This window comes from Paenibacillus sp. P32E (assembly GCF_001909085.1).
Classification (GTDB): domain Bacteria; phylum Bacillota; class Bacilli; order Paenibacillales; family Paenibacillaceae; genus Paenibacillus_AQ; species Paenibacillus_AQ helianthi.
Genome location: NZ_LVYY01000009.1, coordinates 54,739 through 169,129 on the forward strand (window position 1 = coordinate 54,739; position 114,391 = coordinate 169,129).

Annotated in this window: 125 protein-coding genes and 1 tRNA gene (2 of these 126 running past the window's edge); 109 read left to right on the forward strand and 17 right to left on the reverse strand. The window is 48.7% G+C overall.

The features are described from left to right. The 3 genes in view from A3848_RS09995 to A3848_RS10005 are tightly spaced (at most 17 nt apart) and all read left to right on the forward strand, a layout consistent with a single transcriptional unit that may run on beyond the window. Nucleotides 1-886: the 3' portion of a TadE/TadG family type IV pilus assembly protein gene (locus tag A3848_RS09995; RefSeq protein ID WP_074084815.1), read on the forward strand. Its footprint begins 131 nt before the window's first position; the window shows 886 of its 1,017 coding nt (coding positions 132-1,017); its start codon lies beyond the left edge, outside the window; its stop codon occupies nt 884-886. 2 nt (nt 887-888) lie between these two features. Beyond that, complete coding sequence (locus A3848_RS10000) at nt 889-1,398, forward strand: A24 family peptidase (protein ID WP_074084816.1); 510 nt, start codon at nt 889-891, stop codon at nt 1,396-1,398. Between the two features lie 17 nt (nt 1,399-1,415). Next, nucleotides 1,416-3,083 carry a DUF6382 and FHA domain-containing protein gene (locus A3848_RS10005; protein ID WP_074084817.1) on the forward strand — a complete coding sequence of 556 codons (1,668 nt, stop codon included), beginning with the start codon at nt 1,416-1,418 and terminating at the stop codon, nt 3,081-3,083. A 16-nt stretch (nt 3,084-3,099) separates the two neighbouring features. Here A3848_RS10005 and A3848_RS10010 read toward each other — a convergent pair whose 3' ends face one another. Beyond that, nucleotides 3,100-4,005, reverse strand: coding sequence for a TIGR01777 family oxidoreductase (locus A3848_RS10010; protein ID WP_074084818.1), 906 nt, complete (start codon nt 4,003-4,005; stop codon nt 3,100-3,102). 16 nt (nt 4,006-4,021) lie between these two features. Next, a complete protein-coding gene (locus tag A3848_RS10015; RefSeq protein ID WP_074084942.1) occupies nt 4,022-4,486 on the reverse strand; it encodes a DUF2621 domain-containing protein in 465 nt (154 codons plus the stop codon). A gap of 171 nt (nt 4,487-4,657) precedes the next feature. Between A3848_RS10015 and A3848_RS10020 the strand changes: the two genes are divergently transcribed. Next, nucleotides 4,658-5,785, forward strand: a complete 1,128-nt coding sequence (locus tag A3848_RS10020; RefSeq protein WP_074084819.1) for a deoxyribonuclease IV — start codon at nt 4,658-4,660, stop codon at nt 5,783-5,785. 47 nt (nt 5,786-5,832) lie between these two features. After that, nucleotides 5,833-6,729: a formyltetrahydrofolate deformylase gene (gene purU, locus A3848_RS10025; RefSeq protein ID WP_074084820.1), complete on the forward strand. Its 897-nt coding sequence runs from the start codon at nt 5,833-5,835 to the stop codon at nt 6,727-6,729. 260 nt (nt 6,730-6,989) lie between these two features. On the opposite strand, the gene A3848_RS10030 is transcribed toward purU, so the two are convergent. Next, on the reverse strand, nt 6,990-8,210 hold the full coding sequence (locus A3848_RS10030; protein WP_074084821.1) for a site-specific integrase: 1,221 nt from the start codon (nt 8,208-8,210) through the stop codon (nt 6,990-6,992). Between the two features lie 104 nt (nt 8,211-8,314). Then, entirely contained in the window at nt 8,315-8,848 is a 534-nt protein-coding gene (locus A3848_RS10035) for a helix-turn-helix domain-containing protein (protein ID WP_074084822.1), read from the reverse strand. Nucleotides 8,849-8,920: 72 nt separating this feature from the next. Between A3848_RS10035 and A3848_RS10040 the strand changes: the two genes are divergently transcribed. The 3 genes from A3848_RS10040 (at nt 8,921) to A3848_RS10050 (ending at nt 10,297) form a co-directional block, all read left to right on the forward strand. Continuing rightward, a complete protein-coding gene (locus tag A3848_RS10040; RefSeq protein WP_074084823.1) occupies nt 8,921-9,127 on the forward strand; it encodes a helix-turn-helix transcriptional regulator in 207 nt (68 codons plus the stop codon). Between the two features lie 64 nt (nt 9,128-9,191). Further along, nucleotides 9,192-9,983: a phage antirepressor gene (locus A3848_RS10045; RefSeq protein WP_074084824.1), complete on the forward strand. Its 792-nt coding sequence runs from the start codon at nt 9,192-9,194 to the stop codon at nt 9,981-9,983. A gap of 17 nt (nt 9,984-10,000) precedes the next feature. Beyond that, nucleotides 10,001-10,297, forward strand: coding sequence for a hypothetical protein (locus A3848_RS10050; protein WP_074084825.1), 297 nt, complete (start codon nt 10,001-10,003; stop codon nt 10,295-10,297). 330 nt (nt 10,298-10,627) lie between these two features. Here A3848_RS10050 and A3848_RS10055 read toward each other — a convergent pair whose 3' ends face one another. Continuing rightward, nucleotides 10,628-10,852, reverse strand: a complete 225-nt coding sequence (locus tag A3848_RS10055; protein WP_074084826.1) for a helix-turn-helix domain-containing protein — start codon at nt 10,850-10,852, stop codon at nt 10,628-10,630. A gap of 168 nt (nt 10,853-11,020) precedes the next feature. Next, the gene (locus A3848_RS31675; RefSeq protein ID WP_074084827.1) at nt 11,021-11,443 is read right to left on the reverse strand and encodes a helix-turn-helix domain-containing protein; all 423 of its coding nucleotides are present in this window, start codon (nt 11,441-11,443) and stop codon (nt 11,021-11,023) included. Nucleotides 11,444-11,566: 123 nt separating this feature from the next. On the opposite strand from A3848_RS31675, the gene A3848_RS10065 reads away from it, so the two are divergent. From A3848_RS10065 to A3848_RS10085, 6 genes are all read left to right on the forward strand, one after another. Beyond that, nucleotides 11,567-11,794 carry a helix-turn-helix transcriptional regulator gene (locus A3848_RS10065; protein ID WP_074084828.1) on the forward strand — a complete coding sequence of 76 codons (228 nt, stop codon included), beginning with the start codon at nt 11,567-11,569 and terminating at the stop codon, nt 11,792-11,794. A gap of 70 nt (nt 11,795-11,864) precedes the next feature. Then, nucleotides 11,865-12,122, forward strand: a complete 258-nt coding sequence (locus A3848_RS10070) for a helix-turn-helix domain-containing protein (RefSeq protein WP_074084829.1) — start codon at nt 11,865-11,867, stop codon at nt 12,120-12,122. A 12-nt stretch (nt 12,123-12,134) separates the two neighbouring features. Continuing rightward, a complete protein-coding gene (locus tag A3848_RS10075) occupies nt 12,135-12,377 on the forward strand; it encodes a hypothetical protein (protein ID WP_074084830.1) in 243 nt (80 codons plus the stop codon). Beyond that, nucleotides 12,367-12,537: a hypothetical protein gene (locus tag A3848_RS32240; RefSeq protein WP_178381957.1), complete on the forward strand. Its 171-nt coding sequence runs from the start codon at nt 12,367-12,369 to the stop codon at nt 12,535-12,537. The genes A3848_RS10075 and A3848_RS32240 overlap by 11 nt, the downstream gene beginning before the upstream one ends. Beyond that, nucleotides 12,534-12,734 carry a hypothetical protein gene (locus A3848_RS10080; RefSeq protein WP_074084831.1) on the forward strand — a complete coding sequence of 67 codons (201 nt, stop codon included), beginning with the start codon at nt 12,534-12,536 and terminating at the stop codon, nt 12,732-12,734. The genes A3848_RS32240 and A3848_RS10080 overlap by 4 nt, the downstream gene beginning before the upstream one ends. Nucleotides 12,735-12,793: 59 nt before the next feature. After that, complete coding sequence (locus tag A3848_RS10085) at nt 12,794-13,039, forward strand: hypothetical protein (RefSeq protein WP_143192374.1); 246 nt, start codon at nt 12,794-12,796, stop codon at nt 13,037-13,039. A 295-nt stretch (nt 13,040-13,334) separates the two neighbouring features. On the opposite strand, the gene A3848_RS32245 is transcribed toward A3848_RS10085, so the two are convergent. After that, a complete protein-coding gene (locus tag A3848_RS32245) occupies nt 13,335-13,496 on the reverse strand; it encodes a hypothetical protein (protein ID WP_178381958.1) in 162 nt (53 codons plus the stop codon). A gap of 71 nt (nt 13,497-13,567) precedes the next feature. Here A3848_RS32245 and A3848_RS31285 point away from each other — a divergent pair, with 71 nt between their 5' ends. Genes A3848_RS31285 through A3848_RS10105 form a run of 3 tightly spaced genes read left to right on the forward strand, consistent with a single transcriptional unit; the run spans nt 13,568 to nt 14,934 of the window. After that, the gene (locus A3848_RS31285; protein ID WP_083612043.1) at nt 13,568-14,269 is read left to right on the forward strand and encodes a Sak single strand annealing protein; all 702 of its coding nucleotides are present in this window, start codon (nt 13,568-13,570) and stop codon (nt 14,267-14,269) included. A 3-nt stretch (nt 14,270-14,272) separates the two neighbouring features. After that, entirely contained in the window at nt 14,273-14,689 is a 417-nt protein-coding gene (locus tag A3848_RS10100) for a hypothetical protein (RefSeq protein ID WP_074084834.1), read from the forward strand. Beyond that, the gene (locus A3848_RS10105; protein WP_074084835.1) at nt 14,689-14,934 is read left to right on the forward strand and encodes a hypothetical protein; all 246 of its coding nucleotides are present in this window, start codon (nt 14,689-14,691) and stop codon (nt 14,932-14,934) included. Before A3848_RS10100 ends, A3848_RS10105 begins: the two co-directional genes overlap by 1 nt. Here the strand turns inward: A3848_RS10105 and A3848_RS10110 are convergent. Then, entirely contained in the window at nt 14,931-15,077 is a 147-nt protein-coding gene (locus tag A3848_RS10110; RefSeq protein ID WP_083612045.1) for a ribbon-helix-helix domain-containing protein, read from the reverse strand. The two genes, A3848_RS10105 and A3848_RS10110, sit on opposite strands and share 4 nt — an antisense overlap. A gap of 128 nt (nt 15,078-15,205) precedes the next feature. Between A3848_RS10110 and A3848_RS32250 the strand changes: the two genes are divergently transcribed. From A3848_RS32250 to A3848_RS10375, 54 genes are all read left to right on the forward strand, one after another. After that, a complete protein-coding gene (locus A3848_RS32250) occupies nt 15,206-15,361 on the forward strand; it encodes a hypothetical protein (RefSeq protein ID WP_178381959.1) in 156 nt (51 codons plus the stop codon). Between the two features lie 3 nt (nt 15,362-15,364). Further along, nucleotides 15,365-15,991, forward strand: a complete 627-nt coding sequence (locus A3848_RS10115; protein WP_074084836.1) for an HNH endonuclease family protein — start codon at nt 15,365-15,367, stop codon at nt 15,989-15,991. A gap of 11 nt (nt 15,992-16,002) precedes the next feature. After that, entirely contained in the window at nt 16,003-16,899 is an 897-nt protein-coding gene (locus A3848_RS32255) for a hypothetical protein (RefSeq protein ID WP_074084837.1), read from the forward strand. 40 nt (nt 16,900-16,939) lie between these two features. Continuing rightward, nucleotides 16,940-17,686: a DnaA ATPase domain-containing protein gene (locus A3848_RS10125; protein WP_074084838.1), complete on the forward strand. Its 747-nt coding sequence runs from the start codon at nt 16,940-16,942 to the stop codon at nt 17,684-17,686. Between the two features lie 528 nt (nt 17,687-18,214). Further along, nucleotides 18,215-18,403 carry a hypothetical protein gene (locus tag A3848_RS10135; protein WP_074084840.1) on the forward strand — a complete coding sequence of 63 codons (189 nt, stop codon included), beginning with the start codon at nt 18,215-18,217 and terminating at the stop codon, nt 18,401-18,403. Beyond that, nucleotides 18,400-18,804: a hypothetical protein gene (locus A3848_RS10140; protein ID WP_074084841.1), complete on the forward strand. Its 405-nt coding sequence runs from the start codon at nt 18,400-18,402 to the stop codon at nt 18,802-18,804. Before A3848_RS10135 ends, A3848_RS10140 begins: the two co-directional genes overlap by 4 nt. 31 nt (nt 18,805-18,835) lie before the next feature. Further along, nucleotides 18,836-19,186, forward strand: coding sequence for a DUF7167 family protein (locus tag A3848_RS10145; RefSeq protein ID WP_074084842.1), 351 nt, complete (start codon nt 18,836-18,838; stop codon nt 19,184-19,186). 67 nt (nt 19,187-19,253) lie between these two features. Beyond that, nucleotides 19,254-19,493 carry a hypothetical protein gene (locus A3848_RS10150; RefSeq protein ID WP_074084843.1) on the forward strand — a complete coding sequence of 80 codons (240 nt, stop codon included), beginning with the start codon at nt 19,254-19,256 and terminating at the stop codon, nt 19,491-19,493. 96 nt (nt 19,494-19,589) lie between these two features. After that, the gene (locus A3848_RS10155) at nt 19,590-19,808 is read left to right on the forward strand and encodes a hypothetical protein (RefSeq protein WP_074084844.1); all 219 of its coding nucleotides are present in this window, start codon (nt 19,590-19,592) and stop codon (nt 19,806-19,808) included. 34 nt (nt 19,809-19,842) lie between these two features. Then, nucleotides 19,843-20,280, forward strand: coding sequence for a hypothetical protein (locus tag A3848_RS10160; protein ID WP_074084845.1), 438 nt, complete (start codon nt 19,843-19,845; stop codon nt 20,278-20,280). Further along, nucleotides 20,229-20,522 carry a hypothetical protein gene (locus A3848_RS10165; RefSeq protein WP_178381960.1) on the forward strand — a complete coding sequence of 98 codons (294 nt, stop codon included), beginning with the start codon at nt 20,229-20,231 and terminating at the stop codon, nt 20,520-20,522. Before A3848_RS10160 ends, A3848_RS10165 begins: the two co-directional genes overlap by 52 nt. 248 nt (nt 20,523-20,770) lie before the next feature. Beyond that, on the forward strand, nt 20,771-20,959 hold the full coding sequence (locus A3848_RS10170; protein ID WP_074084847.1) for a hypothetical protein: 189 nt from the start codon (nt 20,771-20,773) through the stop codon (nt 20,957-20,959). A 34-nt stretch (nt 20,960-20,993) separates the two neighbouring features. Next, nucleotides 20,994-21,362 carry a YopX family protein gene (locus A3848_RS10175; RefSeq protein WP_074084848.1) on the forward strand — a complete coding sequence of 123 codons (369 nt, stop codon included), beginning with the start codon at nt 20,994-20,996 and terminating at the stop codon, nt 21,360-21,362. Nucleotides 21,363-21,375: 13 nt separating this feature from the next. Beyond that, nucleotides 21,376-21,594, forward strand: coding sequence for a hypothetical protein (locus A3848_RS10180; protein ID WP_074084849.1), 219 nt, complete (start codon nt 21,376-21,378; stop codon nt 21,592-21,594). A gap of 16 nt (nt 21,595-21,610) precedes the next feature. Continuing rightward, nucleotides 21,611-21,949, forward strand: coding sequence for a hypothetical protein (locus A3848_RS10185; protein ID WP_074084850.1), 339 nt, complete (start codon nt 21,611-21,613; stop codon nt 21,947-21,949). 59 nt (nt 21,950-22,008) lie between these two features. Further along, nucleotides 22,009-22,221, forward strand: a complete 213-nt coding sequence (locus A3848_RS10190; RefSeq protein WP_074084851.1) for a hypothetical protein — start codon at nt 22,009-22,011, stop codon at nt 22,219-22,221. Next, complete coding sequence (locus tag A3848_RS31680) at nt 22,214-22,513, forward strand: hypothetical protein (RefSeq protein ID WP_143192376.1); 300 nt, start codon at nt 22,214-22,216, stop codon at nt 22,511-22,513. The genes A3848_RS10190 and A3848_RS31680 overlap by 8 nt, the downstream gene beginning before the upstream one ends. Next, a complete protein-coding gene (locus A3848_RS10195) occupies nt 22,443-22,817 on the forward strand; it encodes a RusA family crossover junction endodeoxyribonuclease (protein ID WP_178381961.1) in 375 nt (124 codons plus the stop codon). Before A3848_RS31680 ends, A3848_RS10195 begins: the two co-directional genes overlap by 71 nt. Continuing rightward, nucleotides 22,814-23,011 carry a hypothetical protein gene (locus A3848_RS10200; RefSeq protein WP_074084853.1) on the forward strand — a complete coding sequence of 66 codons (198 nt, stop codon included), beginning with the start codon at nt 22,814-22,816 and terminating at the stop codon, nt 23,009-23,011. The genes A3848_RS10195 and A3848_RS10200 overlap by 4 nt, the downstream gene beginning before the upstream one ends. Before the next feature lie 98 nt (nt 23,012-23,109). Continuing rightward, a complete protein-coding gene (locus A3848_RS10205; protein WP_074084854.1) occupies nt 23,110-24,258 on the forward strand; it encodes a hypothetical protein in 1,149 nt (382 codons plus the stop codon). A gap of 14 nt (nt 24,259-24,272) precedes the next feature. Next, a complete protein-coding gene (locus A3848_RS10210; protein WP_074084855.1) occupies nt 24,273-24,476 on the forward strand; it encodes a hypothetical protein in 204 nt (67 codons plus the stop codon). After that, entirely contained in the window at nt 24,454-24,897 is a 444-nt protein-coding gene (locus A3848_RS10215) for a sigma factor-like helix-turn-helix DNA-binding protein (RefSeq protein ID WP_074084856.1), read from the forward strand. The genes A3848_RS10210 and A3848_RS10215 overlap by 23 nt, the downstream gene beginning before the upstream one ends. Before the next feature lie 185 nt (nt 24,898-25,082). Further along, nucleotides 25,083-25,175 (forward strand) — tRNA-OTHER (locus tag A3848_RS32260). Between the two features lie 456 nt (nt 25,176-25,631). Beyond that, on the forward strand, nt 25,632-25,868 hold the full coding sequence (locus A3848_RS10220) for a hypothetical protein (protein WP_074084857.1): 237 nt from the start codon (nt 25,632-25,634) through the stop codon (nt 25,866-25,868). A 92-nt stretch (nt 25,869-25,960) separates the two neighbouring features. Continuing rightward, nucleotides 25,961-26,392, forward strand: coding sequence for a transposase (locus A3848_RS10225; RefSeq protein ID WP_074084858.1), 432 nt, complete (start codon nt 25,961-25,963; stop codon nt 26,390-26,392). Then, the gene (locus tag A3848_RS10230; RefSeq protein WP_074084859.1) at nt 26,370-27,716 is read left to right on the forward strand and encodes a PBSX family phage terminase large subunit; all 1,347 of its coding nucleotides are present in this window, start codon (nt 26,370-26,372) and stop codon (nt 27,714-27,716) included. The genes A3848_RS10225 and A3848_RS10230 overlap by 23 nt, the downstream gene beginning before the upstream one ends. Further along, nucleotides 27,713-27,946: a hypothetical protein gene (locus A3848_RS10235; protein WP_074084860.1), complete on the forward strand. Its 234-nt coding sequence runs from the start codon at nt 27,713-27,715 to the stop codon at nt 27,944-27,946. The genes A3848_RS10230 and A3848_RS10235 overlap by 4 nt, the downstream gene beginning before the upstream one ends. Beyond that, entirely contained in the window at nt 27,946-28,167 is a 222-nt protein-coding gene (locus A3848_RS10240) for a hypothetical protein (RefSeq protein ID WP_074084861.1), read from the forward strand. The genes A3848_RS10235 and A3848_RS10240 overlap by 1 nt, the downstream gene beginning before the upstream one ends. Nucleotides 28,168-28,194: 27 nt before the next feature. Further along, nucleotides 28,195-30,345, forward strand: a complete 2,151-nt coding sequence (locus tag A3848_RS10245; protein ID WP_256702272.1) for a portal protein — start codon at nt 28,195-28,197, stop codon at nt 30,343-30,345. Then, nucleotides 30,342-31,775, forward strand: a complete 1,434-nt coding sequence (locus A3848_RS10250) for a hypothetical protein (protein ID WP_074084862.1) — start codon at nt 30,342-30,344, stop codon at nt 31,773-31,775. The genes A3848_RS10245 and A3848_RS10250 overlap by 4 nt, the downstream gene beginning before the upstream one ends. 107 nt (nt 31,776-31,882) lie before the next feature. Continuing rightward, nucleotides 31,883-32,689, forward strand: a complete 807-nt coding sequence (locus A3848_RS10255) for a hypothetical protein (RefSeq protein ID WP_074084863.1) — start codon at nt 31,883-31,885, stop codon at nt 32,687-32,689. 14 nt (nt 32,690-32,703) lie between these two features. After that, a complete protein-coding gene (locus tag A3848_RS10260; RefSeq protein ID WP_074084864.1) occupies nt 32,704-33,888 on the forward strand; it encodes a phage major capsid protein in 1,185 nt (394 codons plus the stop codon). 43 nt (nt 33,889-33,931) lie between these two features. Beyond that, nucleotides 33,932-34,339 (forward strand): hypothetical protein, encoded by a 408-nt coding sequence (locus A3848_RS10265; protein WP_074084865.1) that lies wholly within the window; start codon nt 33,932-33,934, stop codon nt 34,337-34,339. A gap of 2 nt (nt 34,340-34,341) precedes the next feature. Then, nucleotides 34,342-34,929 (forward strand): phage adaptor protein, encoded by a 588-nt coding sequence (locus A3848_RS10270; RefSeq protein ID WP_074084866.1) that lies wholly within the window; start codon nt 34,342-34,344, stop codon nt 34,927-34,929. Between the two features lie 35 nt (nt 34,930-34,964). Continuing rightward, nucleotides 34,965-35,588, forward strand: a complete 624-nt coding sequence (locus A3848_RS10275) for a hypothetical protein (protein ID WP_178381962.1) — start codon at nt 34,965-34,967, stop codon at nt 35,586-35,588. A 2-nt stretch (nt 35,589-35,590) separates the two neighbouring features. Next, nucleotides 35,591-37,195, forward strand: a complete 1,605-nt coding sequence (locus tag A3848_RS31685) for a hypothetical protein (protein ID WP_074084868.1) — start codon at nt 35,591-35,593, stop codon at nt 37,193-37,195. A 2-nt stretch (nt 37,196-37,197) separates the two neighbouring features. Beyond that, nucleotides 37,198-39,150, forward strand: coding sequence for a glycosyl hydrolase family 28-related protein (locus tag A3848_RS10285; RefSeq protein WP_074084869.1), 1,953 nt, complete (start codon nt 37,198-37,200; stop codon nt 39,148-39,150). An 89-nt stretch (nt 39,151-39,239) separates the two neighbouring features. After that, entirely contained in the window at nt 39,240-40,562 is a 1,323-nt protein-coding gene (locus A3848_RS10290) for a hypothetical protein (protein ID WP_074084870.1), read from the forward strand. Nucleotides 40,563-40,633: 71 nt separating this feature from the next. Further along, on the forward strand, nt 40,634-42,313 hold the full coding sequence (locus A3848_RS10295; protein WP_074084871.1) for a hypothetical protein: 1,680 nt from the start codon (nt 40,634-40,636) through the stop codon (nt 42,311-42,313). 41 nt (nt 42,314-42,354) lie between these two features. Then, nucleotides 42,355-42,936, forward strand: a complete 582-nt coding sequence (locus A3848_RS10300) for a VgrG-related protein (protein WP_074084872.1) — start codon at nt 42,355-42,357, stop codon at nt 42,934-42,936. A gap of 4 nt (nt 42,937-42,940) precedes the next feature. After that, nucleotides 42,941-47,128: a hypothetical protein gene (locus A3848_RS10305; protein ID WP_074084873.1), complete on the forward strand. Its 4,188-nt coding sequence runs from the start codon at nt 42,941-42,943 to the stop codon at nt 47,126-47,128. A gap of 120 nt (nt 47,129-47,248) precedes the next feature. After that, nucleotides 47,249-48,439 (forward strand): N-acetylmuramoyl-L-alanine amidase family protein, encoded by a 1,191-nt coding sequence (locus tag A3848_RS10310; protein WP_074084874.1) that lies wholly within the window; start codon nt 47,249-47,251, stop codon nt 48,437-48,439. A gap of 12 nt (nt 48,440-48,451) precedes the next feature. Beyond that, nucleotides 48,452-48,727 (forward strand): holin, encoded by a 276-nt coding sequence (locus A3848_RS10315; protein ID WP_074084875.1) that lies wholly within the window; start codon nt 48,452-48,454, stop codon nt 48,725-48,727. A gap of 682 nt (nt 48,728-49,409) precedes the next feature. Beyond that, complete coding sequence (locus A3848_RS10325) at nt 49,410-50,192, forward strand: SAF domain-containing protein (RefSeq protein WP_074084877.1); 783 nt, start codon at nt 49,410-49,412, stop codon at nt 50,190-50,192. A 21-nt stretch (nt 50,193-50,213) separates the two neighbouring features. Next, the gene (locus tag A3848_RS10330; protein ID WP_074084878.1) at nt 50,214-51,278 is read left to right on the forward strand and encodes a CpaE/TadZ family protein; all 1,065 of its coding nucleotides are present in this window, start codon (nt 50,214-50,216) and stop codon (nt 51,276-51,278) included. Then, on the forward strand, nt 51,275-52,822 hold the full coding sequence (locus A3848_RS10335; protein ID WP_074084879.1) for a P-loop NTPase family protein: 1,548 nt from the start codon (nt 51,275-51,277) through the stop codon (nt 52,820-52,822). The genes A3848_RS10330 and A3848_RS10335 overlap by 4 nt, the downstream gene beginning before the upstream one ends. Before the next feature lie 17 nt (nt 52,823-52,839). Beyond that, nucleotides 52,840-53,889, forward strand: a complete 1,050-nt coding sequence (locus tag A3848_RS10340; protein ID WP_074084880.1) for a hypothetical protein — start codon at nt 52,840-52,842, stop codon at nt 53,887-53,889. A gap of 15 nt (nt 53,890-53,904) precedes the next feature. Next, a complete protein-coding gene (locus tag A3848_RS10345; RefSeq protein ID WP_074084881.1) occupies nt 53,905-54,774 on the forward strand; it encodes a hypothetical protein in 870 nt (289 codons plus the stop codon). Between the two features lie 79 nt (nt 54,775-54,853). After that, entirely contained in the window at nt 54,854-55,066 is a 213-nt protein-coding gene (locus A3848_RS10350; protein WP_074084882.1) for a hypothetical protein, read from the forward strand. A gap of 164 nt (nt 55,067-55,230) precedes the next feature. Continuing rightward, the gene (locus A3848_RS10355; protein WP_074084883.1) at nt 55,231-55,611 is read left to right on the forward strand and encodes a hypothetical protein; all 381 of its coding nucleotides are present in this window, start codon (nt 55,231-55,233) and stop codon (nt 55,609-55,611) included. 20 nt (nt 55,612-55,631) lie between these two features. Next, complete coding sequence (locus A3848_RS10360; RefSeq protein WP_074084884.1) at nt 55,632-56,129, forward strand: hypothetical protein; 498 nt, start codon at nt 55,632-55,634, stop codon at nt 56,127-56,129. Between the two features lie 219 nt (nt 56,130-56,348). Continuing rightward, the gene (locus A3848_RS10365; protein WP_074084885.1) at nt 56,349-56,945 is read left to right on the forward strand and encodes a hypothetical protein; all 597 of its coding nucleotides are present in this window, start codon (nt 56,349-56,351) and stop codon (nt 56,943-56,945) included. A 3-nt stretch (nt 56,946-56,948) separates the two neighbouring features. Further along, nucleotides 56,949-59,204 (forward strand): hypothetical protein, encoded by a 2,256-nt coding sequence (locus tag A3848_RS10370; RefSeq protein ID WP_074084886.1) that lies wholly within the window; start codon nt 56,949-56,951, stop codon nt 59,202-59,204. Nucleotides 59,205-59,765: 561 nt separating this feature from the next. Then, entirely contained in the window at nt 59,766-63,056 is a 3,291-nt protein-coding gene (locus A3848_RS10375) for a hypothetical protein (RefSeq protein WP_178381963.1), read from the forward strand. Nucleotides 63,057-63,165: 109 nt separating this feature from the next. On the opposite strand, the gene A3848_RS10380 is transcribed toward A3848_RS10375, so the two are convergent. After that, nucleotides 63,166-63,813, reverse strand: coding sequence for a hypothetical protein (locus A3848_RS10380; RefSeq protein ID WP_178381964.1), 648 nt, complete (start codon nt 63,811-63,813; stop codon nt 63,166-63,168). Nucleotides 63,814-64,275: 462 nt separating this feature from the next. Between A3848_RS10380 and tkt the strand changes: the two genes are divergently transcribed. Further along, on the forward strand, nt 64,276-66,324 hold the full coding sequence (gene tkt / locus A3848_RS10385) for a transketolase (protein WP_074084888.1): 2,049 nt from the start codon (nt 64,276-64,278) through the stop codon (nt 66,322-66,324). 34 nt (nt 66,325-66,358) lie between these two features. Continuing rightward, complete coding sequence (ppnP, locus tag A3848_RS10390) at nt 66,359-66,676, forward strand: pyrimidine/purine nucleoside phosphorylase (protein WP_074084889.1); 318 nt, start codon at nt 66,359-66,361, stop codon at nt 66,674-66,676. Between the two features lie 439 nt (nt 66,677-67,115). Here the strand turns inward: ppnP and A3848_RS10395 are convergent, their stop codons facing one another. Together A3848_RS10395 and A3848_RS10400 are read right to left on the reverse strand one after the other, a co-directional pair. Next, the gene (locus tag A3848_RS10395) at nt 67,116-67,589 is read right to left on the reverse strand and encodes a GNAT family N-acetyltransferase (RefSeq protein ID WP_074084890.1); all 474 of its coding nucleotides are present in this window, start codon (nt 67,587-67,589) and stop codon (nt 67,116-67,118) included. Between the two features lie 94 nt (nt 67,590-67,683). After that, nucleotides 67,684-68,586, reverse strand: a complete 903-nt coding sequence (locus tag A3848_RS10400) for an NAD(P)-dependent oxidoreductase (RefSeq protein WP_074084891.1) — start codon at nt 68,584-68,586, stop codon at nt 67,684-67,686. A 248-nt stretch (nt 68,587-68,834) separates the two neighbouring features. Here A3848_RS10400 and A3848_RS10405 point away from each other — a divergent pair, with 248 nt between their 5' ends. The 3 genes from A3848_RS10405 (at nt 68,835) to A3848_RS10415 (ending at nt 71,537) form a co-directional block, all read left to right on the forward strand. Next, entirely contained in the window at nt 68,835-70,190 is a 1,356-nt protein-coding gene (locus A3848_RS10405; protein WP_074084892.1) for a glucose-6-phosphate isomerase, read from the forward strand. A 129-nt stretch (nt 70,191-70,319) separates the two neighbouring features. Continuing rightward, complete coding sequence (locus A3848_RS10410; RefSeq protein ID WP_074084944.1) at nt 70,320-70,952, forward strand: YigZ family protein; 633 nt, start codon at nt 70,320-70,322, stop codon at nt 70,950-70,952. A 3-nt stretch (nt 70,953-70,955) separates the two neighbouring features. Beyond that, complete coding sequence (locus tag A3848_RS10415; protein ID WP_074084893.1) at nt 70,956-71,537, forward strand: TetR/AcrR family transcriptional regulator; 582 nt, start codon at nt 70,956-70,958, stop codon at nt 71,535-71,537. Between the two features lie 186 nt (nt 71,538-71,723). Here the strand turns inward: A3848_RS10415 and A3848_RS10420 are convergent, their stop codons facing one another. Next, on the reverse strand, nt 71,724-72,125 hold the full coding sequence (locus A3848_RS10420) for a secondary thiamine-phosphate synthase enzyme YjbQ (protein ID WP_074084894.1): 402 nt from the start codon (nt 72,123-72,125) through the stop codon (nt 71,724-71,726). 186 nt (nt 72,126-72,311) lie between these two features. Between A3848_RS10420 and cysT the strand changes: the two genes are divergently transcribed. The 16 genes from cysT (at nt 72,312) to A3848_RS10500 (ending at nt 94,173) form a co-directional block, all read left to right on the forward strand. Further along, entirely contained in the window at nt 72,312-73,127 is an 816-nt protein-coding gene (gene cysT / locus A3848_RS10425) for a sulfate ABC transporter permease subunit CysT (protein WP_074084895.1), read from the forward strand. Beyond that, nucleotides 73,124-73,921, forward strand: a complete 798-nt coding sequence (locus A3848_RS10430; RefSeq protein ID WP_074084896.1) for a sulfate ABC transporter permease subunit — start codon at nt 73,124-73,126, stop codon at nt 73,919-73,921. The genes cysT and A3848_RS10430 overlap by 4 nt, the downstream gene beginning before the upstream one ends. 1 nt (nt 73,922) lies before the next feature. Further along, nucleotides 73,923-74,987, forward strand: a complete 1,065-nt coding sequence (locus A3848_RS10435; RefSeq protein ID WP_074084897.1) for a sulfate/molybdate ABC transporter ATP-binding protein — start codon at nt 73,923-73,925, stop codon at nt 74,985-74,987. A gap of 106 nt (nt 74,988-75,093) precedes the next feature. After that, complete coding sequence (locus tag A3848_RS10440; protein WP_074084898.1) at nt 75,094-76,161, forward strand: sulfate ABC transporter substrate-binding protein; 1,068 nt, start codon at nt 75,094-75,096, stop codon at nt 76,159-76,161. 210 nt (nt 76,162-76,371) lie between these two features. Further along, complete coding sequence (locus A3848_RS10445; protein WP_074084899.1) at nt 76,372-77,160, forward strand: MBL fold metallo-hydrolase; 789 nt, start codon at nt 76,372-76,374, stop codon at nt 77,158-77,160. 696 nt (nt 77,161-77,856) lie between these two features. After that, nucleotides 77,857-78,939, forward strand: coding sequence for a [FeFe] hydrogenase H-cluster radical SAM maturase HydE (hydE, locus tag A3848_RS10450; RefSeq protein WP_371916088.1), 1,083 nt, complete (start codon nt 77,857-77,859; stop codon nt 78,937-78,939). Between the two features lie 145 nt (nt 78,940-79,084). Then, nucleotides 79,085-80,077, forward strand: a complete 993-nt coding sequence (locus tag A3848_RS10455; RefSeq protein WP_074084901.1) for a 2-oxoacid:acceptor oxidoreductase family protein — start codon at nt 79,085-79,087, stop codon at nt 80,075-80,077. A gap of 20 nt (nt 80,078-80,097) precedes the next feature. After that, on the forward strand, nt 80,098-82,389 hold the full coding sequence (locus tag A3848_RS10460) for a thiamine pyrophosphate-dependent enzyme (protein WP_074084902.1): 2,292 nt from the start codon (nt 80,098-80,100) through the stop codon (nt 82,387-82,389). A gap of 171 nt (nt 82,390-82,560) precedes the next feature. After that, on the forward strand, nt 82,561-83,061 hold the full coding sequence (locus tag A3848_RS10465; protein ID WP_074084903.1) for an NADH-quinone oxidoreductase subunit NuoE family protein: 501 nt from the start codon (nt 82,561-82,563) through the stop codon (nt 83,059-83,061). 42 nt (nt 83,062-83,103) lie between these two features. Further along, a complete protein-coding gene (nuoF, locus tag A3848_RS10470) occupies nt 83,104-84,981 on the forward strand; it encodes an NADH-quinone oxidoreductase subunit NuoF (RefSeq protein ID WP_083612053.1) in 1,878 nt (625 codons plus the stop codon). Between the two features lie 17 nt (nt 84,982-84,998). After that, nucleotides 84,999-86,735, forward strand: coding sequence for an NADH-dependent [FeFe] hydrogenase, group A6 (locus A3848_RS10475; protein ID WP_074084904.1), 1,737 nt, complete (start codon nt 84,999-85,001; stop codon nt 86,733-86,735). Between the two features lie 41 nt (nt 86,736-86,776). Continuing rightward, on the forward strand, nt 86,777-88,207 hold the full coding sequence (gene hydG, locus A3848_RS10480; RefSeq protein ID WP_074084905.1) for a [FeFe] hydrogenase H-cluster radical SAM maturase HydG: 1,431 nt from the start codon (nt 86,777-86,779) through the stop codon (nt 88,205-88,207). Between the two features lie 26 nt (nt 88,208-88,233). Further along, a complete protein-coding gene (gene hydF / locus A3848_RS10485) occupies nt 88,234-89,424 on the forward strand; it encodes a [FeFe] hydrogenase H-cluster maturation GTPase HydF (protein WP_074084906.1) in 1,191 nt (396 codons plus the stop codon). A 14-nt stretch (nt 89,425-89,438) separates the two neighbouring features. Beyond that, a complete protein-coding gene (locus A3848_RS10490) occupies nt 89,439-90,851 on the forward strand; it encodes an aspartate ammonia-lyase (RefSeq protein ID WP_074084946.1) in 1,413 nt (470 codons plus the stop codon). Nucleotides 90,852-90,893: 42 nt separating this feature from the next. Beyond that, entirely contained in the window at nt 90,894-92,162 is a 1,269-nt protein-coding gene (gene hydF / locus A3848_RS10495; protein ID WP_074084907.1) for a [FeFe] hydrogenase H-cluster maturation GTPase HydF, read from the forward strand. A 229-nt stretch (nt 92,163-92,391) separates the two neighbouring features. After that, a complete protein-coding gene (locus A3848_RS10500) occupies nt 92,392-94,173 on the forward strand; it encodes an ABC transporter ATP-binding protein (protein ID WP_178381965.1) in 1,782 nt (593 codons plus the stop codon). 144 nt (nt 94,174-94,317) lie between these two features. Here the strand turns inward: A3848_RS10500 and A3848_RS10505 are convergent, their stop codons facing one another. Then, entirely contained in the window at nt 94,318-94,794 is a 477-nt protein-coding gene (locus A3848_RS10505; protein ID WP_074084909.1) for a GNAT family N-acetyltransferase, read from the reverse strand. A 111-nt stretch (nt 94,795-94,905) separates the two neighbouring features. Here A3848_RS10505 and A3848_RS10510 point away from each other — a divergent pair, with 111 nt between their 5' ends. Then, complete coding sequence (locus A3848_RS10510; RefSeq protein ID WP_074084910.1) at nt 94,906-95,250, forward strand: YojF family protein; 345 nt, start codon at nt 94,906-94,908, stop codon at nt 95,248-95,250. Nucleotides 95,251-95,273: 23 nt separating this feature from the next. After that, on the forward strand, nt 95,274-95,957 hold the full coding sequence (gene bshB2 / locus A3848_RS10515) for a bacillithiol biosynthesis deacetylase BshB2 (protein WP_074084911.1): 684 nt from the start codon (nt 95,274-95,276) through the stop codon (nt 95,955-95,957). Nucleotides 95,958-96,077: 120 nt separating this feature from the next. Here bshB2 and A3848_RS10520 read toward each other — a convergent pair whose 3' ends face one another. Together A3848_RS10520 and A3848_RS10525 are read right to left on the reverse strand one after the other, a co-directional pair. After that, a complete protein-coding gene (locus tag A3848_RS10520; RefSeq protein ID WP_074084912.1) occupies nt 96,078-96,881 on the reverse strand; it encodes a Cof-type HAD-IIB family hydrolase in 804 nt (267 codons plus the stop codon). Between the two features lie 268 nt (nt 96,882-97,149). Beyond that, the gene (locus A3848_RS10525) at nt 97,150-98,094 is read right to left on the reverse strand and encodes a DMT family transporter (RefSeq protein WP_083612055.1); all 945 of its coding nucleotides are present in this window, start codon (nt 98,092-98,094) and stop codon (nt 97,150-97,152) included. Nucleotides 98,095-98,331: 237 nt separating this feature from the next. Between A3848_RS10525 and A3848_RS10530 the strand changes: the two genes are divergently transcribed. After that, on the forward strand, nt 98,332-99,051 hold the full coding sequence (locus A3848_RS10530; RefSeq protein ID WP_074084914.1) for a metal-dependent hydrolase: 720 nt from the start codon (nt 98,332-98,334) through the stop codon (nt 99,049-99,051). Nucleotides 99,052-99,191: 140 nt separating this feature from the next. On the opposite strand, the gene lplA is transcribed toward A3848_RS10530, so the two are convergent. Then, complete coding sequence (lplA, locus tag A3848_RS10535) at nt 99,192-100,193, reverse strand: lipoate--protein ligase (RefSeq protein ID WP_074084915.1); 1,002 nt, start codon at nt 100,191-100,193, stop codon at nt 99,192-99,194. A gap of 214 nt (nt 100,194-100,407) precedes the next feature. Between lplA and cobD the strand changes: the two genes are divergently transcribed. The 14 genes from cobD (at nt 100,408) to A3848_RS10600 (ending at nt 114,023) form a co-directional block, all read left to right on the forward strand. Then, nucleotides 100,408-101,526, forward strand: a complete 1,119-nt coding sequence (cobD, locus tag A3848_RS10540; protein WP_074084916.1) for a threonine-phosphate decarboxylase CobD — start codon at nt 100,408-100,410, stop codon at nt 101,524-101,526. A gap of 474 nt (nt 101,527-102,000) precedes the next feature. Further along, nucleotides 102,001-102,507, forward strand: coding sequence for a GNAT family N-acetyltransferase (locus A3848_RS10545; protein WP_074084917.1), 507 nt, complete (start codon nt 102,001-102,003; stop codon nt 102,505-102,507). A gap of 171 nt (nt 102,508-102,678) precedes the next feature. Next, a complete protein-coding gene (locus A3848_RS10550) occupies nt 102,679-103,431 on the forward strand; it encodes an adenosylcobinamide amidohydrolase (RefSeq protein ID WP_074084918.1) in 753 nt (250 codons plus the stop codon). Nucleotides 103,432-103,468: 37 nt separating this feature from the next. Continuing rightward, complete coding sequence (gene cbiB, locus A3848_RS10555) at nt 103,469-104,434, forward strand: adenosylcobinamide-phosphate synthase CbiB (RefSeq protein ID WP_074084919.1); 966 nt, start codon at nt 103,469-103,471, stop codon at nt 104,432-104,434. Between the two features lie 9 nt (nt 104,435-104,443). Continuing rightward, on the forward strand, nt 104,444-105,283 hold the full coding sequence (locus tag A3848_RS10560; RefSeq protein ID WP_083612057.1) for a histidine phosphatase family protein: 840 nt from the start codon (nt 104,444-104,446) through the stop codon (nt 105,281-105,283). Between the two features lie 117 nt (nt 105,284-105,400). Next, nucleotides 105,401-105,700, forward strand: coding sequence for a hypothetical protein (locus A3848_RS31690; protein ID WP_143192378.1), 300 nt, complete (start codon nt 105,401-105,403; stop codon nt 105,698-105,700). After that, the gene (gene pdxR / locus A3848_RS10565) at nt 105,649-107,109 is read left to right on the forward strand and encodes a MocR-like pyridoxine biosynthesis transcription factor PdxR (protein ID WP_074084920.1); all 1,461 of its coding nucleotides are present in this window, start codon (nt 105,649-105,651) and stop codon (nt 107,107-107,109) included. Before A3848_RS31690 ends, pdxR begins: the two co-directional genes overlap by 52 nt. 15 nt (nt 107,110-107,124) lie before the next feature. Beyond that, nucleotides 107,125-108,189, forward strand: a complete 1,065-nt coding sequence (locus A3848_RS10570) for a D-alanine--D-alanine ligase (protein ID WP_083612059.1) — start codon at nt 107,125-107,127, stop codon at nt 108,187-108,189. Further along, complete coding sequence (locus A3848_RS10575; protein WP_074084921.1) at nt 108,182-109,387, forward strand: aminotransferase class I/II-fold pyridoxal phosphate-dependent enzyme; 1,206 nt, start codon at nt 108,182-108,184, stop codon at nt 109,385-109,387. The genes A3848_RS10570 and A3848_RS10575 overlap by 8 nt, the downstream gene beginning before the upstream one ends. Before the next feature lie 152 nt (nt 109,388-109,539). Beyond that, the gene (gene cobT / locus A3848_RS10580) at nt 109,540-110,601 is read left to right on the forward strand and encodes a nicotinate-nucleotide--dimethylbenzimidazole phosphoribosyltransferase (protein ID WP_074084922.1); all 1,062 of its coding nucleotides are present in this window, start codon (nt 109,540-109,542) and stop codon (nt 110,599-110,601) included. Next, nucleotides 110,598-111,146, forward strand: coding sequence for a bifunctional adenosylcobinamide kinase/adenosylcobinamide-phosphate guanylyltransferase (gene cobU / locus A3848_RS10585; RefSeq protein WP_074084923.1), 549 nt, complete (start codon nt 110,598-110,600; stop codon nt 111,144-111,146). Before cobT ends, cobU begins: the two co-directional genes overlap by 4 nt. After that, nucleotides 111,143-111,949 (forward strand): adenosylcobinamide-GDP ribazoletransferase, encoded by an 807-nt coding sequence (gene cobS, locus A3848_RS10590; RefSeq protein WP_074084924.1) that lies wholly within the window; start codon nt 111,143-111,145, stop codon nt 111,947-111,949. Before cobU ends, cobS begins: the two co-directional genes overlap by 4 nt. A 137-nt stretch (nt 111,950-112,086) precedes the next feature. Continuing rightward, nucleotides 112,087-113,694: a cobyric acid synthase gene (locus A3848_RS10595; protein ID WP_074084925.1), complete on the forward strand. Its 1,608-nt coding sequence runs from the start codon at nt 112,087-112,089 to the stop codon at nt 113,692-113,694. Between the two features lie 2 nt (nt 113,695-113,696). Next, nucleotides 113,697-114,023 carry a YnfA family protein gene (locus A3848_RS10600; protein ID WP_074084926.1) on the forward strand — a complete coding sequence of 109 codons (327 nt, stop codon included), beginning with the start codon at nt 113,697-113,699 and terminating at the stop codon, nt 114,021-114,023. Between the two features lie 145 nt (nt 114,024-114,168). Here the strand turns inward: A3848_RS10600 and A3848_RS10605 are convergent, their stop codons facing one another. Beyond that, nucleotides 114,169-114,391 carry the 3' end of a methyl-accepting chemotaxis protein gene (locus A3848_RS10605; protein ID WP_074084927.1) on the reverse strand. It continues 1,466 nt past the right edge of the window, so only the last 223 of its 1,689 coding nucleotides appear in the window; its start codon lies off the right edge, out of view; it ends in the stop codon at nt 114,169-114,171.

Consider the following 114,391-nt stretch of genomic DNA (forward strand, 5'->3'; position numbering starts at 1 on the left):
TTCAACTGCGCTGCAGAGCACGGCTTCGGATACGGTAAAAGTGATCTCGACTCATATGTACCCTGCTGCGTTGGCAGCACAGAAATGGGAGGACAAGAAAGGAGATGCTGCCGGTGGTCCTGGCGGAGCGGGAGCGGCTTCGGACGGTGCTGCATCCACGTATAAATGGAGCGTTCCGCGGCTCTCACTTGAAGAGTGGAGTGACAGCTATGTGGCAGATTTGCCTGAACCAATAGCGGATTGGGTTAGCGCAGCTGTAAAGCGGGGTGAAGAACCTTTGCAGGAACTACAGGCAGAGGCATCCGAAGGCGTACTGGATCTAGCGCTCAAGCCTGTAATGAAACCTTATCTATCCACAGACTGGCTGGATTATGACCGCATACATGTTTCGAATGTGATTGTCCCGGACCTGAAGACGGGGTCGCGGCCATACTTTGGACTTGTGGTGAGTTATGCGCTGCCGATGAAGGTACCTTTTCTGAATCAGCGCATTGTGCTTGAGGCCAGTGCGGTGGAGCGCTTGTGGATAGGGAATACAGATGCGGAAGGCGATGAAGACAGCTCAGCAGGTGAAGATGACCATAGCACTATTGTGATTCTGGAGAAACCAAATCCAGGAGTAGCGAATGATCAGGGCAGGATCCGGGTTAAGATACCGCCTAATGCTTCTGCCAGTCTGTCTATCTTCTACAAGAGCGGTCAGAGTACGGCTAAATATTTAGGGTGGAAGCAGGCGGATGCGAACGGATATCTTGAGTGGGAATGGAAAATCGGGGTTAACACTACTCCGGGTACATGGCCATTTGTTATTCAGCTGGAGGATGGAACCTCTCTGGAGGCGACCTTTACAGTGGTGAAAAGAAATCAAGTGAAAGAAGTGAAATGATAATGACGGTATGGGCATTCTGGAGCTGCCTGCTATTTCTCGCAGCGGCACTCCTTATGGATATCCGTTTCATGAGAATACCGAACTGGATTACGCTTCCGCTATTGATCGTAGGACTGATTGCGCAGGGTGTGATGAATGGACGTCACGGAATCCTAACGGCTATATGTGGTGCAGGTGCAGGGTTTTTGCTGCTGCTGATCATGCATGTTCTGGGGGCGGTTGGAGCTGGGGATGTGAAGCTTTTTGCGGGAATCGGTGCCTGGACTGGGATATTGTTCACACTGCAGGTCACTGTCTATTCTGTATTGTTCGGTGCAGTAATTGGTTGGATTATCGTTCTCGCAAAACATGAAACGGGAAGCCGTGTAAGAGGGATTATCAGCAGAAGTGCCGGGTTTCTAATGCTCAGGGATCCCCGGATATTGAAGACCGGAAGCAAGGAAGCGTTGAAATTCCCTTTTATGCTGGCAGTTATGCCGGGGTTCATCTGTGCTTATTTGTACTTATAATGAAGAGGTGAGGAGTATTGTTCGGATTAAGCCGTGATTTTGTACAGCAGGACGGTATTTCGATGCTGCTCAGCAAGCCTGGGGGGCTAAGACCGGCAGAGCTTAATATGATTCAGGCCCGGATGCTGATGAATTCAGGAATTCCTCATCATCTGAGGCTGCAGCTCCGGGAAATAGATTTGCAGGTAACCCTGGAATATGCGCTGTCCCGCCGGAAAATGCTCAGTCATCTCCTGAAAGGGGAGAAGCTTGGCTTGTCCGATTTCTTCGGACTGCTGCTGCAGATTGCGTCGGGGATGGAAGAGGGGCGCCTGTACATGCTGCAGGCTGAACAGTATTTGCTGCATGAGGATTATATTTTTATCGATGGGCCACTGCATGGCGGCAAAGTATACCTCACTTATCTCCCTATGCAGTCTGCTGAGAATTCAGTGAGTGCCGGAAGAGCGCTAACGGCATTGATTATGGCGCTTATGGCGTCCGTGAGAGAACTGTCCGGTGACGGGGTTCAGAGGCTGTTGCAATACTGCGGGGAGGAGGGGTTCACTCCGGGAGGGCTAAAGGAACTTCTGGCAGAGCTGTTGACAGAGGGTGGAGGGACAAAATGGCATTCGGATACTGTCCGGCCTGCACCAAGTACCCTTATGCCTGATGTACATGTACCCGCTGTAGAGAGAAGTATTCAGAAACGGAGTGGTTCATTGCCTGGCGTTACTCTACCCGGTGAAGAGCAGCGCAGGGCGGATCAGAGTTTCGTGAGTGTGGCTGCAGAGCCTCCCAAGCCAACTCCATGGATGAGCGGCTATCCGAGGCTAAAGCTGAAGGAGGAACAGCAGCAGCTGATGGCGGATGATCGGGATCTTGGGAGCAAAGCGGCTCCCGATACCTCTGCTTACAGAACCTATGCAATGCTGGGTGGTGTTGTGGCCGATGCGGTGTTGTGGAAGTTCCTATATATGAACCATCCCAAACCGCTTTGGATGGTTGTATGTGTACTTGCGACGGTCATGCTAGGTGTATTCTGCTGGCTGGTATGGAGTGGAAGGCTGATCTTGGGTGGTACCCAGGCAGATGAAGAAGCAGGAGACGAGATTGGGGCTAAGGGCCGGAGGACTCCTAAAGAGCTGGAATGGGACTTTGGCCGAAACACTGCAGTTTCTTCTAATAAAGTAGATACTTCAAGGGCACCCGTTCCGGTACGAAACTTGGAGCACCCTATTCACAATGACATTCACACTACGGTGACGAAAACCGAATGGCCGGAACGCAGTCTAGCCAAAGCACCGGTTCCAACACCTCCATTATTTGTAGAGGCTACAGCACTGCTGCAGCATGACTCCCACTCCAGGAAGGAACAGGAGCAGGAAGTGGGGCGTGCGATACCCTATCTTGAAAGAATTCAGGAAAACGCAGGCGGGATTCCGGAAAAGATCGAACTGAACCGTCCCAGTTTTCTTATCGGCCGATCTCCTGATGTAGCTCAGTATGTGGAGAAGTCTGAGGGGGTCTCGAGAGTGCATGCAGAGATTTCCAAGAGTGCGGGAGGATATATCCTGAAGGATCTGGACTCCAGAAATGGAACTCTGTTTCAGGGAGAGGCGATGATTCCATACAAGGAGTATCCACTGACTGAGGGAACGATGTTCACTATAGTAAAAGGATGCTATACTTTCCGTTCCGCCTGAGAGGCGGGGCTGACTGTTATTCCGATTTCAGATGTTCCAATGATGGCTGTAAGGTAGGATAAGTAAAGGAAAACCCGTGCTGCAAGGCTTTGGCAGGGAGTACCCGCTGGCCTTCCAGTAAGATTTCCGACAGTTCACCGACGGCAGCCTTCAGCAGAAACGACGGGATGGGGAACCAGTGTGGCCGATGATATACCTTACCGATCATTTTGCCAAATGTCTCATTGGTAACAGGGTTCGGGGCAGTAGCATTGACAGGACCTTCAATTTCGGGAGTGTGGACACAAAAATCGATCAGCCGGACGATATCAGTGAGATCAATCCAGGACAGCCACTGCTTTCCGCTGCCGATTTTACCGCCGAAGCCGAGCATGTAGGGCAGCTTCATTTTGGGGAAAGCGCCGCTTTCGTTGCCGAGCACTACTCCTGTGCGCAGCTTGACCACTCTTACGTTCTTATAAGCTTCGTCCGCAGCCGCTTCCCAAGCCTTAACAACCTCGGAAGGAAAGTCCATGACATGAGCCGGAGAGGCTTCGTTATAGGTACCCTGCAGTGAAGTTCCGTAAATAGCTACGGCAGAGGACTGGATCACTACGGAAGGTCTGTTCTTCAGTGCATTCAGAAGCTTGGCCACTGCCGAGACGGTTTTAAGACGGGACTGCATAATGGCCTTTTTGCCGCTTGGGGTCCAGCGCTGGCTGAGTGAAGAACCGGCAAGATTAACCAGCGCATCTGCCCCTTCGGCTAGCTCCGGATTTGACGCTAGGCTGTCCCAGGTAAGGAAGCTAAGGCCTGGATGGGCAGCGGTCTGGGATTCAGGCTGCTTGCGGCCGACAACAATGATCTGATGCCCGCCCTGGAGCCAATATTCGGTAAGCTCGCGTCCGATAAATCCGCTGCCGCCGCAGATTACGTATTTCATACAATCGCTCCTTCGGTTACTTAATCAGATGCTGGTAAGGAGAGTAGTCAATGCCGTTCTTTTCAAGGAAGCTGATGAGAAAGCGGTTGTCGCGCCGTGGTGTAGCCACGATATAGCCTCTGATGCAGTGCTCGCGGGTGACCTCCGGCGCATGACTCTCCACGGCGATCCTGCCAATCTCGGCAGCTATGGAGTGCTTGGCGATATCGCGGAAGGGACCCGGCACAGGCTGGACGAGCTGATCCAGAAAAGCTTTCATCTCGTCGCTCCACAGAGGACGGCTGCGTTCGACCCAATAATTTTGCCAGTCCAGCTTGGATTTGCCATCGGCTTTGGGCAGCACTTTGAGAAATTTGCGAAACATAAAATAGCCGCCGATGCACATGCAGCCCAGCAGCAAAAAAGTCCAAAATGCGATGGAGTTCATAAACCAATTGCTCGGTGCTGCGGATAACAAGCTTAAGCTTGATTTAAATGACATGATTACACCGCCTTTGACAATGATGATTGTCACAAACTTCATTCTCATCTAAAGTATAGCGTATTTCTATAGTTTTGCGAAGCGGAAGCAGGTACATGGAGCTTGCCTAGATTTATTTTCCCGATCACGGTAGAATAAGGGTTAATTCGTGAAGGAAAGAGGGAAAAAAGCATGCTGAAAATAGGTTCACATGTGTCCTGTGCGGACAAGGGTCTCCTGAGTGCGGCCAATGAAGCAAACGAGTACGGATCAACCTCATTTATGATATATACAGGTGCGCCGCAGAACACGCGCCGCAAACCAATTGAATCGATGTATCCCGCTGAAGGTAAGCTGGCAATGAAAGAGAACGGTGTGGAAGAAATCGTAGTCCATGCCCCCTACATCATCAACTTGGGTTCCTACAAGGAAAGCACATATCAATTGGCTGTTGATTTTCTGCAAGAGGAAATCCGCCGTACCCATGCGCTTGAGGTGAAACATATTGTACTCCATCCGGGAGCATATACGGACAAGGATGCCGAATACGGCGTACAGCGGATTGCTGATGGCCTGAATGAGGTACTTGACGGTACGAACGAGACGGAAGTGCATATTGCACTGGAAACGATGGCAGGTAAAGGGACAGAGGTGGGCCGCAGCTTCGAAGAAATCGCCTCGATTATCGATAAGGTCACACATAATGAGCGGCTGTCCATCTGCCTCGATACCTGTCACATTCACGATGCCGGATATGATATAGTCGGCGACCTCGATGGTGTGCTTCAGCAGTTTGACCGGATCATTGGCCTGAATCGGCTGGGCGTAGTCCATATCAACGACAGCAAAAATCCGCGCGGAGCGGGCAAAGACCGTCATACCCCTATCGGCTCAGGGTACATTGGCTTTGAAACCATCAACAAGGTAGTTCACCACGAAGCTCTTGCGGGTCTGCCGTTCATTCTGGAGACGCCTTGGATCGGGAAGGAAGCGAAGACACTGCGTCCTATGTACGAGGTGGAAATTGCGCTGCTTCGCGGCAACGTTGCTGAACGGTTCGGAGCGGAGTTCCTCGGTGAGGTTGAGCAGCTGCAGGCCTTTTTTGCCAAACAGGAGCTTGATCCCCGCCAGTATGTGCTGAATGTATGGGAACTGCTGAAGAACGATGCGAAGGCCAAGAAGGTGGACCCGCGTGAGCCTCTGGAACGTTTGTACGATTCGGTTGCCGAGGCACAGCTGTTTCCGCAGCTAAGCGAGGAAGCTGTCAATCAGCGGCTTATTGCCTGGCTGGCAGGCAAGCAATTACTCGTGAACGCATAAGCCAAACTACAGAATGCGCAAGTAGATGAGAGGATGGAAAGAGAACTATGGTGTTGCATGTGAAAAGAGATCATTCGTCAAGCGGACAATACCCGGACCGGGCACGCATGCTTATCTCCTGTCCGGATGGGCCGGGGATTGTGGCTGCAGTATCGCATTTTCTGTACCAGCACGGCGCGAATATTGTTCAGTCGGATCAATATACCATGGACCCGGATGGCGGAATGTTTTTTATGAGAGTGGAGTTTGACCTGCCCAAGCTGGACGAGCGGATTGACGAGGTGCGTTCGATCTTCGGCGGGGTTGCTGAACGTTTCCAGATGAACTGGCAAATTTTCAATGTTAGCCACAAGAAGCGGTTGGCCATCTTTGTCTCCAAAGAGGATCATTGTCTGGTGGAGTTGCTCTGGCAGTGGCAGGCCGGGGATCTCGATGCGGATATCGCGCTGGTTGTCAGCAACCACACGGATATGCAGGCCTATGTGGAATCCTTCGGTATTCCGTTCTATCATATTCCGGTCACGCCAGATACCAAAGTGGAAGCGGAGCAGCGCCAGCTTGAGGTCATCGGAGATGACATTGATGTGATTATTTTGGCGCGCTACATGCAGATTATCTCACCAGCGTTCATAGAGCATTACCGTCACCGGATCATTAACATCCATCATTCGTTCCTTCCGGCGTTCGTTGGCGGCAAGCCCTATGCCCAGGCCTATCAGCGCGGAGTGAAAATTATCGGTGCAACCGCCCATTATGTTACAGAAGAGCTGGACGGCGGTCCCATTATTGAGCAGGACGTGCAGCGGGTCAGCCACAGCGATGACGTGAACGAGCTAAAACGCATCGGGCGCACCATTGAGCGGGTCGTTCTGGCCCGGGCAGTCAAATGGCATATCGAAGACAGAATTCTTGTACATCATAACAAGACAGTGGTTTTTAATTAATTGGAATTTCTCCGGTGAACAGCAGCAGTCATGCTGTATTTTGACAGTGTCTGCCGTTCACCGGAATCCTTCTCCTGCCGGGAGCTTGCTCCCGCAGTTATCCTCAAGCCCAGTAACTCCTCATTGATAATCTAATACTTTTCTCAACCACAACAGGTGAAAAAGCATATTACCTAGAAAGTTGAATAATCCCTTGGTGTATAAGGGTTTTAATGTTCTATGGATGCCGAAGGGTAACATTTGGGTAACAAAAGGATTTTTTATAGGCTTCTGAGCATCTCTGCAAACTTGGTGGAAGCCTCTTTTTTCTTCTGTTTTGTCACATGCCAATATACCTTTTTTGTTACGGTGTCATCTTCATGACCCAACCGGTCCATAATCTCTTGCAGTCCAATTCCCAACTCAGCAAGTAAGGAAACGTGAGTGTGCCTAAATTTGTGTGGTGTAATGTTCGGGTTCAAATTTGCTATCTTGAGCAAACGATCTGTTCGAGCTTCAATGAATTCTATATATTCAGGATAGCCATAATACGATTTCATTTTAGCAATTACAAAATCTTGATCGTGATACGTGTTTCTATGTTTCATCCGAACTTCATTCTGCCGGGCGCGATGCTCTTCCATCACTTTAATCAGATCTTCGTCAATTTCAATAATTCGGATGGAGCTTTTTGTTTTTGGTGTGGTTAGCTCATATTCTTCGATAGCTCCGCCGTCTCTGAAAATCGTCTTATTAATACTTATCCGATGCTTTTCAAAATCAATATTCTTCCACTTAAGCGCACAAAGCTCCCCGACTCGCAACCCTGTGTATGCAAGTATCATAAATATAACGTAATCTCTTTCCAATCCCCTGGTCTTAGCAGTTTCAAGGAATAAGGCCAACTCTTCTTTTTCCAAGTAGCTTAATTCTTCGTCTTTATTCTCCAGTTGCTCAACAGTTTCTCTTGTCCGGGGGATATATGAATATAATGTAGGGTCCGTTTTGATTACTGATTTCTCCATTGCCCATTTGAATATCAATTTACCTGTATTTTGTATGCCCACTAGAGTGCTGTGGGCCAATCCTGTTGCATGTAACTCATTCAGTGCATTTTGATAGGTGACTAAATTAATGTCTTTCATCTTCAAATATTGCAGGTATGGCATCAGGTTTTTTATCGTATATCTACGCATTCTAACCGTTCCAGGCTTAACTTTACCGGTAGACTGATAGTATTTGTACCAATTCTCCGAAAACTCTTTGAAGGTGGTATTATGCTCTTCTACAAAGGTCCCTTGTTGCAACTCCACCAGCATAATAGCTGCCGCTGCTTCGGCATCACCCTTCGTATCAAATCCACCTTTCTTTTTTTGTCTACGCTTCCCGGTTTGAGGATGTATACCGGCATCAATAATAAATGACCACTTCGCCCCGCAGCCGCACTTCTTACTCTGTTTGCCTGGACATTTACAATGAGGCTTATAAAAATGACCTTTCACCTGGATCACTCCTTAACTCTCTCTATGTCTGTATTGTAGGGGAGTGGTAACAAAAAGACCATACTAAAAAGGACTCCCGTTATGGAAGATCCCTATTTAGTCATTTATAAGGAATTGAATTTTTCCCAAAAATCATGAGCTATCCTTCTGTCCTTTTCTCGGTAGGAGTCATAAATATCTACCCAATATTGTTTATCAACCTCGTACTCTTCATATCCCGGAATCTTAATTAAATGTTCATAAAACATATTGAAGGCTTTTTCTTCTTTAATTTGTGCCGATTTTAATTCTTCTTTGTATTGTCGGAGTGTCTTCATCCTTTGCTCTAGATCTTTTTCAGGATTATCTATTGTATATTCGAGATCTTCTTCAGCTTCTGTTCGTAATCTCCTTGCTTCTGCGTAAAGTTCATACAATTCGTTACCTAAATCGTCTTCAATATCGTAACCAATAAAAAAGTCTAAAGACTCTTCCAATATGTGTCGCAGAATTCTTAATGTTTCAAGGTTAGGCTCTCTCTTGCCTGTTTCTATATTTGAATATCCTTGCTGAGACATCCCAATCTTTTCAGCAACTTCTTTTTGGCTTAAATTTTTCTTTTCCCTTGCGTATTTAACTCGATCAGAAAATAAACTCAAAAAACATCACTCCAAATAGTTGATAGAAACCACAAAATGTTGTATAGTGACAATGAAAGGAGGTGGTAAAACATGGCACAGCCTAAAACTAAATTAGAACGTCTGCGAAAAACAAATTTCCTATCACAAAAGGAAGTTGCAGAAGAATTGGGAGTATCACAACAGTTCTATCATAAAATAGAAAGCGGGAAATCGCGTTTAAACATTGAAATGGCAAGGACTCTCAAAGAAATTTTTCATTTAGGAACTATAGACGAACTCCTAGATGAAGTGAGTTGAAAACAATACGTTGTACAAAAACCATTTTATCATCTGTAAATTATATTTTACAAGGAGGATCAATATGGAATACGAGATTAATTTATTTAAACATGAGGTGTTTGGAGAACTACCGGTAATAGTTGTTGACGGAGTAGAGTGGTTTGGTGCAACAGAAGCAGCTAGTTCATTGTCCTTTTCTAATCCATATAAAGCAGTTGATAATCATGTTGATTCTGAGGACTGCGCGGTCCATACAGTCCTTACCCAAGGAGGTAAACAAGGTAAAAAGTTTATTAATGAATCAGGACTTCATAGTTTGATATTTGGTGCTGCTAAGCAAGGTAATAATCCTGAAATAAGAAATAAGGCAAGACAATATAAAAGATGGGTTACAAGCGATGTATTGCCATCCGTTAGAAAGCACGGAGCCTATATGACACCTGCAACAATCGAAAAAATTACAACTAACCCTGATTTCTTAATTCAACTGGGTAATGTACTAAAAGCTGAACAAGAAAAAAATAAAGTTTTGGAGTTGAAAATCGAACAGGACAAGCCTAAGGTTCATTACGCAGAGGCAATCGAAATATCTGAAGATACAATATTGATTGGGCAACTTGCGAAAATGATAAGACAAAAAGGAATTGAAATCGGAGAAAAAAGACTGTTCAAGTGGATGCGTGACGAAGGGTATCTTTGCAAATCAGGATCAGACTACAACAAACCTACTCAGCGTTCTATGGAACTTCGTCTATTCGAGATTAAAACTGGATACCGGAGTGGATCTGGAGGAACAACCAAGCTTACGTTTACAACTAAAGTAACGGGTAAAGGACAAATTTATTTTATGAATAAGTTTTTACCAGCTGCTTAATAAAAGGAGTGTGTTCAATGAAAGAGGTTATTTCATTTAGAGAGGCTTTATTACAAGAGTATATCGATGTAACTGATAGTTCATGCAAAAAAGTAGCTAATCAAGCATTAAGTGGAATTCTTAGCGGTTATGATTTTGAGGAAGAAGCAAGTATAGTATTCGGATACATGGCTAGTTATTTATATCAAGAAGACCAGGAAAAATTCAAACAGTTATTTAAGCCAGTGGCAGCAGCGTTTAATAGCATAGTTGCTAAAGAAGAAAAAGAAGGATTCCATGAAATGATGAGAGATCAAATTCATGTCGTCAAATAAAAAAAGCCGCTATTCAGCGACTCATCCGTTCACCTAAATCCCGACCAAGGTAACTAGGTGACAATCATTTTCGGGCATAACCCGTACAGCCACATTATAACTAACAAACACCATGACTGTAAAGGATATGCCCTCTTTTATTCACAATAAAACCCCTGTATGTAAAAGTATATGTATGTGCAATAATTAACGTAATAAAATGTAATACTTTACCGCTATTGTTTTCCAATATATCCATGGTAAATTATTCTTGTATAAATGGTAGCGCTACCATAAAAGATAGAAGTTGTGAGAAGTAACAACTTTTATACCGAGCCGAGAGTAGATAAACTACTCATGGCCTCCGCCTTGAATCCAATCGTACAGATCGTCAATATGACATCCTAGAGCATTAGCAATGGTTTTTGCTGTGGAAATATGCATTAAACCGCGGTCATTGGCGTAATAAGAGATTCTGTACTTATCTATACCCGTTTTTTCGGACAACCATTTCTGAGACTTTCGTCTCTCTCTAAGTAACAGGCGGAGGCGGCATCGACCCGGTATATAGGCCATGCACGTACTCCTCTTATTTTAACGTTGTGTAAGAACTGATGTTCGTATATCATGGTATTAACATTTTGATTTTGACAGGAGATACTAATATGGATCTAAAAAAGAAAGAAGTTATCGACTGGTATGAAGTTTTCGAAAAACTAGGATTGGATAAATCGGTCTTAGATTTTAAGAATCCTTCAGTACAAATCGAACATAAGAAAGAATATTCTTAATTTGTTCTTCTTTCAGATCTTCTCCATTTGATTTGTGTTTGTACATTTCAATAATTTGTTCGTCGTCGTATCTCATAATTAATTCTTTCAAATCATCAATAGCATTTATTGATTTTGATACACTTTCAATATCCTGTGTAGTTTGATCATCTTCAGAATATCCCGCAGCATACATTAGATCCTTGTAAGAGTAATTATAGGCGCGCGATAAAGATCTCAGAGTATCTGGAGAAGCTTTTGCAGGCGCGCCTGTTCTTGGGTCAACCCCCTTTTCTAATATACTTAAGTAGTTATGACTTACACCTGCTCTTTTTGAAACACTTCGTAAAGATTCTTTTCCTCTTAATTCCCTCAACAATTCACCTAAAATAACCACATCGCACCTCCGTGTAATTCTTACATTACAATATGTAACACAAAAAATAAAATTTAAAGAAGTAATACATACTTGACACTTATGTAATTCGTATGTTACATTGTTATCAAGGAGGTGTAACACATGAAGAACAGGGTAAAGGAGTTTAGAACTGATACTGGAATGAGTATTTCTGAACTAGCGAGAAGAGCAAATACAAGTAGACAGACCATTCATGCCATTGAAAAAGGCGATAGGAACAACATTTCTGGTTCTCTAATGTTCTCAATTGCCGATGCATTAAAGAAGGACGAAAGAGACATTTTTTTTGTAAGTGATGTAACACAAGAAGTACAAAAGGAATCTGCGTGATAACCACTCTCACTAATCTACCAAAGTTATTTTGATAGTGAAAGGAATTTATTTACAGGAGGCATACACAATGACACTCGAAGAAATGCCAGAAGTGCTTACGGCGCAGCACATTGCGGATTACCTGGGGTTATCAAGATATACAATCTACGAACATTTTAAACTACCCATAGAAATGGGCGGCATCCCAAACTTTCAAGTTGGTAAGAGATCTCGTAAGACCTTAAAGTCGGATTTCATCTTATATCTTGATCGGCAGCGTAGCTATAGAGACGAAGTATCAACCCAGCGTATGAAAAAAATTCAGGGAGTACGCTCCATATCATAGGAGGGACAAGCAATGGCTAAAAGACGCGAGGACCTAGCGAAACTGACGTTGGTAATTCCATTTCGAAAACCGGACAAGCCCAAGCATAACCAGTACCGGACGTTCACACCGATGTGTGGCTGTGGTGAACATGAAGCAGAGTGGGAAGTATACGAAACGCTCCAGCCCCATTGCGATAGCTGCATGCAGGAAGCCATGACAAGTAAGATCAAGCCGTTTGTACGGCCATTGGGAGGGTTTGACGATGCAAGCTGAAACTCAATGGATTGTTGATACCACTTGCGGCAGGCACTTTCAATGGTCGGCCCCAGACTATGACTTTCTCTTGCGAGATCTACAGTTCAGAGGATACAAAGCAACATTTATCATGCCAAAAGACGAATACGACAAAAAAGAGGGGTTGAAAGCATCATGATCAGACGCAACAAAACCTACCGTGCGCTTATATCCGGGTACTGGATGATGGATGAACAGAACGGTCATTGGTCAGCAATTATGAATCTTCCATATGACAGAATCAACGCCACACGAAAGACCAGACTGGAGAACAAAATCAGAAACATGAAAGGCGTGGACCACGTAGCCATCACAGGGTTCCAGGTAAACAGGTAGGAAAATTCATGCTTAAGACGGTAGAAGACATTTTAAACCACTATAAGGGAGAGAGTGAAATGATTGAATTGAATGGATTTGATGCACAGATAATGCAAGATGCATTGTTAAATGCAAGAGAATATTACGAGAATTTGAATCGTCCTAGCATTATGTTAAAGCCACAATTGACGATTGATGGAGATCAATGGTGTGCATTGTATGGAGAAAATATCCAGGAAGGAATTGCTGGTTTCGGTGACACGCCAGAGTTAGCATACAGGAACTTTGATGAAAACTGGTTCAATTTTCGCATTAAGCGATGATCCCACAGGACCGGACGCTATACCTGGAACTGGCGAAGCTGAGGCCAGAGGACAAACGCTGGGTGAGGACGTGCTTTAAAAACTACGCAAGAGTGTGGAAACGAGAACAGGCAGCCATGCAGGGCCGCCCGTGTCTAACGCTTAGATAAAGTTATAGACCGATTATACCAAATCTACGGGAGGTAGTACAGATGCCAGAATCCTGGGAACAGTTACAAGACTATATCCAACAACTCAAATCCGAGAACGAGGACTTAGCGCGGCGGTTGGCACAGGCCAATGACTATATAGCACATTACGAGGATTCACGCAGATGAAGACCCGGGACGAACGTATCCGGTATGTCATACAGCACCGTGACGGCTGGTTTATCAACGTCAAAGGTGAGCGCAAGGATGATTTCATGGCAGTTAACCGACTCACGGAAGAGGAAGCTGCGGTGTTTCTTGTTGGTCACTTTGCACCTGAACCACCAGAGGACTACCACGCGCAGCCGGTACGGATCACATACGAATTGGAGGTGCCAGAATGAGCGAGAAAATAAATTACTTTACTGAACTTGCAAACATAAACGTCAACGAGCACGTGGAGAAAAAAGGTAAGTTTTCATATCTATCTTGGGCTTATGCCGTAGATGTTTTGCGTAAGGCAGACCCTGCAGCAAAGTGGGAAGTTATACGTTTTAACGGAATGCCGTTCATGACTACGCCACTTGGATACTTTGTAGAAGTTGCAGTAACCGTGCAGGATATCACACTTTCACAGATTCATCCGGTGTTGGACAACAATAACAGGCCGATTGCTCAGCCTACATCATTCCAGATCAATACAAGCATACAGAGATGCCTTGTAAAAGCAATTGCTTTACATGGTTTGGGCTTGTATATCTACGCCGGAGAAGACCTTCCAGATACCGGAGAACCAGCAGACGAGCAACAGAAAGACCCTACACCGCCTCCTATGCAGCAGGAATTCCGTGGACAGCAGCAACAGACAAATACACCAGTACCACAGCAGAACCGTTCTAGCACAAGCCCAGGTCCGCAAGGATTGATAAGTGAAGCACAGATGAAGTATTGCTACCGGATGAAAAATGAAAAACACATCGACGAAGACGACTTCCGCCGCATGATATCCGAGATTGGTGGTCGGGAGAGCATCAGAGAACTGACAAAGAAAGAGGCCAGCGAGTTTATCAACCTTCTGAACAACTACCAGAAAGGAGCGTAAGCCATGCGAAAGAAGCCCAAGAAAGCACCGATGCCCTGGAGACAGGGACTTCTTGACCACCATAAGCGCCACAACCGCCTGAGAGGCGCGATCACCAAAGTTACTAGCGAAGTCAGGCTCGAAGTCAATCGTCGCTCTATGGAGCTTATGGGCACCGATGTTCCAGTCTGTGAACGCTGTGGAACATCAAAGAATCTCAGCAAAGGCCACATTGTTGAAGCATCTCACATGGGACCTGGATATGATCCATCCAACATCATGAATCTATGCGGAACTCACGGATTCAAAGGTACATGCCACGACTGGTGTGATAACGAATACATTGTCCGGAAGTGGAAGGAACAATACGGCGCAATGCTGAGGCTCTATTACAGCGAAGGTAACGGTAAAAACTACTGGTCCTACAAGGAGGAAGCCTAATGAACTTTTTCTACCAATTCATTACTAAAGACGCAGGGAGGAATGACATCATGGACCAAAAAGAGCGCCTTACTAGTGACATATCTGATTATGACAAGGCCATCGGTATTTACGAAGAGGTACTGGATTACGCCACAAAGAACAATAACCCCGGCGACATCGAATTTTACGGTCACATGATCGATTTCATGCGAAGTAAGAAGGATGAAGCCGAGGCAGAGTTGCAGCAGCTTAAGAGTGCTTAGTCCTCTTTCTTCATTGAGTCTTTGATAATCTTATTGATTTGTTGGCTGATCGAACGGTCTTCCTTTTCGGCAATTTTCTTCACATATTCATGAACCTCTGGGTCGAGGGTTATGGCCGTTCTGATCTTATTGAACTGTTTCATTGATATCACCTCAGTTGGATAGTATCACATAAAAAAATAATTTTCCTCATTCATCGAATAATATATACACTTGTATGATAGTATATGATATAGTAAATATAACAAATGTAATAAAGGAGTTGAGCAACATGAAAACGGCGACAGTCAACACTTTTCAAATGCGCATCCCGGATGAAGTTAACCGAAAGATCAAGTCTGACGCTGCTGCTATAGGACTTACTAAGCATGATTGGATCATGAACGCGATCATCAAACAGCTTACCGAAGATAGCAAGGCGGTGTAAGTAATGAAAAATTCATATGAGATTCGTGGAGATACTACTGCAATATTCATTAAACGTCCTGATGGAACGTACTTGGAGACACTTATTGATACGGAAGATTTACCTAAATTGGAGGCGTTTTACGGATCATTGAGGGCAACGCGATATGATCAGTACTCTCAATATTATGTTTATGGAACTATAGATCATTTCATCGAAATCAGAAAACGGACTGTTAAGAAACAAGTATCATTACATCGGTTCTTAATGGGTTTTCCTAAGGATCTTGTCGTTGATCACATCAATGAAGATACATTAGATAATCGTCGGTCAATAAACCTGCAAGCTATCTCAAATGGTGAAAACGTCAAGAAGTCAGCACATAAAAGAAATAGAGTATTCAAAAGAAAACTTCAGAAAACATGGGTAAGTTGTAATGTTACTGAGGAACAAAGAGCTGAAATAATGCTCAGGGCAGAAAACATGGGAATGGATTTTCGCTACTGGCTATCAATGGTCATATCTCGTGAATTAGGTTCTACCCCTTGGTATGAAGTTGCTGATGAGTATGCCGAAAATAGGAGGGCAAAAACAGGGGAAAAGCTTTGGCTTATTGGTAGTTCAGTTGATGATCTCAAGCAAGTTGACTAGGTGGTGATCATGTGGCTGGACACATCAAGATTGACCGGAATATTCGGGAACATTGGATTTATAGGGACCCAGAATATTTTATAGTGTGGTTTGAAATGTTGAGCTGTGCTAGATATTCAAAGCAACCAAAGACGGACATACAAGGTGACGAGATATACACCATCAATTATGGGGAGTTCATGTTCGGGAGAATAAGCTGGAGTGAGCGTTTGGGGATCAGTGAGCAGAGGCTCAGGACTTTGTTAAAAAAGCTCATAAAAGAGGACATGATTCAGTTAGTTTCAACTTTCAGAAGATTTTCGATCTACAAAGTAACAAATTATGAAAAATTCAACCAGCAGACTAACCAGCAGGAAACCGTTGATACAGAAGGGTTTGATGAACCAATCAACCAGCAGATCAACCGCGAGCCAACCAGCAGCCAACCAGCAGCCAACCAGCAGCCAACCACAAAAGAAGAAAGTAAAGAAGGTAGTAAGCAGGGTAAGAAGGTAAAAGACAACAAAACATATACACCCGAATTCGATGAATTCTGGAATATGTATCCTCGGAAACTTGGGAAAGTAGAAGCCTTTAAAACCTGGACAAAGGTTATCAAGAACGGCGAATCATCTGAACTCATTATCAAATGCGCTACAAACTATGCGACTGACTGCGAGAACAAGCAAACAGAGCAGCAATACATCAAGCATCCTAAAACCTTTTTAAACGATGAACGATACAAGGATTATACATTAATCGCAGTTGGGGGTGGAAACGGTGGAAAGTATGGGACAAGCAATGGGCGATATTCTGAAGCGACTCGAAAGGCTGCGAGCCGAGGCGAAGAAAAGTTCATTGGAAGCCCCGGATCTGATTCAGGACTTAGCACAGAAGAAGTCAGAAGACTCGTCAATAACTTCGAATGAAGGATGCCCAAAATGCCATTACACTGGGACCATTAATACCATGCGCTGGGTTGAAGATGAAAACTACAGTTACAACGGAATGCCGATGAGATATGAGAAAGCAGTTGTTGAATTGTGCTCCTGTCATTATGAGCGACTATTTCAGAAATATGACCCAACAGAGTCATTTACTACAAAAGAGAAGGGATACCTTTTCAAGGCTGCAACGATTGACAATATGAACCGCGAGCAATTTAAGCAGGCTTCAGACTTTGTGAGAGACATTAAAGCACACATGGAAACCGGAACATGGTTATACATCTTTGGAGACGATGCACGGGTTCCTGAAGTTCCCAAGATAAAAGGAATAACAATAAGTGCCTATGGTACTGGTAAAACGTATCTAATGCAGTGCATGGCTAATGCGTTCTCGCTTCGTAAAATACCAGCCATATACGTAACTGAGGAACGACTATTCGCAGACATAAAAGCTACTTACAACCGAGACAGTGAGGATTCAGAGGATGAAGTGCTACAGATATACTACAGTGTACCGATACTGATGATTGATGACATATTCACAGCTCAGTACAAAGAATGGGGAGAGGCTAAACTATTCAGCATCATAGATGAGCGCCAAAAGAACAGCAAGGTAACCATTATGACCAGCAATTATTCATTAGGCCGCATCCGTGAACGGTTACCGCTGAACGGCGGGAAGATTGGAAGCAGAATTAACGGCAACGCAGAACAAATCGAAATGTTGGGACCGGACCGCAGACCACAAAGCAAGAGTGAGCCGGCTTAAATCAATCAGTTGAGAGGATGAAAGAAAGTGAAAATTAGAATTACATCAGCACCAAAAGGATCTTGGTATGAAAGTTTGGTCGGCCGTACTGTATGTGAAGAATTCATGTACTATACCCTGAATAGCGCGAGGAAAAAGGCCTGGTTTTGTGAAGGACATTCGGACAAGAGTGTCAAGGCTGCCCTTGGGGAAGGAGCTAAGACAGATGGAACGCAGCTTTAGAATCTTGAAATGGGGTTTATACATTGTCGCTCGCCGGGGTTATTACAAAGTCGTGCATAACACTGGGTCATTCGGCTGGTATCGCGGTCAAGGATTCTGGAAAAGTGGAAGGAGCTAAGGAATCATGACACAGCCAGCTAAATGCGTTTGCGGTAATCCATTAAAATACATTGCTCAAAGTGACGGATGCGGGGATTTGAGATGTGTAACCTGTCTGAGGTCATCCGGCCATTGCTCAAGCGTACAGGAGTCCATCAAAGAGTTTAAGAGGATATACAGACATGATCCGTTAGGGGAGACCCAGCCATGACACAAGTACCGGATAAACAACGCTTAGACATTAAAAACTTTGATCACCAGGTTATTGTCTCTGGCATGGTTGCGCTGGCTGAAAAAGGCCTGACCCCACACCAGATATTTGAATTGCTGGACAGCATCAAAAATGAATTATGGCCCGCACTTGCAGAGATCAGCATGGAGGCTAGGAAACCATGACACAAGTAAAGGAAATGACCAACCCCGAGCTTAACCGGGCGCTGGCGGAGTTGATGGGGTACAGCATCTACCACTATGACAAGGACGTGGAGGAAAACTGCTATTACATGCTGGTTGATCCCACAGGAGATTATCAGCAACTTGATCGCAAGACAGAGGCAGAAGCGTGGGCTGATGCACCTGACTACTGCACTGATCCTGCCGCGTCATTAGAGGTGCAGACAGCAGCAATAGCCAAGGACAAGGAAGCGTATATCCGCAACTGGTTGTTATGCAAATACGGAAAATCAATTACTTACTACACATCAGTAAGCCTCCCTGTAGCGGCGGAAATAGCTGATTCTAATCCCAGAGAGAGGTCAGAGGCTGCTTATATGGTACTAAGCCAAGTAAGGGAGTAGTAGACGCATAAAGCGAAGGAGGAAATGGACGATGAAGACTGGAGATAAAGTGAAATTTATCAAAGATATAACTAATGGGAAAACCAAGAGAGCAAGTGTTGGTGATGAGGGGCGAATTGTTTGGGTATTCGGAGGACTTGCTGTAGTCCGTAGGGATGGCTTAACACGATCAATTAATGATATTCCTGTGTCCTCGCTTGAAGTGATTAACGAAATTGACGCTAATAAAAAATATAAATTTGTCCTGGGGACGGGATTTCCGGGAGTTGAACATGAGACTGAGATTGAACTGCCTACAACAATGACCGCCGATGAAGTGGAGCAAGAATTTAAACAATGGGCTTGGGAGAGATTAGACCCCTATTGGGTTGAGGTCAAGTAGTTCGCAGTACGAAGAAATGACGCACTAGGCCGATAGGCCACCAATCTATTAAGGGGTGAGAGGATACATGAGCCAAGTAACTATGATACTTCACATCCAAGAGCAAATATTAAAGCTTGTAGATGAAGAAAGCGAAGATTTTATCTATGACATAGATAAAATGGATGCTACTGATTTTTTCACAGCATACATCAAAGCGGGAAATGTGATATTCAACCAACTGACTAGTGTTAAAAAGAACAATCTTGAATTTACACACTTAGCTAACCAGTTGATTGTACAGGATTTATTAAAAGATAAAGGTTGATTGTAAGCCGATAGGCCATCGCTCGACAGCAATACCTAGCCGGAGGCGGAGGCCGATGAATCAGGTCGGCTCTCCCCTATAACAAGGAGGATATACATGCCTAAGATAATCTTAACTAAGCATGGAGTGGAGCGATTCCGTGAGGAGCTCGAAAGTATTAAATCTGTAAGGCTGCCGGGAGCAGAAGATAAATTAGAAGTTGTCAAAAAGCACGGCGGTAACATCAAAGATGCAACCGATGAGCGAGATTTTTATAAAAACAGGATTACCTATCTGGAGAATGCTCTTGAAAAGGCTAAGGTTTTGGACATTTAAGCAAACCATTTTCAAATGAGGAGGTACACCCCCAATGACCCAACACCGGGACTGGCAAAAGGATATGGACGATCTAAACCACTATTTGAAGGATAGACATTCATATCACCATGCAGAACAGACTTTAAGAGGAACGCCAGTGGCTGATGTTCTGCACTACTGGCTCCAAGAAGCCAAGAGACTACAAGAGAGTGTAGATATCGCGCACATGGCATATGAGGGGCTGCAAGAGGACTGTGTAAGCCGTGGAGAGTATGCATCCCTGCTAGGCAAGCTGACAACAATGACAGTTGCTAGAAAGGCCGAGAAAGCCCATGCAGACGCAGCAGAGGCCCGGGAACAACGGCTGAAAGAGGCAATACAGGCAGCGCACCAATCATTGACCTGGTGCAACACAGATAAGCAAATACCGCACGCGGTATGGCATTTAGAACAGGCGCTGTCCCTTTACCCAGATACCCCAGCACCATGATTGAAATCAACGGTCGCAAGTATCGCGCCAGCAACTACCAGATTGACGGTAGCGGTCACAGGATCGCCGATGTGGAGTATTATCACCCGGACCGGGGCTGGCGCACTGTACGTAACTGGGACCGCATAGAGCAGGTTGCAGCAGCATTATGGCCGGACTTTGGTTGGACTCAACAGAATTACAGCAAGGAATATGACGGACAAATGGAATGGGAATGGGATACCCCAGCACCCAAGGAGTGAACATCCGATGCAAGTATCGATTAACGTAATATGCGACTGCGGCGCGAAGATGACGGTAACGCCACCCGAAGCAATCCATAAGTCACAGAAAAAATTTGATATGAACTGCTGGTACTGCGAGGGTCTGATAGGTTCATTTGCAGTAAATATCGGCAGATCGGTTGAGGAAGGAAATAACCAATGACTTCAATCCGACGAAATTCGTCGCTTTGAAATAGCAGGGCTTAACTTATAAGGGGGCAGAGACAATGGAACAACCAAAACCTTGGCAATGGATCATAGATGATCTCAAAGGCGATATCGCTTTTTTCGAAGAGCAGGGATATGACAAGGAGAATCCTGAAATATTCGAGAGATTCCATTCATTGCTGAAGCATGCTGAATTAAAGCAAAATCAGGCGTTGAAGGGATATAGGCAGTTTATGAGTCAGAACTAATTCGGGTCATATACCCCAAAGGGAGAGGATACACATGGGCAGAGAAATTAAGTTCCGGGGGAAAGATGTTGCTGGAGAATGGCATTATGGACTTTTGACGGTGCTGCCCAAAAGTGTACGAATGTTGCAGAAAGGGAGCTACATTTCAAACGATGCTGGATTGCCGTTTGCTTATCAAGTACGTCCTGAAACAGTCGGGCAATACACCGGACTCCAGGACAAAAACGGCCGGGAGATATACGAAGGAGATATCCTCCACTGGAACATAGGATTCGATATGTATTCAGCAGTAGAGTGTCAAGACGGATCTTTCTGGTCAGGAGAAACGCTGCTTGCCGATTCACTGGAAGAAGAGGTAGTCGGGAATATTTATGAGAATGCGGATTTAATAGCAGAGGTATAAGGGGGAGAAGAGAATGGGCGAATATTTTGAATGCGAGTTAAAACTTAATGACAAGGACGAAACCTTTGTTGCCATGATCAATCTTAAAATACTGCCAAGAATTGGAGAGCACATTGGCACTATTGTAAAAGGCAGCATGCATCGTTTTAAGGTGACAGACATTTGGCATTGGGCCGGAGACAAAAAGACTGGGCATCGAATCACTATTTATGTTAACCACACCGGGAAGTAGAGGGGGAGAAGAGGATATGAGCGAAATAACCGTCAACTACGTCACACAAAGAGCTCATTGTAAATGTTGCGAACAGAGGCTACCACAAGTTGAAACTAGCAAGGTCAAGCAATTCACGATTAAAACGGAAGATGTAACAGATTGGGCAGAACATGAAATGTGGGAGAGTTCATACGTCTGCCCCGATGAATTTACTGAAATGGTCAGTGAGTTTACCAATGAAACTATACAGTTCTTCGCAGCCGACATGTTTGACCATGTTGTAATGGAGAAAACGGAACTGGATAAAGTAAAAGAATTTATCATGCGAGAAGTTTTGTATCAGGCCGTCAGGCCATCGAGTCAGACCGAATAAACCCAGCGTAGCGGGGGCCGGGACAGGTCCGGCTCCTACAGATAAGGAGAATAGACACTATGATCAATTGGATAAAGTATGACCCGGCGAATCCGCCAGAACATAGAAAGATGTATCTCATGTGTGAAGGTGAGGACATAGGACTCGGATATTTGGAAGACAACGAAGTGTTTGGACTTAGTTGGTGGGATGCGGGAGAAACAGGACTATGGAAAGATGTCACCCACTATGCCCACATCAACCTTCTAGGGGAGGAAACAGACAATGAGTAGCGGACAAAAGAAACACCGCCGTATCACACCTATGCCAGTAGTATCCTCTTTCTCACCGCCGAACCGGGAGACATGCCACAGTGAACCGATCACTTGGAAGATGACGGAAGAGGATTGGGCCAAGTACGGACCAAAAAGCGACTTGAAGCGTAAAGGGAACCACTATATGACCAGTGGGAAGGTGAAGAAGGATGGTAATGTGGGAAGTAAAAGTAAAGCCAATGGGCGCGGTAAGAATGACACAAAGGGGAAAGTGGAAGGACAAGGCAGCGCTAAGGTATCTGGCCTATAAAGATTTCTTGGGGTTGGAGGCGAGAAAGCATATTCAAATACCATTCCAAACGCCGATCATCATCACCGCAGACTTTTATTATAAAATCCCGAGTGACTTCCGGGTGGCAGATAAGAAGCTAGCCCGGGAAGGGAAGAAGCGTCCAGCAGTTAAACCGGATATAGACAATGTAGCTAAGGCTCTGATGGACGCACTAAACAAAATAGCCTACAGAGATGATAACCAAGTCGTGGGGCTCCATACAAACAAGTACTATGCGGACGAAGCAAAGATTGTAATCCATATTGAGGAGTGGATCGCATGAAAGCAGCATGGATTAACCTTGGCGGCATAATGGCCCTGGTTGACGAATCTGGAAGGCTTACAGGAGAGTTAATGCCGATAGACAAGCAAATACACCAAAAGATAAAAAAGTCGCTGTACGAGGCTCCTAGAGCGTTTGAGGTGGATGGATATAAGATACTGAGTAAACCACCAGACAGCAATAAAAGTGCATAAAATAATGCGTAAATCTATGATATAACTACCAAAAGTGACGGGAAATAGTGTATAATAAGAGTAATAGCACATATACGGGTAAAAAGGAGATTTGACAAATGAGCGTAACGGAAATTGAGTTGCTGAAGCAGCAAAAAAAGGAGATCGAGGATAACATTGTTGCGGTAAATAGCGGTGTAAAAGTCGGAGATCCAATGGAACTGCTGAATGAACTGAATGCAGTCAGCAACAAAATCAGCGATTTGGAATATCAATCAAAACTACAGGAAGAATCTGCTAAAATTGAGGCCCAGCATGAAGAACGCGTAGCAGAATCGAGCAAGCAAATTGCGTACATCTTCGACAACTTGGATTTCGGTGTGCCGACAAAGGAATTGTTCATCAACTTCAACGAAGAAAAGGCAGAGGCATCTTATAATTATGTTAGATCCATGCTAGAAGCTGCCATTACTGAAAGAGAAAAGATCTCCTTGTTGAAGATTAAAGAGCTGGAAGAAAAAAATGCATCTCTTGAATCCGAAAATGGTAAAAGTGTTGAGAAACTGGAAGAGTTCAAACAAGAAAACAAGGAACTTAAAGTCGAATTAAGCACAGCAAAGTTTGAAATTGAAGACTTGCGTGCAAAACACAAAGCAGCTGCAACGCTTCTTGATGAAACGAATAAATTGCTTGAACAGACAAAGAGTTGGAATGATGATTTGCAAAAACAAATTGCTATTGGTGCATCGGCTGCAGCAACGGTTATTGAAGTAAAAGACGCCCGTGAACAATACATGGAACAACGTAGACTGGAAGAGGAAGCCAAAACCGTAATCTATGATGTACGGTGGAAAGATGCGACTCACAAAGAATTTCTTGCTAATCTAGCCGCAACCGATGAAGAAATAACAATCAAATACTTTGAGATCCAGGGGGACCCAGACAAATTACTTCAGTTAAAGTTACCTCAGTCAGAACTAAAAAGCGGAAAGTATAGAGTGGTGACAGCCGAATTGGCGCCCTCGTTTCGATCCGAATACCTTGCCAAGCAAAACGCAGAGCAAGTGGATACAACTAGCACTGGGGTTCTGGAAGTGGCGGAACAGTTTGTAGAACCAACGGTGCCATCTTTTCGCGAAGATGACAGCACAATCAGTGGACTGGATCAAATCAACACTGGTGTGGAGATGGCAGGAAAAACGGTTGAAGAAAGACTCCAAGCGCTTGAGTTAGCAGTATTCGGCAAAGCAGAGGTGGAGGCGGCGTAAGCCGTTTTCCCCTTATGAAAAAAGGCGATAAAGTAAGAAATCGTAAAAATCCCAATGAGACGGCAATCGTGCATGAAGTAGAGAACAAGTATGTACCGGGTTATGGGTTTGGCAGACGGATCAAGATCACACAAGGAATGTACACCAAGTGGGAACCGGCAGGCCAATGGAAAGTGATTAAGGAGGAGGGAGAACATGGACAACAACACGGTGATTAAGCTGCTGACGGACTATCGATCCTACAAGTTTGCGTTGATTAACATTGGAAACATTGGAGATGGCGAATTAAGGTACACTAACCGCAACGTTTATTCAGAACGGAAGCCGATGCACATCAGCAATTACAACACATGGTATGACCGGGAAAGATACACGCGTGTTGTGGGCCTGCTGGAATCTGCCGTGGACTTTGTATTGAGTGACGAACAGCGTTCAATCATCCGAGACAAGTACATGGAGCGCAATCGGCTTAACCTCGGAGAGATTGCGGATAAGCTTCACAAAGACCGTAAGACAGTATCCACGCAGCACAAAAAGGCCATCAACAGCCTGTGCAAAGCGCTGCTTCCGATTAGTCAGGATTACATGGAGATCAACAACCTTGATTACATGTTTGATGACTTAAAACCATCAGCGTAATTACCCATTTCTTCCCCATTATTGCCCACAAATTACCCATCATAAATGCTAAAATAGTACTATAAGGAACTTGAGCATGGGTGTCAGATAGCTATATGCGCAGTCGGCACCCACTCGGTTTCTTCTCACTCCTGTAATGGACACTCTTCCTACTCAGCGCTGGCTAAGGCTGGCGCTACCTTTTCATCCTTGTAACTCAGTTGGTAGAGTAGGTCGCTACACCGGACATGAATTAACCCGGAGGAGGCATGTCGCTGGTTCAAGTCCAGCCAAGGATGCACAAATGGCAACAACCACACATCATTATGGTGAACGACTCGCTCCTTAATTGTGGTGTGGAGAATGCATATAAGGCAGCAACAAAAGATACCCATGTTGATGGTATCAGAGCCTATGACAAAAAGAGTAACGGTAGGTAGCCGTTACTCTTTTTGCGTTTTGCGGCAAAGCCGCCATCAATCGACTGAATAGGCTTAACGAAGTGGAGGCCGACATGAGGCATTCAGAGAAATATTTAACACTTATATTAATAGGTATGATATTAATCTTTATCGAGGTGGTGAGATAGATGCTAGGCCCTATGATCACACAGGACAGCATAGACAAATCACCATGGTATGCCAAGGCGATATTCTACACAATTGGTTACGGATACTTGGTCATAGCAGGAGTATCCACCGTTTTATATTATCCTGTTGGATTAATAAAATATTGGATTAGAGGGCGGTGAAGATATGAAACTACACGTAGACGGAACCGTTGAAGGCACACCAGAGGAATTAGCTTCCTATGCGTATCACAAAGACATCTTAGATCGGCTGGTGTATGGTGATAATCCCGAAGCGAAGAAAGATTCCATATGGGGTAAAGGGTATTTTGAACGTGATGGACAAATTATGCATGACATGGTTCATCGCACGGAGTACATTACACCAGGAGTAAATGACGCAAATAAGAATGGAAATGAATAGTGAGTCTCCAAAATTACGGGTGTTATACTTCACATTCTGCAAAATAGCCTAAAATATATCACAATTAAGTTAGATTAGGGGAGGTGAACACAGTGGCAGGAGGCAGACCAAATAAATATTTCAGCAATGTTGAGCCTAAGCTCCTGCTCATTGAGGCGTGGGCAAGGGACGGGCTAGTAGATGATCAGATAGCCAATAATTTAGGAATAGGCATCGCTACCCTCTATGAATATAAGAATAAATATCCAGAGTTTGCAGAGGCTCTAAAAAACGGCAAGGAAGCCGTGGACATCATGGTTGAGAATGCACTGCTTAAACGGGCCATGGGATATACCTATGAAGAGATTACCAAAGAAAACGGTGTGGAGACTAAGCGTGTACTAAAAGAAGTGCAACCAGACACCACAGCGCAAATATTCTGGCTCAAGAACCGCAAATCTAAGCAATGGCGTGATAAGCAGGATATCGAACATAGCGGAAACATGGGGGTGCAGATAGTTAATGACATCCCTCGTAACAACTAAGCTAACTGACATAATCGCACCATCCTTTTATGACGTTCATTGGGACATTGCAGACGGAAAGCATACGCATTACTGGTTAAGTGGTGGGCGGGGTAGTACAAAGTCTTCTGTCATCTCCGTAGAGATTGTACTGGGTATTATGGAAGATCCTATGGCTAATGCGGTTGTTCTTCGTAAGGTTAAGGATACGTTGAACGATTCAGTAAAGGATCAGTTAGAATGGGCCATCACCTCATTAGGAGTTGAGGACTATTGGGAAGTTCCAGAGGAAAAGCTGGTCATCACATATAAACCTACCGGGCAGGAAATAAGGTTCCGTGGAGCAGATAAGCCGAAGAAGATCAAGGGTTTAAAGTACGTCAAAGGATACTGTAAATATATTTGGTACGAGGAATTAGATGAGTTCACGGACATGGAAGAAGTACGGATGATCAATCAATCATTGATGCGCGGTGGACCTAAGTTCACCGTTTTTTATTCGTATAACCCACCACGCAGCGCGAACAACTGGGTTAACACCGAATCCAAGTATACCCGCGATGACCGTCTGGCAGTACACACAAACTATCTCAGCGTGCCGAGAGAGTGGCTAGGTGAACAGTTCATCATTGAGGCAGAACACCTGCGAGAAACGAAGCCACAGGCCTATGAGCATGAGTATCTGGGTACGGTCACAGGTACAGGCGGTGAGGTATTTGACAATGTGCAGATACGCCAGATTAGCGATGAAGAGATTGAGGAATTCTACAACCTTCGTAGAGGCCTTGACTTTGGCTATGGCGCTGACCCGTTGTCATACGGAACAATGCACTATGACCGCAAGCACAAGCGCCTGTACATCTTCCAAGAGGTATACAAGTACCGTATGGGCAACTATGAACTGTACCACAACCACATCAAGCCAGAGAACACCGATAATGATCTGGTATTTGCAGACTCAGCAGAGCCGAAGTCAATCAGTGAGCTTGCACAATATGGTGCAAGGATTGCGGGAGTTAAAAAAGGCCCGGACAGCATTGAATATGGTGTCAAGTTTCTCCAGAGCTTGGAGAGCATCATCATAGATGATCACAGATGCCCGGAAACAGCGCGGGAGTTTCTGGCCTACGAGCTTGAGAAGGATGCTAACGGAAACTTTAAGAGTGGATACCCAGACAAGAATAACCACAGCATCGACATGGTGCGTTATGCCATGAACATTGAGTGCATGGACTTCAAGGACCGCACGAAGAAGCCACAGGAGTATGACGACACTCCAGAAGCACGGGTACGCCGTAACATTGCCAAACAAGGAAAGCCCAAGAGAGGAGTGCAGGCGGTTTGATATACACCATATTCGCATTGATGGGCGGCATAATTGCCGCTCTTTTGCTGTTTATCTACTTCGACCGAAAGGATAACCGGCGACATGTTGAGTCCTGGCAAGAAGAACGTCAAAAACTACTTGACAGAATACAAGCGCCAAGCTTCAGTCACTTCAAAGAAGCTGAGGTAAAGGTGATCAAGGCCCAGAAAGAAGAACCCAAGGAGACAATCAAACTGGAGGTTGTGTAATGAAACTGTTTAAGCTCGAAATCGGAAACACCATTGTGTACGCTGCGGCTGAATCAATGGAGGACATGAACGAACGCAAAGCAGAGGTTGACGCTACATTTGCGTTTCTTCCGGTGAGCATAGAAGAACTGATAATCGAGGGATACGAGATCACAGTAACCTCGCTGGATGGCGAGAAGCCAAAGAATAGAGGCGGCAGGCCTCCCAAAGCAAGAGAATAATAAGCATCACTGAAATGGGGTGACATATTGGCACAGAAGGAAAAGCCCATAGAAGAAAAGGTTATGACTGACTCGGATTGGGTAGCTAGGGTCGAGGAACTGAAAAAGCTTGGCGAGAACTGGGCTGTACGCAAGCAGATCCTCATTAACCTGAACTACTACATCAGTAATCAGTGGATTGGCTGGAATGAACACACGCATACCATCCATGCCTTACCACATGACGGTCAGGAGCGTATCACACACAATGTGGTGCAGCAGCGTGTACAGACTAAGCTAGCCAAACAAACGAAGAACCGCATCAAGTATGATGTGACACCGGATACCGGAGATCAGACACGTATCGAGGTGGCTAAAGCTGGCACGAAGTTCGTTCATGCGTGGTGGGACGAGCAAGAAATGGACAAGAAGACGCGTGATATCTTCTTGAACGCAAATGTGAAGGCGTACACGGCTGCAAAAGTGTTCTACAACCCGGAAGCCGGTAGGGATATCACTCCTTCTAAGGATCAGCCGGGGTATGAAGATGGAAAAACGGTCAACATGGGCGAGATTGAATGTAGGATATGTGACCCACTCACACTTTACATTGATCCTGCAGCCACGTCAGACGATGAAATACGCTGGGTTGTGGAAGAAAAACCACGCGATGTTGATTATGTCGAAGAAAAGTACGGTAAGAAAGTCACCCCTGACGATACGGTTACATATGCGCCGAGCTTTGAAATTAGCAATAGCGGATATGGGCTGGGCGAGAGTACACGCAAGAACAAAAACATGGTTATGGTACGCGAGCTATGGATGAAACCATGCAAGAAGTACCCAAAAGGGCTAAAGGTCACCACCACACGTCAGGACTTTCTCGACAAGGATGAAAACGCTGGGGAACTTCCATATATCCTGTTTGGTGACATACCAGTTCCGGGAACGGTGCTATACAAGTCCTTCCTTGAGTCGATGCTACCCATTCAGCGCGGTTTAAACATTGCTCTAACGATGTTTGCCACGAACCTGAAAAAGATGGGGTCAACCAAATGGCTCGTGCCTCTTGGATCAAACGTGGACGAAGAGGAACTAAACGACGAGATCAGCGGCATCATCCACTTTAACGCTAATGCTGGAGGCAAGGTAGACCGTGTATCTGGGGCAGATGTACCGAACGGTTTTGACCGCATCATTGAGTACTATAACCGTCTCATAGACGACATGTCGGGTGTGCGAGAGATATCCCAAGGCGCGTTACCAGCAGGGCTTGATACGGCTTCAGGACTAGCTCTGATGGTGGAACAGGAAAACGAGAAGCTTGCGGTATCCTCACAGAACTATGAACGCGGCATGAAGAAGCTCCTGAAGCGTGTGCTCCAACTCATGAAGAAGTATTACACTGAGGAACGCTTAGGACGCATCTTGGGCGAGGACAACGAGATTGAATTGGTTAGCTTTGTAGGCTCTGATTTGAGCGGTGAAGAGGATATTAACATCGTACAAGGGTCTAGCTTACCAGAGATGAAGAGCGCCCAACAGGACCGCATTATGACGCTCTGGAGCGCTGGTGCAATTGTCACTAAAGATGGATTGCCAGACACCAACACTTTTCTTAAAATGATGGGCCTGGGTGATTCACAAGAGTTGTTTGAACAGAACCAACTTGACGAGAACAATGCCAAGATGAACAACAAGAAGTTTGAGGAAATGGCACAGAACCCACAGATGATGCAGGCTGTTCAGGTGTATGTGCAGCAACAGGCCATGTATCAACAAGCCGTGCAGCAGATACAGGCTATGGGCGGGGATCCGAACCAAGTCCCTAAACCACAGCAAGTACCGGGTATGCCAAGAGTTTGGGACAGTGACGATCATGAAATACACATGTACTACATCAATTTATTCCGTAAATCAAACGTCTACCGCCAGGATATGGATGATACCATGCGGCAGATGGTCGACATGTTGTATGCCGAGCATGAGCAGATGCTACAGGCTCCAATCATAGCCCAGCAACAAGCAGAAATGTCCGCACAGCAGCAGCAAGGAGAGCAGCGACAGAAAGAATCCGAAACCAATCATCAACAGGCTATGGAGATGAAATCCATGGACAACCAAGCGAAGATGCAGGGTGAAGCCATGAAAGCACAAACTGCACTACAAACGGCAAGTATGAAAGGAATGATGAAATGAAGGTCCAGCAAAGTGATGGTTCGGTAAAAGATGAAGTTCAATTAACCGGAAGCAGCACCATACAAGTGTCTACTCCAGCCGCCGCAGTTCTTGGACTTGCACAACAAGTTACAGCTTATGGAACAGCAAGAGTTACGGTAGAACCTTCATCTAAATTTTCTGATCCATTCGATGGAGGAACATTAGACACGACAGATCGTTGGACAGCGGGTGGAACATCCGTACCCACACAGGCCAATGGACAGGTAATACTAAGTTTAGGCACAGGTAACGCCATATCGTCTACCCTTATATCTAAGCCAACATTTCCCGCAAACATTGGCATGAATATTTTTGGCGCTACTGTAACTTTGGATACATCGTTAGTACCTAATCCTAACGTCCACCGGTTTTGGGGATTTGGACAGGTGACTTCATATGCAGCACTGACACCGGTTACAGATGGAGCTGGGTTTGAATGCGATTTAACCGGTGACGTAAATGCAGTAGTGTACATTGGCGGTGTGCGCTACGTAATCAACTCGTCTAATCCTACTCTAATCACAGCACAAGGATCGTTGCCTGCGGGCTCCTCTTCCTCCACATTTGGTGCAGTGATGTCCTTCCCCTCAAAATCACATCGGTATGTTGTTACCATGCGCGGAGACTTGGTGTTCTTTTACATTGACAGTTTGGACACGCCTGTAGGTATGGCGTCATTCATGCAACCCAATGTACAGACGTTACCTGTGCGGATTGCAGCAATTACAACCGCGGCGGTATCAACGGTACTGGCTTCGACCTTTATACTTGGTGCAATTGCAGTAGGTGATAGTGCAGCACAAAACAACACGGTTAGCGACCCGGTTTTCCCATGGCGCGGCGCAACAGTTAAAGCACCATCAACAGCAACAGCAGCCACAGATTCACCTTTAGTAGTCGCTCATCACCCTTCCACAAACGTAAACGTTGTAGGCACCGCAGCGGATTCAGCAACAGCTGCTGGAAGTCCTGTTCAGGTTGGCGGCAAAGTAAGAACATCCGTGGATACAACCTATACGAATGGTGACGCTCAAACCCTTACTACCACAACGGATATGCAAATGTTAGTAAAACCTTACGGGTTACCAGAAACAGACTGGCAATATGCGTCCGCTGGAGCAATTATAAACACGACTGATGTCGTAGCAAAAACGGCAGGGGCGGCGAGTGTTCGCAACTACGTAACAGGTTTGCAAGTTAAAAACACCAATGCCGTTGCGACTGAATTTGTAATAAAAGATGGCGCTACCGTCATATGGAGAGGGTATTTACCAGCATCTATGATAAATGCAGATATTATAGATTTCCCGACTCCATTGAGAGGAACAGCAGCTACAGCCGTTAACGTAGCATGTATTACTACAGGCGCAAGCGTATATGCAAACGTACAAGGATACCAAGGATTGTAACCAACGAGGGGACAAGGGTGAGAGTCCTTTGTCCCATACTCTAGCTATTTGTTTGTAAAAATTCCGGCGTTAAGGGTGGGGTTGCGCCGACCACCAGGAGGACAATTATGAAAATTAGGATGCCATTATGGAATGTTGACGAGGAAATCGGTAGTGCTTCGGAATCGTCTAGCGTTGAGGACACGGCAACCGCCGTTGAGACAGAGACCGCCTCTGTTACAGATACCAGTGAAGCAGACGTTACCAAACAGCAATCATTCGCCCATCGGCTGAAAGAATCCACCGAAAAGGCGCTTGCTGAGGAACGTGCCAAGTGGGAAAAGGAAACGTCCGAGAAGTACAAGGACTATGACACCTACCGCAAGGCCACCGAATACCTTCAAAAAACGTCCGGCATTGATGATGTCATGACGCTCAAGGAACAAATCGAGCTTCAAGAGCTTAACGAACGTGCCGAACAGCAGAACGTTCCTCCAGAAGTACTAAAACGTATTGACGAACTGGAACAGAAGGCCGCACGTGGTGAGGAATTGGAAAAAAAGCAGCAAGCGGAAGAAATAAACAACCTATTCTGGAAAGCAGCAGAGTCGTTTGTTGAAGGTAAGGATGTTTCAAAAGAAGATTTAAACAAATATATGATTGAAAACGACGTTTTCATTGATCCAACAAATCCAGAGGCTGCGGATCGCAAGTTCAACATGGCCTACAACGCCATGAAAGCAGAAGAGTACAAGACACAACTCACTACCGCGAAAGAAACGGCAGTCAAGGAGTATCTACAAAGCAAGAGCGCACCAAAGGTGGAAGGCAGCGGAAGCCCTGGTATTGTCACTGAGGACACTTCGAAGATGGACTGGAAAGATATTAACGCACGAATCGTTGCCCGCATGAATGCGGCAAACCAATCAACCTAAAGGGGATATGACAAATGGCTGGAACATTAACCACACTCGCAGAAGCAATGAAGATTGACTACCTTCCGAAAGTACGGGAACAAGTAAACAACGGTGCGAACTACTTCGTAATGCAGCTTATGAAGAAAGCGGAAACTCTAGGTGGCGGCGGTAACAACTTTTCGATTACCCACCACTACGGACGTAACTCCGGCGTTGGTTCCGGTACTGAAACAGGAACACTGCCAACAGCAGGGAACCAAGCGTACAAGAAATCTACGGGTAACGTAGGCTATGTACATGGTCGCTTGCAAGTGTCCAATGCTGCGATTCAGGCCACTAAGAAAGATTCTGCTACGTACGTGAAGGAAATGACTGCTGAAGTGGATGGACTGATCACCGACACAAAGAACTATGTACAACGCGCCTTCTTCGGTGATGGTACCGGTAAACTGGCAACTTTTGCGGTCAATTCTACAACAACAGTGCTGACTGTAGATAACGTTAAACCATTCTTTATCAACCAAATCATTGATATCATGAACTCTTCTAACGCGGTTTCCGTTGGGACTCGTACCATTACAGCTATCGACCCTGTAGCAAAGACAATCACCATATCTGGCGCTAACGTTACTACAGCAGCAACAGATTATGCAGTCGTTACAGGCACGTACTCACTTGATCCAATGGGTCTTGGCGGTATTATCTCCGCCACATCGACCCTGCAAGGTTTGGCACCGGCAACGTACTCATTCTGGAAATCAACGATCCTGGGAAACAGTGGTACAGGCCGTGCAATCTCTGACGCTCTGCTTCGTCAATTGGTTGACTTTGTGGATCTGGCAGCCGGTAAAAAGGTAGAGTGGATGGCAGCCGGTCACGGCGTTCGTGCAGCATATGAAGCACTGCTGACGGTAAATAAACGTTATGTAAACCCGATGCAACTCGAAGGCGGATACACTGCGCTGGAATTCGATGGTATGCCAATTGTAATAGACAAGTATATGCCTGACAAAACGATCTATGCCGGTAACTGGAATGACATTAACATCTACCAGACTTCCGCGCTGGACTGGATGGAGGAAGACGGTTCAATGTTTAGCCGCGTGGCAAATACGCCGCAGTACGAAGCGACAGCGTTCTGGTACTACACTGTTGTATGCCACGCTCGTAATGCTTACGCTGCATTGACTGATTTGAACGTGCCTGCCGGGTACTAATATTTTTGGAGGGCTTCGGCCCTCCTTCTTTTTAGGAGGAACTATGAACAGACATTACCGTGAAGGTTATCAACGTGTTTTCTTGAACGACATAAACAATATTGAGCAGCGGCTGCAAGAGTATGACGCGGATTTATACCTGATGTGGAATCCAAAAGATGGAACATGGCTCGTCATGGACGGCGTTATGGAAATGGCAATCATGAAGATTCCGCAGATTGGACTTCCAACGATGGACGCAAGAGTCTATAACCGCATCCGCGAGATTCATGCACCGGGATTCAGTGCACAGCAGGTCATGAAAGAAGCCGAAGACGCAGCGGCACGAAAAGAACAACAATTCATTGAAGAACTAGCACATGACTTCTCCCGCGAATCCAAGCGTGCGTTTATCAATGCTTACGATTACGGACGCGAAAGTGGCGTATCTGAATATGTAAATGGGGTGTAGCCGTGCCTATCTTGGAAGAACTGCAAACAAGGGTATCCCGGGCCACCAGTCACATGTATACGGACAAATACCATATGACTGACCTTATCAATGATGCTCAGAACCAAATGGTAGAAATCGCTAAATTGCGTGGTGTTCAGACTATTAATGCAGTGCAGGACGTGGATATATACGATTTGCCAAACAATTTCAAGTCACCTGGAACATTGGTGGATACCACTGAAGAGAATTTCAATGTGACCTACGAGTTAGTAGATATTACAGAAAATCGGTTCGGATATGCCATTGAAAATGGAAAAATAGTCATTAAACCAATTCCGCAGCGCAACCGTACTCTTACTCACTATTACTATAAATATGCAACACAACTCTATAATCCAGAAGATGTACCAGAAATAGACGCTCAATATCATGATCTGCTATCTACATATGCCGCAGGAATGATATTGCTGCTGCCCACACTTCAAATCCAGGATAAAACCTTGTCAGACCGGTATTTAAACCGATGGCAGGAAGGTAAGATCAGCTTTGCCAATGACATGCAGCGTAAAAATAAGGCTACTAAAGGTAGGACGGTGAATTTCTGGTGATCTATGCATCTGACCTTGTACCCACAATCAAAAAGATGGTTGAATCGTACCTGGAGGAGATCGGTGACGAGGAATCCGTACAAAACTCCTTCATCTTCACATATTTAAACCAAGGGCTTCGGAAACTCGCACACTTGGCCTATCAGCAAAAAGACTCTGACGCGCTGTATATTTCATCCGATGATTACCATATCTTCACCATCGGCGGCAGTGCGATAACAAATATGTACGCGCCGCTGCGGATACTGGACCCACAGGGAAGAGACATGCAGAAACGTGTATCCTTCGCAGACACCAGGGGATGGTGGAGAGAGGCAGCAAACACTAATATTCATATCAAAGGGTATGCGCTCGCTACAAACCCTCTGCCGCCCGGAAATCATATCCTGCAATACTTAGCCTATCCCGCACCTGTGGCCTCCTTGAACAGCGCTGTACAGTTCCCAGACGCTGGGTCAATGGGGCTTTGCTATTACGTGGCAGGATTGATCATGGAGAGCCGACCATCTGCTAAAGACCTCGTAAACCACTACTACAGCCTCGCTGACGGGTATTGGGAGATTGTCGCATTGGCAAACACGATGGGACGCGGAGTATCCAGTGGTGGACCTGTACCAAGTATTGCAGATGCAAAATACTTTATGAGCAGGAAGGCATAGCCATGGAAACACCATTTGCGATTGAAATTACACCGTCCCTTGGCATGAATTCAGCGCTTAATCCAGGTCAAATCCCGGCAGGATCTCACCGCCTAGCACTGGATGCCTGTCTGAAGTCCGTAGACACCATCGGAAAGCGCCCTGGTAGCGTCCCCGTAACCACTTCAGCACTAGGTGCAAGTATAAGCTACCTTGTGTCGTACAAGTCCGCAGCGTCAAGCGTAGCACCTGACCTATTCGCTGTATCGGGGAATACATTGTACAAGTATTCCGCATCAGCACTAACGGCGCAGACTATGACGAACGCCTTTACTTCTTCGAGCGTTTTCGGAGTGGGATACACGGACTATGCGGACGCATCAAACCTGCTGTTAACCAGCGGAGGTAGTTTGCAGCAGTACACAGGAACAGTGGTTAAAAACGTGGTTCCTGCGGCAGATGATATCACACCATTACCAGCAAATAAACTATCAACCATCAACGGACGTGGTCTTAAGTATATATGGGTATTCACCGGGCATGTCTTTGTTTCGGATGGTAGTGACCTTATGTGGTACTCCAAACGATATCATTACGATTACTTCCCAGGGGATGTGCAATACTTCCGGTTTATCGCAGACAACGACTATGTAACGGGACCGGGGATATCGTTCGGCGGCTTATGCTTGATCCCTATGCGCAGACACTGGGGTGTAATCACTGGGGAGACCTTCGACGATGGCGTTTCTACAAATGTTCCGTTCAAAGCGAATCAATACTTGAACACCTCAAACGGAAATATTTCGTCCCGGGGATTTGCTAAGATCACCTATCCAACGGGTCAACAAACCGTAGCATACCTGTCAGACAACGGTGTTAACGAGATTTACGATACGGGCATAGACAACGTGGAAACCTCCGGTACACGGCAGTACAGCACACGAAACCTTATGGACAACAAGATAGACTTCAACAAATATGGATTCACGGATGCAGAAAAATCGGCGGCTGTGGCATCGTTTGACGGCATTAACGGACGCTTTCTGATGGCTATTGACCGCGACACCACGCACTATGTATTCGTGTATGATACACAAAATCAAGAGTGGTACGTATGGCGTTTACCTTGGTCTACAAAGTATCTTACGGAGTTTAATGGGGCTATGTACATGGGAAACACGACAGGTCATGTGCATACGTTCAAAGACGATCTGTACACCGATTGGGACCAGGCAGCAAAAACTTCCGGCACAACGGTAAAAATGGAGATCGCAACGGGACTACTCAGTGCAGAATTCACCGGAGAATCATCATACTGGCACTATTTGATCGTCGAAGCGCAGATGTGGGGCGTTCCTTCATCGCTCGATTATAAGATCGTGTACGGAGCCGGATCTATAAGTGTAGATCATGCACTTCAAACAGAGGTTTTTGTCTGGAACGTAACAGCCTGGAATGAGGGGCAATGGGCCAACATCCAGTACACGGACAATGTGAACCAAGCAAAGCGCAGGAAGATTCACAAGAAAGGGAAGTACTTGCAGGTATTTTTCAAAAACTACCGAGACGAGCCTATAACGATACTCCGGTATCGCCTAGAAGGCACATCGTCAGGAATAGGGGGTTAATTATGGGATATGTAGACAATAGTCAAATCGCACCTTTATACGCAAACACTACGGCTGGTACCGTTGCAGACGCATCAGTCGTTGACCCTGCAATTGCAGCGTTAATCATAGCCATCAACACAAACTACGACCTGTTTATAAACTTTTCTAGTGCTCTATTTCCAACACCTGGAGAACTGCCAATACCAGACCAATCTGTTGTTACCCGGCACCTTCGAAACTTGGCTGTGACCAATCCAAAGCTAGCACCACTCGCGGTAACTGCGGATAAGATCGCAGATGGTAGCATCACACTGACGAAGCTTGCGGATCTGGTAGTCACCGCAGCCAAGATTGCGAATGGGACGATAACGGAACAAAAGTATGCAGACAGTTCAGTAAGTAGTCGCGTTATAGGGAATGGTGTTGTTCGGTCACAGCATATCGATCCTGGTTTACTGCTACCATACACAAGTATTGCAGTACAACAAGGTTTCGACCATCGCGGTATAGACGTTACAGATGCGAGATGGGGCGCAAAAGGTGACGGAGTAACGGATGACACCGCTGCGATACAATCAGCAATAAACTATGTGTACTCCAATGGTGGAGGAAAGGTTTTTTTTCCTAAGGGTATATACCTTATAAGTTCTCAGTTATTCATGAAAGCTAAGGTTTTTCTTGTTGGAGTTGTTCCAGGAAATGTTTTATATGATGCAGTGGATAAAACAGCTTCGACCTTAAAATATACGGGGAATGATTGGGCTGTTAAATTTACTGAAAGTCCTAATGCGAGTCAGTCTGGGATTATTGATCTGAATATCATAGGTAATACTTCTGCAAAGGGCGGTATCAAAATTAACGATACAATCAATAATGTTGATCCATCCCTGGATTTATACATTTCAGGTGTTTGCGTGGCATACTTTCCTAATGGCGGTTATGGGTTGCACATGCAAAACACATACAGAAATGTCATCTACCGTCTGATTACAAGACAATGTGGGTGTGGGATATCTACACTAGATACTACCAATGATATAACAATTGCAGATCCTATATTCGAATGGTGTGCTATTGCAGCTAGTTTTTACAAATCTGTTGCCATCAATATTACAGGTATGCTAGCAGAAGGTTTAGGGGTTAGACCAGATGTAACCCTTCCAAGTGATTTGTTTGTATGGAGCGATTACGGTCGAACAATAAACTATTATTACGGAGGCATTCGCAATTTTGGTTCAACAGTTTTTGTTTCTGGAAAATACATGGAAAGCGTGAACGGAAATGTAGGAAACATAAACGGAGATATATTTATGCTTGAATTGGGTGCCGTCCAAACGATTGAAAATTTGTACATCGAATGTTCGGCTAATGAAGGATACATCATAAATAAAACTAATGGGGCTACTGCATTGAAGGTTAGTGGTCTGCGAATACAGGGTTCACCTACAAATGCACCAGCATTAATAAACTTGGACAACTCTCCATTTAACTGTTCTATTAGTCCTATAGCGTGGACGGGTACAAGAAGTGTTCCGTTTATTGCGAATTTGGGAACAGTCGGACCAGACGGAGGATTTATTCACAGTCCTGATAGCCCGGCAGAACGTTTAAATACTTACGGCGTTAACATCTCAGCAAAAACAATTACAGATAACTCTTCTCTTAAACTTCTTGGATCATATAACCGTAGCGCTATAGATAACTATTGGGAAATATATCGCCAAGATGGGGATGGAACAGACAAGTTCATGAACATCAGAAGAATGAATGGTGGATCATTAGAAAGTTATCTTACTTTTAGACCTGCTGATATGTACTTTTCAAAACCAATCATACAGGATTCGGGAACAAGCTTAACGCTTGGAAGAACTGCCCCTAGTTCACCCGTTGCAGGAACCATGTATTGGGACAATACGGCAGGAACGATCAAGGTGTTTAATGGAACCGTTTGGAAAAGTGCCACATTAACGTGATGAGTATAAATAGATGTAACAAATGTATAGATTTGTATTGTATCAATTTGGTATAATACTCCCTAGTCTATTAATGTAGAGGGGATATTATGACAAAGTTATACAAGTTATACCCATTATTGCTTATGCTTTCTGCGTTTTCGCCTTATGTTGTGAAATCATTAGGGATAAAGGCAGAACATGTAATAATCGTTCCGGTGTTCTTAGTTTCTCTTGTGATTGCCTTAATGAACAGGGTCAAAGTGAACAGAGAAATTATCCCGTTACTGTTTTTATGGATCTGCTTTCTTGCTTTGGTGACACTTCGAACGTTGTTTTCAACTGAAACTCCAGCAGGTATGGCAGCTGTTGCGGAGTTTGGAAACTTCTTAATGCCATTGCTAATAATGGTTTTTTACTTTTTTAACTTCAACCGCGAGGAAGTTTCAGAAACGGAATTGATTAGTAAAGTACTTCGATTGTTCAATATATTGCTTATTTTGAATTCTTTTTTGATTATTTTTTCTATTGCTGGGTTTAACACAGACGCAATACTGAGGTTTTACTGGAAAGGGTTTGTGGCACGTGACTCATTAGGTAATGGGCGTTATACCGGTATATTTAACCAGCCGATGGAAAGTGGACTGGCCTATAGTATAGGCGTACTTGGATGGCTTTACTTGATAGAAAAACAGTCGAAAATAACAATTAAGAATCTTGCAGGTATCATCTTGCTGATGATTGGGGGAGTTGCCTCAGTATCAAAGGTGTTTATACTCGGAGGTTTTTTGCTTTTCTGCTGGGGTGCTTTCAGGAATAAAGGAGTAAGAAAAAGTCTTATTAAAGTCATGTTCATATTAACTCCTCTAGTTTTAGTGTCTTACCAGTTACTTGAAAAAAATTGGTCAGGTATGGATTACCTAATGAGATTCTTCACAATTCAAGACGGGCAACTGCTGGACACATTGACTTCAGGCAGATTTGGTGGAGTTAATACCATGCAGACTCTATTTAGTAAGATATGGAATGATCATCCTTTTGTTGGGCTTGGATTGGGTCAGAATGATGTGGCAGATAGTCAATGGTTCCAAATATTCGGGTCTAGCGGAGCGATTGGGTTTGTTATTTTTATCATTTTCACTGGAATGCTCATCAAAAAAGCTTTAGAATACCGCGCTTCGATGAAATCAACCGGTGAAAGTAAACTTTTTGAGTCGCTGGTTATACTCAGCGTAATTGCAGGTATTGGCGCTCCAGTATTTACCCTTAATCGTTCATCTAGTGTATTGTGGGTCTTAATAAGTATGCTTCTTATGTACAAAAACAAGTACAAAATGAAACCTGAAGAAGTTAAAATCAAGCCTTTGAACACCGTTAATAACAGAACAGTAACTATCATTCAAAGAGATCCAAAACAATATCAAGTCCAATAGTCATCAGGACCATACTATGCAACACCAAAGCCCTCAATCGAGGGCTATTTGCATTTGAAAGGAGCGCCCACATGTCCACCAAACTCGAACAAATCCAATCCGCAGCCAAAGCGAAGTCAGCCGCAGGACAGCCAATATTTAATACGCCTATAACAAACACTCCCGCCGCTGTACAATCGGTTAAAGCACCAGCATCCGGCGTAGGCATAGCGGCAATACAATCACCAACAGTAGCAGCACCAGCACCCATTAACACCGCAGCTAATCCAAGCAAGAACGCTAGTGTAATTGTTCCTGGTCAGCAAGCAGAGATACAGCGTAAAGCATCCGCAGGCATTGCACTTACGAATCCCACAGCAGCGACCACAGCAGCGTATAACGCAGCTAAAGCACCAGCGATACAAGCACCTGTTGCAGCGGTAAAACCTACAACAGCGCCAGCCGTACAGCCTAATACAAACTATGTGGAGAATGGCGGTCAAACGCTGAACGATATCCTTTACCTAAAGGATAATTACCGCACAGACAATAAAAATTATACTGCCGCACAATCCAATCCGTTATATTCGAAACTTGACCAAAAAACGGCGGCTATGGTCAAAGGCATGAGCGCTGACCAACTACGCAACTATATTAACGGGCTGGGCACACAGCAAACCGCGACCACGCAAAATGAAGGCTCAGTTTCTGCGGCTCCAGACTATACCGCACTTGCTACAGCGGCTTATCAACAGCAACTTGACCAACTTTTAGCTGGAGCACAGTCGCAGGAAAAAGAGCTTAACCGCAGATACGATTATGCAAATGGAGTGACGCAGGACAATCGCCAACTTGAAACAGCATCATTCTACCGGAACAATGCACCTACAGCCTGGGACGGATCAACAGGCTACCAAGCAGCTCAGACAGACCGTAACCGTAGCATAGAGGACCATTACACCCAGGAAGGACTTACAGACGCCACGGCAGCGGCCTACAATACTGCTAACGCGTTCCGTGATAACTCTGCTAACTTTATAAGCACGAAGTCGAACGAACTCCAAACGCAAGCACAGCAACTTGCTATGCAAGAGGCCGGGTTGACCGGAACGTATAAAGGTAATCAGACCATACAAGGTGCTGCATCTGCTGCACAGACAGCCGGGCAGTTAATTTCGAACCAGGGACAGGCGATATCAAACCAAGGCCAGCAGATTGCGAATCAGATCGCACAAATCAACCTAGACAACTATCCATCACAGGTTAAACTTCAACTTCAGCAGTTGCAGCAGCAAGTGAACTCCGGTTCCATCAGCAACGCCACGGCACAATACCAATTCAAAGAGTTGACCGACCCGAACAGTGTGACGAATAAAGTTTCGGCACTGGATCTGCAAATGAAGCAGATTGATGCCTCAAATTACTCTGCTACTCAAAAACTACAACTGGAACAACTACAAAAGACTGTGGACCAGATTGGTAAAGCAAAACCAGTAAGTGAATATGAACAACAGATGCAGTACCTTGACCTTCAAAAAGCGCAATTGCAAATACAGCAGCTTCAAACCGAAACAGCTACAAAAGGAAAGACAGCAGAGGATTATGCTACATCGTATTTAGATAAGAGTGTACAACGTGACGATGAAGGGTCCATTACTAATATAAATGATGTAAAAGCACAAATTCTTCAATCTGGTCTCCCTGACAGCGAGATTGCTAAACTGTATCTGAGATATGGGATTCCACTTCCACAGGGCTACTCGGGAAACTGAGTGGCTCCTCTGCTGCGGGTGGAGGAGCCTCTATAGGAGTATTGTCGCGTAAATATGAGTCCAGTGGAAATCCCGCAACCATTGCGAATAATCCAGGTGACATTGGCGGTAAGTCCTACGGATCGTATCAGATCATAAAGTCAAACATGCCGAACTTTTTGAATTACCTCAAAGATGCAGACAGTACCGCATACGCTAACTTTTCGGGTAAAACGATAGGCGGTACAACATTTGACCAAGCATGGAAAGATTATGCTGCGAAAGAACCCGAACAATTCGAGCGGCTACAGCATAATTACATCTTAGCTACACACTATGCCCCGGCTGTCGGTAAGGTGGAGAAAGCAACTGGTCTGAACATTGCTGACCGGTCAAAAGCGGTACAAGATGTGCTGTGGTCAACATCGGTACAGCATGGCCCAGGCGGAGCGGCAACCGTATTTAAAAACGCTGGGATTACTGCAAGCATGTCAGACGCACAGATCATTCAGCGGGTATATGCGGAACGGGGAGCAGATAACGGAACCAAGTATTTCTCCTCATCTTCCGATAGTGTGAGAAAAGGCGTAGTGAATCGGTTTAAATCAGAGCTAATCGACGCGCTTAAAATGTTGAAGGGGTGAGATTGTGAGCGTATTTGACGAAGAGCGTAAAAAGTTAGGATTGCCAACATCCACCGCCAAGCAAACATCTGGAAGCGCGTTCGACGGTGATCGCATGGACCTGGGTCTGATTAAGGATACACGACCAAAACCAGAGGACAAAACAAAAGAAATCCCTAAAACTCAAGCCGAAGCCAATGTAAGCACAAAAGTATCTGACACGTTGAAAGGAAAACTCCCTGCGGCTCAACTTGTGACCACTCCAAACGCATTAGGTAATGATGCAATTCCTAACTTATCCGGGAAAGTTCCTGCTGCTAATATGCTAATGGCAAGCACAGGTGGCCCGGAGAATGCTTCAAAGATTCCAGGAATAGCACACAACGAATATGAAGTCGAACAGCAGCGTATTGATGCATCTAAAGCGCCGGAGATAGTCAAATCCGGCGCCACGGTGCTGAATAAACTAGGCAGAGATACCACAGTAGGTAAGTTCCTCACGAACCTATTCCCATCGGATACACAAGCGGTGCAGCGCGATACTACCGGGAATAAAACGCTTGATAAGATCGACAACTTAGCAGCCGCATACTTGACTCCAGCCATGATTCCAACGGGTGCTCCATATGGACAAGGTATTGTCGGTAGCACATATGGAGCAGCAGGTAAAGCGCTGAGTAAAGGCGTAGGTCAATCAGCGGTCAACACACTTGCCAAAGCTGTTCCGTTTGCGGGTAAAGATGCTGCCCAGAACATTGCGCGCGTAGGACTGACAGAAGGCATTGCAGGATCCGCACAAGGCGCAGGATTCGGCGTACAGCAAGGTCAGGACAGCGGCAAAGAGATTGCCCGTAACGCCGCATTTGGGGCCGCCGGAGGGTTTGTACTTGGATCTGGTGGCGCTGCACTAGGCGAAGCGTTCCCGGCTATCGCTAGTCGATTCAAGAAAACACCTACGGATTCACCAGCAAATGAAGTTCCGGTTAACACAGCGCCTGAGTCAATTCAAATGACTGATCCTGTACAAGCGAGAATCACACCTAATCCTGTAAAAGAGCCTGCTCCTCAGATTGCTGAACCTACGTTTGCAGAAGTACCAGCACAGCCTGTAAACAAAGCAGCAGAAGCGCCGATTCCTGCACGTGATCCTAATGTCCCTGTTACCCGCGAACAAGCGCTATACGACAAAGATATTAAGGATTGGACACCTGAGGATATTGCTTTTTCCATGAGTCCAGAATTCAACAATGCAAACATCGTTGAAACTCCAAGAGTGACGGTTAAAGCAGATGAAGTTGCGCCAACAGTGAAAGAACCTGTGCCAACTCCAAAGGTCCAAAGAGGGTTCACAGAAACACTAAAGGAATCACAAAAGACACCGGAGCCGCTGAAAGCCAAACTGAACAGCGAATATGAGCCAATCACAAACGCAGGTACTGTTGCAAAAGCAAACGAACGTATCGCACGTGATGTGGAGAACGAAACCAGACGCATTCTCACAAAAGAAAAGTATGATGCAGAAGATTCAGTTGTTGCACAGCGTCTAATTGATCATTACAACAAAAAAGGCGACTTTGAAGCATCCTTAAACATTGCGGATAAAATTGCTACAGAAGCCACAAAGGCTGGTCAATTCATTCAGTCTCTGGACATTTACAACCGTCTTACACCTGAAGGAGTGCTGCTAAAAGCAACGCGCATTGCTAAAAAGATAAATGAAACAGGATCAAAGATCGGCAAAGCTGCTGAAGTTACGCCAAAGATGGCAGAAGACATTACTCAACTTGCTGGAGTCACACAGAAAATGACCGGAGTGAAAGACCTTTCCTCAAACGTCATTGATATCCTTGAACGGGCCAAAGGAGGAGCCAAGCTTTCGGCGGATGAAGCAAGCACGTTAGAACGTTTTGTGAACGAATCAAAGCAATTTATCAAGGAATCTACCGATAAGGTCAAACAAAAGACACCAACACCACGTCAGCCAAAGGATAAACGTGTTAGAGACAGCCTTACTTCATTCTTTGATGCTCAGGAACAGGCAGCAAGAGAACGCCTGAAAGCGCGTGGTAATCGTCTTAGCGCCACACCTCTGGATGTATGGGCAGATTATGCGGTGATCGGCGCGGCGAAGATGGCGAAGGGAACCATTAAGTTTGCAGACTGGTCCGAACAGATGATTAAGGACTTTGGAACTGATCTGAAGCCACAACTGGAACAGATTTATGAGAAGTCCAAAGAGGCATTTAATATCACATCCAAGAAGATAACCAGAGAAACGATTAGCGACGCGGAAAAGCTTACGAACAAGGTGATCCGTGAAAAGGAATTGACTGGAGAAGAAGCTGAATCATTGCTGAACATTGCTCAGCGAGTGTCGGCGCTGTCTGGTGAAGCCAAACGTACCGCATCACAGGACCTTCAGGCAATACTTCAATCTCTGGATAAGCCTTCATTAGGCCGTAAGATTGCCAGTGCACAGACTCAAGCGCAGTTGCTCAACCCGAAGACTCAGGTACGCAACGTGCTTGGTAATGAACTTTTTTATCGTTTGGAACGCATTAATAAATATGTATCTACGCCGATTGATATTGCTAGGTCCAAACTGATCGGATCAGACCGTACCGTCACCTTTAGAACGTTCAACCAGGGCAAGTATTGGGACAACTGGATCAAAGGCGGCAGCGCCGGCGCGCGAGGGGTAAATATCAACGGACTAGAAACACAATTCGACCTTGCAAGCCCGGCATTCACCGGGAAGTATAATCCACTCCGGTACACCGAAAAAGCTCTTGGTGCATCTCTCAGAAGCTTTGACAACGCAGCATACAGCCGGGCGGTAAATAAATCACTTGGAGAAATGGCAACACTTGATGCCATCAATAAAGGTGTTAAGCCTAGTAAGGAATATGTACAGAGCTTCATATCTAAGGCAGACGATAACGTAAGACAACTAGCAGACAATTATGGTAAGTACGTTACATTCCAGGACAATAACTTGATATCCCAAGGGCTGACGAAGTTTAAACGTGGCCTGAACTTAGGTAAAGACTTTGGTTTCGGTGATTTGGTGCTGAAGTATCCGAAGACCCCAGGCGCTTTACTTGATAGAGCGCTGGAATATAGCCCAGCAGGGTTTATCCGCAGTGGATGGCAGATTGCCAAACCTATCTTCAAAAATGGCGTTGAGAAAGACCCGGCAGCTGTTGTACAAGGATTGTCCCGGGCCATTATTGGAACATTCGGTCTTAGTGGAATGGGGTACTATTTAATCCAGAACGACATCCTGACCGGACAAGCCAACAAAGACCGGGATATTAGATCACTACAATCAGCCGCAGGCCAAGGACAATACCAAGTAAACCTTTCAGCGTTGAAACGTTTCGTTAAGAGTGGCTTTGATCCAAAGGAAGGAAAGATAAAAGAAGGTGACTTGCTCTATAACTATGACTGGATGCAGCCTATTTCCGTGGCTGTTTCTATGGGTGCAAACATCCAAAAGAATCTCAGCAGCGATGCTCCAAAAGGAAAAGTTGCTACAGGTGCACTTGGTGCAGCGTACGACAGCTTTGCAGGAGGGTTGAACACTCTTACAGAACAGTCAGTATTGCAGGGATTGGCGCGGGCGGCAGAAGGTTATCCAGGGCAAACAGTTACGGATAAGATCGCTGATGTGCTGTCAGATGTACCGGCTTCCTTTATACCAACGATTTTAAACCAAGTGAAGCAGATAACCGACAATACGAAACGCGAAACAACGGACCCCACTTTGCTGGAACAAACGCTAAATAAGGCACAAGCAAAGATTCCAGGACTTGCGGGAAGACTGCCGAAGAAATATGACTCTCTCGGAAATGAGCAGAAGCATTACCAGAATAATAGCGCAGTTAACGTATTCCTAAACCCAGGATTTCCATCGCGGTACAAACTATCTGATGAGGCTAGAATGATCGTTGATCTAATCGCAGAAACAGGAGATGAAGGTATTGCACCTCGTGTGCCTAACAAGAAATTGGATGGTACTCCACTCACTGGAGAACAGTTCTCGCGCTTATCTCAACTTCAAGGAGAGAAAACTAAGGATCGCTTAGGAACAGTAAAAGATTCACTATCCACTAATTCCAAGCTTAAGGGTATCAAAAAGAAGCTTACAAAGTCCGGTGAGGATGCACGAAAACAGTTACTGAAGGAATACCCGGAACTGAAGGTGAAATAATGATAGAATTCGACGAAGCAGAATTCAAATCCTCAGCAGTATCAGACGAGACTCTCTATCTGGTGCTGCTTTTTTGTGGGCCAACGGTCCGGGATTTACTCTTGTACGGTGGTGATGTGATTGTGGAGCCTGATCCAGTTTTTATGCTATGACCTACCGTACTTCCTCTACAAGACTGCGGATAACTTCAAATGGGACGGATTGATCATATTCATTGTGTATCAAATCGGACGAATCAGCGGAATGCGCCTCTTCAGAAATTACCTGGAGAGGCATTTTCCGTATTTTCAAAGTGAGGAGGTCCAGCTCAAGTCGTGGACCATCAAGCAAATCACAAAATTGGGCGGCGATCCATTTTTACCACAAAGAGAATACCGTGGTGCTGGGCGTTCCAAGCGGTCGCCAGCGAAGAACTACGATTTATCTTCAACGAGATTACAGGAGGGCATATGCCCGGAAAGGCGGTATCAGATGAAGACAGCCATAATTGACGGCGGGCATGGAAAGAAAGACTCTGGAGGTATAGGTGAATCCGGTAAACTTGAGAAGGACTTTAATCTTGCAATGGTCCTTAAAGTAAAAGAGTTATTGAAGAATAACCCTGAGATAAATGTAATACTAACCCGCTCAACAGACGTGTTTGTAGAGCTTGTGGATCGCGCCAAGATCGCTAATAAGGCTGGTGCAGATGTATTTATATCTATCCACGCAAACGCTGGAGATGCGGAAGCAAAAGGATCTGAGACGCTATATACAAAAGATATTGATAAACCATTTGCAACGATCATTCACAAATACCTAATGGCAGCAACGGGCCTGACGGACCGCAGGTGCAGGTACCAGAACCTTTCGGTGTGCCGCAACACGACCATGCCAGCAGCGCTGATTGAACCTGGATTCTTAACTAATCCTGAAGAAGAAGATTTGCTCTTTAATGAAGAGTTCCAAAATAAACTCGCCGTGGCAATGGCTCAAGGGATCTGCGAATACCTGGGCGTGAAGTATGGAGTTAGAAAAACACCTACCGGAACATATCCAGTAGATGTGATTATGAATGAGGTCAACTATGATGGTCTGCTGATCGAGGGTAAAAGTTGGGTACCGGCTAAACTCGTTCTTAATGCACTTGGTGCAAAGTGGTCATATGCCTTGCGTAGTGTTTACGTCGGTGACACAAAAGTTGATACGAAGAATTATGACGGTACCAGCTACATTAAAAGTACGGATCTGCGGGACCTAGGTGCTGTCCGCAGTGTGTTCCTGGACCCGGATTCAATTAACACCAAACGTGTACTCATTTACACATTATAAGGAGGGCTTAAAATGAATGATTTGCTTGCTCAAGTAATGGCGTTTGCGTCTGCATTGTCTGTAATCGTCGTGGCGCTGCTCAATCTGGTGAAGGCTACGGTTACCCTTCCGAAGAATTTAATCCCAATCATCGGACTCTTGCTTGGCTTAGGCGCTGGATATGCTGCATTTATCTTTACTGATCTTGAGTTAGTACCTCGCCTATGGGCTGGTGCATTCGCTGGTCTGTCGGCAACCGGTCTTTTTGAGCTATTTAAAAACAATCCAGGCACTACTAATTCCAAGTAGTTAATGTTAGAATTAATGTACGACCAAGTAACGTTGTGATGGACAAGCCTCTGCATAGTGCAGGGGCTTTTTTTGCGTTATACTGCCTTTGAGGTGATCAAATGCCCATCAAACCAGATCTGGTTAACATAGACATGGCACAACAGGTGTGTGCGTATGTCCTACAGCGCGGAGGGTGGCCGGAATGTACGCCAGAGGCTATCCTGCATCGAGCATCAACCTATGAAGAGTTGCACAGGTGGGTGGGCGTGGCTACCGGTGATAAAGGTACACCGTTCCCGCGGGAACCTGAAGCGAATCAAGTCATATACATTGAACAGGGTGGTACATCATACCGATATGTCCATCATAAGGGCGCATGGACATTTGTGGATGCCATGCCAGCATATTTGCGGAACACATATTAGTTATCCACATTGTGGACAATAATGTTACTCGGGTAACTTTTGGGTAACATAATAGACAGATACAAACAGATATAAACCAAAAGATATTACAATTGTAGGACACAAAAATATTCAAAATAACCAGTGAAATAGCTGGATTACCATACTGTACAGATACAGACAAAAAGATGTTACAAATATACACGGTTATAAAGCATTTTACCGGACATTTTGGCGCACTATGCCAAAGTGTATTTTGTCGTGTTCACTAACTCATTTATAAGGGGGGAAAACGCTTGGTTTCACAGCGGGGACATTTGTTAAGACGCAATTATTTGTTTGCTTTTCTCATTTTACTTATCGGCTTCGGCGGTCTGCTCGGCTACGATCTGTACTTCAAGCCATACGTGCTGTCGCAGACTGTAGTTAAGATCAAAGTGGCCCAGGACAGCTTTTTGCCTAAAAATTATGAGCTTAAGCCAAGTGACCTTTATCTGGATTCTGTCCAGACCAAGGATATTCCTTCAGGGGTAATTACGGACATCAGTCAGGTGGAGCATAAGATCACTAATGTTAATTTGACGAACGGAAGTATTCTGACGGCAGCTCTTGTGGATGTCAGTGATTTGGAGCCGCAGCAGGATGAGGGGATTTTCCCGATTCCCAAGGAAGCGATCTATGCGATCAACGGCTCACTGCGCAGCAGAGACAAGGTGGATATTTATCTCGTCGAAGGCGATTTGGCGGATCAGGCGCGGAATAGCGGATATAGAGCCTCAGTCGCAACCGCAGGTGATGGGAAATCCGGCACAAATGGTTCAGCAGCAGGGACAGGAGCCTTGGAATCACAGCTCCCCGCCCCTCCGCGCAAGGTGTTTCTCACCGGAGTCACTGTAAATTATGTAAGAACTGAAGACAACAATGATGTCCAGGATTCCGAGAATGGCAACACGAACAACCGCTTCACCTCAACCGGCAAGGTAGCTGCACCCGAACTGAAGCTGAAAAAAAGTGACGGCGAACGGCTTGGACAATATCTGGAGCAAGGTAAAAAGCTGTGGATAGTGCGTGTTGAGTAAAAGGGAAGGGAGGAGAATGAAATGAAAATATTCAGTTATGGGATGGATCAGCTGACCATCAATGAGCTCAAGCTTGCCGGATTCACGGTGGTTACGCAGAATGTCCTGCCCGAGCCTTCACAGACTCAGGGGCAGATGCTAATGGTTACAAGCGAACAGGTGCCCGTTTCAGGCTTAAGTGAACTGCGGCAGGGTTATCCGAACTCCTCCATATTATATATTTACCGGCAAAAGGGGGTAAGGAGCTATCAGGCTATTCATATGTTATGTGAAAGTCTGGGGATTTTCTTTATCCCGCCCCGTGCGACCTCTTCAGCGATTGTGGAGAAGCTGCGCTACATTCTGGAGGATGAGCGTGAAGAGCGCGGTAATCTCGTCGGATTTTTCGGCTCCGGTCCAGGTATCGGTTGTACGAGTATCGCCAAATTGTTCGCCCGGCGGATTGCCGCTGCTGGCCAACGTGTGATTCTGCTCGGACTTGATCTGTATGATCCCGGATTCGACCGTAAGACGGCCATCAGCCTCGACAGGCTGCGCCCCCGGATGACCGGTAAAATGCTCCAGGCAGCGGACTTTGAAAGTCTGGTTAAGCAGGAAGGGTACGCCTATTTGCCGGGCAATTTTGATTATTTAAGTGTTCAGGATTACCAGGAGGAGGAGATTGAATATCTGCTTACCCAAGCCGCCGGGAATGCCGATGTGGTAGTCGCCGACTTCGGGTCCATTCCCGAGAGTGCCGCATGGTATGTGGGGATGCAGAAAACGGCTCTGCGCATGATGGTTACGCATCCGAAGCATGAGTACCGCCTTCAGCCGCTCATGGAGCTTGCCGGACACATGGATCTGCATCCGCAGGATTTCCAGTGGATCATCAACCGCAGCAATGTGGAGGAAATGAGCTCACCTAAGAATTTGGCCCTCCGCTTCGGCAGTGAGATTTTGCTTGAGTTGCCCTATTACCAGCCATTTCAGGACAGTCTTCCACTGGGCAAAAGAGAGCTGCAGCAGGTGGACGACAAGGTTCACGCGCTGCTGGTATCCCTCGGTATGGCACCGGAAGTCCGAAAGAAGGGGATTTTTCAATGATTGAATATCGGGATGAGGTATGGCCGGCAAGTTGGAAGCAGCAGAAGGAGACGAAGCTTGAAGTCGAAGCGTTGGAACATGTACATGAGCCGTTACGGCTGCCGATTCTACAGGACAACCATAGGCTGTTTTCACTGAAGCAAAAAGTGCTGAGTACCTGCAAGCCGGGCAAGGAGGACTTTTACGGTTTTCTGCAAAAAATGAAAAATGACATGAACGCCGAGCTGGAGCGGGAGGACGACGGGTACTTTGAGCTAAATGCAAAGGCGCTGATCGGGGATCCGCAGGCCGTTAGCTTTTTCATGAATGAGATCGAGAAATATCTGCGCAAAACACCGTTTACCGGCAAAGTGCCGGATGCCTACGGGACAGCGGCAGAGGCGCTGTTTCACGAATGGAAGGGATTTGGACCCGCCTACCGCTGGTTCACTGACCGGGCCTATAGCGAATCTACCGGGCTGCAGATGATCGGACGGCAGATTTTTTATAACCATCGCGGGAAATTTGTGGTGTATCCCTATGAGATGCCTTCACTGGACCGGGTTGAACAGCTCAAACGTTCCTTGCTGAAAAGCGACCCCAACAAAAAACTCAACAAGGATAACCCCTCCGTCGAGTTCAAAATGGATGATCCCCTCTGGCCCGGCCGCTTCATCCGGCTCGCGATTTGGGTATCGCCCAGGGTGTGGGAGGGCTTCACCACGATCTCGCTGCGGCGGCAGGTAGTGGAGTTCCTGGATCTGGAGGATCAGGCCGGTACCGAATGTATCCCTGCAGAAGCTATTGAGCTGATCCGCGCGCTGTCGGGTACGTTCCGCAACACCATTATCGCCGGTGCAGTCGGATCAGGTAAAACCACTTTTGCCAACACGGTTGTAGGTGAGCAGTTGCTCGGTTCCTCTTCCTGCATGGGAGTCGTGATGATCGAAAAGCATCCGGAGTCGATTTTGCCGTATCAGATCAAAGGCCATCGGATTATCCCGATTCAGGCAGCCAATGAGGAATTGATGGAGGTTGGGGTAGAGTCGCTGCGGCATGATCCGAACATTCTCTATATGACGGAAATGCGGTATAACGAATGGGAATTTTATCTGTGGAGCGGTGAAAAGGGCTATGACGGGATTACAGGAACCTTTCATACGGTGGATTCGGAAGATATTCCTTATCAGGGTGCCTTTGCGGTGTCCACCCGGATCGGCGGCAGCCTGAAGGGCCATCTGATCTCTGCGCTGAAGTCCTGTGAGCTGGTGTTTATTCTGGAAAGTGTAGCGGACGGAAAAAAGCGGCTGGCCCGGATCTCAGAGGTGTACTATGACGAAGCGGCCAACTCCGTATTTGCCAATGATCTGATGCGCTGGGAAGAAGAAGAGTCCGCCTGGAGCTACAACGACAAGCTGACGGCCGGCCTGATGCAGAAGATGAAGAAGAAAAATCCGCGCGCTTCGCGGGTGTTTCTGCAGGAGCTTGGGCATCTGGCTGCGCTGAAACCGATGGACGGACCGCTGAAGGAGAGTCTCAAGTCTAAGATTGTCCTGAACGAATGAAATGAGGGGGAGAGCGTATGGAGCTGTTATTTTATGTGCTTCAGGTTGCCTTTCATTTATTGATTGCCGGTGGCCTGTGGCTGCTGGTGAAGCCGCTCATTGAGAGGCATCTAAGGCAGCTTGGACAAAAGATCGACCAGCGGATGAGCCTGCGGATTAGTCTTTTTGGTAAAAGGGTCAGCAGCAATAAAAAGCGGAGGTGGCTGTACCGGCATTTGGACGATCTGCTCTATTTTGCTAAGCGTAAGTATGAGCCGGGGATTAGTGTCACGCGTTTTTTGATTCACACGTTGTTTCTGTTCAGCGCCGTGTTTCTCTCGGGAATGCTGACCCTAAGCGAACTGCCGGGACATTTGAGCTTCAGTAATCCGTTTTTGGAGGGCATCAGCTTCGATGAACGGATTCCGGTTCAGGGGAATTGGCGCTTCCCGCTCTTTGTTGCAGTCATTGCAGCCAGTATTCCTTATTTGCGGACGAGATACCTCTATGCTCAACGCAAGGTGCGCGGGAGCTACGATCTATTGGATGTGATCAAAATCGCCACCAAATTTACTCACCTGTCGGTAGACTCGATTTTAACCAAAACCGCTGAATTCTTAACGGAAGAAAGTGTGCTGAAAACCCCGCTGAGACTGCTGGGAGCGGCCTTCTCCAACTATAGCAATGAACGGGAGCTGACCCGTGAGGCAGAGCGGTTTGCTGGGGCTATTGGAACTACCTTTGCCGTGGAATTTGTCTCGGATTTGCTCTACTGCGAGAAAGAGGGCACCCGTTATCTGAAGAACACGCTTATGATGCTAAGCCGCTCCATGGAGCAGCAGCGGGAGACGATCCTGACAGTGAAGGCGGGCAGCAGGGACGCGATTAGTCTAGGACTGTACGGCAATCTGGTGGTTCTCGTGTCATCCGTCGGAACGTTTATTTACATGCTGAAGCCGGATGTTTATTTCAAATTGCAGTTTCAGACCACTGTGGGTTTGACGTTTTTGATGATTATTATTGCTGGACTGTTCATCTCTTTCATGATCAGTACCATACTCGCCAGGCCAAAGCTGGACTACCACTAAGGTGATGAATGAATTATGGACAGACTCTTACTTTTGATTGCTGTACTGGGAATTGTATATCTTTCGTTGCTGGTTTTTGTGAGCAGCAGTTCAAGACAGGAGCGTTATCTGCTTCGGCTGGGTACCAGGTGGAAGATACTCGGAGAACGGATGCACAATGAGCGGCTGCAGCTGCTGTTGAATAACAGCGGACTAACCCTTTCCGCAGGCAAAATCACACTGTTCCGCTATTCGGCCGCAATGATCTATTTGTTGGTTCAGGGGGCAGGAGACTTCCTTCGTTCGGAGGCTTTTTCTATCTATGATCTACTTGCTGTTGCTCTGATTCTGTTGATTACCAGTCCATTAAGATATCTTCCGCTGGGGTGGCTGCTCGCCTGGCTGCATCAGAAGACCCTCATTCAAAAAGACGGTGAGTTGATCTCCTTCATCCGGCTCTATGAGAACAATCGGCTGCGCAAGCGGGGTTACGTGCAGTTTGGAGCTTTTTGCGCCGGAACGGCCGGACATTTTAATTACATTCGCCAGGATCTGTATGAGCTGTCCGAACGTGCAGTCGATGAAGGGACTGAACGGGCGATTGAATGGTTCTGCGGTAAATTCCCGGACAATCACGCTTTTATCAACGATATCCGTTCCATTCTGCTGGCTACGGAGGGGATGGACGATGATACGGAAGCAGCCAATTATTTGCGGGAGCAAGGCAAGATCATTACCAAGATCTCCAGTGATCAGTATTTGAAAAAATGGTCCTTCATCGGAGACGTCTCCACCATCATCAACGTGATTCCCTCCATCGCCACTTTCCTAATGATTGTGTCGCTGGCAATGCAGTACATTTTGCTAATCAAAGGCAACTTCAATGGGGTGGGGATGTTTCAGTGAGTGGATGAATTGCATCGTATGAAATTTTCTATATTCAAGAATCATTTAAAAATATAAAATGAAAAGGGAGATATTAACAATGAAAAAAGACGCTATTTCTACTGGATTGTTCATCGCTATCGGATTCCTGTGTGTTGCCATCGTAATTGCCATTTTGATTCCGGTTGTTCGGGATGTCATTAACTCTGCGGACGACAACAGACCAACCATACCAGGCGTCACTATGGTGCAACCGGTAGAGGACGGGTCATCGGCTACACTCGCCCAGACCCAGTTCCACACTTCGGTCTAATCACGATGAAAAAAGACTCCATATCAGTCGCAATGTTTCTGGCTATCGGTTTTGTGATTGCGGGCATGTTCATCGCAGCGGCAACTAACATTATCGGCAGCAGCCAGGACGATATCATCACACACACCAAACAAGTCGAGCAGTATTAAGAGGGGGCGTAGGCATTGAAAGCTACCGTTCTCCGGGCATTATTCATGTGGCTTGTCTTGTTCATTATCCTGCAGCCCATCTTCACCTACATTGATTATCTGCTCGATTTGCAGGTCAAGGCCAATACCTCCTATATTACGCAAAAAGCGGCAACGGAGGGGATGGTCACGGCTTCAATGAAAAGTGAGGTCATCGCGAATCTAAAGGCTGTTGGATTTCCTGAGGCTTCGATTCATATCACAAGCAGCACGGAAACTGTTCAGGAACGCAAGCGCCGCATGGATGTGTATATCTCAGCACCACGAATGAATCTTTTCCCGTATAATTTTTCCGGAGTGGCCCAGCCCACTCGTTATTACGGGCACGGTTCTATCATGAGTGAGTATCTCGACTGATTAAGGGATGAGCCTAATCTATGGACTATATTATTAAGCTGGCGTTTGTTCTACTGATCTTCGTCTATTCCTGGTTTTTTCAGATTCAGAATCAGGAATGGGACATGCTACGCAGCATGCTCAAGGATGCTAATAACATAGCCGTCCATGACGCATCACAGGAGCTTAATGAGTCCGCCCGGGCACAAGGCCGTCTGATCATCGATCCCGCTGAAGCTTTTGCCACATTCCGGCAATCCCTTCGAGCGAATCTGGGACTGGACGACGGCCTGTCCCCTCTGGCGGGCAGCAGGCTTCAAACTCAAGTGAAAATTGTAAAGTTCGACATTGTCGATCAATCCAGCGGAGTTACTTTTCCTTTTCTCTACGAGGATAGCAACTATGGTATCACTAAATACATACAAGGTCCGTCGGTAATTGCCGTTATTGAGACGACCCATCCGGTGCTCATCTCCCGGGCGAAGGTTCAGGAGGCCATCATCGTTCCTGCTGTGCAGGAGTATAAGATGAATGATTAATCATCCAATTAGAATGGATAATATTTCAAAGTATGGACTTATGAAGGATATGAGTTACCGGCTACTGTGATGACTCGTGGTTGAGTTATACGTGCTTTTTCTCCAAAGCTGGAGACTGATACTACGAGTAAAAAGTGATTTAGCATTCGGATTGGTAATTATGATCCGAGGCGATCCTTAGCAGGCTGCATCCAAATACAATAACAGGAGTGTTCGAAGATGAAAAAGACAATGATGAAAGCAATTATGGCAGCAACAATGTTAATCAGTACAGTAGCAGGTCAGTGGGAGATTTCAAATGCAAATGCAGCTGCAGCAACTCCTGCACCGATTATCAGAGATAACCTATTTAAGTTTGGTCTGAAAAAGGAAGTTGAGTTGCCGGTGACCATTACGTCCGGGGGGTTCAGCTATACGCTGGAAAAGTTAATGATTTACGATGTGAAGTCCAATGATGCACAGGCGCTGATGAAGAAATATGGGTATAGTGATCGAATCTACAAAGCCCCAACTAAGTATATGGTATGGACAAAAATTACGATTGAAAATAAAAGCAATAAAATTGTTCAACGAAACGCTAAAGACCAACAAGATAAATGGTTTTTATCTTTCGATGGAGGTGGTCTTAATTGGCCAACTCCTAAAAAAGTATTTGATGTAGTAAATAGTAAAGAAGCCCTAAATACTTGGGTTTTAAAACCCGGTCAAAAATTAACTACCTATCAAATGTATGGGTATTTCACAGAACCCAAATTTATAAGTATTTATACCAATATTGACGGTGGTTTTGATCAAAAAATAATCGTAAAGGAGTAAAAAATGAATAAAATATACATTTTTTCGCTTGCTTTTATCTTGTTTTTCCTTAGCATCCCGGTTTCTATGAAGGCTGCGGATTCACAAAACAAGACAATATCTATACCGACGGAAATACTTACTGGATCAACTAATAGCCAGCAGACGTACTATTTAGCTTTACCCAGTGGAGTCTCCAGTTCTTCTATTAATATGTCATCGCTAAAATATAATGGTACAAATGAAAAAGTGGCCCTCTCCATTGAAAACGGTAAAGTGAAGGTCACACTGAAAGGAGTAGAAGCGAAACAAAAAATTGATAATATATCAGGCTATTATTCTTCATGGAATGTGCCATTTGTAACGACACCAGGTAACTCTATTTGGAGATACTCAGATGGAATACGCTGGCAAATTAATCAGTGGGACCAGTATTCAAACACTCAAAAGCATAGTGATATAAATGGTCAAGGTTCGGGGGTGCCTAGGGATGATCCCCCTGATATGACAATTGCAACCAAGTCAGATGTGTCTAGGGATGGCGTGAAATGGTACAACAAAAGTGTAGACCAAGTTATAGACCCTGCGAGTATCATAGAATCTTCTGTTCAAATAACTGTGTTAAAGAACTTTCTTCCACCCCAATATGTTAGTCATAATATTGTGAACGGCAATCAATTTATCATTTATTATAAAACGGATGCAGAAGCTATAAACTATGATGCGGAGAATCTACCCGATAGTTGGAAGGGCGGATGGGCGACAGGAAGGCGTTACAGAACATTTCTGAAATATTATTTCACCGCCTCCGCAAACGTCACCTCCTACAAATACAGCGGCAATGTTTCTTTCGACTACAATCTCCCCACTGAACCGACCCTTACAGGGGACGTTACCCTCATTAAGCCCAATCCCAATCCCGCAAAAATCACGGATAAAGTACCCGTCCGGATCTCAGTAAAAGGTGAACTTCAAGCCTACTCGGATGTAGCGAATATCAAAGAATGGGTGTTTTATGCTAAAAAGAAAGACCGCAGCGACACATTGCAGACGAAAAAGGAAAATGCCAAGTCCTTAACGGCAAGCAAAGAGTTTGACTTCGAAATTAATAAGGCGGATTTTTCAGGGGAAGAATTTACTCAAAATTATGATTTGTCAGTAATCGTGCGTTTCAATAAAAAGGCTTATACCAAAGCAGGAGAGATTGATTCGCTAGAAGTTAAACTGAGAACTTCGGCAGGGGTATACAAGAATACTCCGACAGTCACCTTTCCACCTGTTGTAAACCCACCAGCCCCTAAAGGAAAGCCGCCTATTGCCCGTATTAGTGCTCCTAGTGAAGTGAAGGCCGGTGATGATGTTTTAATCTTTGGGAATGGTTCTTATGATCCCGATGGGTATATCAAAGATTATTGGTGGGATACATCAGGGGCGCAAGAAAAAATAGGAAATGCCCCAAACGGAACTACATGGTATAGCCAAGCGGATGTTGGTAAAACGTTCAATATTCTATTAACCGTTGTGGATAATGATTCTATGTTCGGCAGCACAAGTACTGAGGTTACTGTAATTAAACCCGAACCATACGCACGTTTAAGTGTGGGGGGAACGTTAAAGCAAAACCGGAAAGTCATACTCACAAATAGTAGTACCAGCCCCACACGGTTTCCTTTGGTTCCAGAAAAAACATATGTTGTTTTAACTGCTCTTACGGGTGGTTCCAATGCGGACATTAAGTATAGCGGAACATTAGGGCAGTTTGAGACAAAAGAGCTGCTATTCAAACAGCCCGGAACCTATAAGGCTGCAGTTTATGTGGAGAATACACTGGGCTACTCTTCAAGTACTTCCATTACATTTACCATTGTCCCTGATGAAGTGCCAGTAAATTACTTTTCCATGGCTGGTGTAGCTTACCGAAGTCCGGAAAATGCTAACAAAGCTCTTGTCTCCATTGATGATATGTCCTATTCGCCAGATAAAGATGTCATTGGCCGGAGAGTATGGGAGTATCGCTATGACTCAAATAATGATGGTAATTTTAATAACGAAACTTGGGTTTTGTATAGTGATGCAAATCAAGAGCGCTTGAATATGGAATTGAGCCAAGTAGGTAAGTACGAAGTGCGATTAACTGTGTTTGAAGAATTTGGCCAACCTACGATAGATGAATTTGTAACGGCGGGTGACCGGAAATCCACAAATTCGGATGGGCAGGTACAATCGGAAAGAATTGTGGAAGTGAAAAACCGAGCACCAGAGGTGGATTGGTCCTGGTAAGGAGGATGAACAATGAATAAAAACAAGCTTACCTTTATTCTATTTTTTATGGTACTTCTAATTGGAATGCTCTTTGATCTTCCTTTTGGACCTATGATTGCAAAGGCTTATACCGGAGATCCTAATATCATTCATTATAGAAATATTAATATACCTGCACATTACAAAACGGATTCCTTTTCAGATATTGGGACCATATCGGGATCTATAAATGACCAGCAACTTAGTAACATCCAATACAATCTTACAACAAAAAAATTGACCTTTGATATCAGTCCAACAGCAGCATTTACTGTCTCTGCTGATTTAGTACCCTCAAATAGTGGCCTAGATAAACGGGAGGCCAAGGCAGGTCTATGCGTAGCAGCCATTCCGGAAGGTGAACGGCTAGATGATGATCCTATGGTTTATAGATGTCCGGCCCAGGCATCATTTTCTTATGCTTATCATACAAAATGGACCCCACTAGATCTAGGTTTTTTTCATGCTCCTATCGAGAGCAATTCTTTTACGACCACATTTAACCTGGCTACAGAAGCACCCTATAAAAAAGTTATTGAAATGAACTATTATGGTGAGCTTCCAATCGGTATTGCCATGTCCTATTATTATGCGGCAGGACAAAATGACGGTAGGGACGGCTATGATGGAGAAGATGGACTTGGGGGGCCAGCGGTATTTACTTGGTTTAATCTCATATTCCCCTTGATTCCCAACAGCCCACCAACCATTAGTATTAATTCACCAAATGATCAGGTGCTGCAAAATGAACCAGGACGAAACACCATGAATATTGAGGGATACGTTCATGATCCAGATAACGAGGATCTCATCGTTAGCGCAGAAATCCCTAACTTATTCTATAAAAAGACAGTTGTAACCCAAACCAAAGGATACAAGCCGTTCTCGATCCCTATAGATGCCATTGAGGATTCCTTACCCCCTGGAGACTATACAATCAATGTGAAGGTATCTGATCCTTCCAATATGACAGAATCCAAACCAATGACTGTAAAAGTAAGGAACCGATTGAAACGCAATGCTTACGTTTTGGTTAACAGTCCGATTGAAAACAGCGGCACAACCTATACGGATTATGAGAGTGATCCGAAATTGATGGAGCGAGTCAGATATCAGCACGATCCTAACTATTTTGAGAATTCTATGGGCATCATCAGTGATTCCGGATTATGGAGAACGAGCCTATACAACTCCTTTCCTTATACAGGGGAATATGTAGTGACGTATCAGGCCAAAGATATCCCAAAAACCGAGAGTAGTTTCGCTGAGTACCAAATGTGGAGTAAGGATGCTGCCTCCACCATGACCTTTCATGTTCACCGAAAGCCAATTGCTCTATTTACAGCGCGTCTTGTCGGAAGCTCTATCGTACTTGCGGACAGCTCATACGATTTGGACCATGTATCCAGAGCAGATAAAGGGCTCATGCAATGGCAGTGGCAGTACAAAAAAAGCTATGAAGAAATGTGGACCGATGGTCAACCAACAGGTGAAATCTCAAGCAAAGATAATTATGATATCCGGCTAAGGGTGCGGGATGTGGATGGAGATAACGGGGCAGGTGCATGGAGTGATTGGTGCCAGCGAACGGTGGGAACTGCTGCGGGGAACTTACCGCCTGTTGCCATGTTCACCGTGAATCCCAGCATTGTGTCATACCATAAGACCACAACGATTATAGATAAATCCTTCGATCCGGACAATGACCCCCTGGATACATACAAATGGAATGTGGTTAAGGATGGCTGGAACACGGTATGGTCGCATTATGGTGCCGCGAATATACCGCCCAATATCGCAGCATATGGGGTAGGAGATTATCAAATTAGCTTACAGGTGCGTGATAACCGGGGGTTATGGTCCGATACGTATAGCCAAAACGTACAGGTAGTAAATCATCCACCGGTAGCCGCATTTAACATGCCCAATGAAGTCTATAGGGACACGCTGATCACCCTGGATAATCAAACCCCTGATCCGGATGAAGATGGCGATGCACTCACGTACACATGGAACGCAAGGATTAACAACAGCCCGTATTACTGGTCTGGTAACAATCGGTACCAATCCCTGACCATTCGGGACCTCATTGCCCGTAATGGGATTTCTCCGAAGCAGGCAATCTCAGACGGCTGGGAAATGCGGCTAACGGCTTCGGATGGATCGCTTAGTTCCAATGCTACACGATCATTTGTTGTAAAAAACCACGCGCCTGTAGCCGCAATAAACGGTTCTGCAACGGCCCATCAGTATGATACCCTGACCTACTCTTCTGATGATGTGGACGAAGATACATCCGATCAAGGCTCCTTAGCCTACTACTGGAAAGTAACAAACAGTGATGGGGCCATAAAGTCATACCGAACATCAAATGTGAATCTTACCTTTCCAGAGCCAGGAGTGTACACCCTGGAGCATTGGGTCATAGACCAAATCGGAGATAAATCCAATGTGGCCGTACTCCAAGTGAGTGTGACGAAGAATCTTGCACCATCTATGGTCCTGACTTCCCCTCCGGGAGCACCAAGTAATCCAACGATTATAGATGCCGAGCTTCAAGGAGATCCTTTGATTAAGTGGACCTATTCTGATCCGGAGAATGATGCTCAGGAGAAATTCCACCTGGATTTTTTCTCAAAGGAAGATGATCTACTGAGATATTCTGTAGAAAACACGGACAGCACTGGATCGCTGCGGCAATATCAAGTTCCCGATCAAACCTTTGAGAGGTTTAAATATTTCTACCTGTATGGAAGTGTATTCTCTAAAGAGGCATGGTCGGATCTTTCGAATGAGAAAGCATTCATCATCGACCATCCGCCGCATCCGGGCTTTACCCTGATCACAGATACCGGACGCGATGCGACTACCGTGCCGATCTACCGGACAGATGTACTCCAGATTAAAAGTACAGCTACAGATGCCGATTTACCGAAAGGTGATAGTATCGGGTATCAATATTACCTGAAGCCATCAGGTGGGGCGGAGAGTTTGGCGGGGACGCAGAGTGCGTTTACCAAGCAATTCAGTACGAATGGAACTTTTACCCTGCGGCAGAGGGTTACGGATTCATTGGGGCTGTACCGGGAACTGACTCAAACCATTACGGTTATGAACCGTATCCCTACGGCTGATATCACATACCCGGCCAGCGCCAGCCAGGCTAGTCCAACGATCGTCAGTACGCTGACTCCAATCATCAAATGGGATTATCATGACGAAGACGGAGATCTCCAGCAGCGATATAAGGTAAGAATCATTAATCTGACTACCGGAGCGGTCACTGCGCAGTCCAGCGAACAAGCATCAAGCGATGAACAGTGGCAAATACCGTCCAGCGCCTTGGTGGAGAATCAGAAGTATGCTGCAGAGGTAGAGGTCTATGACGGCTTCAACTGGAGCACCGTGTCTCCCCGTAAATACTTTATGGTCAATCTGCTTACGGTGAAGGGCGGGGTCAAGCATACACCAGAATGGAATGCCAACCGTCAAGCCTACAATTTGAATAAAAGCGGGAGTGCAGAGAGTCCGCGGGGGTATAGCGTGTATTGGGCGGGAGAACGCTTTGTGCTGCAAGCGAATGCAACCGGGCTGCCAGATACGATTGATGTAGTAATGTCTGGCGGGTATACGGCACAGCTTAGTCCTATAGACAGCGGTAAAACATTATGGAACGGTGAATTGTACGATCCCATTTTTGAAAAACTGCCAGACGGTCCAATTACGTTTACTTTCACCGCAAAGAATGAATATAACACCAAAATAGATGCGGTAACCGTTACGGTGCTGGGAGACTGGACAGAATATTTTCAGAGCCATAGGGTCAAATAGAAAGATGAGGATACGCAAGCTTTAGCATTGTGAATTTTGAACCTGATCATCTTGAACCTGACCGATGTGAAGTATTTTATGTAAGCAGCAGCGTGCGGAGAGCGGGTGTTCAGACAACCTCTTCCGCACGTTCATCCTGCAGCCTCATCAATCGTGCCGCAACGGAAGCCGGAACTGCGGACCCTGAAGAAGTATGTACACCAGAAGCGTAGCCTGTCATTCTATGTGTTCTGCGCATATAGTAGGACAGCTTACCGCTGAAGATTTTGTGAGCGCACAGAGAGTCAGCGAAATCTTCGGGAGTCACGAAGCAGGAGGGCTTGGCTACCGGATGAACAGCAGACTCTTCGAACACAGAGGCGACAAAATGGGAGCAGAAATAAGCGTCTTCCCGGTTGATTTTCACATTCAGCAGAACTCCGATCAAGCCTAACAAATGGTATTTGTAGCGGTCCTGATGCTCCATCATGCCCTTCACGTGGTTGTACATCTTTTCGTATTCGTTTTTGCTCACTCGGAGCTGATAGATTGCACAGTCCGCACTGTTATAAAAGGGATGGATAAAGTCCTCGCGGATCAGTCCTGCGACAAAGGGGTTATAGGCTTTTTTTCGCCCAAAGCTATAGACCTCACGAAGTTCACAGTCAAAGGCAATCGAAGCATGATTGAGCTCGGCTTTGGTAAACCATTTAATGAGCCCGCTAAAAGCAGTGCCCGTTCCGGTAAGTACAACGTAGATATTATGATTTGCAGTCATTTTCGCGATTCCTTTCTGCTGAAAATATGAATAATTTGGTATAACCGCTCACTTAAGTAATTCCATCTTACTGTATATTCCAGCATCGTAAAACAAACTTTAGTCTAATTCGGTTACTGGACCAAAGCCTAAGTTGTAAACTGGTCTTATGTATGTTACAGAATATTTAAGAGGATAACTCCTCCGTTACATCTAAAATAAAACGTTTTCATTCATGAATCTATCATACTCTATTTTTACTCTGGCAGCCTGTTCTTTTCATAGTGCGGGCTGTTTTTTTACTGCTGTTGTAAGGGAGGGAGCTGTTGTAAGACACTGGAAAATTGATGCATAGATAAGACTGAAACCGCAAAATATAAGCTGTTCGAACATTGAGATTGCAAAAACAATTGGAAATGCTTCCACTTTAGTGATACAATAATAGTCAAAATGACATTCTTGAATTCGAGGAGGATTATTTTCATGACTGAACAGGCAAAAGAACAAGCCATCCACAAAAAAGAAAACTCCACAGTGGACAACCTGGCCATCACGACGATCCGCACGCTTGCTATCGATGCGATTGAAAAAGCAAATTCCGGACACCCGGGAATGCCGATGGGTTCAGCTCCAATGGGGTATCAGCTGTTTGCGAAGACAATGAATCATAATCCGGAGCACCCGACCTGGGTCAACCGTGACCGCTTTGTATTGTCCGCAGGACACGGTTCCATGCTGCTGTACAGCCTGCTGCACCTTAGCGGCTATGATCTGCCGATGGAAGAATTGAAGCAATTCCGCCAATGGGGCAGCCTGACACCGGGACATCCGGAGTTCGGCCACACTGCAGGTGTTGATGCCACTACCGGTCCGCTGGGTCAGGGTATCGGGATGGCAGTAGGGATGGCAATGGCTGAGGCTCAGCTAGGCGCTACCTATAATAAAGGCGAACACAATGTAATTGACCACTATACGTACGCAATCTGCGGCGATGGCGATTTGATGGAAGGGATCTCTTCTGAATCCGCTTCGCTTGCCGGCCATTTGAAGCTTGGCAAACTGATTGTCATGTACGATTCCAATGATATCTCTCTGGACGGCAAGCTGAATCTTGCGTTCTCCGAGAATGTTGCCAAACGTTTTGAAGCTTATGGCTGGCAGGTTCTGCGTGTGGAAGACGGCAACGACCTTCCTGCACTGGGCAAGGCTATTGGTGAAGCACAAGCCGACAGCAGCAAGCCAACACTGATTGAAGTGAAGACGGTTATCGGCTATGGCAGCCCGAACAAACAAGGTAAAGGCGGCCACGGCGGTACTCACGGTTCCCCGCTGGGAGCAGACGAAGCCAAGCTGACGAAGGATTTCTACAAATGGGTATATGAAGAAAACTTCTATGTGCCTGATGAAGTCCGTGCCCGTTTTGCTGAAGTGAAGGAAAAAGGCATTGCAGCCAACAAAGCATGGGACGAGAAATTCGCGGCATACAAAAAAGCATACCCAGAGCTTGCAGCACAGTTCGAAACGGCTCTGAAGGGTGAACTTCCTGAAGGCTGGGATGCGAATCTGCCATTCTACAAAACTGAAGACAAAGCGGTGTCCACCCGTGTTGCCTCCGGTAATGCCCTGAACGGATTGACTGCGGGAGTTCCTCAATTGGTGGGCGGTTCTGCTGACCTGGAAAGCTCGACAATGACCCATCTGAACGGTCTCGACCAATTCACTCCGGATTCCTATCATGGCCGCAATATTTATTTCGGTGTACGCGAGTTCGGTATGGCTGCGGCGATGAACGGGATTGCCCTGCACAGTGGTCTCAAAGTATTCGGCGGTACGTTCTTCGTATTCACCGACTACCTGCGTCCAGCGGTTCGTCTGGCTTCGATTATGAAGCTTCCGGTAACTTATGTGCTTACGCATGATAGTATCGCTGTTGGTGAAGACGGTCCTACGCATGAACCTATCGAGCAGCTCGCTTCCCTGCGCATCATTCCGGGCCTTACGGTGATCCGTCCGGCTGACGGCAATGAAACCTCTGCCGCTTGGGCCTACGCAATGGAAAACACTTCAAATCCTGTAGCGCTGGTGCTGACCCGCCAAAACCTGCCGATCCTGCAAGGCACGGTAGACGGAGTGCGTGATAACATCAAACGCGGCGGATACGTGGTTTCCGATTCCAAGAACGGTACACCGCAGGCACAAATTATCGCAACAGGCTCCGAGGTTCAATTGGCTGTGAAAGCACAGGTTGCTCTTGCCGAAGAAGGCATCGATGTCCGTGTTATTAGTTTGCCGAGCTGGGATTTGTTCGAGAAGCAAGATAAAGCCTACCGTGATTCCGTTATCCTGCCTGAAGTCAAAGCGCGGCTGGCTATCGAAATGGCGCAAACCTTCGGCTGGGAACGTTACACCGGCGATCAGGGTGATATCCTGGGTATTACAACGTTTGGCGCTTCCGCACCTGGCGATACTGTAATCAGAGAATATGGCTTTACGGTTGACAATGTAGTCAGCCGCGTGAAGGCCCTGCTATAATAGACGGATTAAGGACAAAGGGGAGAATAAGCAGATGAGTCAGTTCACCAACGCGACAATTCAAAAAGCAGCTAATATTTATTACGATGGAAAAGTTACCAGCCGCACGGTTACATTGCAGGACGGCACTAAGGTGACGCTCGGCATCATGCTGCCTGGAGTGTATGAATTCGGTACCGAAGGCCCTGAGACGATGGAAATTCTGTCCGGCGATCTAAAAGTGCTGCTTCCCGGCTCAGACATTTGGAAAGAAATCAAGGGTACAGACACCTTCCACGTTCCCGGCAACTCCAAATTTTCGCTGGAAGTATTCGCATTAACTGATTATTGCTGTTCTTACCCGATTTTGTAATTTAAGCCAAGGAATGAAGAGTGTCCCAACAGCTTCGGCTGCTGGGACACTTTTTTTGTTTCAGGCAGATAAATCTACTAATTATTAATATTGACGACATGAATACATTCTCATATGCTTCACTAGCTACCAGAGGGGCCAGAGTGCCTCAAGCAGATAGAATGGGAGATGGGAATGTGATAAAGTCAGGGTTTTGCAAGGAAATACATAAGGTTACGTTATTTTTATTAAGTTTTATGTTGCTACAAACCTTGTGAACCCCAATCAGGTATATTCCTATACGGTAATGCGGATATTGAGAGAGTAGTGAGGCAATACCCCGACCTGGAATCGCTGGGACAAACCGCACTAGGATCAGGTCTGAGAATAAAGAGGTTGGGCTGTATTCTGCAATGCAATCCTATTCATTATGGCTTAAGAAGCAGACTATTCAGTATCTTCAGCAATCTATGAGTTCATATTGAATCAGTGTTTCTCCACTAGGTTCGAGCGAAACCTCGGCGATCTGCACAAATCCCAGCTTTTCATAGAAATATTGGTTTCTGACCGCCCATGAAGGGGTATCCAGTGTCCATTTCTGCGCATTGGGGAAAGTGCTGAACAAGAAGTTGAATGCATCTTGCCCGTACCCCCGGTTTTGATACAGCGGGTCAATGAAGATACGGCCGAGATGGTATTCCCGTTCATCCGGTGAAGCGAATACAAGCATTCCGCCGATGATAGAGTCATCTGCAAGCAGCTTGTAATATAGGCCTTTCTCCATCATCTCGCTTTGCCAGGAACTGGAGCTATATCCCGGTGGTCCGTCTTCAGCTTTGTTCTGAAACCGCCGGGCGTCGTGATCAAATGTGACTTTTTGGACTTTCGCTAACGCAGGGGCGTCTAACGGGTCAGCTAACTGGATAAACAGCATATTAATTTCCTCCTTGGGATTTTAGCCATCAAAAGACGCAGCCTGAAATTCCAGCTGCGCCAAATGAAAACCTGGGTATGTGAGAAGAGAATGCTTATTCCTTGCTTGCGCCATCGCCGATCTTCTGGCCGATCCATTCTTCATAGGATTTGACCACTGCGGACAGATCTTCGTCCCCGAAGCCGTGGTTGAATCCGGCCTGGAACATGCTTTTGGCTACGCCAAGCATAGGTGAAGGCACACCTGTAGAGTCACTGAGTGAGGAGGCCAGCTTGAGATCCTTCAGCATCAGCGCAAGAGAGAACTGGTTGCTGAAATCATTATCGATGATCTTCTGGCCCTTCAGCTCGGCTTGTTTGCTGCCGGCCGACCCGTTCTTCACCAGTTCCAGGAACTTGTCAGCGGGAACGCCTGATTTCACCGCGATGGAGAAGCCCTCAGCGAGCGCGACATTATGAATGCCGACCATAGCGTTATGTGCCAGCTTCGCAACTGCACCGCTGCCGTTGCCGCCCATATGCAGCAGCAGTCTGCCCATAGAGTCGAAGATATCCCGGTGCTCTTCAATGACATCAGCACTGCCGCCAACCATGAATACCAGTGTACCTTCAATGGCGGCGGGTTTGCTGCCCGTTACTGGCGCATCCAGGAACTTTCCACCCCGTTCCTCCACGGCTGCGGCAATTTCACGGGCCAAACCAGGAGATATTGTACTGGAATCGACTACGGTTGCCCCCGGTTTGATCGCATCCAGGATACCGTTTGCGCCATAGAATACTTCACGGATAGAATCATCGTTGCTGATCATGGTAATAATAACATCCTTGCCTTTGGCGGCTTCTTGAGATGTTGCAGCCACCTGGGCGCCTTCTGCCCTGAGAGGTTCGCTTTTGCTTAATGTCCGGTTGTACACTGTAACCCCAAATCCGCTGCGCAGCAGATTGGAAGCCATAGGTGCACCCATGGTTCCGAGTCCGATAAAGCCGATCTGTTTCATTCCGTTTCCACCTTCGCTCTTTGAAATGGCATGCTTTGTTATATTCTATCACGCCCCCAGGGCTTGTTCCACACAACCGTGCTTTGCTCTAGCGGCAAACGCTTCCACAAAAACTTTCAAAAACATGGTACTAAAGCCCGGGATGTGCCTTAAGACCTTGCCAGTACAGGCAAATTAAAGTATCCTATTATAAAGTTGTAACAAACGGTGTCAAATCTAAAGAGATATACAGGAGGTTACCAATACCGATGTCCAAGAAGATTAATTTTGACTACACCAAAGCCCTTTCCTTCTTTAGCCAGCATGAGATTGACTACTTTGCCGCCCCGGTGAAGCTGGCCCATGAGCAGCTTCATAACAAAAGTGGAGCAGGTTCCGACTACCTGGGCTGGATCGATCTGCCTACAGCGTATGACAAGGAAGAGTTCGCCCGTATCCAACAGGCTGCCAAGAAAATCCAAGGGGATTCCGATGTGCTTATCGTTATCGGTATCGGCGGTTCTTATCTGGGCGCGCGTGCAGCGATTGAAGCTCTCTCGCATTCCTTCTATAACAACCTTTCCAAAGACAAACGCAAAACACCGGAAGTTTATTTTGCAGGGAATAATATCAGCTCGACATACATCACACACCTGCTTGACCTTGTAGAAGGCAAAGACTTCTCCGTGAACGTTATCTCCAAATCCGGAACAACTACTGAGCCGGCTATCGCATTCCGCATTTTCCGCGCTGCGCTGGAGAAGAAATACGGCAAAGAAGAAGCACGCAAACGTATCTACGCCACTACTGACAAGGAGAAGGGCGCACTCAAGAAGCTTGCGAATGAAGAAGGCTATGAGTCGTTCATTATTCCTGACGATGTAGGCGGACGTTATTCCGTGCTTACACCGGTAGGCCTGCTGCCAATCGCAGTGGCCGGAATCAACATCGAAGAAATGATGCAAGGGGCCGCAGCCGCAGCCGATGAGTTCAACAATCCTGATGTGGCTACCAACCAGAGCTATCAATATGCTGCAGTCCGCAATGCTTTGTACCGTAAGGGCAAAACAACGGAAATTCTCGTCAACTACGAACCTTCCCTGCACTTTGTATCCGAATGGTGGAAGCAGCTGTACGGCGAAAGCGAAGGCAAGGATTTCAAGGGTATTTACCCATCCTCTGTTGATTTCTCCACGGATCTGCATTCCATGGGCCAATTCATCCAAGAGGGTAACCGTAATATTTTTGAAACAGTGATTCAGGTTGAACAAGTTCAGCATCATGTATCGATTGAGAATGATCCGGATGATCTGGACGGTCTGAACTTCCTGACTGGCAAGACCATGGATTTTGTCAACAAAAAAGCGTTCCAGGGTACCATGCTGGCGCACACAGACGGACAAGTGCCGAATCTGATCGTGACCATCCCGGATCAAACGCCTTATACCTTTGGGTACCTGGTGTACTTCTTTGAAAAAGCTTGCGGAATCAGCGGATACCTGCTGGGCGTTAATCCGTTTGACCAACCGGGCGTAGAAGCATACAAGAAGAATATGTTCGCGCTGCTCGGCAAACCGGGCTATGAGAAAGAAAAAGCAGAGCTCGAAGCCAGACTTACCGAATAGTATTGCCGAACACCGCAGATCATTCATACAAGCAGTAAGCACCCGGGAGCAGTCCATAGGTAATCCAATACCATGGCCTGCTCCTAATATATATCAAGTTATTATATAGATGTTAGGAATGGAATAATGATGCTGGAACAATACCGGACGGTGCGCTCTCCCGGTTCCCGGGAAGTCGTAATCCGTAAGTCACGCTTTATCGGTCATGTTATGCCGGTAGAGAACGAAGAAGAAGCAGTTCAATTTATCGAGAATATCAAGAAGCAGCATTGGAATGCCACACATAACTGCTCTGCTTATATGATTGGTGAGCGGGACGAGATCCAGAGACAGTCGGATGACGGGGAACCGAGTGGAACGGCCGGTAAACCGATTTTGGAAGTAATTCGCAGCCAAAACGTTAAAAATGTCGCAATTGTTGTTACCCGTTATTTCGGAGGCATTATGCTGGGTGCAGGCGGATTAATCCGGGCCTATACGGACGGCGCTGTGCTGGCACTCGAAGCTGGAGAAGTGATCACCCGTGTGCTGAGGCGGGAGGTATTTGTTGAAATCGACTATACCTGGCTGGGCAAGGTTGAGAACGAGCTTAGAGGAAGAGGCATTCAGACGGGTGAAACTTTATTTACGGATAAGGTTACGCTGCTGTGTCTTCCACGCAATGATGATGGCGACGCATTTATGGCATGGATAACGGATCTTACCCAGGGGCAAGCACTGGTTACAGAAGGGCGGCGGCTTTACTACAGCGAAGGGGAATAAGATATGGCAAGAAGAGCAGTCGAGCAGGAATTGTCGAGGGAAAGAATCCTGGAAGCGGCCAGGCATTTATTTATTACCAAGGGATATCGGGCCATATCGATGCGCAGCATTGGCCAGCATTTGGGGTACAGCCATGGGTCGCTCTATTATCACTTCAAGGAAAAGGCTGAGTTGTTCTACGCCATCGTCGTCGAGGATTTCAATCATGTAGCCACATTGCTGAATCAAGCCATGCAGACTCCTCCTGAAACGGGAATGACCCGGGTGGAACAGCTGATTCTGGAATTTATCCGGTTTGGCTTGGATCATCCTTATCAGTATGAAATTATGTTCATGATCCGTGACGAAGAGCTGCTTGCTTATTGTCGTGCGGAACAGGGCCGATGTTTTGAGTTATTCGCAGGTATTGTGCGTTCTCATATGAAGGAAGAGGGGTATGTGTCCGAAGACTGGCAGAGCATCCCGTTAACCTTGTTCTTGTCTGCACACGGATTTATTTCTTACTATATTCAGGATAAGGTATCCTTCGAAGATGTCAGGCAGGCTGCAATCATGCATGTCAAGGTATTAAGCCGCAGTTTGTAGGCTTGTTTTTTTATCACTTATCAATTTAGCGCGTTGCATTGGTATTACTTTATTACTTTCAATGGTGAAAGTGCAAAGGCAGTTCTAATAGGTATAGGTGTATAAATAGCGGCTCGCCGGAACAGGCGGAGCCGCTATTTTTGTTAGGCCGGGAAGTGCTTTTGAAATTTGGCGGATAAGGCTGTCTTAGCCCTCGATGATCTTAAAATGGCATTGCCGGTGTCTGGGCCCGTCGAACTCACAGAAATAAATACCCTGCCAGCGTCCCAGCAGCAGTGCTCCTTCATGAATAATAATACTTTGTGAGGGGCCGGCGGTGATGGATTTCAGATGGGAAGCAGTATTGCCTTCTCCATGGCGGTATTTGGGATGCTCCCAAGGATAAACCTCATCAAGCCTCATTAGCACATCATGCTTGACATCAGGGTCAGCATTCTCATTAATGGCTATTCCGGCTGTGGTATGCGGGCAGTAGACGACGATGATGCCATTCTGTACACCGCTCTTTTTGACATAGGAAATGACTTCGCGGGTGATGTCCCGCAGTTCATCCCGTTTGCTGGTACTGATCTCCATAGTGTGCAGCATAACGTTATCCCCTCTCTGTGTTGCCAATATACTATATTTTACCCCAAAACAGCATGAAAGTAATTGACGGGGCAAGGGGCATTTGGTAAAGTAGTGATAACTTTAAACCAAGTATATTAATAGGAATAATTATGGCTGTAAAGGCGAGTATACCGACCGGTAAGCCGGAGGTGGGGGGACTTATTCTTGAATACGCTGCTTAGACACAAGGGATGGACCTGGGGATTCCGCACGACGATACTTCTTTATTTTGTTGTACTTATTGTTCTGCCGATTCTCGGTGTCTATTACAACTCATTCTCTCTGGGCTTCGGAAACTTTGCCGAGAGCGTCAGCGACCCGATTGCCTGGAAGTCGGTACTGTTGACATTGAAACTGGCCGTTATTGCTACAGTTATTAATGTTCTGCTTGGCACGATGATTGCCTGGGTGCTGATCCGCTATCCATTTCCCGGTAAGGCACTGCTGAACAGTCTTGTCGATTTGCCATTTGCACTGCCGACGGCGGTTGGGGGGCTAATGATTCTGCTGCTGCTGGGTCCGGGCAGTCTGATCGGCGGCATGGCTGAAGCATTGGGATTTGAGATTGTATTTCACCAGCCGGCTATTGTGATTGCCATGGTCTTTGTAACTTTTCCATTTGTGATCCGTGCGGTCCAGCCGCTGCTGGAGGAATTGGACCCCTCTGAAGAGGAAGCGGCATATACGATGGGGGCTACACGCAGCCGGGTATTCTGGCAGGTTATTCTTCCTTCCATGGCCCCCGGGATGATTAGTGGCGGCATGCTTGCATTCTCCCGGGCACTTGCAGAATTTGGTGCCGTCGTGCTCGTAGCGGGCAATATTCCGGGACGGACACTAGTGTCTTCCGTGTTTATTTTCGGTGAAGTTGAAAGTGACAATCCGGTCGGTGCCGCAGCAGTGTCCATTATCCTGTTAACCTTGTCCTTTCTCATTCTATGGCTGATTAATATGCTGCAGATGCGGGGGAGAAGAGCATGAGGAAACTATGGATCGGACTGACTTATCTTGTGTTTTTCCTGCTGATTGCTGCACCTCTCGGGAAAATGGCAATCGGTGCCTTCAGTGAAGGCTTCGGCGGCTTCTGGGCTGCGCTGACCCGGCCGGAGGCGCTGCACGCGCTGATGATGACAGGATTCGTCGTTGTGGTGGTCACGCTGCTCAATACGTTGTTTGGCATTATGATGGCCTTGTATTTGGTAAGGGCGAACTGGCTGGGCAGACGGGTCAGAGGGCTTTTGAACAGCATCGTAGATCTGCCTTATGCCGTATCGCCGGTTATTGGCGGACTGATGATTGTGCTCCTGCTCGGGCCGGATAGTGCGCTGGGTGCTGTATTTGAGCAAATCGGGATGAAGATTGTGTATGCTTTTCCGGGAATGGTCATTGCCACACTCTTCGTGACTTTTCCCCTGATGGTGCGTGAAGTCATGCCTGTGCTTCAGGAGATCGGGTCCCAGCAGGAGGAAGCAGCTTCAACGCTTGGTGCGTATGGCTGGACTACCTTTTGGAAGGTAACCTGGCCCTCCATCCGCTGGGCTGTGATCTACGGTGTGATTCTGACGGTTGCGCGTTCCCTGGGTGAATTCGGGGCAGTGCTGGTGGTTTCGGGGAATATCATGAACAAAACCCAGACTGCCACTACCCTGGTCTATCAGGACGTCGAGAACTTCAATGTAACGGCTGCGGGCGGTATAGCGCTGGTGCTGGCCGCATTCTCCGCGGGTCTGCTGCTGCTTATGGAATGGAGTAAAAGAAGAAAGGAAGTGCATTAATATGCATGTGGAAGTCCGGGGACTCGATAAGCATTTTGGAGATTTTCATGCGGTGAAGGACGTTAACTTCGGAATTACCAAAGGCCATCTTATTGGCCTGCTCGGTCCAAGCGGCGGCGGCAAAACCTCGATACTGCGCATGCTGGCGGGCCTTGAGACACCGGACAGCGGCGAGATCATTTTTCACGGCAAGACTGTAAATAATCTTCCGCCTCAGGAACGCGAGATCGGCTTTGTATTCCAGAACTATGCGCTGTTCAAGCACATGACTGTGTATGAGAATATTGCTTTTGGACTTAAGGTGAAAAAGGTGAACAAAAACACGATCCAGCACCGGGTGGCCGAGCTGGTGGAGCTTACGGGACTGAAGGGCTTTGAGAAACGCTATCCGCATCAGCTTTCGGGCGGTCAGCGTCAGCGGGTCGCTTTTGCCCGGGCGCTAGCACCTGAGCCGCAGCTGCTGCTGCTGGATGAGCCGTTCGCCGCGATTGATGCCAAGATCCGGCAGGAGCTGCGTTCATGGCTTCGCGAGCTGATTGAGCGCGTTGGCATTACCTCCATTTTCGTGACCCATGACCAGGATGAAGCCATTGAAGTGGCGGATGAGATTATGATTATTAATCAGGGACGGCTGGAGCAGAAGGGTACACCTTGGGATATCTATAAAGAGCCGAAAACGCCGTTTGTGGCAACCTTTATCGGGGAATCCACACTGATCGGGAGCGCTTCCGAGCTAAAGGGCTTCAACAATGCAGGTGGCGGCAAGCCTACCAAGGCGCTGATTCGTCCGGAATACATCGAAGTAGGCAACCTCAATGAATTCAAAATGGCTTCGGCCACGGAGCAGGGCATCGTGAAACATCTGCATTTCCGCGGCAGTGAATGGCTGGTTGAGGTAGAAGTGAACGGCCACAAGCTGGTGACTTACCGTTCTCTGGAGAAAGAAACCCTTACGCCGGGTCAGGAAATCGCTGTGCTTGTCCACCGTGCCTACTTGTTCAATGACGATCGGAGCTGGATTCAAGAGAATGGACTGAAGGAAGATCCAATGCCTGTATTTATCTAATACTAGAAGGATTTCTAGGTTATCGGGGTTCCCGCAAGTACTTGAGTACGCTTCGAAGTCAAATCTCCACTTTGTGGGGTATCTTGTCAAAGGATGTGTCGCCGGGATGAGGCTTATCAAAAGGAGCAGACAACTGCACGGATGGCTGGCGCCCTTAATGCTGGCAATGCTTGCACTGGCCGTGGCCGGTTGCGGGAATGGTAAGGAAAGTACGGCGGCTGACAGCCCGCAGCATGGGGATCTTACGCTAGTGATTGGAGCCTATAGTGTTGCGAAGGATGCCATGGGTGAGATTCTGCCCCTGTTCGCAGCAGAGTGGAAGGCCAAAACGGGGCAGACACTCACCTTTCAGCAGTCTTATGAGGCTTCAGGAACCCAGGCACGGGCCATTGTTGGCGGATTTGAAGCGGATGTGACGCTGCTGGCGATGGAAGGCGATGTGGAGAAGCTGGTTAAGGCTGGACTTGTTGAACCTGGCTGGAAGGACCGCGGGGTGAACGGAATGGTGACCCGCTCAGTGGTTGCACTGGGTACCCGGGAGGGCAACCCGAAGGGCATTCATGATTTTGCGGATCTGGCGAAGCCTGGGGTGAAGGTGCTCTATCCCAATCCAAAGACCTCCGGCGGGGCACAGTGGGATATCAACGCCATCTACGGGGCGGGTCTGAAGCTATCTGAGGAGCAGGAGGGGGTGAAAGACCCTGCTGCCGCCAAAGCATTTTTGGAGAGCATACACGCGAACGTAGAGTCTCTGGACAAAAGCGGACGGGCTTCCATGGCGGCTTTTGAATACGGGGTTGGCGATGTGATCGTCACTTACGAGAATGAGCTGCTGGCCCGGATTGCAAAAGGTGTGAAATATGAGGTGGTTATTCCCAAGAATACGATCCTGATTGAAAATCCGGCTGCGGTCGTGGATAAGTATGCCAAAGAACATGGTACCAGCGAAGCTGCGGACGCATTGGTGGATTATCTGGCTACACCGGAAGCGCAGGAGGTCTTTGCCAAATACGGGTTCCGGCCCGTTGACAAGCAGGTCTATGCAGAGAATGAGATCCGTTATCCGGTTCCTGCGGGTCTGTTCGACATTTCGTATCTCGGCGGCTGGAATGAGGTTCGCACTACACTGTATTCGAAACGGGGCATCTGGTATCAGGTGCTGGCTGGAATCTAGGATGGAGAATTCGGATGAAAAAGAGGGATCTCACCTGCAGGGCAAAACCTGCGGATGAGATCCCTCTTTTTTGTGTCGAGCTAGGCTTAGTTCGATGGACCGGAGCCACTTCTTACCGTAGGGTGCAATAGGTGGCTGAGCTGTTCTATAATGATAAAGTGTTTCTGAACATCCGTGACGCGTGACGCGAAATTTAAGGAGGGCTGGCTTGTGGACACATTGGTATTCTTGGGAACCGGGGACGCCATGGGCGTACCCCGGGTATATTGCAGCTGTGAGACCTGCATGGAGGCGAGAAGCAGCGGAGAAAATATCCGGCTGCGCTCCTCAGTGCTGATTGATAACGCCAGTGATTTCTGGGTCATAGACTGCGGTCCGGATTGGCGGCGCCAGATGGAGCTGCAGGGGCGGCGCAGCATGCGCAGGCTGCTGGTCACGCATGCCCATTTCGACCATATCGGCGGATTGCCGGAATGGGCAGACAGCTGCCGCTGGATGGGGTATAGAGGGGAGCTCTATGCGCCGGCCGAGGTGATTCCGGTGATTCAGCGGCAGTATCCGTGGCTTGGCGGCCACATCGATATGATTCCGTGTGATGACGGAATTGAACTGGACGGCTGGCAGATCCGCACCTGGCGGGTCAACCATGGGAAGAACGGCTATTCCTATGCCTACAGGCTGGAAAAGGACGGCTACACCTGGGTCTATTGCCCGGACTCTATTTCCCTCTCGCCGGAGGAAATGAAGCATATGCATGGGGCGGACCTTCTGGTGCTGGGAACAAGCTTTTATTATGAATCTGCTGAGCTGTCCACCCGTTCAGTCTATGATATGACCGAAGCTGCAGAACTGCTGGACATCGTACAGCCAATCCGTGCCGTGTACACCCATATGTCGCATGATGTGGACTTCAGAAAAGACTACATCCTTCCGGGAAATGTGACCCTCGCGGTAACAGGACTGAAGCTGCAACTGGGCCATGGTGAAGGAAGAGGCTGAGAGAGACAGGACATCCGGAACTGAGGCCAAGCCTATAAGAGAAACTCTCCCCTAGCGTCCCCATTGTGCATGCCTGCTGCTGCTCAAGTGGGGGCCTTTTTGCTTTTCACAGGAAATTAGGGTCTTCCTTCGGTGTGAATATGGGAATGGAGGGGTGCTGGGCGCCGTGGGAAATCGGAGTGGAATTAGTGAACTTAAATGGGACTCCAAGGCGTTGGAAAGTGGATTTAGTGGGAATTAGCAGACCTAATCTAAGCGGATTTACCCGTACGTGTGCGAATGGGCCAGATTAAGTTTACTTTGTCCAACTAGCGTTTGCGGGGGATAGAAAAGGGAAGTACTAAGTTCACTTTTTCCACTTGAGCTTGCCTCTGGCCCAAGAATTCTCTCCCCGTATAAGCTCCCGGCTGTGTTCGAAATCTAAGATAGCAGCGGATTTCCGATTGTCGGAAACCCGCTGTTTTTGATTCCTGTCCCTGAAAAATATTGTTCCCCCGACGCTATGGTGACAAGCACAATTGGCTTTTTTACGGGACTTCATGGAGGAGTTCTAAAGAAATGCATAAAAAGCGAAAAATGTGCAGATCACGCCGTCATGTTACCTACACCCCCTGCATAATCTAGAGTAATTCGTTCACTGCAAGCTTGTTTTGCCTGGTAACGGACGGAGAAAAAAGAGGTCTTTACTTGGCAGACATGCGGGATGGAGGAACACGCTCGATGGAAGGGTTGCTTGGCAAATTAGTTGAGCAAAACGAGTTGGATCAAGAAGAAATAGTCTATTTTCTGCAGCATCTGACTCCTGAACTCAAGGTCCGGTTGTTTGATCTCGCGGCACAAACCCGGAAGCTGCACTATAATGAAAACGTTTTTATGCGGGGCCTAATTGAATTTTCAAACTTTTGCAAACAGGACTGCCTGTATTGCGGTCTGCGCAGGTCGAACGCTGCGGCGGAGCGTTACCGGCTGACTGAGGAGGAGATTCTGGAGTGTGCAGAAGAGGGATACCGTCTCGGGTATCGTTCATTTGTCCTACAGAGCGGAGAAGATTTCCACTTCACGGAAGCACGGATGGTCCGCTTGGTCACGAGCATGAAGATCCGTTTTCCTGAAGCGGCAATCACTTTATCCATTGGAGAACGGAGTGAAGCTTTTTATCGTGCGCTTTTTGATGCAGGAACTGACCGGTACTTGCTTCGGCACGAGGCAGCTTCACGTTCGCTGTACCAGTCATTGCATCCGGGGATGTCGTACGATAACCGTGTGAACTGCCTGCGTACGCTCAAGGAAATTGGCTACCAGGTTGGAGCCGGCTTTATGGTAGGACTTCCCGGACAGACCCATGAGCACCTGGCAGAGGATCTCCTTTTTCTGAAGGAACTCCATCCGGAAATGATCGGCATCGGCCCGTTCATCCCGCATAGCGCAACTCCGCTTAAAGATGCTCAGGGGGGGACGGTTGAAGATACGCTCGTGATGATTGCAATGGCAAGATTGCTCATTCCGGATGCGCTGATGCCTGCCACAACGGCAATGGGAACTCTTGATCATACAGGCAGGGAAAAGGCGCTTGCAGCGGGTAGTAACGTAGTGATGCCCATACTCTCCCCACTGAGCGTCCGCAGGAAATATGCGTTATATGAGAACAAGATTTGCACGGGGGACGAGGCTTCCCGATGCAGAAGCTGTATGGAGATGAGGATCGCAGCCGCCGGCTATAAGATTGATCTCACTAGAGGGGATCACTGCAGCTTCAACCGCACACCAGAGAAAAGTTAGAGGGAAAGGTTTATTTTAGGCTTATAAGTGAATAATTTCACGTTCGATGTCCTAGAGATAAAAATACATGCAGCCAAGAGGGCTTTATACGAAGTGATCGTGATCTCATAGAAGGATGCTGACATAACTTTTAGGAGGAGATTTAATGTCAACGTTGCCAAAAAAGAATGCGCTGGGTTTTTATGAAATCCGTCTGGAATCCATCGGCGGACTTGGGGCCAACCTTGCGGGTAAAATGCTTGCCGAGACCGGTGCGATTGAGCTTGGCTTCAATGCATCCAACTTCTCGTCTTACGGCTCCGAAAAAAAAGGGACTCCTATCAAAACATTCGTCCGCTTCTGTGATCCTGAAGTCGAAATCAGGGACCATAGCCCAATTGAAGAGCCCCATCTGGTTGCTGTTTTTCATGAGGCCCTGTACAAGACGGTTAACGTGGTCAGTGGCCTGCAGCCGGACGGTGTTGTCCTGGTAAATACCTCGCGCGGTTTCGATGAGGTCCGGGCAGATCTGAAGCTGGAATACGGTACGGTTGCATTGGTGGATGCCATGGGGATCGCCGTTGAGGAGCAGACGAAAGTCAATACCTCGATGCTTGGCGCTATGTTCCGTATCTGTGATTTCCTTGATCCGGAAGCGATGCGCAAGGTGATCCGCAGAACCTTTGAGAAAAAATATCCGCACCTGGTGGAGCCGAACATCCGCACCTTCGACCGGGGATATAACGAAGTGAAATTCAAAACCTACGAAGTGCCTGCAGGGACACAGGCTGTACCTTTCAAGCGTGCGCAGTCTCTGCTCGGCTACGAGACACAAGTTCCCGGCGGTGTGATTCTCGCGCAGGGCAACAGTATTCAGAAGGATCTGAGCGGCTCGCGTTCAGGTGTACTGCCGGTCCTTGATGTGGATTCATGTATTAGCTGCGCGGCATGCGACAATGTGTGCCCTGACAACTGTTTTGTCTGGGAGGAAGGCGAAGACAAGCGTGGACGGCCCCAGCAGATCCTGCTTGGCATCGACTATCACTACTGTAAAGGCTGCCTGAAATGCATTGAAGTATGCCCCACAGAAGCCCTCACCAGTATCCGTGAAGAAGTGGGTTTTGCCGAAGAGCATCGCGTTCCCCAAGTGTTCAAGTGATGGAAAGGGAGGAAACAACAATGGCTGTTAGTGAAGATGCACAGACTGAGATCATTGTAGCTGAACAAGTCACTCACTTCGAATCCGGTAATGAAATGGCGGCTACTGCGGCTGCCCAGATAAATTACCACATTATGGGTTATTTTCCCATTACACCATCTACAGAAGTTGCCCAGTACTTGGATCAGATGAAAGCGAACGGTCTACACGATATTCAACTAATCGCAGCAGATGGTGAACATGGTTCTGCCGGGATATGCTACGGTGCGGCTATGGCGGGTGCACGCGTGATTAACGCAACCAGTTCCCAAGGTTTTCTGTATATGCTGGAGCAGCTTCCCACCCAGTCCGGGACACGGTTCCCGATGGTGCTTAACCTCGTTACCCGTGCAGTGAGCGGGCCGCTTGATATCCGTGGAGATCATTCTGACTTGTACTACGGTCTTAATACAGGCTGGGTGATCCTGACTGCCAGCACCCCGCAGGCTGTATATGACATGAATATCATGGCCCTCAAAATAGCTGAACATTCTGAGGTGCGTCTGCCTGTAATCGTTGCTTATGACGGTTTCTTCACCTCCCACCAGAAACGCAAAGTCCAATACTTCAAAGAGAATGAAGTTGTACAAAATTTTGTAGGTCCGAATCCCAATCCCAACTATCCGAATGTCTCGGACCCTGCCCATCCGGTGACCATAGGTGCGCATATGGGTGGTGATGACCTGCTGAACAACCACTATCAGCTATCGGTGGCTCTAGAAAAAGCAGGTGAGGTCTATGCGGAGGTCGCCCGGGAATATGCCGCGTTGTCAGGACGTGAACATAAAGTTCTCGACCTGTACCGTATGGATGATGCCGAAGTCGCTGTGTTCCTGCTGAACTCCGCAGGGGAATCCGCCAAGGATACCGTAGACGCGCTTCGGGCTAAAGGCATCCGGGCAGGCTTGGTCCGTCCCAACCTCATTCGTCCGTTCCCGGCGGAGCAGCTGCGGCAAGCTCTTAAGAACGTCAAGGCACTGCTTGTCGGTGAACGCGCTGATTCCTATGGGGCCCAGGGCGGTAACCTGACCCACGAGATCCGCTCTGCGCTGCAGCTAGATCCGGACAACAAGACAATCATCCTCTCCCGTATTTTTGGTCTGGGCGGCAAGGATTTCTATGCAGATGATGCAGAAGCCTTTTTTCAACTGGCTATGGATGCAGCGGATAAAGGGTATGCCGAGAAACCGTTCGACTATCATGGGTACTACCCCGGGGATGCCAAGGATGCACTTGTTCCGGTGATGGAACCGCTGCATGGCGATGCGTACAAAAGCGGCCTTATTGAGGTGACTCCCAGTGAAGATACCGGCCTGCTGAAAGTGAAGCTTCCCCCGCTCCGTCAACTGACTGCCAAGCCGCACCGCCTGGCCCCCGGGCATGGCGCCTGTCCCGGCTGTGGTGCACTTTCCGCACTGGAGCTGTTCTTCAAGGGAATCGAAGGCGATATGGTGGTCCTGTTCCAGACGGGCTGTGCGTATGTGGTAACGGCAAGCTATCCGTATTCCTCCCATAACCAGACCTTTGTACACAACCTGTTCCAGAACGGTGCAGCTACACTCGCCGGAATGGTGGATGCCTTCTACGAATTGAAGCGGCGCGGCGAAGTCCAGATTAGTGACGACATCACCTTCGTGATGGTGTCCGGCGACGGCGGTATGGATATCGGCATGGGGGCAACCGTAGGTGCGGCTCTCCGCAACCATAAAATGATCATCCTTGAATATGATAACGAGGGCTATATGAACACCGGTTCCCAGCTGTCCTACTCCACTCCGATGGGGCACATGACCAGCACCTCCGGGGTAGGGAAGGCGCAGAAGGGTAAAAAAGGGCATCACAAGGATACGGCGCAAATTCTGGCGGCCTGCAACATTCCTTATGTATTTACTGGTGCTGAATCCAACCCCCAGGATTTGCTGCAAAAGGCTGCCAAGGCACAGTGGTATGCCAACAACGTCGGTACTGCCTACGGCAAGCTGCTCTGCGCCTGCCCGCTGAACTGGAAGACGAGTGACCATAGCGGCTATGACCTGGTAAAAGCGGCTGTGGATTCCTGCTTCTTCCCGCTGTATGAAATTGAGCAGGGCATCACGAGCATCACCTACAATCCGGAATTGAAGGGCAAGCGCATCCCGGCTGTAGAGTGGCTGAAGGGAATGGGCAAAACCAAACATCTGCTGAAGGATGAAGAGCTGCTGCAAAATTTCGAAGCCGAAATTGAACGCCGCTGGAGCCGGTTGAAGCTCAAGAATGAGAGTTCGCTGCTCTAACTGCCCTAGGGCAGGGTTGTGTGGAGGCCGACAGATAAAGGGGTTGGCCTCATCCTCACCCTTTTTAACTGAAAATCATTCTCAATATATTCTATTTGGATTTCAGCAAAAGATGTTGCATTTCTAAATATCGCGCTCAACTTTTTACCTTGAGTGGAAGGAGCATTCTTAATGGAACAACAACCAATCAGTAACTGTGGGGGCGTAGCGGAGGCCGACGAGAAGCTGATGAAAGTCCAGGCCGCGATTTCACAATTCAAAATGATTCAGGGGGCTTTGATTCCCGTGCTTCATGAAATTCAGGATATCTACGGCTATCTGCCGGAGCCCGTTCTCCAGATCGTGTCTGCTGAACTTCACTTGCCGATGAGTGAAATCTATGGTGTGGCATCGTTTTATCATTTCTTTTCGCTGACCCCCAAAGGGGAGAATGTGGTCCATGTGTGCCTCGGCACAGCTTGCTATATCAAGGGTGCACAAGGTGTGCTTGACCGGCTGAGCACGGAGCTGAAGGTCCCTGTACAAGGAACCACCGAAGACAATAAATTCACACTTGAAGCGACCCGCTGTCTGGGGGCCTGCGGCCTTGCACCCGTCATGACCATTGGCGAAAAAGTCCATGGACGGCTGGTACCCAATAACATTCCGAAAATTCTGAAGGAATACAATTGATGCTCTTGCGCCACTGGCGCATTTGATACGGGAGGTATGAGTATGAAGCTCTTAACGGATCTTGATGCTATCAGAACGCTTACGCAAGGTCGTCTGGATAACCGGAAAATCACCGGAGAATCTCCTGATTCCATCCGGTTCAGGTCTGTGATGGTATGCGGGGGGACAGGATGTACATCGTCTGATTCCAATCAGATTATTGCTAAGCTGAACCAGGAAATCGCAGGCCACGGCATCCAGGAGCAGGTGGAGGTCGTGCGCACAGGCTGCTTCGGCCTATGCGAGCTCGGGCCAGTCGTCATCGTCTATCCGGAAGGTATATTTTATAGCAGGGTAGAGGTTCAGGATATTCCGAAGCTGGTGGAAGCACATCTGCTCCATGGCAAACCTTACGAGAAGAAAATTTACGAGAAGACCAAGCAGGACGGCGAAACCCTGAACTTTGAAGAAACGGAATTCTACAAAAAACAAGTGCGGATCGCTTTGCACAACTGCGGGGTCATTGACCCGGAAAATATTGATGAGTACATCGGCAGTGACGGCTATCAGGCGCTTGGCAAGGTGCTGAAGACCATGGGACGCCAGGAGGTTATCGATACCATCAAGCAATCGGGTCTGCGGGGACGCGGCGGCGGCGGGTTCAACACAGGTCTGAAATGGGAATTTGCAGCCAAGCAGGATAAGAAGCAAAAGTACGTCATTTGTAATGCGGACGAAGGGGACCCCGGGGCATTTATGGACCGTTCAATCCTCGAAGGCAACCCCCACTCGGTCATTGAGGCGATGGCGATTGCCGGGTATGCCATTGGTTCCAGTCAAGGCTTCATCTATGTCCGTGCGGAATATCCAATCGCTGTCCAACGATTCGTGAAAGCGCTTGCCCAAGCCCGCGAATATGGTCTGCTCGGCGATAATATCCTGGGAACCGGCTTTAGCTTTAACATTGATGTACGGCTTGGAGCCGGAGCTTTTGTCTGTGGAGAAGAAACAGCTCTGATTCACTCGGTGGAGGGTCACCGGGGAATGCCAACCCCCAAACCGCCTTTTCCGGCCGTTCAAGGTCTGTGGGAGCAGCCGACAATCATCAATAATGTTGAAACCCTGGCGAATGTTGCCCAGATTATTCTGAAGGGTGCCGCATGGTATGCAAGTATCGGAACCGAAAAATCTAAGGGCACCAAAGTATTCGCTTTGGGCGGAAAAGTCGTGAATACCGGCCTGGTTGAGGTTCCCATGGGAATAACCCTGCGTGAAGTTATTTTTGAAATCGGCGGCGGGATTCCGGGCGGTAAAAAATTCAAGGCGGTACAGACCGGAGGGCCTTCCGGCGGCTGTCTGACAGAAGAGCACCTGGACTGCAGCATTGATTTTGATACGCTGACCAGTCTGGGTTCGATGATGGGCTCCGGCGGTATGATTATCATGGACGAAGATACCTGCATGGTCGACGTTGCCCGGTTCTACCTGGATTTCACACGCGATGAGTCCTGCGGGAAATGCACGCCTTGCCGCATTGGCACCAAACGTCTGCTGGAGCTGCTCGACAAGATCACTGAAGGCAAAGGAAGTATGGAGGATCTCGAGAAGCTAGAGAATCTCTCGGTCCAGATCAAGAATGCCTCCCTGTGTGCCTTGGGCCAGACCGCTCCGAATCCGGTATTGTCCACCATCAAGTATTTCCGCGAAGAGTACATGGCCCATATTGTCGACAAAAAATGTCCGGCAGGCGTCTGTAAATCGCTGATTTCTTATCAGATCGATTCTGATCTGTGCCGGGGCTGCAGCCTTTGTGCCAAAAAGTGTCCAACGGATGCGATCTCCGGTGAAATGAAGGAACCGTTTGTCATCGACACGGCGGTCTGCATCAAGTGCGGGGTCTGCTTCGATGTATGCAAGTTCAAAGCCGTAGCGATAGTCTGACGAGAGGAGTGATTACTTTGGATACGATTAAATTCATGATTGACGGGATCGAGGCAGAAGTCACCAAAGGTACAACTGTGCTCGAAGCAGCCCGTAATCAAGGTGTTGATATACCCTCCCTGTGTTATTTGAAAGAAATCAACCACTCGTCCAGCTGCCGGGTATGTGTGGTTGAAGTGGGCCCGAGGCTCATTGCCTCCTGCACGCTGATTGCGGAAGAAGGCATGAAGATTCAGACGAACACCCAGAAGGTCCGGGACGCCCGCCGTGCTTCCATCGAGCTTTTGCTGTCCGATCATAATCAGGAATGTCTAAGCTGCTCCCGCAGCGGCGGCTGTGAGCTTCAGGACGTCTCCAGTAATCTTAATATCCGTAAAGTGACTTACACCGGTGAGAAATCCAGCCAGGAGAAAGACTATACTTCCCCGGCTATCGTCCGTGATGCATCGAAATGTATCCTTTGCGGCCGCTGTGTCGGGGCTTGCGGGACTATGCAGACCGTGGGTGCGATCAGCTTTGCGAAGCGCGGGTTTGATACGGTGATCTCCACCGCGTTTGGCCGTCCGCTTGCCGAGTCCACCTGCGTCAACTGCGGCCAGTGTATTATGGCTTGTCCTGTAGGCGCACTTAGTGAACGTGAGAACATCGACGATGTGTGGGATGATCTTGCAGAACCGGCCAAATATGTTGTTGTCCAGACAGCGCCTGCTGTTCGTGTAGCCCTGGGAGAAGAATTTGGCCTGCCGGTTGGAACCCGGGTTACCGGTAAAATGGTCGCAGCCCTGCGGAAGCTTGGATTTGATAAAGTATTTGATGCTAATTTCGGTGCCGATCTTACCATTATGGAAGAAGGGACCGAACTGCTCTCCCGCCTTGGCAGCGGAGAGAACCTGCCGCTTATGACGTCCTGCTGCCCCGGCTGGGTGAAATTTATGGAGCATAACTTCCCTGACAGGCTGGGTAACCTGTCTACCTGCAAATCGCCGCATGAAATGGAAGGCTCCATGGTGAAGTCCTTCTTCGCCAAGAAAGCGGGGATAGATCCAAAGAATATTGTTGTTGTCTCCATCATGCCTTGTACCGCCAAGAAGTACGAGGGTGCGCGTGAAGAGCTGTCGAGGGAAGGGCTGCAGGATGTCGACTGGGTCCTCACCACGCGTGAGCTTGCGGCAATGATCAAAGAAGCTGGTATAGACTTTGTGGGCCTGAAGGATGAAGCGTTCGATAATCCGATCGGCAAGGGTTCGGGTGCTGCTGTTATTTTTGGTGCAACCGGTGGTGTCGCAGAAGCGGCACTTCGTACCGTGTTCGAGATTACCTCAGGCAAGGCACTCGATACCATCGAATACACCGCTGTCCGTGGTATGGAGGGCATCAAGGAAACCATCATTGAATTGCCCACCGGCCAGAGGATTCGTACGGCTGTTGTTCATGGTCTCGGCAACGCGCGTAAGCTGATGGAAGCGATGGAGCGGGGTGACAAGACCTATGACTTCATGGAAGTCATGGCTTGCCCCGGCGGCTGTATCACTGGCGGGGGTCAGCCCATCGTGGATGCCGGAACCTCCGAGCGGATCGATATTAAGGCAGAGCGTGCAAAAGCCATCTACACAGAAGATGAGGCCCAAACGGTTCGCAAATCGCATAACAATCCTTACATCAAAGCTCTTTATGAAGAATTCTTAGGGGAGCCTAACGGTCACCTGGCACATGAACTGCTGCATACTTACTATATTAAGCGTTCCAAGGTTTAGGCTTATGCCCACAAGCTTTGAGGTCTAGTTCATGGAGGTTGATGGATGTGCGGAAGGATTGGGAAGCAGCGGACTTTATCAATGATGAGGAAATCCGCCTGAGTCTTGAAGAAGCCAAGGTGAAGGCGGGTGATTCCGCCTATGTCCAGACCATCTTGGAAAAAGCGAGAGCATGCGAGGGACTGACCCACCGGGAGGCGGCAGTCCTGCTTGAAGTCGCAGAGACTGAGGTGCTTGACAGTATTAACCGCTCGGCCAAGGTAATCAAAGAGAAAATTTACGGCAACCGCATTGTATTGTTCGCTCCACTATATATAAGCAACTATTGCGTTAATAATTGTGAGTACTGCGGATATAAACACACCAACGGGGATTTTCTGCGGCGGAAGCTGGATCTGGATGAGTTGGCGGATGAAGTCCGTGTGCTTCAGGAATTAGGCCATAAACGGCTTGTCGTTGAAGCAGGAGAAGATCCGGTGAATTGTGACATTGACTATGTTGTCGAAGCGATCAAGACCATCTATTCGGTTAAGGTGGATAACGGAAGCATCCGCCGTGTGAATATTAACATAGCAGCTACTACCGTTGAAGACTACTCAAAGCTTAGGGATGCAGAAATCGGGACCTATATTTTGTTTCAGGAGACCTACCACAGACCCACCTATGCTGCCATGCACCCTAAGGGACCCAAAAGCGATTACGACTGGCACACTACAGCCATGGACCGGGCGCAAATGGGAGGGATTGATGATGTGGGGATAGGTGTTCTCTACGGCCTATATGACTATAAGTACGATACAGTTGCTATGCTGATGCATGCGGAGCATTTGGAGGAGAGGTTTGGGGTAGGCCCTCACACCGTTTCCGTTCCCAGATTGCGGGAGGCGGAGGGCGTGAATCTGGAGGTGTATCCGCATTTGGTGAAGGATGAGGACTTCAAAAGGCTTGTTGCTGTCTTGCGGCTCGCCGTTCCTTATGCCGGAATGATTCTGTCCACCCGCGAAGAACCGTCATTCCGTGACGAGGTAATTAAGCTTGGCATTTCTCAGGTGAGTGCAGGCTCCAGTACGGGGGTCGGGGGTTACATGGAGACCAAACAGGGAACCGGAGGCCGGCCGCAAGAGAAGCCTCAATTCGAAGTCAGCGACCATCGTTCGCCGGAGGAAATTATCCGCGGATTGTGCCAGGACGGATATGTTCCCAGCTATTGTACAGCCTGCTATCGGGAAGGACGGACAGGGGACCGTTTTATGCGGCTCGCCAAATCCGGACAGATTCATAATATATGCCAGCCGAACTCTCTGTTAACTTTTAAAGAATATTTGCTGGATTACGCAGATGAAACAACACGTACCTTGGGGGAAGAGATCATTCGCAAGGGGCTTGAGGATATTCCGAAGGAAGCCGCGAGAAAAGCAACGATGGACCGGCTCCGGCGCATTGAGAATGGTGAACGGGATTTGCGTTTCTAAAATCGCATATTGAGGAGAGAATTGCTATGCAATTTACACCACAATCTAACAAAATGCACATTGCTGTTTTTGGCAAAAGAAATGCCGGAAAGTCCAGTCTGATCAACGCGCTCACAGGGAAATCGACCTTGCTGGTCAGTGATGAGCCCGGAACGACGGCTGAACCCATTTTTCAATATGTGGAGATCAAGAATGTGGGGACCGCTATTATCGTAGATACAGCCGGAATTGATGATGCTGACCTCTTCCGCGTGCAAAAGACGAGAGAGGTGATGGATCTGACCGATCTGGGCATCATGATCTTCTCGGATGAAGCGGGCGACTACAAGCTGGAGAAGGAATGGGTACACGAACTGGACAAACGGAACATTCCCGTCATTGGAGTCATTGCCAAAACCGACGATCATTATGTTGATATTGATTCGCTGAAGGCGACTCTGAATGTACCCATCGTGAAGCTCAGTGTGAAGCGGAATTCCAATCTTGGCAGTCTGCGCCATGCCATGAGCGCCTTGGCTCCTGCTGAATTTGAACGAAACAGCATTGTAGGTGATCTCGTGAACCTGGGGGACCTGGTCGTTATGGTAATGCCGGAGATGATACCTGCTCCCAAATACCGGCTGGTTGCCTCCCAGCAGCAAATCCTCCGCGACCTGCTCGATCATCACGCGATAGCGTTGTCGGTTACTGAAGAAGAGCTGCCTGAGCTGCTCGCGCGCTTAAACAAGCTGCCCGATCTTGTTATTACCGATTCGCAGGTATTTGACAGAGTGAACGAGATTATACCAGCGAGTGTGCCATTAACCACCTTTGCAATTCTGATGGCGCGTTTTAAGGGGGATTTGAAAACCTTTGTGACCGGTGCCGCGATGATATCCAGCCTGAAGCCTGGGGACAAGGTGCTGCTGTCAGAGGCCTGTATCCACCACCCGCATAACGGAGAGATCGACCGTATGCTCGTCAAAGCCAAACTGCAGGAAATGGCTGGCGGCGGGCTGGATATTACGACAAGTGTGGGGCCTGATTTCCCTGATGACGTCTCCAGTTATAAGCTGATCGTTCACTGCGGCGGCTGTATATTCAACCGGAAGCAACTGATGATGCGGCTGCGGAGCTCGGGTGTGCAAAACGTGCCGATTACCAACTATGGCATCGCTTTTGCCTATTTTCACGGGATTCTGCCGCGTGTGCTGGAAGTCCTGGAAGTGAAGGCTTGAGCAGGCTGTCCAGGGTGGAGAACCCGCTGAAATCTTTCCGCGAAGAGCAGGATGCACTAGGTGTCAGGAATATACCAAAAGCAGCGTATTACGGGATTCATACCGCTAGGGCTATGGACAATTTTGCTGTAAGCGGCAGAACGGTCAACGTTCATATGCTTCATGGCCTAATAACAGTGAAGAAAGCTGCGGCACAGGCTCATTTGCAGCTAAATACCTATCCGGCAGCGATAGCCCGGGCGATTGTGCAGGCCTGTGATGAGCTTCTGGCCGGTGCCTACAGGGAGCAATTTACGGTAGATGCCATGCAGGGCGGTGCCGGGACATCGGCCAATATGAATGTGAACGAAGTCATCGCTAACCGTGCTATTGAGCTCATGGGCGGAGAGCGGGGAGACTATTCACGGGTACATCCACTGGATCACGTCAACTGCTGCCAATCCACCAATGATATCTATCCCACGGCACTAAGAATTGCCGCAATCGGGCTGGTTCGGCGGCTGAGTCAAGCTTTTGCGTCCTTGCAGGAAGCCCTTCAGGAGAAAGAGCATGCCTTCGCCGATGTGCTCAAGCTGGGCCGTACCGAGCTCATGGATGCCTTGCCGATGATGGCAGGGCAGGGCTTCGGAGCCTATGCCAAAGCGGTGGCCCGGGACCGCTGGCGCCTGTACAAAGTGGAGGAGCGGCTCAGGGAGATCAACATTGGAGGAACTGCAATTGGCACGGGCCTCAATGCACCGGTAAAATATACGTTTTTGATGACTGATATTTTGCAGGATTTGACCGGATATGGGCTGGCCCGTAGTGAATATCCGATGGACCCTACGCAGAATATGGATGCTTTTGCTGAAGTATCCGGGCTGTTGAAGGCAGCTTCTATTAATCTATTGAAAATTTCCGGTGATCTGCGTCTGCTGGCCAGCGGGCCGGTTGGGGGTCTGGGGGAGCTTGAATTGCCGGCGGTGCAGGCAGGCTCCTCCATTATGCCGGGTAAAGTCAATCCGGTAATGGCAGAGATGGCGGGGCTTGTGGCGATGCGTGTCATTGCCAATGATACCGCGGTAACGCTGGCGGCTGCGGGCGGCCAGCTGGAGCTGAATGCGTTCATGCCGCTGATTGCGGATGCGCTCCTGGAGTCCCTGGAGGTCCTGGCCAATGCTGTACGGCTGTTCGAAGAGCGCTGTGTCCGCGGCATCCGGATCTGTGAGCAGCGGTGTTATGAAAGGGTTGAGAATTCCTCCGCTTTGGCAGCCGCGCTGATACACCACATCGGATACGAGAAAAGTGCCGAGGTAGCCATGCGGGCAAGCCAAGAAGGCAAAACGGTGCGGCAGGTACTGCTGGAGGCTCAGTTTCTACCGGAGGCTGAGCTGGATCAAATCCTGAATCCCTATCAAGTAACCAAACCGGGTGTACCCGGTAAATAAGTCCAGCTCGGTGCTAGCCGCTGGGGGGAAGGAGAGAGCCGTGTGAGTGTGAACGATACCCCGCGCCCGAATCGCCTGCATATCGCCCTGTTTGGCAGGAGCAACGCAGGGAAATCAAGCCTGATCAACGCAATCACCAAACAGGATGCCGCGGTTGTGTCACCCGTCAAAGGAACGACAACAGATCCGGTGTATAAAGCGATGGAGCTGCTGCCGCTCGGGCCAGTTGTTTTTATTGATACCGCTGGTCTGGATGAAGCGGGTGAGCTGGGTGAGCTGAGGAAACAGAAGACGTTGGAGGTTCTTAACAAATCCGATATGGCGCTGATCGTTGTCGATGCTGGCTGCGGTGTGAACCCATATGACCGGCAGATTGCCGAGACCGTCCGCAGTAAGGGCATCCCCGCAATGGGCATCTTGAATAAAATAGATTGGTTAGCGGACCAGGAGACATCTCATGCGGGTGGTCTTACTGCACTTGTTGACCAGGCGGAGCAGGAACTGGGCTGTAAGGTGATCCCTGTATCTGCACTTGAGCAGCAGGGAATTAGCGGACTGATGAAGGCACTGATTGCTGCTGTGCCGGATACCGAAGATAAATTCCGCATTATCGGCGACCTGGTCTCGCCGGGAGACTTGGTCGTACTGGTGGTTCCGATTGACAAGGCAGCGCCCAAAGGCAGATTGATTCTTCCGCAGCAGCAGACCATCCGTGACCTGCTGGAGAGCGATGCCATTGCGGTGGTTACGAAGGAATTCGAGCTGAAGGAAACGCTGGAGAGTCTCGGGAAGAAGCCCCGGCTTGTGGTGACAGACTCACAGGTATTCCTGAAGGCTGCAGCTGATACACCCAAAGACATTCCGCTCACCTCATTTTCTATCCTGTTTGCCCGGCACAAAGGTAATCTGGAAGAGATGGTGAGGGGCGCGCGTGCCATCGACAGGCTTCAGCATGGTGACAGAGTGCTCATTGCCGAGGCCTGTACCCATCACGGGCAGGCAGATGATATCGGCAAAGTGAAAATTCCGCGCTGGATCCGGCAAGCCACCGGCAAGCAGCTGCAATTCGAATACGCCAGTGGCATGAAGTTCCCGGACAATCTGGATGATTACTCCCTTATTGTGCACTGTGGGGGCTGTATGCTGAACCGCAGACAGATGCTCTGGCGGGTGGAGCAAGCGATTAGAGCCGGGGTGCCCATCGTCAATTATGGCGTTGCGATTGCCTATGTCCAGGGTATTCTGGAGCGGGCGATTTTACCGTTTCCGCTTGCCCGTATAGCCTGGGAAGAGAGCGGGACGCATGAGTGATTTGTGTTTGTGTAAGAGGGATGACCGCCTTTCTGGAACCGAAAGGCGGTTTTTCTATGGGTTTCCTTGCATAGGTTCTGCTCCTGCATATTAATTTTCCTTTCAAAGAAAGATAGCCGCCTATATAATGGGAATCACTTGTGGTTGATTTGGTTGAAAATTGAAATTTGCGAAGAACTGAATTTTAGAGGGAGATGATGGATTGAAGCAGAAAGGCGCATTTTCGAGGTTGAGTACATATATGCTGAAGCACAAGCTGCTCTATACCGTACTGCTGCTGATTACATTGTTCAGCATTGTTCTGGATCTGACAATGGCCTGGTTTCTGGCCAGAATTACGGATGCGGCGGTCCGTATGGATGTGGAGGCTTTCAGCGGACTCGCCTGGTTCGGGGGGCTTTTCCTGATTACCGCAGGCGTGAGCAGCTATTTCAGTGCCTACCTCAAAATCAATATTTCCGCCAAGATCAGAAATGAGCTGCGCCTGGATCTGATGAACCATACGCTGCTGCTGCCGCAATCCTATTTTGACCGCAATCATTCTGGAGATCTATTGTCCCGTTTTACCAATGATAATCAATCAGTCGGAGAAGCCTGCGGACAGGTTATGATTGATCTTTTGCGCAATCCGCTCTTGGCTGTGGCGTCTTTTGCCTATCTGATCTATATTAACTGGCTGCTTGCACTGATCTGTATTACCATGGGGCCGCTGCTCTATCTGGTCGGTAAGGTTTTTGGCAAAGCGATGCGGAAGAACAGTGTGCAGGTACAGGAGAATATGAGCCGGACGACTTCATTTCTGAACGATATTCTGGGCAGCAGTATGGTCTTCAAGTCATTCTCGATTGAGCGCAGACTGATGAAGCAGTACAAAGGCTACAGTGACAGCATTAATGCCGGAGAGCAGAATCGGGGACGGATTGAAGGGGCTACGGGGGCACTGTCCTCTGTATTAGGAAATCTCACCTTTCTGCTGGCTCTGGTCATCGCGGGATATTTTGTCGCCAAAGGTTCGCTTGAGGTAGGAGCCATGATCGCATTCATTCAATTGATGAATTATCTGGTTATGCCTTTCTCGGCGCTGCCGGGACTGGTGGCTTCCATGCAGCAGTCGCTGGGAGCGGCGCAGCGGATCTTTGAGGTGATGGATGCGCCTGCTGAGGTAGAGGCTCTGCCTGAGAAACAAATGCAGCATCCCGAGTTTGAGCAGCTTAGTCTGTCGGAGGTAACGTTCAGTTACCCCGGTGCCGGGAAGCTCAGCTTAAACCAGGTTAGTCTTGAATTGCCGCAGGGGATGCAGATGGCGGTGGTCGGGCCGAGCGGAGGCGGGAAGTCTACGTTATTCAAGCTTCTGCTGGGCTTCTACAATCCGGATGAAGGCGAGATTTTAATTAATGGACAAACGGTTCAGGGGATGAGTCTGGAGCAGCTTAGAAGTCATTTTGCCTATGTGCCACAGGAGTCCGGGCTGTATACAGGCAGTATCCGCGAAAATATCCGCAATGGCAGGCAGGATGCCTCGGAGGAAGAGGTAATAGAGGCGCTTCGTCAGGCCAATGCTTATGATTTCGTAATGGAGCTGCCTGAAGGGGTAGACTCTGAGATCGGTGAGCATGGCTCGCGGCTCTCCGGCGGCCAGCGCCAGCGGCTTTCGATTGCAAGAGCGATGCTGAAGAACGCGCCGATTCTGCTGCTGGATGAAGCAACAGCCGCGCTGGATAACGAATCGGAGAAAATGGTGCAGCAGGCCATCCGCAAGCTGATGAAGGACAAAACCACCATCGTTATTGCCCACCGTCTGTCAACGATTCAGAGCGCCGACGTCATTCTGGTGATGGAGAACGGGGAGATTGTAGAGCGCGGTAACCATGAGGAACTGCTTGCGGCAGAAGGGCGCTACTATGATCTCTACAAGTCCCAGCTGGAGCAGGAGGAGACAGAGGGGCAGGAAGAAAGGTCAACGAATGAGGAGTATGGGGATAAGCAGGGGGCTCTCCTCACTCCAAGCTGAAATTTTGAGGGGTAAACATGAACATAAATGATAATTATCTAAAAGAACAATGAAGCCACGTGTATTGGATAAATGGCGGACCTTGCGCCGGAAAGACCTGGTGAGATCAGAACGGCAAAAAAAACCTGTTGAGCTTGCTGCATATCACAGCCGCAATACGGTGATCGGCTCGTTGTCGCAGATTTCACCGTTGTCTTGGAAGCCGAAACTTTCATACAGTTTTTTGGCGGCGACGTTATCGGCTTCATAGGGGATCCAGCAGTAATGTGCGGGCCCGGCCGGAAAGGTGCGGATAAATTCCAGGATTTTTGTCATGGCTTCCCGGCCGTAGCCCCGGTTCTGATACTGCTTGCCGATCATCAGCCGCAAGATGCAATAGCTGTCGTCTGCGATGGACGGCAGTTCGTATCCGGTAATTCCATAAGTCAGCATCACAAACCCGACTGGCTCCTCATCCGCATAAATGGCAAATGGAAATGGATGCCCCCCATTGGTTGCAAGGACATAACACGAAGCCACGCTTGACAGATTGGACGCTACAAAGCGGTTTTGATCTTCTGAAACTTCAAGATTGAATAGGGTACGCCGGTTCTCCAGCGTGATTGTTCTAAGTGTAATCATTCAGGTCATCCCCTTTCGGTGAATAGTCACCTGGGCTCAGCACTATTGTATATTCTCCCGGGTCATATGCTAAAATGGCACTAATACATTCTACCAGACAAGGAGGCCGCCATGCAGCCGATACCCCCCGAAGATATCCAGTTCCGGATCGATCAACTTGCCAATCAGGAGCTTTATGTACACCTTGAACTTACGACAGGCGCCTATGCCAGTCATCTGGACAGTACCCGGCATCCGGCATCAGCCTTCATCTCCAATGCGGTCATCCGGTATACGCAAGGTTCCATCTCTGGTGCAGGTCCATACCGGGTGGGCTTAAAGACAACGCTAGGCTGGATTTATGCCGAAGGCCTTACACACATTGATGAAATGGACAAGGATCGGCTAATCCTGGCAGGGCATGACAGTCAAGGAAAGCTAATCGTTGCCTTGCAACTAAGCCGGGACAAGTTTTGATGAAAGCGGAGGATCAAACATCTATGAATCATAATCAAGCCGAACACCAGCGAATCCTGGTTGTGCTCCCCCATCCCGACGACGAATCTTTTGTTGCATCAGGGACGTTATCAATGTACATAGCAAGCGGTGCTGAGGTCACCTATGCTTGTCTGACCCTAGGAGAGATGGGGCGCAACATGGGCATCCCGCCGTTCGCGAACCGTGTCACCTTGCCGGCAATCCGTAAGGATGAACTGGCAGCCTCCTGCCTTGCGATCGGTATCCAGGATCTAAGAATGCTCGGGTTCCACGATAAAATGATCGAATTCGAAGACCAGGAACTTCTGGACTCTCAAATTATGCAGCTGCTAAAGGAACTGACGCCATCGCTGGTCATCACCTTCTACCCAGGGTACAGTGTGCATCCCGATCACGATGCCACCGGAGCTGCTGTCATCCGGACGATTGGCCGGCTCCCTGCGGCAGAGCGCCCATTGGTATATTGCAGCGCGTTCGCCAGCAATCGCGAGCAAATGATCGGAAAAGCGGATGTGACCATAGACGTAACCCCATTCCTTGCGAAGAAAATGGCCTCGATTCAGGCGCACCGGACGCAATTCCAAGCGGCAGAGCTTGTGGGGAACCAGGATCTTACGGAAGAGGAAATGCGGAACCGGTTTGGAACAGAACAGTTCTGGACCTACCGGTTCGCTGAATCTTCGTAACATTGTTATGAAACTGTACGAATCTTAAGTTATCTTACAGTAACACAAAGGGTGCCTTACAGCCGGATCACAACCGGAGAAAGGCACCCTTTGTACTGCGCTAGAGCAAGCTTACGCTCCCTATTCCACAGTGTGCAGGATGAATTTATCGATGGCATATTTCACGCCGTCCTCATTGTTACTGAGGGTGATGAAATCAGCAATGTTCTTCAGCGCCGGGATCGCGTTAGCCATGGCTACACCAAGGCCGGCAGCTTCGAGCATTTCGTGGTCATTCCAGGAGTCGCCGACGGCGATGGTTTCGGAGAGCTCGCAGCCGAAGTGGGCTGCCAGGAACTCCAGAGCCAGCCCCTTAGTACCCTCATGGTGCATGATCTCCAGGAAATGCGGCTTGGATTTCGTGATGTGTACGGAATCGCCCAGCAGCTCGCGCAGAATCGGTGACAGCTCATCCAGGAAGGCCGGATCGTCGATGATCAGCATTTTTGGTGTTTTTTGCGGAACAAGCTTTTCCCAGTCCGGCTCAATAAAGTATTGGGTTCCGTTGAGTGTGGCATAGTCAATCAGCTTTTGATTTTCTTCACGTGCATACAGCTTGTCATCAATGTAGGTCTGTAAGTGCAGATTATGCTCTACGCAATAGCTGAACAGCTTCCGTACGGCATCTTGTGGCACATAACGCTCGTAGAGCACCTTTTCATCCATCAGGTTCTTCACAAGTGCACCCTGGTAGGTGATAATCGGTACGTTCAGTCCGGTCTGGCGGGCAATAGCCTGGGCGGAAGCATAGGCGCGTCCGGTAGCCAGGGTAACCACAACGCCTGCGGCAACGGCCTGTTCCAGTGCTGTTTGTGTGGCAGGGGTAACTTCCTTGGTATCCGTAATCAGGGTGTCGTCAATATCGATTGCAATCAATTTGTACATGCAGGTTCTCTCCTAATGGTTTGGTGAGCGCAGCCAATGAGTGTTTCCACACCCGTGAGATACGCTGTAGTAATCATGCTGTGAGCCTATGCGGAAGGCTAGACTCTTTCTCTAATAGGCGGAGAACTTGGGGGAACTCAGGCTTTTTTTCTAAAATGCTGCATTCGCTGCCTGGGATCAGGTTCCCTCAAGTCATCCCGCATTTTGCCTTTACTTCAAGCATCGTTCGGGTGAATATCTGTACATAAGCGCAATTTGTCTGATCAAATCATTTATCTGATGAAATCAGAAGGCCAGGTTCTTCACTTTCTTGGGCTGCAGGTCCAGGTTCAGGGCTAAGTTCGGCCATCAGCATAGCTGCAAGAATACATAGACAGCCAAGCAACGCCGACACGCCGAGCGTTTCCCCGCCAAACGCCAGTCCTGTCAGGGCAGCGAATACCGGCTCCGTGGCAAAGATAATCGCCACCCGGGAGGGTATGGTGTATTTCTGGCAGGCGGTCTGAATCCAGAAGGCAAACGCGCTGGTCGGTCCGATGGAGACGAGCAGTGCCCACACCACCTCTGGTTTCAGGATCAGTGCCCCGCTGTGCGCAAGCGGGGCAGGCCCATCCACAAGCAGGGAAGCGAGGGCGCTGAGCAGCCCGACAAAGGCAAGCTGCAGCGTGGCCAGCGGCAGCGCCGGATACCGCGGAGCATATACGCCGGTATATGCGACCTGCAGCGCAAAGGCGACAGCACATAGCAGGACCAGTGCATCGCCCTGGTTCAGGGACAGCGCGGAGCCGGTGAAGGTGAGCAGGTAGAGGCCTGCCACCGCGAGTCCCGCGCTGAACCAGGTATACCGTGAGATGGCATGCCGTAACAAGGCCAACGACAGGAAAGGGACGAGCACTACCGACAGTCCAGTGATAAATCCGGTGTTGGACGTAGTGGTATAGAGCAGTCCCATCGTCTGGAAGCCATAGCCCAGGAACAGAAAAAGGCCTAGCAGTAAGGCGTGCCCTGTCATGCGCCAGCTCAGCAGCCTCCATTCCCGGCGGTAGAAAACGGCGGTGATCAGCGCCAGCAGCAGGGCGGCACCGGTGAACCGGATGCTGTTAAATACGAGCGGCGGCAGCACCTTGACTGCGTTTTGCACAATCAGAAACGTACATCCCCACATCATCGCCACCAGCAGCAGACTGAGATCGGCTATTCGGGAGCGATTCACAGAGGTCATCCTTTCTTGGTACGAGAATTTCGGATCAAGTTGTCCAAATTGTATCTTAAAACAGGGGGGAGGACAAGACAGAACTGTGCGCAGGGCAGGCGGGACAAGGGCCTCGGCACCCGAAAAACAGCCAAAGACTGGACAAAAAAGCCAGCAATTGATATACTTCGATAACCGTACACTTGTTCTTATTTTTGCATAAGATAACCCTACACCTTAGAAAGGAGCGGGTACACCATGATGGGCAAATCCCATTTCATCATCAGCACCGGGGTTACCCTATCCGTCATGAGCCTGCTCGGCCATGAGATTACGATTCCGGCGGTTGCCGTAGCGGGACTTAGCGCCCTCTTACCTGATATCGATGAGCCGAATTCACTGCTGGTGCGCAAAGCCCTGCCGGAGTTCCTGTTGCGGATCTTGCAGGTGGCTCTAATTGGGGCCGCCATCTATCTGTATTTTGCCGGAATCGCCGCACCGCCATGGAACATCGCGCTGGCGCTGCTTGTCGGAAGCGTATCCTTCCTGCCGGGCAGGCGGCTGCGGCATCTGGTGATGCTGCTGCTGGCACTGGGGCTGTTTGCGTTCGCGGAGGACTACGATCCATGGAACTACATTGCGGCCTGTGTGCTTGTCGTATCCTCGGTTGTTCCGCACCGCGGACTAACACATACGCTGTACGGCGTGGCTGGCTGGGGAGCATTGCTTTATTTTGCCTCGCTTGGCATGAATGACGGAGGCAGCCTGTGGATTGCGGGAGGCATGTCCTACGCGCTGCACCTGCTGGCCGATTCCCTGACCCAGCGCGGCATTACCCCGCTGCCTCCTCTGCCCTTCAAGCTTCGCCTGAAGCTGATGAGCACCGGGACGAAGAAGGGCAATGCGGTGGAGAAGTTCTGCATCGTGCTTACACTTGCACTGGTTACGTATGTTTTTGTGCTTACTCCCGGTATCTAAAGTGCTTTTGCCCGAGGACATCAAAAAGGCTTTCTGCAGATCATTCACAGAAGGCCTTTTTGGTCGTTGGGAAAAGGGAGGGCTGGTTCCTGCAAGAGTGGCTCATCCCTCTTTCCAGATTCGGCTCCGCTAACCGGGAGCTATTCCTCCAGGAAAATCAAACCGATGAAGTCCTCCGGCTCGATCCGGCCGAAATAATGCTTCAGGTCCAGCCCGGATAGGGCGTCTCTGACCTCTGCATCTTCATAGCGTTTGCCGCGCAGCGCGTTCTCCACGTCCACCACATCGCCGACGCCGAAGAAGTCGCCATAGATTTTAATATCCTTAATGTAGGAATCTTCAATGTCCATGCGGATATCGACGAGCCCTGCCGGGAACTTGCGGGTATGCTTCACGTTGCTTTTTGGCGAGAGGCCGTAATTCCAATCCCAGTTCTGGTAATGCTCCTTGGAAATTTCGTTAATCCGCACCCAGTCGTCCTGGGTCAGCTTGTACTGCGGAACCTCGGAGGGCTCCATGCCAAAGATGGAACGCAGCAGGCCCTCACGGAATTCCTCAATGGTCATGTCGCTTCCAAGCAGTTCCTTGATATTAGCCACACGGCTGCGCACGGATTTGGTGCTCTTGGACTTGAATTTCTCCGGGTTCACATTCAGGGAGGCCTGCACATCGTCCAGATTGAGATCGAACATCAGGGTGCCGTGGCTGAACATGCGTCCGCGAGTGGAGAACTGGGCATTGCCGGAGATTTTTTGCTCCCCGACCTGGAGATCATTGCGTCCGCTCAGCTCGGCATTCACACCCATGGACTGCAGGTAGTCGATGACCGGCTGGGTGAATTTCAGGAAATTATGAAAAGACTGTCCGTCGTCCTTGGTAATGAAGCTGAAGTTGAGATTTCCGAGATCATGATAGACAGCTCCGCCGCCGGACAACCGCCGCACGACCTGAATATTGTTGTCCTTCACGTATTCCTGGTTGATCTCTTCAATGGTGTTCTGATGTTTGCCGATGATAATGGACGGGCTGTTGATATAAAAAAGCAAATAGCTGTCGTCCATCGGCAGATTCTTGAGCGCAAATTCCTCAATCGCAAGATTGATCGATGCGTCTGTAATTCCGGTGTTATCGATAAAAAGCATAGTAAATTCCTCCGCTTGGGCATGATGAACTGCTGTAGTTATTTTAAACCAAAAGCGCGGTTTGTACAAAAGAACCAATGGTTGTGAGGCAGAGGCATGTCTGCGGCAAGCGGCATTGTCTTGCGGTACGGGGATGCGAAACATTGACGTATTTCCGGCAATGGGGCAATAATGGGGACAATGAGTGAATAGAAAGATAAAGAGGAGTGTAGGCATGCTTGAAAAATACGGCCACGGCGGTGATTTGCTGACGGCTGCGGAATTGTACGGGGAGGGGAGCGGTGCTTTTGTTGATTTTAGCGCAAATATTAACCCCCTTGGTCCGCCGCCCGGTGTGTTGGACCTGCTGCGGGATTCATTAACTGCCATAACGGCCTATCCCGATCCAGGGCACCGCAGACTGAAGTCCCTGCTTGCGGAGAATCTGGGGGTAGACAACGACTGCATTACGGTGGGCAACGGGGCGGCGGAATCGATGGCACTGCTGCTCTTAGCTGTGAAACCGCGTAAGGTGGGCATCATCGAGCCCTGCTTCTCAGAATACCGCCAGCTCGCAGAGCAGTTCGGTGCAGAGGTCATGTCCGTTCAAGGCACGAAGGAGCAGGGCTACCGTGCCGGTGTGGATAACATCGCCGGACTGCTGGAACAGGTGGATCTGCTGTTCCTCGGACAGCCGAATAACCCGAACGGCGTTCAGTATGCGCTGGACGAACTTCGGGTGCTGGCGCAGCAGGCGGAGCGCTGCGGGGCGGTGCTGGCGGTGGATGAAGCGTTCATCGACTTCATCCCCGAAGAGCGGCGGCAGTCGCTGCTGCCGGAGCTTGGGGCTTATCGTCATACGGTGCTGATCCGCTCGATGACGAAGTTTTATGCCATTCCGGGGCTGCGGCTGGGCTTCACGATCGCAGCCCCGGAGCTTGCCGCGGCCATGACCGGCAAGCAGGTGACTTGGAGCGTGAACGGCCTGGCGCTGCTGGCCGGGGAAGCCTGCCTGCGCAGCGGGCGCGAGTATGAGGAGCGCACGCGCGGGCTGATTACCGCAGAGCGCGAAGCGCTGCGGCAGGGTCTGCTGCGGCTCGGCTGCGAGGTCCCGCCGGGCGAAGCGAACTTCCTGCTGCTCAGCCTGCCCGCAGGGTGGAGCGCTGCAGCCATGCAGGAGCGGCTGGGCCGCAGCGGCATTCTTGTGCGCAGCTGCGCAATGTATCCGGGCCTTACGCCGGGGCATATCCGCGTCGCGGTCAAAGGCAACGAGGACAACGCGCGTCTTCTTCACCAACTGGAGGAGACGCTGCGGGCGGGAGTAAAGGATGAAGGAAACGGAAGGATGGACTAGAGAACGGTAGCGTAGGGAAGCAGGCTGACAGCGGAATGAAATACGCGTGAATGAGATAGCGGAATGAGATAAGCGTGAATCAGATAAGCGGAATGAGTACAGACAAATACCTAATGCCTCTTCTCGTTGGCCTGGTTGATTGCTAAGTGGAATTAGTATAACTAATTTGCAGAAATCCACGCTGCAGCGGGCATTAGTGGGATTTTCTACAACTAAATCAGGCGAAACTCCTACATATCAGCTGAGAGGGCCGGATTAGGTTTACTTTTTCCAACTAGTTCCTTCCGGAGAGCCGACAGGTGTAGATTCGTGGGAGGAATTCCACTTATACATCAAGGTCGTCTGAGTATCTCCCCATTCCACTGGAATGGTATGATGTTTATATCAAATCATACATAATGGTAAGAAGAGCGATATAAAACTATGCATCTATTGTACTGATGTACTGAAAAATCATTTTAGGAGTTTGAAATTATGAGTATAGAAGTTGTAAAAGTACCTTTGGAAGAGAAGGCAATATTGAAAAATCTATTGAAAATGTATTGCTACGAGTGGTCACAGTATAATAAATTTGATGTAAATGACAAAGGCGAATATGAATTTGAACATCATATTTCTGATTATTGGGATAAAGAAAAACACTATCCGTTTTTCGTAAAAGTTAATGGAATATTAGCAGGGTTTGTCCTAATTGATGATGATTTCGTATTACATCCTAATTATGATTATTCAATGGGTGAGTTTTTTATTTTGCATAAGTATCGTCGATCCGGTGTAGGACGATATGCAGCAAAAGCTGTATTTGACATGTTTCGCGGGAAATGGGAAATAGGAGAACACCCGGATAATATTTCATCTATTAGATTTTGGGATAGCGTTATTAATGAATATACGGATGGTAAATATGAAATCATAAAATCTTGTCCAAATCTTATATATCATGATGGAACATGTGGTAACGTTATTTCATTTGAGAATTAGCGTTTTTTCTGTGTAAGATGGATATGATCTGAAATCACTTCTAGTGTCTTATGAAGATAAATAGAATTTTGTGTATCACAACATTTTTAAGTCTAACTCTTTTTCTGATTTATTGTTTCCGGTAGTTATAGTAGTTACTGAACATTAATGCTGTGAGAGGAGCGGGATCAAATGGGTGAAGTACAGCTTCCTTTTAACCCAGGCAGCGGCGCGGCGGTGTATCACTCTAGCGTCTGGCCTGGACTTGTGCTCGAATGGAAGCAGGAGCATCTGCTGCTGGAATTCCCGGTTGAAGCGGAAGGGCTGTCGAGCGCGGTGTACGGCGGCGGGATGGTCCGTCTGAAACGGGCGGTCAACCAGTTCGTCAGCCGTGATTATGAGTGCAGCAATCCGGTGCGCGATATGGAGAACAAATTGCGCGAATGGGGTTATCCGCTGGAAGGCTGCGCCGGTCTGATGACAGCGGTACCGCTGGAGCATGCTGCCGTTGCCGAGGAGGATATCGGCTCGGCGGGTATTTTCTGCTGTGTTACCGCAGCCTCGGGTAATGCCGCGCGCGCCGGAGTCCGGCGGAACGTGCTGGCCGCTTACCGCTCCGGGACGATAAACATCATGCTGGGCATTGACGGTCGACTGACTCCGTCTGCGATGGTCAATGCCGTGACGACGGCAACCGAGGCGAAGGCTGCCGCGCTCGCCGATCTCGGGGTCACGGATCCTGAGAATGGCCTGATTGCCACTGGCACCACTACAGATGCTGTCGTGCTCGCAGTGAGTGGGAGCGTACGCTACGCCGCAGAGCATGTCTACGCCGGAACCGCCACCGACCTGGGCGGAGCGATTGGCAGGCTGGTGTATGCCGCTGTAACGGCAAGCCTCGGATCAGTGAAAGCAGCCCAACTGGCAAGGATGGACAGCCAATGAGCCGTATAAGCAACAAGCCGCTTGCGGGTGCTGCCCGGTGAAGCTTGCGATTATTTTACTTGCAGCCTATGTGCTGGACCGGATCATAGGCGACCCGCGCACTATCCCTCATCCTGTGGTGCTTATGGGAAAAGCGATTACAGCTCTTGAACGGCTGATCCGCCGCTTCTGCACGCAGCCGCGCACTCTGAAACCCGCAGGAATCCTGCTTCCGCTGCTGGTCGCAGGCGGAGCCTGGGGAGTGACAGCAGCCCTTCTATTGCTGCTGTCCCGGGTATCGCCTGGACTGGGCTGGGCAGCGGAGGTCTGGCTGATCGCTACAACTATTGCCTCTAAGGGACTAAAAGATGCCGGGATGGCCGTCTATGTGGAGCTGCGCAAGGGAGATATCCCTGCAGCCCGCACGGCGCTCGGGATGATCGTTGGCCGCGACACCACCAAGCTGGAGAGCCCGGATATTGTCCGGGGCACGGTGGAGACTGTGGCGGAGAATATTGTCGATGCGATTATTTCTCCGTTGTTCTTCGCCCTGCTCGGCGGAGCACCGCTGGCTATGGCTTACCGTGCGGTGAATACGCTGGATTCCATGGTCGGCTACAAAAACGACAAATACCGTGATCTCGGCTGGGCCTCCGCCCGGCTCGATGACGTAGCCAATTACATAGCGGCGCGGATGACAGCAGTGCTGTTGGTCTTGTGCGCCTGTCTGCTGCGTCTGGACTGGCGCAGCAGCTGGCGCATTGTGCGGCGCGATGCGCGCAGCCATCCCAGCCCAAACAGCGGATTCCCCGAATCGGCCGTAGCCGGAGCGCTTGGCATCCGTCTGGGCGGCGAAAATGTATACCACGGCGTAGCCACGTTCCGCGCCTATATGGGCGACCCCCTCCGGACTATGGAGCCGGGGGATATCATTCTTGCCTCACGGCTGATGATGTGGTCTTCCGCAATTTTCGTCTGCCTGTGTGCAGCGGCGGCTATGCTGTGGCACGGGATTGGAGGCTGATCCAGAGAGATGGCAAATAACCGAGCCGGATTGGACGCTGAGCATGTACTGCATTCTGAGTATATGCCAGGCGCCCGGAATGAAAGGAAACCTGAGGCAGCACTGAATCCTGAGTATGAACCAAACCCTGTACAGGATGCGGACCCTGAGAGTGAACCAGACCCTAAGAGTGAACCAGACTCTGAGAGTGAACCAGACCCTGTGAGTGAACGGGCATATGAGTGCAAAGTAGATCTTCAAGTTGAGCTTGAGCTGGTGCTGATCCGCCATGGACATACCCAGTGGAATGCCGAACGCCGTTACCTGGGCAGCACCGATCTTCCGCTGCTGCCTGAATCGGAGGTGAAGCTGACTGCTCTTCGGCACCAGCCCGAACTTGCCGGCAGCTTCTGGCGTGTGTACTGCAGTGATTTGCGCAGATGCTGCGAGACACTGGCGGTCATTGCCCCATCACTTGTGCAGTCGGCAGTGTACGATTCACGGCTGCGCGAGATGAGCTTTGGTGCTTGGGAGGGACAGACTTATGAGCAGCTGCAGAGTAATCCAAGCTATCGTAGCTGGATTGATGATCCTACGGCGTTTACTCCGCCGGACGGAGAATCTTGGGCAGAATTCACCGGACGTGTGGAGAGTTTTTTGTCCGAAATGCTCCATATAGCTGCCGAGGCGCCTGGCCTTAGGAATGGACCTATTCGTGTGCTGATTGTGACTCATGGCGGCGTTATCCGCCAGATGCTGGCACGGACAACCGCTGGGCTTGGCTTCCGTGAAGCTGCCGCACCTCCGCCGGGAACGGCAACCACGGTGAGGCTGCGGTGGCGTGGAGGGGAAGAGGGCAGTTGCCACTGAGTAAAGTGGAAAAAGGAAAACTAATTTGTGAATTTCATCGATTTTTCGATGAATAGGTGGAAAAGTAGATTTAATCACCTCCATTTCCATCCATCCAGCGCTATCTGGGGGAATGATATGGATTTTTTCCCGTTAAGCCTCTCCGTGGTGGTCTCTCAGCAGAATGAAGTGGATAAATTCACCAAAGCTATCTACCTAGTAAATAGGGGATTTGTATTTCCAAAAAAGGCTGTAAGCGATCGCCCTGGGTACCGGGCCTTTTCAGCTTCTACAGCCAAAGAACCACGGCCGGAAGAAAATTCCGGGCCGTGGTTCTTTTTTTACGAAGAGGACTGTGCCATGATAGCTATGGGGGCGATGGAAGCATGTTCAAGGATTTCAGGCTCATTGCCGGCCGGCCGGTATTCATTCAAGTAAAAGATTACATGAAGCAGCTGATCCTCAGAGGCGCCCTCCAGGGTGACCAAAAGCTGCCGTCCACACGCGAGCTCAGCACACTGCTGGGTGTCAGCCGCAATTCGGTCATTTCCGCCTACGAGGCACTTGCGGATGATGGCTTTACCTATGCGGTGCAGGGCCAGGGCAGCTATGTATCACAAGCAGCGGCTGATCAAGCCGGAAGTCCTGGAGATTCTGCTTGGACGGTGGACTGGAAAGAGCGGCTGAGCAGCCAGGCCAGGCTGGCCGAGGAACTGGATATTATGAAGCGCGGAATACGCGCGGCGAAGGGTACGATTTCTTTTACCAGCATCGCGCCTGATGAGAGCCTGTTCGATCTGGACAATGTGAAGCGGGCATTTATGGAGCGCATGGCGGTAGAAGGCAATGTTCTGCTGAACTATGGCTATGCCAAGGGGTATAAGCCTTTAATAGACTATTTGCTGCAATATATGGAGCACAAGGGTGTGAATACGCGGGGCAAGGACATTCTGATTACGAACGGATTTACGGAAGGGTTTGATGTGGTATTGTCCGCGCTTGGCCGCAAGGCTGGGGCGGTGCTTTGCGAGAATCCGACGCATCACACGGCGATTAAGAATATGAAGCTGCACGGTTTTGAGATTGCGGGTGTGCCTATGGAGCGGGACGGCATCCATCTGGGTGAGCTGAAGCGGGCGCTTGAGGCGCGTGAGTATGATTGTGCATATTTGGTTCCCTCCTACCACAATCCAACGGGCATCGTCATGTCTCCCGAGAAAAGACAGCGGCTGATGAAGCTGATGACGGAGTACAAGGTACCGGTGATCGAGGATGGTTTTAACGAGGAACTCCGGTATTCGGGTTCCCACGTGGCTCCTCTGATCGCAGCAGCGGGCGGCGGGAATAGCGTGATCTATCTGGGAAGCTTCTCCAAGGTGCTTTTTCCCGGACTGCGTGTGGGCTGGGTGCTTGCGGATCAGGAGCTGATCTATTACCTGGAAAGCGTCAAAAGAGCGCGAAGCATTCATACCTCAACACTGGATCAATCGATTCTGTATCAATATCTGCTGGGCGGCAATCTGGAGAAATACCTGAAACGGGCGAGAGCGGAATATAAGCGCAAATACGAGCTGACCCTGGCCTGCTGCCAGGAGCATATTCCGTATGCATCTCTCACCGGGGATGGGGGCTTGCATCTTTTTATAACGTTTGCCGAGGGCTTCAGCACGAGGGAGCTGCTTACGGCATGCCGGGAGCAAGGGGTTATTTTTACAGCGGGAGATATATTCTATACGAATGGGCAAGGGCAGAACACACTGCGGCTGGGGTTCTCCAGAGTGGCTGACGGGGATATCCGGAAGGGCGTTGAAATTATTGGCAGCACTGCACGGCAACTACTGGGATGAAGAGGGGTTAAGGGAATGAGAAAAGTAGGCGTAATTATGGGCGGGGTATCCTCGGAATATGAGGTGTCGCTGAATACGGGCAGAGAAATGCTGAAGCATCTGGACCGCAATAAATATGAAGGCGTCCCGGTAGTCATTTCTTCGCGGGAAGAGCTGGTTGATGCGGTAAAAGATCTGGATTTCGCGCTGCTTGCCCTCCATGGAGCCTACGGCGAGGACGGAACCGTACAAGGGACGCTGGAAACGCTGGGTATTCCGTATTCCGGCAGCGGTGTGCTGTCAAGCAGCCTGTGCATGGATAAAGCACTGTCCAAGACCATTCTCCGCAGCCAAGGGGTGCATACGCCCGCCTGGATCTGCTTGGACCGTATGGAGGATTTCGTGCCGGAAGCTGTAGAGAAGCTCGGATATCCTGTAATGGTAAAACCAAATTCAGGCGGCTCCAGCATCGGCATGACAAAGGTGAACAGCCGTGCGGAGCTGCGGAGCGCAGTAGAGAAGGCTTTTGCCGCTGACCGTTCGGTGCTGATCGAAGAATATACCGAGGGTCAGGAAATCACCTGTCCCATTCTCGGAGGAAAGATGCTGCCCGTTATCGGCATCCGCTCACTGGGAGCGGATTGGTTCGATTACAGTGCCAAATATGAGTTGGGCGGTGCGGAGGAACAGGTCATTCAGCTGCCAGAAGAGCTTGATGAACAGGTGCGTGCGGCGGCTTTGACCTGCTATCAGGCGCTGAAGTGTACGGTATATGCGCGGGTGGATATGCTGCTAAAGGACGGCATTCCTTATGTGCTTGAGGTAAACACATTGCCGGGCATGACCGAAACGAGCCTGCTGCCAAGAAGTGCGCTTGCTGCCGGATATACCTTCAGCGGGCTGCTGGATGAGATTATCTCCGGCTCGCTTGCAGAGCGACGGGGGATCGCGGCGGGGCCGGAGGTTTCAGGCGCAGCAGGCATACCGGGAGTCCGGCGCGCACAGGGAGAAGACGGCAACGAAAATAAGCAGGACGCTCAGAGTTTGCGGGACACGCAGGCACTGCAGACTGTGCGGCAGGGGGCTGTCCACTATGGATAAACACAAACGGTTTCAGCAACAGGATCACAGCGCCCTGCTGAGCGAACTGATTGCACCGCGTGTACGGGAGATAGTGCCTTCGGGCATCCGTGCTTTTTTTGATCTCAGTGCGGGTAACAACGAGATTATATCACTGGGTGTAGGCGAACCGGATTTCACTACCCCTGAGCATATCAGAGCTGCCTGTATCCGTGCCCTGGAGCGGGGAGAGACGAGTTATACCCCGAATGCCGGTCTGCCAGAGCTGCGGGAGGAGATTGCCCGCTATCAGCAGGAAAGCTTCGGACTGTCCTATCAGCCTCTGGAGGAGGTGCTGGTAACGGTGGGCAGCAGTGAAGCCCTTGATCTGGCGCTGCGTGCCTTCACCGCGCCGGGTGATGAGGTAATCATTCCTTCGCCCAGTTACATCGCCTATTCGCCGATCGCCTATTTGAACGGGGGAACATTGGTGGAAGTGGAGGCTACTGTGGAGCAGGGCTTCAAGCTTACCGCCGAGGCGCTGCTCAGAGCCATTACCCCGCGTTCCAAGCTGCTGATGGTGAACTTCCCGAATAACCCAACAGGGGCAGTAATGTCTTATGAGGATTGGCTTCCGATTGCAGAAATCGTAAAGGCCCATAATCTGATCGTACTTTCGGATGAAATCTATGCCGAGCTGACCTATGACAGCAGACATGTCAGCATTGCTTCGCTTCCCGGCATGAAGGAGCGGACGATCGTAATCAGCGGTTTCTCCAAAGCTTTTGCCATGACCGGCTGGCGGGTCGGTTATGCCTGCGGGAACCGGGAGCTGCTGTCTGCAATGCTGAAAATCCATCAGTATACGGCGATGTGCGCGCCTGTTCTGGGCCAGATTGCCGCGATCGAATCGCTGCGCCACGGATTGCCGGACAAGAATACAATGAAAGAATGCTTCCGGCAACGCCGTTCTCTGTTTGTTGAAGGACTCAGATCCATCGGGCTGCATTGCCATGAGCCGCAAGGGGCTTTTTATGCCTTTCCCTCTATTAAACATACCGGAATGACATCAGAAGAATTTGCGCTTCGCCTGCTGCGGGAAGCAGGGGTTGCAGCTGTGCCGGGACACGTATTCGGTATGGGCGGTGAAGGTCATCTCCGCTGTTCCTATGCCGCTTCCACAGCGAAGCTGACCGAAGCGCTTGAACGGATGGAAGGTTTTATGAAGGTAAAAATGTAATTGTAAGATTAATCTCTATCCCCTATAATCCATAAGGAAGAAATAGGGAGTAATAGGGACGGAATAGCTGGCGATCCGCAGCAGAGGGCCCACTTCTTCAGAGAAGGGGGCCCTTCTAATTTCAATGCAAGAACAAACAGGAGGCTATAATGATGATTTCAGCAATTGAAGAAGTAACGGGACGGATTGCTCCGCCGGATGAACAAGCCGAACTGCAGGCAGCGATTCGCCTGAACAGTCTGACCAAGCCGCCGGGAAGCCTCGGACGCCTGGAAGCGCTGGCTGTCCGGCTGGCCGGCATCTCGAAGAAGGCTCAGCCCAGTTACGGCACACGCACCGTTGTTGTAATGGCTGCCGACCACGGCGTCTGCTGTGAGGGGATTAGTGCTTTTCCGCAGGAAGTTACTGTGCAGATGGCCTATAATTTTCTCACCGGTGGGGCGGCGGTCAATGTCCTGGCCCGTCAGGCGGGAGCAAGCGTGCAGTTCGTGGATATCGGAATCAATGCGGAGCTTGAGCATCCGGAACTGATCAACCGCAAGGTGCGGCCGGGAACGGGCAATATGGCAGCAGGACCAGCCATGAGCCGGGAAGAGGCTCTTCAGGCTGTACTTGTCGGTGTAAATGTTGCCCGGGAAGCAGTTAAGAACGGAACGGAGATTTTTATCACCGGTGAAATGGGCATCGGTAATACAACGGCCAGTGCCGCCATTCTGTGCGCTCTGGAGGGCATCTTGCCGGAGGTTGCTGTGGGCCGCGGAACAGGGATTGATAATGAACGGCTGCTGCATAAAATTGAAGTCGTAGCGCGTGCACTGCGCGTGAATTCTCCAAACCCGGCAGATCCGCTGGATGTGCTTGCCAAGGTAGGCGGACTTGAGATCGCTGGTCTGGCCGGGCTCATTCTTGGAGCCGCTGCACTCCGCGTACCCGTCATTCTGGACGGATTCATCTCCGGTGCCGCTGCACTTGTGGCGAAGGCCATTGCGCCTGAATCCACAGCGTATATGATTGCTTCCCATGTGTCGAATGAGCAGGGCCATAAGCTGATGCTGGAGCGCCTGGGACTGGAAGCACTGCTTGATTTGGGGCTGCGTCTGGGCGAAGGAACGGGAGGCGTGCTTAGCCTTCACCTGATTGACGCGGTCAGCCGCATCATGACGGAGATGGCTACCTTTGAGAGCGCCGGAGTTTCCGGGGCTGAGGGAAAATGAGCATCCTTGTAACCGGAGGAGCGCGGAGCGGAAAAAGCGGCTTCGCCGAACGGCTGACGCTCTCCCTGGCGGATCAGGCCGTATATGTAGCTACCGGACAAGCCTTTGATGAAGAAATGAAGGCAAGAATTACCCTGCACCGCAAGCTTCGCGAAGCGAATGGCAGTGCCTGGGAGACGCTGGAGGAGCCGCATGCTCTGCCAGCGCTTCTGGACCGTCTCTCCGGCGGAAAGGCGGTGCTTGTGGATTGCCTGACACTATGGCTCACTAATGTGTTGCTGGCCGTGGAGGATCAGGAGGACAGACAGGAACGGGTGGAGCGGGAAATCGCCCGCTTGGAGCACAGTGTATCGTCTTTTCAGGGTACACTGGTGCTGGTGACGAATGAGGTGGGGGACAGCATTGTGCCGGAATATGCGCTTGGCCGGCTGTATCGGGATCTGGCCGGACGCATGAATGCGCTGCTGGCCCGGAGCAGTAAGCAGGTCTTTCTGGTCACTGCCGGCATTCCGATAGAGCTGAAAAGCAGGGAGTATCTGTTATGAGCGTACGTGGGGATGCTGCCGCCGCATTTCAGTTTCTTTCGCGGTTCCCGGTCAAGGGTGGCGGAGATTTCTCCCGCGATTTGCTGCAGCGCAGTGTGGTCTATTACCCGCTGGTTGGCGCAGCTATCGGACTGAGTGCAGCGCTGGGTGCAGGCATCGCGGCCTGGCTGCTGCCTGCCTGGCCGGCCGCTGTGATCACCCTCATTCTGTGGGTGGGGCTGACCGGCGGCCTGCATCTGGACGGCTGGATGGATAGTGCGGATGCGCTCCTCAGCTACCGTACACGTGAGCGAATGCTGGAGATCATGAAGGACAGCCGCGTAGGGGCCATGGGGGTGCTGGCCTGCGTGCTGCTTCTGCTGCTGAAGGCCTCGCTGCTAGCGGCATTCATCGAAGGCGGCTCCTGGGCGGAGCTGCCGCTGCTCCTGCTGCCGCCGGTCTGGGGCCGCTGGTACATGGTGCGGGCTATGGCCCGCTACCCGCTCGCCCGCGGCAATGAAGGGCTGGCCGCCAGCTTCAAGGGGCTGCCTGCCCGGCAGGAGCGGCGCACGCTGCTGCTGGCAGCGCTGCTCTCGCTGGCCGCAGCCGCCGCGCCTCTGGCGCTCGGCGCGGACAGCGCCTGGCCGCAGCTGCTGGCGGCGGCCATCCTTGCGCCGGCTCTGGCGCTGGCCTGCGGCACGCTTGCGGCCCGGCGGATCAGCAGCCGGCTCGGCGGGCTCACCGGCGATGTGTACGGCGCACTGAACGAGCTGCTGGAGGCGCTGCTCCTGCTGCTTCTGGTGCTGTTACAGCATAACCTGTAGCGCGCCGAGCCTTAGAACGCTTATCATAGCCGGCCTGTGTGCCGGCTTATTTTAAGAATATAAGCATTTATATGTTTCACGCTAACAATCATCCTTATATTTCTCCGGCAGCAGAATAATAGCAAGGAGGCTTGGCAATGGAAGATCAAGCAGTAACTACACGTATGAAGCCACAGCCTGCGGCTGTGCTGATGATCCAGGGAACAGCTTCGGATGTCGGGAAAAGTCTGGTTACCGCCGCTATTGGGCGGATTATGACCCGGGACGGATACCGGACAGCGCCTTTCAAATCGCAGAATATGGCGTTGAATTCCTACGTCACTGTGGACGGCAAGGAAATCGGCCGTGCCCAGGGCATGCAGGCTGAAGCATTCGGCACTACCGCGACCACCGATATGAATCCGATTCTGTTGAAGCCCTCCGGCGAGATGAGTGCGCAGATTGTAGTGCACGGCGTGCCGCATGCAGCGCTGAGCGCCCGCGAATACCGGGAGAAATTCCTGCCGGAAGCCAAAAGCACGGTGATGGATGCGCTTGGACGGCTGCGGAGCTCTTATGATGTCGTATTGATGGAGGGTGCAGGCAGCCCGGCTGAGATCAACCTAAAGGCGAGGGACATCGTCAATATGAACCTTGCGGGATGGGCGGATGCTCCGGTGCTACTGGTGGCCGACATAGACAGGGGCGGTGTGTTTGCTTTTCTGGTCGGTACCTTGGAGCTGCTGGAGCCGCATGAGCGGGCTCGTGTCAAAGGCTTCATTATCAATAAATTCCGCGGCGATCTGTCGCTGCTGCAGCCTGGGCTCGATTGGCTGGAGCAGCGGACAGGCATACCGGTTCTGGGAGTTCTGCCATTTCTGCCTCAATTGCGGATCGAAGCTGAGGATTCCGTGGTTCTGGAAGGAACGACTGGACGGTTGCGGGCGATGAAGGGCAAAGAGCTGGATATCGCCATCATCCGCTACCCGAGAATCTCCAACTTCACCGATTTTGATCCTCTGGAGGACGAGCCGGATGCTGCTGTGCGCTATGTGGCAGCCGCTGATGAGCTGGGCACGCCGGATGCCATCATCCTGCCGGGGACTAAGAACACAGGTGCCGATTTGGATTATCTGCGGGAACAGGGTTTCCCGGAAGCTATCGCAGCCGCAATGAACCAGGGGACCAGACAGCTTGTTGGCATCTGCGGAGGGTATCAGATGCTGGGCCTGAAGCTGTATGACCCGCATGCGGTAGAAAGTTCAGAACCGGGTGAAAGAGAAGGGCTTGGGCTTTTACCACTGTCCACTTCTTTTCTCCAGCAGAAGACTACGGTCCGTGCCAGCGGTGTACTGGCTCAGAACCATCCGCTGCTCTTAGGCGGAACGCCTCCCGGATCGGTAACGGAACTCTCTATTGAAGGGTATGAAATTCATATGGGAACCACTGTGAACCATGATCCCTCTTTGGTCAGAAGCCTCTTTCTGCTGAAGGGACCGGAAGGGAGTACGCAGCTCGAAGGTTGGGGAACACCGGAGGGCCAGGTCTGGGGAACCTATCTGCATGGATTGTTCCACAATGACGGCTTACGCAGAGCCTGGCTTGATGGTCTGAGACTCTCCAAAGGGCTGATACCGCTTGCGCAGACCTTCTCGGCAGCAGCGCTGCGTGAACAGGAGTTTGACCGGCTGGCGGATAGCGTGCGTGCGAACCTTGACATGGCAGCAGTCTATGAGATCATGGGGTTAACTCAAACAGGGAGGTAACCATGGCCATAGCGATTCTTCTCTTTATCGTTGCCGGTCTGGCCGAAATTGGCGGCGGGTATCTGGTCTGGCTGTGGCTGCGCGAATCGCGTCCGCTCTGGTATGGAGGAGTTGGAGCGCTGATTCTCGTAGCATACGGCATTATTCCTACCCTGCAGAAGTTTCCTTCCTTCGGCAGAGTCTATGCAGCCTATGGCGGGGTATTCATCGTGCTGGCCGTGCTATGGGGCTGGCTGGTGGATAAAAAAACACCAGATCTCTACGACTGGATCGGTGCCGGCATTTGTGTAATCGGAGTGGCCGTCATTCTTTGGGCTCCCAGACATTGACCGGCAGCAAGCGTGAGTGCTCACCAGTGTGCCGGGACTCAAGGCCGCACCACATGCACACAAAAACAGCAACGGGTGCCGTTCCTTCATAGGACGGCACCCGTTGCTGTATGCTTCTTCGGCGATTATCACAATCTCCGCCGGACTAAATTTTGAACTGCTGCACCGCTTCCTGCAGCTTCACGGCCTGCTGGTACAAATGCTCTACAGTCTCTGCATGAACTTCAAGCTCCTGATGCTGCTGCTCGGAGTTGGCAGCAAGCGTGTCGGCATTTTGCTGTGACTTGGAAGTGATCTGGGCTGTTTCTTCCACGGAGGCACTAACCTCCTCGGTGCCTGCCGAAATTTGCTGTGTAGCGGCAGATACG

Excerpts from the sequence above, each read along its gene's own strand:
- A3848_RS10545 (WP_074084917.1), top strand. The coding sequence starts at position 102,001 with ATGAGTATAGAAGTTGTAAAAGTACCTTTGGAAGAGAAGGCAATATTG.
- A3848_RS10255 (WP_074084863.1), top strand. The coding sequence starts at position 31,883 with ATGAAAATTAGGATGCCATTATGGAATGTTGACGAGGAAATCGGTAGT.
- A3848_RS10415 (WP_074084893.1), top strand. The coding sequence starts at position 70,956 with ATGGCAAGAAGAGCAGTCGAGCAGGAATTGTCGAGGGAAAGAATCCTG.
- A3848_RS10395 (WP_074084890.1), bottom strand. The coding sequence starts at position 67,589 with ATGCTGTTTATCCAGTTAGCTGACCCGTTAGACGCCCCTGCGTTAGCG.
- A3848_RS10205 (WP_074084854.1), top strand. The coding sequence starts at position 23,110 with ATGAGCGTAACGGAAATTGAGTTGCTGAAGCAGCAAAAAAAGGAGATC.
- A3848_RS10505 (WP_074084909.1), bottom strand. The coding sequence starts at position 94,794 with ATGATTACACTTAGAACAATCACGCTGGAGAACCGGCGTACCCTATTC.
- A3848_RS10010 (WP_074084818.1), bottom strand. The coding sequence starts at position 4,005 with ATGAAATACGTAATCTGCGGCGGCAGCGGATTTATCGGACGCGAGCTT.
- A3848_RS10175 (WP_074084848.1), top strand. The coding sequence starts at position 20,994 with ATGGGCAGAGAAATTAAGTTCCGGGGGAAAGATGTTGCTGGAGAATGG.
- A3848_RS10195 (WP_178381961.1), top strand. The coding sequence starts at position 22,443 with ATGGGCGCGGTAAGAATGACACAAAGGGGAAAGTGGAAGGACAAGGCA.
- A3848_RS31680 (WP_143192376.1), top strand. The coding sequence starts at position 22,214 with ATGAGTAGCGGACAAAAGAAACACCGCCGTATCACACCTATGCCAGTA.
- A3848_RS10190 (WP_074084851.1), top strand. The coding sequence starts at position 22,009 with ATGATCAATTGGATAAAGTATGACCCGGCGAATCCGCCAGAACATAGA.
- A3848_RS10185 (WP_074084850.1), top strand. The coding sequence starts at position 21,611 with ATGAGCGAAATAACCGTCAACTACGTCACACAAAGAGCTCATTGTAAA.
- A3848_RS10375 (WP_178381963.1), top strand. The coding sequence starts at position 59,766 with ATGAACTATTATGGTGAGCTTCCAATCGGTATTGCCATGTCCTATTAT.
- A3848_RS10110 (WP_083612045.1), bottom strand. The coding sequence starts at position 15,077 with ATGAAACAGTTCAATAAGATCAGAACGGCCATAACCCTCGACCCAGAG.
- A3848_RS10405 (WP_074084892.1), top strand. The coding sequence starts at position 68,835 with ATGTCCAAGAAGATTAATTTTGACTACACCAAAGCCCTTTCCTTCTTT.
- cobS (WP_074084924.1), top strand. The coding sequence starts at position 111,143 with ATGAGCGTACGTGGGGATGCTGCCGCCGCATTTCAGTTTCTTTCGCGG.
- A3848_RS10085 (WP_143192374.1), top strand. The coding sequence starts at position 12,794 with ATGATTGAATTGAATGGATTTGATGCACAGATAATGCAAGATGCATTG.
- A3848_RS31685 (WP_074084868.1), top strand. The coding sequence starts at position 35,591 with ATGGAAACACCATTTGCGATTGAAATTACACCGTCCCTTGGCATGAAT.
- A3848_RS10350 (WP_074084882.1), top strand. The coding sequence starts at position 54,854 with ATGAAAAAAGACGCTATTTCTACTGGATTGTTCATCGCTATCGGATTC.
- A3848_RS10295 (WP_074084871.1), top strand. The coding sequence starts at position 40,634 with ATGTCCACCAAACTCGAACAAATCCAATCCGCAGCCAAAGCGAAGTCA.
- A3848_RS10240 (WP_074084861.1), top strand. The coding sequence starts at position 27,946 with ATGAAACTGTTTAAGCTCGAAATCGGAAACACCATTGTGTACGCTGCG.
- A3848_RS10165 (WP_178381960.1), top strand. The coding sequence starts at position 20,229 with ATGGCATTTAGAACAGGCGCTGTCCCTTTACCCAGATACCCCAGCACC.
- bshB2 (WP_074084911.1), top strand. The coding sequence starts at position 95,274 with ATGAATCATAATCAAGCCGAACACCAGCGAATCCTGGTTGTGCTCCCC.
- A3848_RS10335 (WP_074084879.1), top strand. The coding sequence starts at position 51,275 with ATGATTGAATATCGGGATGAGGTATGGCCGGCAAGTTGGAAGCAGCAG.
- A3848_RS10595 (WP_074084925.1), top strand. The coding sequence starts at position 112,087 with ATGGAAGATCAAGCAGTAACTACACGTATGAAGCCACAGCCTGCGGCT.
- A3848_RS10070 (WP_074084829.1), top strand. The coding sequence starts at position 11,865 with ATGACACTCGAAGAAATGCCAGAAGTGCTTACGGCGCAGCACATTGCG.
- A3848_RS10115 (WP_074084836.1), top strand. The coding sequence starts at position 15,365 with ATGAAAAATTCATATGAGATTCGTGGAGATACTACTGCAATATTCATT.
- ppnP (WP_074084889.1), top strand. The coding sequence starts at position 66,359 with ATGAGTCAGTTCACCAACGCGACAATTCAAAAAGCAGCTAATATTTAT.
- A3848_RS10150 (WP_074084843.1), top strand. The coding sequence starts at position 19,254 with ATGAGCCAAGTAACTATGATACTTCACATCCAAGAGCAAATATTAAAG.
- A3848_RS10230 (WP_074084859.1), top strand. The coding sequence starts at position 26,370 with ATGACATCCCTCGTAACAACTAAGCTAACTGACATAATCGCACCATCC.
- A3848_RS10455 (WP_074084901.1), top strand. The coding sequence starts at position 79,085 with ATGTCAACGTTGCCAAAAAAGAATGCGCTGGGTTTTTATGAAATCCGT.
- A3848_RS32240 (WP_178381957.1), top strand. The coding sequence starts at position 12,367 with ATGCAAGCTGAAACTCAATGGATTGTTGATACCACTTGCGGCAGGCAC.
- A3848_RS10260 (WP_074084864.1), top strand. The coding sequence starts at position 32,704 with ATGGCTGGAACATTAACCACACTCGCAGAAGCAATGAAGATTGACTAC.
- A3848_RS10370 (WP_074084886.1), top strand. The coding sequence starts at position 56,949 with ATGAATAAAATATACATTTTTTCGCTTGCTTTTATCTTGTTTTTCCTT.
- A3848_RS10050 (WP_074084825.1), top strand. The coding sequence starts at position 10,001 with ATGAAAGAGGTTATTTCATTTAGAGAGGCTTTATTACAAGAGTATATC.
- A3848_RS10570 (WP_083612059.1), top strand. The coding sequence starts at position 107,125 with ATGAGAAAAGTAGGCGTAATTATGGGCGGGGTATCCTCGGAATATGAG.
- A3848_RS10065 (WP_074084828.1), top strand. The coding sequence starts at position 11,567 with ATGAAGAACAGGGTAAAGGAGTTTAGAACTGATACTGGAATGAGTATT.
- A3848_RS10400 (WP_074084891.1), bottom strand. The coding sequence starts at position 68,586 with ATGAAACAGATCGGCTTTATCGGACTCGGAACCATGGGTGCACCTATG.
- A3848_RS10510 (WP_074084910.1), top strand. The coding sequence starts at position 94,906 with ATGCAGCCGATACCCCCCGAAGATATCCAGTTCCGGATCGATCAACTT.
- cobU (WP_074084923.1), top strand. The coding sequence starts at position 110,598 with ATGAGCATCCTTGTAACCGGAGGAGCGCGGAGCGGAAAAAGCGGCTTC.
- pdxR (WP_074084920.1), top strand. The coding sequence starts at position 105,649 with ATGTTCAAGGATTTCAGGCTCATTGCCGGCCGGCCGGTATTCATTCAA.
- A3848_RS10160 (WP_074084845.1), top strand. The coding sequence starts at position 19,843 with ATGACCCAACACCGGGACTGGCAAAAGGATATGGACGATCTAAACCAC.
- hydF (WP_074084906.1), top strand. The coding sequence starts at position 88,234 with ATGCAATTTACACCACAATCTAACAAAATGCACATTGCTGTTTTTGGC.
- A3848_RS10180 (WP_074084849.1), top strand. The coding sequence starts at position 21,376 with ATGGGCGAATATTTTGAATGCGAGTTAAAACTTAATGACAAGGACGAA.
- A3848_RS10215 (WP_074084856.1), top strand. The coding sequence starts at position 24,454 with ATGGACAACAACACGGTGATTAAGCTGCTGACGGACTATCGATCCTAC.
- A3848_RS10210 (WP_074084855.1), top strand. The coding sequence starts at position 24,273 with ATGAAAAAAGGCGATAAAGTAAGAAATCGTAAAAATCCCAATGAGACG.
- A3848_RS10105 (WP_074084835.1), top strand. The coding sequence starts at position 14,689 with ATGAACTTTTTCTACCAATTCATTACTAAAGACGCAGGGAGGAATGAC.
- A3848_RS32250 (WP_178381959.1), top strand. The coding sequence starts at position 15,206 with ATGAAAACGGCGACAGTCAACACTTTTCAAATGCGCATCCCGGATGAA.
- A3848_RS10020 (WP_074084819.1), top strand. The coding sequence starts at position 4,658 with ATGCTGAAAATAGGTTCACATGTGTCCTGTGCGGACAAGGGTCTCCTG.
- A3848_RS10285 (WP_074084869.1), top strand. The coding sequence starts at position 37,198 with ATGGGATATGTAGACAATAGTCAAATCGCACCTTTATACGCAAACACT.
- A3848_RS10520 (WP_074084912.1), bottom strand. The coding sequence starts at position 96,881 with ATGTACAAATTGATTGCAATCGATATTGACGACACCCTGATTACGGAT.
- A3848_RS10460 (WP_074084902.1), top strand. The coding sequence starts at position 80,098 with ATGGCTGTTAGTGAAGATGCACAGACTGAGATCATTGTAGCTGAACAA.
- A3848_RS10275 (WP_178381962.1), top strand. The coding sequence starts at position 34,965 with ATGGTTGAATCGTACCTGGAGGAGATCGGTGACGAGGAATCCGTACAA.
- A3848_RS10380 (WP_178381964.1), bottom strand. The coding sequence starts at position 63,813 with ATGACTGCAAATCATAATATCTACGTTGTACTTACCGGAACGGGCACT.
- cobD (WP_074084916.1), top strand. The coding sequence starts at position 100,408 with ATGCTTGAAAAATACGGCCACGGCGGTGATTTGCTGACGGCTGCGGAA.
- A3848_RS10560 (WP_083612057.1), top strand. The coding sequence starts at position 104,444 with ATGGCAAATAACCGAGCCGGATTGGACGCTGAGCATGTACTGCATTCT.
- tkt (WP_074084888.1), top strand. The coding sequence starts at position 64,276 with ATGACTGAACAGGCAAAAGAACAAGCCATCCACAAAAAAGAAAACTCC.
- A3848_RS10365 (WP_074084885.1), top strand. The coding sequence starts at position 56,349 with ATGAAAAAGACAATGATGAAAGCAATTATGGCAGCAACAATGTTAATC.
- A3848_RS10360 (WP_074084884.1), top strand. The coding sequence starts at position 55,632 with ATGGACTATATTATTAAGCTGGCGTTTGTTCTACTGATCTTCGTCTAT.
- A3848_RS10125 (WP_074084838.1), top strand. The coding sequence starts at position 16,940 with ATGCGCTGGGTTGAAGATGAAAACTACAGTTACAACGGAATGCCGATG.
- A3848_RS10290 (WP_074084870.1), top strand. The coding sequence starts at position 39,240 with ATGACAAAGTTATACAAGTTATACCCATTATTGCTTATGCTTTCTGCG.
- A3848_RS10200 (WP_074084853.1), top strand. The coding sequence starts at position 22,814 with ATGAAAGCAGCATGGATTAACCTTGGCGGCATAATGGCCCTGGTTGAC.
- A3848_RS10435 (WP_074084897.1), top strand. The coding sequence starts at position 73,923 with ATGCATGTGGAAGTCCGGGGACTCGATAAGCATTTTGGAGATTTTCAT.
- A3848_RS10345 (WP_074084881.1), top strand. The coding sequence starts at position 53,905 with ATGGACAGACTCTTACTTTTGATTGCTGTACTGGGAATTGTATATCTT.
- A3848_RS10080 (WP_074084831.1), top strand. The coding sequence starts at position 12,534 with ATGATCAGACGCAACAAAACCTACCGTGCGCTTATATCCGGGTACTGG.
- A3848_RS10430 (WP_074084896.1), top strand. The coding sequence starts at position 73,124 with ATGAGGAAACTATGGATCGGACTGACTTATCTTGTGTTTTTCCTGCTG.
- A3848_RS10530 (WP_074084914.1), top strand. The coding sequence starts at position 98,332 with ATGATGGGCAAATCCCATTTCATCATCAGCACCGGGGTTACCCTATCC.
- A3848_RS10000 (WP_074084816.1), top strand. The coding sequence starts at position 889 with ATGACGGTATGGGCATTCTGGAGCTGCCTGCTATTTCTCGCAGCGGCA.
- A3848_RS10055 (WP_074084826.1), bottom strand. The coding sequence starts at position 10,852 with ATGGCCTATATACCGGGTCGATGCCGCCTCCGCCTGTTACTTAGAGAG.
- A3848_RS10465 (WP_074084903.1), top strand. The coding sequence starts at position 82,561 with ATGGAACAACAACCAATCAGTAACTGTGGGGGCGTAGCGGAGGCCGAC.
- A3848_RS10155 (WP_074084844.1), top strand. The coding sequence starts at position 19,590 with ATGCCTAAGATAATCTTAACTAAGCATGGAGTGGAGCGATTCCGTGAG.
- A3848_RS10575 (WP_074084921.1), top strand. The coding sequence starts at position 108,182 with ATGGATAAACACAAACGGTTTCAGCAACAGGATCACAGCGCCCTGCTG.
- purU (WP_074084820.1), top strand. The coding sequence starts at position 5,833 with ATGGTGTTGCATGTGAAAAGAGATCATTCGTCAAGCGGACAATACCCG.
- A3848_RS10145 (WP_074084842.1), top strand. The coding sequence starts at position 18,836 with ATGAAGACTGGAGATAAAGTGAAATTTATCAAAGATATAACTAATGGG.
- A3848_RS10340 (WP_074084880.1), top strand. The coding sequence starts at position 52,840 with ATGGAGCTGTTATTTTATGTGCTTCAGGTTGCCTTTCATTTATTGATT.
- A3848_RS31690 (WP_143192378.1), top strand. The coding sequence starts at position 105,401 with ATGGATTTTTTCCCGTTAAGCCTCTCCGTGGTGGTCTCTCAGCAGAAT.
- hydG (WP_074084905.1), top strand. The coding sequence starts at position 86,777 with ATGGATGTGCGGAAGGATTGGGAAGCAGCGGACTTTATCAATGATGAG.
- A3848_RS10330 (WP_074084878.1), top strand. The coding sequence starts at position 50,214 with ATGAAAATATTCAGTTATGGGATGGATCAGCTGACCATCAATGAGCTC.
- A3848_RS10550 (WP_074084918.1), top strand. The coding sequence starts at position 102,679 with ATGGGTGAAGTACAGCTTCCTTTTAACCCAGGCAGCGGCGCGGCGGTG.
- A3848_RS10075 (WP_074084830.1), top strand. The coding sequence starts at position 12,135 with ATGGCTAAAAGACGCGAGGACCTAGCGAAACTGACGTTGGTAATTCCA.
- A3848_RS10135 (WP_074084840.1), top strand. The coding sequence starts at position 18,215 with ATGACACAAGTACCGGATAAACAACGCTTAGACATTAAAAACTTTGAT.
- A3848_RS10440 (WP_074084898.1), top strand. The coding sequence starts at position 75,094 with ATGAGGCTTATCAAAAGGAGCAGACAACTGCACGGATGGCTGGCGCCC.
- A3848_RS10600 (WP_074084926.1), top strand. The coding sequence starts at position 113,697 with ATGGCCATAGCGATTCTTCTCTTTATCGTTGCCGGTCTGGCCGAAATT.
- cobT (WP_074084922.1), top strand. The coding sequence starts at position 109,540 with ATGATTTCAGCAATTGAAGAAGTAACGGGACGGATTGCTCCGCCGGAT.
- A3848_RS10015 (WP_074084942.1), bottom strand. The coding sequence starts at position 4,486 with ATGTCATTTAAATCAAGCTTAAGCTTGTTATCCGCAGCACCGAGCAAT.
- A3848_RS10140 (WP_074084841.1), top strand. The coding sequence starts at position 18,400 with ATGACACAAGTAAAGGAAATGACCAACCCCGAGCTTAACCGGGCGCTG.
- A3848_RS10040 (WP_074084823.1), top strand. The coding sequence starts at position 8,921 with ATGGCACAGCCTAAAACTAAATTAGAACGTCTGCGAAAAACAAATTTC.
- A3848_RS10100 (WP_074084834.1), top strand. The coding sequence starts at position 14,273 with ATGCGAAAGAAGCCCAAGAAAGCACCGATGCCCTGGAGACAGGGACTT.
- A3848_RS10045 (WP_074084824.1), top strand. The coding sequence starts at position 9,192 with ATGGAATACGAGATTAATTTATTTAAACATGAGGTGTTTGGAGAACTA.
- A3848_RS10170 (WP_074084847.1), top strand. The coding sequence starts at position 20,771 with ATGGAACAACCAAAACCTTGGCAATGGATCATAGATGATCTCAAAGGC.
- A3848_RS31285 (WP_083612043.1), top strand. The coding sequence starts at position 13,568 with ATGAGCGAGAAAATAAATTACTTTACTGAACTTGCAAACATAAACGTC.
- A3848_RS10265 (WP_074084865.1), top strand. The coding sequence starts at position 33,932 with ATGAACAGACATTACCGTGAAGGTTATCAACGTGTTTTCTTGAACGAC.
- hydE (WP_371916088.1), top strand. The coding sequence starts at position 77,857 with ATGCGGGATGGAGGAACACGCTCGATGGAAGGGTTGCTTGGCAAATTA.
- lplA (WP_074084915.1), bottom strand. The coding sequence starts at position 100,193 with ATGCTTTTTATCGATAACACCGGAATTACAGACGCATCGATCAATCTT.
- A3848_RS10420 (WP_074084894.1), bottom strand. The coding sequence starts at position 72,125 with ATGCTGCACACTATGGAGATCAGTACCAGCAAACGGGATGAACTGCGG.
- A3848_RS10315 (WP_074084875.1), top strand. The coding sequence starts at position 48,452 with ATGAATGATTTGCTTGCTCAAGTAATGGCGTTTGCGTCTGCATTGTCT.
- A3848_RS10220 (WP_074084857.1), top strand. The coding sequence starts at position 25,632 with ATGAAACTACACGTAGACGGAACCGTTGAAGGCACACCAGAGGAATTA.
- nuoF (WP_083612053.1), top strand. The coding sequence starts at position 83,104 with ATGAAGCTCTTAACGGATCTTGATGCTATCAGAACGCTTACGCAAGGT.
- A3848_RS10410 (WP_074084944.1), top strand. The coding sequence starts at position 70,320 with ATGCTGGAACAATACCGGACGGTGCGCTCTCCCGGTTCCCGGGAAGTC.
- A3848_RS10250 (WP_074084862.1), top strand. The coding sequence starts at position 30,342 with ATGAAGGTCCAGCAAAGTGATGGTTCGGTAAAAGATGAAGTTCAATTA.